We start from the raw sequence: 114,500 nt of genomic DNA on the forward strand, positions 1-114,500 counted from the left end.
CAACCTAGACAGGCCCCACCTTGGTATCGGAGGCCAAACTCCGATCGATCGAGTCAACAACGGTCGAGGTCAGTACACCTAGACCCGAATTCACGGGGGCGGGGTGTGGGGCGATGCCCCGGCCCCGCCCCCGTGGCGTCCCGGGGACGCTCGGCCGTGCGGCCCACACTACGTATTCCGGATAGCGCTTCATCGTCGAAGCGGGCATTCTTGTCTCACACCTTCAACCAGCGTCGCGAGAAGGAGACATTCGGATGCGCGAAGAATTCAAGGCCGCGATGCGGGAGTGGCACACGGGCATCTGCCTCGTCACCAGCGTGGACGCTGAGCGGAATCCCATCGGGCTCGTGTGCAACTCGTTCACCTCGCTGTCGCTCGATCCGCTCCTGGTGAGCTGGGCGGTGGATCACGGATCCTCGGCCATTCAGGCCTGGCGCGGCGCGGGATCGTACGCGCTGCACGTGCTGCCGCCGATGCCGCGCCCACTCGAGCATCCCCTCGTCGCGGCATTCGCGCAGCGCGGCGGCGACAAGTTCCGCGACCTCGCCTACACGCATAACACCCTCGGCGACCCGGTGTTCCCCGAGCTCCAGACCCGCTTCGACTGCGTCGTGCATCAGCGGATCGAGATTGGCGACCACGACCTGATGGTGGGCCGCCCGACCGAGATCCTCCACCCCCAACAGAATCGAGCATCATGAACCGCGACATCCTCAACGGCGAAGATTTCAAACTCGGGCTCTTCTCCCCGAACTGCTCCGGCGGCCTCGCCGTGACCCAGATCCCCGAGCGCTGGAGCGCGAGCTGGGAGGACAATCTTGCCCTCGCCCGCGCTGCGGAGGCCGCGGGGATCGACTTTCTCCTGCCGATCGCGCGGTTCATCGGCTACCAGGGGGAGACGAACTTCCACGGCTCGGTCCTCGACCCGATCGTGTGGGCGGCCGGGCTGCTCGCGAGCACGCAGCGGATCAACGTCTTTTCGACCGTCCACACCGCGTTCAACAACCCGATGGTCGTCGCAAAGCAGTTGGCCACGCTGGATCAGATCGGGGGCGGCGGTCGCGCCGGGCTGAACGTTGTCGCGGGCTGGAACCTGCCCGAGTACGAGGCACTGGGAGCCCCCATGCCGGAGGCGCACGACGACCGCTATGGCTTCGCCGCGGAGTGGCTGAGCGTGATCGAGCAGGCGTGGGCCGCGGAGGGAAAGTTCCAGCACAACGGCACCTTCTACCAGCTCAAGGACACCGAATCTGAGCCGAAGCCGCGCGGCGGCCGGGTGCCCATCTTGAACGCCGGCTCCTCCGCGCAGGGCCGAGATTTCGCCGCGCACTACTCAGACTTCGCGTTCACGATCATCCCCGACGCCGAGACCGGGGCGGGGATCGTGCGCAGCATGAAGGAGGAGGCCCGGACCAAGTACGAGCGTGAGGTCGGCGTGTTCACCCTGAGCCATGTGGTCTGCCGCAGCACCCGCGCCGAGGCTGAGGACTACCTCGCGTACTACGCGGACGAGCACGCGGACTGGGGTGCCGTGGACTACCTGATGGGATTGCAGGGCATGCACGCGCAGTCGTTCACGCCGGAGATGCTGCAGACCATGCGCTCGCGCTTCGCCTCGGGGCACGGGTCGTTGCCGATCGTCGGGACGCCGGAGGACGTCGCGGAGCAGATCCGGGCCGTCCACGAGGCCGGCTTCGACGGCATGACACTGGCGTTTGTCGATTACACGTCCGAGGTGACTCAGTTCGGCCGCGAGGTGATGCCGATCCTTGAGCGCATGGGCGTGCGCCTCCCGCGGGGCTGACCCTGGGACCGATGTCTCCCGCATTGCTCGCGGAGTACCCCGTGGCTCGCACGACGAGCCCCGGGGCGCTTCGCGATGCGGTCGACGGCCTCACCGGGTACGGACACACCGTCGTCGGGAAGGCGCCGGCGGCGGGCACTGGTGCGCTCCACGGCACCGTCAATGGGGTGCGGATCGGCGGACTGTCGCTGGTATTTGTCGCCTATGCGACCCGGGTGAGCGTGCTCGCGCCACCGACGCGCGACCAGGTCGTCCTCGTGGTCCCGCTCGGCCCGATGTGGGTGGAGGTGGCCGGCCGCGCGCAGCGGATGGTCGAGCCGTTCGTGCTCTCGGCCAGCGCCGATACGCTGATGCGCCCTGACCCGCGCGCCGGTGCCCTGGTGGGGGCCGTGGCGCATTCGGAGGTGGCCGGCCTCTTCCGGGAGGCGTTCGGGGGAGACCGCGAGTACACCGTCAATCTCGCGCAGGATCGCGCGATCCCGGTGCACGCCGCCCCCGCCCTCCGCCGCGGTTGGCAGGATTTCGCGGCACACCCGGCCCCCGACCCGGCGGCGGTGCTCGATCGGCTCCTCATCGGGCTGGCGCCCTACACGCGGGGCACCGAGGCTGGCCCGGGCGGGCCGCCGGCCTACCTCATCCACGCCGTGCGCCACCTCCGCCGGCACCTCGCCGAGCCGCTGTCCCTTGCCGAACTCGGCGGCATCGTGGGGATTGGCAGCCGTCAGCTTCAGCTCGCGTTCCAGGCGCACCTCGGCCGCACCGCGCAGGAGGTGGTTCGTGATGCTCGGCTTGATCGCGCCTGGACGTTGCTGCGCGCAGGCTCGGGCACCGATGCGCGCCGGGTCGCGGATGTCGCCGCCGAGGTGGGGATCCCGCACAGCGGGCGGTTCTCGCAGTACTTCTTTGCCCGCTATGGGGTACACCCTTCGGCGCTGCGTACCTAGCGCCGAAGGGTGCACCCGGGGTCGGAGTTAGGCGGCCGGCGCGGGGGCCGGCAGCCCCCGGAGGGCTACCGTGAGCGCGGCACCGTCCTCGTCGGCCATCGCCGCCTTGCTCAGCCGGGCCAGCGCGCGCGCCGCGTCCGGGGTGCCGAGGAGCTGGGGCACCGCGCCGAGGAGGCGCGCGAAGCTCTCCGAGCCGTGCGCGTGAGTCTGGCCGTACCCCTTCAAGACGCGCGCGCACTTCGCGATCTCGCACGCGAGATCGTAGTCCACAGCGGCGGTCTCGACGACGAGGTCGAGCCACGCGTCGATCGCGAGCTGCTCGCGGCCGTAGCGGAGCGAGCGCGGCCGCATGGGCCGCATCGACGCCATCAGCCACAGCATGCTCGACCCGAACACGGACGTCGTGTTGACGATCATCCCATCGCGCGTGATCGCGCCGACGAGCTTCGCGAACAGCTGGGAGCGAGACAGCGCCCGACCGAGGGCCGTGGGCAGTGTGTCGGTGATCTCGTCGATCTGCGGGTGCAGGAACTCGCGCACCTGCGTGAGCTCGCCGCTGTCGGCCTTCGCCTCGACCCGGACCCCCTCGATGCGCCGCTTGCGGAGCTTTTGCAGCGCCACATGGATGGTGTCCTGGTACGACATCCAGAGGGCCGTGTGCCGCGCGACCTCGACGGAGAGGCTCGCGTCGCCCGCGCGCTCCGCGTCGAACGGTGCAACCCGGGCCACCCGGTCCAGGAACAGATCCGTGTACGCGGGCCCCTGGTACATCGCGGTGCGCACGCACCCGTGCACCACCATCGAACGCGCCGGGGCCGCGAACTCGGGGATCCGGTCCATGCGGTCGGCGATCTTCGGGCCGACGAGCGCCCGCGGATCGGAGGTCGCGAGCTCCGTATGCCGCGCCGCGGCGGCCTCGGCGGCCTCCTCTTCCGGATCGCGGGGTCGGCGCCGGCCGATCGTGACGCGGACCGGGCCGAGACCCGACGGCGGCTTCGGGCGGGCGGCCTCGGCCGCGGCGTCCTGCGCCGCGACGAAGCCGAGCCCGAACGCCGCGAGGGAACGCTCGACCGCTTTGCCCGAGCGGCGCAGCGACTCCTCGAACGCCTCCCGCGGGATCGGCAGCACGCCGGATCCCGCGAGCGCGCCGAAGAGCGAGGACGAGATCACGCTGCCCGCCTGCGCCGCGAGCGCGTTGAAATCGGTGGCGATGAGCTGCTTCGATCCGGCGCGGGCCGAAGCGATCAGGCTTTCGTCGTCGACGCGGCCGTCACCGAGGGCGATCTTCTCCGTGATCGCGTAGACGCGGTTCGTTGAGGCGATGAGCGTGGTCCGATCCGGCGTGCAGAAGCCGCGCTGGAGGGCGCGTCCGGCCTCCATCAGCTCGGACGCGATGACCACGTCGACCTGTCCCGGGGTGGGAAACAGGCTGAGGATCGGCTCGCTGCGCGCGCTCCCATCGCTCGCGGCATCGCTGCGCGGGTAGAGCTCCACGTAGTAGACTGTGGCACCCGTGCGCTGTGCGACGCCCGCGACCGAGGTGCTCTGCGTGATGAATCCGGAGTCCTCGCCCAGCGAGACGATCCAGTCGGCGAGGACGCCGCCGCCCTCGCCGCCCATGGCGAGGATCGCGATCGTGATGGGCCGGCGGCCCGCTTCCCAGGTGCTCACGCGGCCACCTCGTACTGGCTCGCGCGCCGCTCGATGGGGGAGGACAGCAGGGCGATCCAGCCGCCGCGGATCTTCCCGAGCGTGCGGTCGATCCAGCTCGGGTTGATGACCACGTCGGTGCGGTAGAAGGAGGGGCACAGCGACGCGGCGTGCGCGTTTGCGCCGCACACCCCGCAGCCCACGCAGCTGTCGATCACGGTGGCAACCGGGTCGGTGCGCATCGGATCGGGATTCTCTTTCAGCGTGAGGGAGGGGCAGCCCGAGATGCGGATGCAGGCGTGGTCGCCGGTGCAGGTATCGGCGTCGACGCCGAAGCGCTGGCGCACGACCCGCTTGCCCGCGGCGATGTCTTTCTGGCGTTTCGGCTTCTCCCGCCGCTGCTTGTTGAGCTGGCACTCGCTCTGCGCGACGATCACCTTCGGCCCCTCGGTCTCCGTCGTGAAGGCTTCGACGAACACCTTCTTGAGCTTCGCAACGTCATAGGTGTGGGACATCGTCTTCGCCCATTTCACACCGATTCCGCGCACGGCCCGCTCGATCGGGTTGCCCGAGGAGCGGTTCGCGGTCTCCGCCTGGCCGTAGGAGGAGAGGACGTCCTGGCCGCCCGTTGCGGCGGCGTAGGAGTTGTCGACCACGACCACGACCTGGTCGTTCTTGTTGAACACGGCGTTGCCGATGCCGCTCGTGAGGCCGTTGTGCCAGAACCCGCCGTCGCCCATCACGCCGATGGTGGAGCGATCGGCGTCCTTCGGGTTGAGGGCCGCCGCCCCCGCGGAGCCGAGGCCGTAGCCCATCGTGGTGCCGCCCAGGTTGAACGGCTCATTGATCCCGAAGAGGTGGCAGCCGATGTCCATACTGACGTGGTGCTCCTGGCCCACTTCTTTCTCAGCGAGCTTCATCGCTGAGAAGATCGGCCGCTCGGGGCAGCCCGTGCACAGCCCGGGCGGGCGGGCCTGCACCTGTGCGGCCTCCACCCGGGGGGCGAAGGGGCTGGCCGGGTTGTCGGCCGGGAGGAGGAGCGACGGCTGCGTCGCGATGAGTTCCGGGGTGTACTGGCTGAGGAACTGGGTGAGCCCCTCGGTGACGACCTGGGTGGTGTACTCGCCGCCCATGGGCAGCAGGTCCTTGCCGTGGAGCGCGGTGTCGACGCCCGCCTTGCGGAGGATCGAGTGGAGGTTCTGCTCGATGTAGTCGGGCTGACCCTCCTCGAGGAGCAGCACGGCCCGCTTGTCGCGGCAGAACTCGAGGACTTCCGCGTCGATCACGGGGTAGGTGACGTTCATCACGTACATCGGGACCCGGGTATTGCCGAACGCGTCCGAGCAGCCGAGCAGCTCGAGCGCCCGGTTCACCGTGTTGTAGAGGCCGCCCTGCACGATGATGCCGATGTCGTCGACGTCGCCGTCGAAGAACTCGTTGAGCTGGTGCTCGCGAATGTACTCGACCGCCGCCGGCCAGCGCGCATGGACCTTCTCGTGCTCGTGCAGGAAGCTGGCGGGAGGCAGCACGATCCGGCTGAGGTCGCGCTGCGGGTTCTCGACCGCATCCGTGATGGTCATCGGCGGGCGCAGGTTCTCCGTCGTGGTGAAGGAACCCTGGAGATGGCAGGATCGCAGGCGCAGATCCAGCATCACCGGGGTGTTGCTGGCCTCGGACAGCGCGAAACCGTGTTTGACCGTGTTCACGATCGCGGAGATGTTGGGGCGTGGATCGAGGAGCCACATCTGCGATTTCATCGCGAATGCGTGGGAGCGCTCCTGCATGATGCTGGATCCTTCGCCGTAGTCCTCGCCGAGGATCACGAGCGCGCCGCCCTGGACGCCGCCGCTCGAGAGGTTCGCGAGCGCGTCCGACGCCACGTTGAGCCCCACCGTCGATTTGAACGTGACGGCCCCGCGGAGGGGGTAGTGGACGGACGCGGCGAGCATTGCGGCCGCCGTCGCCTCGGAGGCGGAATTCTCAAAATAGACATCCAGCTCTTCGAGGATGTCGTGCGCGTCACCGAGCACATCCATGAGGTGCGAGATCGGTGCACCCTGGTAGCCGCCGACGTAGGCGACCCCCGATTCCAGCAGGGCCTTGGTCACGGCGAGGATTCCCTCGACGTGCAGTTCGGTCCCGGCCTCGGAACGGAGGAGCTTGACCTCGTTGACGAATGACCGTTCAGCCATAATTTCTGCCCTTTCGTGTCACCATTGACCCGTGTCCCTTACGCGAGGGCACGATCCCAATATATCAAAGATCGTGCGATCGTCACAGAAGTGACAGGAAAAGTTCGGATTACGGATCGGTTACGGCCGTGGCATCAGGCGGGGCCGAAACGGCCAGCTCGCCTCGCGCCCGCCCGTGATCCCGGACGGGCGGAAAATGAGAATCAGGACCATGATCGCGCCGAGCGTGATTAAGCGGCTTCCCGAAGGAATGGAGATCAGGCTCTCGCCCAGCTGGACGCCCTTTTCGAGGAGCCCGAGGATGTGGCTCAGTGCGGAGATCGCGAGGGTGCCGACCACGGCACCCCACAGCGAACGCATCCCGCCCACGACGAGCATCGCGATCGTCGTAAACGTGAAGTCCAGCGAGAACTGCGAGGCCTGGGCGACCCCGTTCAGCTGCACCCAGACGGCCCCGCCGACGGCCGCCAGCGCCCCCGAAACAGTGAACGCCAGCAGGCGGTGCAGCGTGATCCGGACGCCGGACGCCGGTGCCGCCTGGATGTTGTCGCGTGAGGCCCGGAGCATCCGGGCGCTGCGACTCTGCCCGTAGAGCCAGGCAAGTGCGATGACGGCGAGGGCGATGATCAGCACGCCCTGCAGATCGAAGCTGCGTGGCAACCCGGTCATCGACTGGCCCGCCTTCGGGCCGATTCGCGTCCAGTAGGTCAGGATCTGCACGACCAGCATGAGCAGGGCAAAGGTCGCGATGCCCGCCTCGAGGCCGTGCAGGCGCATGAGGGCGAGGCCGCTGATGAATGCGAGCAGGCCGCCCATCACGGCGGCCACGAGGAGGGCCACGATGGGACCCGCCTGGGCCTCCGTGAGGAACGGGAACAGATCCGGCATGATCGCCGTCTTGATCTGGCTCGGGATCGTGAGGAGCGAGAGCGTCCACGCGCCCACCGCCACGAACGCGATGTGCCCGAAGGAGAGTACGCCGCTGTTCCCGATGAAGGTCCACATGGCGACCACGATGATCAGGTTCGCGAGCGCGTAGCCGAGATCGATCGATGCGGCCTGCGAGATCGAACTCGCGACCAGCGAGAACAGCCACACGGTGATGAGCGGCACCGCGAGCGACCACAGTCGGGCGACGGCTTCGGGGACGGCGATGCCCGTGAATCGGTGCCGGGGGAGGGGCGTCGGGGAGGTCATGTGCGCTCCTTCGAGGTGCGACTGGCGAAGATGCCGTTGGGAGCGATGACGAGCACGACGGCCACGAGGAGATACACAAAGGCAATGCGGAAGTCGTTGATCCACGCTGGCAAGAATGAGGTGAACAGGGATACCGCGAAGCCGACCAGGAAGCCACCGGCGACGCTGCCGCCGAGCTTCCCGAGGCCACCGATCGTCGACCCGATGAGCGCGAAGAGGGTGACCTGCACGCCGAACGTCGGCCCGACCGATCCGCTCTGGGCCGTCATGACAAACGCGATCGCCGCGGCGAGCACGCCACTGATCGCGAAGGTCAGCGCGATGACGCTGCCCGCCCGGATCCCCAGGATGCGCGCGGCGCGGAAGTCTTCGGAGGCCGCCTGCACCTGGAGTCCCATGCGCGTGCGGGTCAGGAACAGACGCACAGCGATGAGGAGGAGCGCGGCGAGCGCGATCGAAACGATCGAGACGAGATTGATCCGCAGTTCCCCCACGTGGATCGACGCCGAGAGTCCCGGGGCGACCGCCGCGGAGCGCACGTTGGTGCCGAACACCCCGTCGTAGACGCGCTGCAGCAGGATGCTGAGCCCGAAGCTCGCGATGAGAAGGGTGGCGGGGGGCTGCGCGCGGAGCCACCGGAACACGGCGGCGTCCATGCACCACGCCAGGACGACGGCCACGACGATCGAGGCGACGATCGCGAGCGGCGGGGAGACGGGCCACAGCAGGATGAGCGCGTACCCGGCCCCCGTGATGAGCTCGCCGTTGGCGAAGTTTGCGAGGCGCATCACGCCAAACACGAGGCCGATGCCGAGGGCCGCGAGCGCGTAGACCGCGCCCGTGGAGGTTGCGTCAATGAGAGCCTGAAGAATGTTCACGAGCCGAGATACGCTTTCATCAGAAGGGCGGAGTCCTGGGCGTCTGCGGGACCGAGCGTCATGGTGATCCGGCCCTCACTGAGCACGTGCGTGCGATCCGCCGCGGCGACGGTCTGCTGAGCGCGCTGCTCCACGAGGAGGACGGCGGTGCCGCGCTCGCGGATGCGTTCGATCGAGGCAAACACGGTGTCGACGGCGGTCGGGGACAACCCGAGCGAGGGTTCGTCGAGTGCCAGGAGGCGGGGGGCCGCGAGGAGTGCCCGTCCGATGGCCAGCTGCTGCTGCTGCCCGCCCGAGAGGAGCCCCGCCTGGCGGTCCGCAAACTCATCGAGGATGGGAAACAGCGAATGCACCCAGGCGAGATCCTCGTCCAGGCCGGCCGAACTGGCGCGGGCGGTCGAGCCGAGGCGCAGATTCTCGCGCACCGTCAGCCGGCCGAAGACGTTGTGCCCCTCCGACACGAGCGCGAGACCCGAGCGCGCAATACGCTCGGTCGGCACCCCCAGCGTGGCGGCTCCCGCGAACTCGAGTGCGGTCGCCTGGGCGCGCACCGCCCCGACCAGCGCGTGCATGAACGAGGATTTTCCGGCCCCGTTCGGCCCGATGATCCCGACGAGCTCGCCCGCGTCGACGTGGCAGGAGACGCCGTTGACGGCGCGGACGCCGCGGTAGGAGACCGTGAGGTGGTCGACGGTGAGGAGGCGCGTCGGCGCGGGAGCGGCGGTCATCCGAGGGCCCCCTCGCCGATCTGGGCGGCCGCGCTGCCGAGGTAACTGCTCGCGAGCCGCGCGTCGTGCCGGACCTCGTCGGGCGTGCCCGCGAGGACGTTCTTCCCGGCTCCGAGGACCGTAATGGTGTCGCAGCTCGAGAAAATGAGCGGCATGTTGTGATCGATGAGGAGCACGCCCACGTCGCGGTCGGCGACGGCACGCATCGTCTCGCGCAGGTGCTCCGCCTCGCCGTCGTTCAGCCCGGCCGCGGGTTCGTCGAGCAGCACGTAGCTCGGTCGGGTCGCGAGTGCGCGGGCGACCCCGAGGCGGCGTTCCACGCCGTGGGGCAGCCGGTCGGCATCGTGCAGCAGCCACTCCTCGAGCAGGAGATCCGCGAGGAGCTCCCGGGCGAGGGCGCGCGCCGCGCGCGGGCCGGCCCCGCAGGCGAGCGCGGTGACCTCGACGTTTTCGAGCACGGTGCAGCCGGCGAAGAGGTGTCCGTGCTGAAAGGTGCGGGCGACCCCGCGGCGCGCTCGGCGCTCGGGGCGGACCCGCGTGAAGTCCTCGCCGTCGACGTACACGTGACCGCTGTCCGGGCGATCGTAGCCGGTGAGGATATTCACCAGTGTCGACTTGCCGGCACCGTTGGCACCGATGAGGCCAGTGACCTGGCCGCGGGGGATGTCAATCGTGACATCCTGGAGCGCTTGGACCCCGCTGTATGCGCGGGAGAGGGCCTCCCCCCGCAGCTGCCGGGCAGCTGCGGGGGGAGAGACTGTCGACGGCGTCATGTGCGCGTCTCGCTAGCGGATGACTTTTTCGGGTGCGCGGGTCTCGACGTGCGCGAGCGCCCCGTCGGCAACCTGGAGCACGCGCTGCGGACGCTCCACGTTGACGTGCAATTCCTCGCTGAAGGAGGTGGGGCCGACGAGGAGCGGAACGTCCGTGAAACCCGTGAGGGCCGCGGCGAGCTTGTCCCCGTCCCAGGATCCGGCCTCCTCCGCCGCGAGCTTCACTGCCTCGATTGCGGAGGCCCCCGTGGTCATGCTGCCGTTCTCGGGCCGGGAACCCGTGACCTCTTCGTACGTCGCCGAGGCCTCGTTCACCTTCGGGTCGCTGTCGTCGCCCCAGACCGAGGGGTACGTGACGATGTAGTAGTCCGTGAGCCCGGGGATCGCGTCGAGCCAGAACGTCCCGTCCATGCCGAATCCGGAGACGACGGGGGTGTCGATGCCGCCGTCGCGGAGTTCTTTCGCGGCCTTGCCGCCGCCCTCGCCGTAGCTGCAGTTGAACACGACGTCCGGTGCGGGGCCGCTCGTGATCTTCGAGACGGTCTCCTTGATGGAGTCGCCCTGCTTGAACGTATAGGTGGCGATCTCGGTGCCGCCGAGCTCGGTGAACCGCTTCGCGGCGGTCTCGCACTGATTCTGCGTGTACTTGATGGAGTCGTCCTTGACGAAGACGGCGTTCTTCCAGCCCCGCTCGGTCGCGAACTCGGCCATCACGCTGGCCTCGCCGGGGACGGCGTTGCCGAGCGAGAAGCCGATGTTGAGGCCGCCCTCGGGGCCGTAAATGGTGTCGCCGACGCAGGGGGCGATGTTGAGGATGTTGTGTTGTTCGGCGACCTGTGAGGCGGGGACCGCGGTGTCGTAGTCGCACGTCACCATGAGGACCTTCGCCCCGTCGTCGATGAGGCTCTGCGCGGCGGGCGCGTATTTCTCGAAGTCCGATCCGGTGTCGATCACGGAGAGCTCGACCGGGGTGCCGTCGATGCCGCCGTCCTCGTTGAGCTCGTCAACGGCGATCTTCATGGCGGTGAGCGCGGGGGTGTCGAAGGGGGACATGAATCCCGTCTCGGCCATCACCGCGCCGATGAGAATTGGTTCACCGGCGTCGCCCGCATCAGCGGTGGAGCCGGATCCGGATCCGGGTGCTGCGGAGACGCAGCCGGACAGTGCGAGCGAGCTGACGGCGAGTGCCGTCAGGACGCCCAGATGGGTCTTGCGCATGTGCTCGGGCCTTCCTGTGATGACGGAGCGGCTCGACAGTGAGGCCCGCTCGTCTGGATGTTCAGGGGCGCCAGCGGCGACGGGAGACGAAGAGCTGGGCTCTCGCAGCCCGGAACAGGGAATCGGGCTGGGGTGTCGACGGTGACAGCACAATTACTATCCCAGAAATGTAACGTCCGTCAAGAAGGTGTTTGAAATTGGCGAAGCGCGTACGCCGGGTTAGGGCGCGACGGAGCGCTCCACGAACGCGAATGCGGCCTGGTCGAGGTGCGTGACGATCTCCTCGATGAGGCGGGTGGCGGGATCGCCAGCCCAGTCGCTGCGGAGGAGTTCGCGGGGGAGGCCCGGATCCCGCATGGGCAGGACGCGCCAATCATCGAGCGCCCGCATGTAGTGGATGAACCCCTCCTGGGATTCGATGTCCGCAGGCTCGCGACGGCGCAGCGCCTGGAATCCGGGCTGGTGGCGGGCGAGGAAGTGCTGGTACCCCGCGTGGATATCCTCCAGATCCCAACTCTCGGACACCATGTGGCTGAGTTCCTGGCCGCCCGCGTGGCGACCCACGAAGAGATTCGTGTTCGCCATCAGGTCGAGCTGGTCGATCACCGCGATGGCCTCCTCGGCCATGCGGGCCGGCGCGATCCAGACGCCCTGTCCGGCGTTGCCAAAGCTGAGCGAGGCGAGGCGTGAGCGCAGGAGGTGCCGCTTCGCGCGGTGCTGCTCGGGGATCGAGAACGTCGCGATGCACCACCCATCACTCAGGTTTGCCGGTTGGCGGGAGTGCCAGATGAACTCGTCGCCGGTCGCGAGCGTGGTCTGGGCGTGCTCGGTGAGACGGTAGCCGCTGCGCCCGTCCCGCTTCTCGGGCAGGAGCCAGCCGCGCTTCTTCAGGCGGGACACACCGGTGCGGGTGCTCGACTCGTCAACGCCGAGGACCTCGAGCATCGCCACGATCCCTTTGATGGGGAGCCAGTCGCCCGTCCGGCGTGCGAACGCGCCGAGGAGGGTGACGAGGAGGGTGCGTGAGGTGTTCGAGTGCATTCGGGTGGCCTGCCTACTCCGCGAGGGGTGATCCATATTGACATTTCTCTTGCGATCATCACAGATTCGTGACAGTTTGAGGTGGAGCCCGACGGAGTGTGCTCAGATACAGGAGCGTCCATGACCCAGTTTCCATCGTTCTCTCACGTCGGTATTACGGTACCGAATCTTCGCGATGCCGTCGATTGGTACCGCGACACGTTCGGCTGCTACCTGCTTGCGGGGCCGATCGAGGTTCACGAAGACGACAGTCCGCTCGGGATCGCCGCGACCGGCATTTACGGTGCAGGGTTCACTCGCTTCGCGTTTGCGCACATGTCGGGAGCTGACGGCGCGGGCCTGGAGATCTTCGAGTTCGCGGCCCCCGCGTATCAGCGCCCCGCCGATTCCTTCGAGTTTTGGCGCAGCGGTGTGAACCATTTCGCGGTCACCGCACACGACGTCGCGGGATTCGCGGCGCAGGTGGTGGCGGCGGGTGGGCGGCAGCGCTCCGAGGTCGTCGTGATCAACCCCGAACGCGGCTTCGAGATCGTCTACTGCGAAGATCCCTGGGGCAATGTGTTCGAGGTGTGCTCGCACCCCTACCCCTATATGTGGGGTGGGTGAGGGGCGGAGCTCAGGCAATTCGGGCCCCGGGCGCTGCCCGGGGCCCGAATCTCTGTCATGGCGCTACGCGTCGCGGAGCACCGTGGTCACGCGGGCGGTCGACACGCGCCGGCCCTCCTCATCGTCGATCTCCACGGCGTAGACCGCGACGGACTTGCCGAGCCGGATGGCCGAGCAGGTGGCGGTGACTCGGCCCGCCGCGGCCCGGCCGGTATGGGTGGCGCTGATGTCGAGGCCGACCGCCGTGCGGCCGTCGCCCGCGTGTTCGCACGCCGCGAGCGAGGCGAGGGTCTCGGCGAGTGTGCAGTAGGCGCCGCCGTGCATGGAGCCGGTGATCTGTCGATTGCCCGCGACGGGCATGGTGGCGACGGCGTGCTCGGCGCTGACGCGAACGAACTCGATGCCGAGTCGCTCGTCGAGCTCACCGAGGATGGTCTGGACGGGTCCGGTGGTGGGGGTCATGGCGTCTCCTCACGTCAGTGTGTGGGTGAGTCGGCATCGCCGAGGTAGGCGACGCCCTGGATCTCGATCAGTGCCTCGGGCTGCCACAGCTGCGTGACGCCGACCCCCGCCATGGCGGGGTACTCGGTTCCGGCCATCTCGCGCCAGAGCTTGCCGATCTCGCGGCCGTTGCGCTGGTAGTCGTCGACGTCGGTGAGGTAGATCGTGACGTCGATGAGGTCGGCGGGTGTGCCGCCCGCGTGTTCGAGCGTGGCGAGCACGTTGCCGAACGCCTGGACGAACTGCTCGATGATGCCGCCGGGCACGATCTCGTAGTCCGCGTTGAGGGCCGTCTGCCCGCCGAGATAGACAAAGGGGCCCGCTTTGACGCCGTGCGCAAAGCCCTTCGGCTTGCAGAGCTGCGGGGGGTTGATGATTTCTGCTGACATCGTTGTCTCCTTCTGAGCCTGGGGCTCCTGGCACTTCGAGCCGGTGGCTCTGGGTGGGCGTCGCAAGAAACTTTCTGTCTCGTACTTGTGACGTTCGTGATTATTCTGACATACTTGGGAGCCATTCGGGGAAACTGATCACACCGAATTCCGAGGCGAACGCCTCACCTGAGCTACGGGAGCAACGATGCACTTGGCGACAATCCACACGGGGGCCGGCCACACGCGCGCCGCCGTCCGCGGCAGCGACGCCGACGACTGGACCCTCCTTGCGGAATCCGACGCGGGCGTGCTGATCGCGCACCCCGACTGGCGCGATCGGGTCGACCGGGCGCTCGCCGATCCGGGATCGGAGCGCGTGAGCGCGGCCGGCTCGGAGCTGGCGGCCCCGATCCCGCGCCCCGCGAAGATCGTCTGTTGCGGGCTGAACTACCACGACCACATTGTGGAGACCGGGCGCGACGTTCCGGAGTACCCGACGCTGTTCGCGAAGTTCGCGGATACGCTGACCGGCCCGACCGCTGACCTCGTGATCGCGGGATCCGAGAAGGTCGACTGGGAGGCCGAACTCGTCGTCGTTGTGGGGGCTCCGATCCGCCACGCGAGCCGCGCGCAAGCCGAAGCGGCGATCCTGGGATACACGGTGGCGAACGACGTCTCCTGCCGGGACTGGCAGGCGCGCACGCTGCAGTGGTTCCAGGGAAAGGCCTGGGATCGCACCACGCCGCTCGGCCCCGTCGTGGTGACCGCGGACGCGATCTCGCCCACAGACGGGCTCAGCATCCAGTGCGAGATCGACGGCGACACCGTGCAGCACAGCAACACCCGAGAGCTCGTGTTCGACGCCGCCGACCTCGTCGCGTATGTGTCCCAGTTCACGGAACTCGGCCCGGGAGACCTCATCCTCACCGGGACCCCGGGCGGCGTGGGCCTCGGGGCCACCCCGCCGCGGTGGCTGCGCGACGGTCAGGTGCTCACCACCACGATCGCGGGCATCGGCACGCTGACGAACACGTTGCGTATCTCGCAGCTCGCACCCGCACACGAACCGGAGGATCCCGCATGAACACCGCACCGACCCCCGACAGCTCGGCCGCCCCGGGGAACCACGCCGATAGCCAGCGTTTCCTGGCCGCGATCCGGCTCACCGAGCGGCCCGCGGAGGTATTCGATCGCGCCTTCGAGGTGATCCCCCAGTATGTGCCGTGGCCCAAAGCGTACGGCGGGGACTCCGTCGCGCAGGCCGCTGCCGCGGCGCTCGCCACCGTCGGGGACGACCGTGAGCTGCACGCGATGCACAGCTCATTCCTGCGCCCCGTCACCATTGGCGAGCCCGTCCGCTACGAGGTCGAGCTGCTCCGCGATGGGCGCGGCTACTCCACCCGCCATGTCCGTGGGTTCCAGGGCGGCAAAGCGGTATTTCTCACGACCGCCTCGTTCCAGGTCCCCGAGGACGGCCCGGTGCACGCCCCCGCCATCCCCGAGGTGCCCGCGCCCGAGAGCCTTCCGAGCTCCGCAGACTACCTTCGCGAGCGCGGCGCGGACACCTCGCCCGCGGGCGACTACTGGGCACACGGCCGCAGCTTCGATATGCGGCACATTCCGGGCCCGCTGTACGTCGAGGTCGACGGGGTGGCGAGCACGCATCAGGGGGTGTGGCTCCGCGCCTTCGAGACGCTGCCGGATGACCCGCGCACTCAGCAGCTCGCACTCGCCTACGCCTGCGACTACACCATCCTGGAACCCTCGCTCCGTGCCCTCGGCCTGCACTGGTCGACGCCCGGGCTCGTGACCGCGAGCCTGGATCACAGCATGTGGTTCCACAGCCCGGCGCGCGCCGACGACTGGGTGCTGTACCTCCAGGACAGCTCCGGCGTGCAGCGTGGTCGCGGCCTCAATCTCGGCCGCTTCTTCGCCCGAGACGGCACGCTCATCGCGACCGTCGCGCAAGAGGGCATGATCCGCCACCCCTGACTCCCCGCCGTACCGCGGTCGCGCGCACCCAATGGAGGGGCCGCGCTGCACCCGTAGAAAGGACACCCGAATGGGAAAACGAATCGCCGTCATCGGAGGCGGGCCCGCCGGGCTCTACTTCGCCGTGTTGGCCAAGAAACTCGACCCGAGCCACGAGATCACGATCTGGGAGCGGAACGCCCGCGATGACACGTTTGGCTTCGGCGTCGTGTTCAGCGATGAGACGCTCAGCGGCATCCAGAACGCTGACCCGGAGACGTTCGCCGCGATGCAGCAGTGCGCCGCGCAGTGGAGCGACATCGACGTGCACTTCAAGGGCGAGCGCATCACCGTCGGGGGGCAGGGCTTCGCGGCGACCAGCCGCAAGGCGCTCCTGCTGCTGCTCCAGGAACGCGCCCTGGAGCTCGGGGTGACGATCCACTTCCTCACCGAGGCCCCCGACGTCGACGCACTGTCCGCGGAGTACGATCTTGTGATCGCGGCGGACGGCATCAACTCCCGGATCCGACCCCACTACGCGGACAGCTTCGGACCGTCGCTCGATCCTCGCCGCTCGAAGTTCATCTGGCTGGGGCTCGATCGCGCGATCGAGGCGTTCACGTTCCACGTCAAGCACACCCCGTGGGGCATCATCCAGGTGCACGCCTACCCGTACTCCGCGACGGAGAGTACCTTCCTCGTCGAGATGCACGAGGATGTGTGGCGCGCCGCCGGTTTCGACGCGAGCGAGAGCCAGGTCTTCCCGCCCGGCGTCAGCGATGATGCCTCGGTCGCGAAGCTCGCCGAGATCTTCGCGGACGAGCTCGACGGCGCGAAACTCCTCACCAACAACTCGAAGTGGATCACCTTCAACACGGTGCGCAACGAGAAATGGAGCCACAGCAACGTGGTGCTGCTCGGGGACGCCGCGCACACGGCGCACTTCTCGATCGGGTCCGGCACCAAGCTGGCGCTCGAGGACGCACTGGCGCTCGCCGCGAACCTCCACGAGCACCCGGACGATCTTCCCGCCGCCCTCGACGCGTACGAGGCGGAACGGCGCCCGGTGGTGCTCTCGCTGCAGCGCGCCGCCCAGGCCTCGCTCGAGTGGTTCGAGAACATCGGGCAGTACGCCGATCAGGAGCCGCTGCAGTTCGCCTTCAACCTCCTCACGCGCTCGCGCCGGATCACCTTCGAGAACCTGGGGTTGCGCGACGCGGACTTCGCGGGCGTCATGCAGCGCGATTTCGCGAACCGCACCTCGGGCTCGGACGTGCCCGCCATGTTCCAGCCGTTCCGGATCGGGCAGCTCGAACTGAAGAACCGGATCATCGTGTCGGCGATGGATCAGTACTCCGCCGAGGACGGCGTGGTCACCGACTTCCATCTCGTCCACCTCGGAAGCCGAGCCATGGGCGGGGCGGGGCTCGTGATGACCGAGATGATCGCGCCGAGCGCGGACGGCAGGATCTCCCCGGCCGATGCGGGCCTGTACACGGACGAGCAGGGGGACGCCTGGCGGCGGATCGTGGAGTTCGTGCACGCCAACTCCACGGCGAAGATCGGCGCGCAGATCGGCCACTCCGGCCGGAAGGGCTCCACGAAGAAGATGTGGGAGGGGATCGACGAGCCCGTGGAGACGGGCGGCTGGGAGGTGATCGCCCCCTCCGCGCTCCCGTACGGGCCGGCCAGCAACGTGCCGCGCGCGGCGACCCGTGCCGATCTCGACCGGATCCGGGACGCGCACGTCGCGGCGACGCAGCGCGCCGCCGCCGCGGGCTTCGACCTGCTCGAGCTCCACGCCGCGCACGGCTACCTGCTCTCGTCGTTCCTCTCGCCCGTCGCCAACCAGCGCGACGACGAGTACGGCGGGAGCCTCGAGAACCGGCTCCGCTACCCGCTCGAGGTCTTCGACGCCGTGCGCGCGGCGTGGCCCGCCGACAAACCGCTCCTCGTGCGCATCTCCGCGCACGACTGGATTCCCGGGGGCAACGACGACGAAGACGCCGTGGCGATCGCCGCCGCGTTCATCGAGCACGGCGCGGACGGCATCGACGTCTCGTCCGGGCAGGTGGGCGGGGAGGAACGCCCCCAGTTCGGTCGCAGCTACCAGACGCCCTTTGCCGACAAGATCCGCAATCGCGTCGCCGAGAAGGCGGGTGCCGCCGTCGTCGCCGTGGGGGCGATCTCCTCCTACGACGACGTGAACTCCCTGCTCCTCGCCGGGCGCTGCGATCTCGTCGCGATCGGGCGCAGCCACCTCTACGACCCGCACTGGACCTTGCACGCCGCCGCCGATCAGGAGTTCCAGGGCGACTCCGCGGCCTGGATCAACCCCTACCGTGCCGGCCGCCGCAAGCCGCCGACCGCTCGCACGGACGCGATCCGGCCTCGACTCGAACTCCTGCACGCCGCGGACGGGCAGGACTCGGCGCACACCCGATGGATTGGAGGGCGCACCGTCCCGGCCGTATAGCCCCGCAGATTCGACACCCCAGTAGGATCACATCGCGGGTGTCGGCGGGGGCGGCGCCCTGGAGCGCTGCCCCGCCGGCACCCCGGTCATCACATCTCAACGAGGAGACCCACACCATGACCACCACCGCCATTGCCGCGGCGCTCGCCGCCGGCACGCTTCGCATTGTCGACCTCACGAACCCGCTCTCATCGGAGACGCCCACGCTGCGGCTGCCGGACCCGTTTGCCAACCTCATCGACTTCAGTCTCGAAGAGGTCAGCCGCTTCAACGAGCCGGGGCCGTTCTGGATGCATCACAACATCCACACGGGGGAGCACATCGGCACGCACCTCGACGCCCCGATGCACTGGATCAGCGGCCGCGACGGCCACGACGTCGCGAGCATCGCCCCGGAGCGGCTCATCGGGCCCGCCGTGGTCATCGACGTCACCGCGCAGGTCGCGGCGAACCCCGACCATCTGGTCACCGTCGCGGACCTGCAGGCCTGGGAGGCCGAACACGGCCCGCTGCCGGAAAACGGGTGGGTGCTGTTCCGGTCCGGCTGGGATCGGTACGCGGACGATCAGGAGGCCTTCCTCAACGCCGACGACACGGGCTCGCACACGCCCGGCATGACCGCCGAGGCCGCGCTCTGGCTCGCCCAGGAGACGAAGATCTCGGGTGTGGGGGTGGAGACCGTCGGCATCGACGCGGGCCGGGGTGCCGAGCTCGATCCGCCGTTCCCCGCGCACTACCACTTGCTCGGCAACGACAAGTACGGCATCACCTCGCTGCAAAACCTCGCGCAGCTGCCGACCACGGGAGCCGTGATCGTGGTCGCGCCGCTCCCGATCGTGGGCGGCGGCGGCAGCCCCTCTCGCATCTACGCGCTGATCGACGGCTAGGGGCGCCCATGTCACGCACCGACCTGACGCCGGAGAGCCTGCACCCCGCGCCCGGGTTCAGCCACGTCACGATCGCGCCGGCCGGCACCACCGTGTACGTGGCCGGCCAGATGGGGCTCGCCCCGGACTTCAGCCTGATCGGCCCGGGCGACTTGGGAGAGCAGACGCGCGCCGCCATGCGCAACGTTGAGCTCGCCATGGCGGCCGCCGGCCTCGGCTGGGACGACATCGTGCGGCGCACGATTTACACGCTGCATCCCACGGAGTTTGGGGTGATCACCGCCGCGATCGAGGACGTGCAGGGGAGCACGCGCCATCCCGCGCAGACCATCGTCGGGATCTCGGGACTCGCCATCGCGGGGGCCCTGATCGAGATCGAGGTCACCGGCGTGATCCCCGCCTAACCGCTGCCCCGCAACGCTGAGGCCCCCGGAGTTTCCGGGGGCCTCAGCGTTGCGGGGTGCGCGCTACCGCGTGCGCCCCGTGATGATGCGCTGTGCGACGAGGTGCCCCGACCCCGCCCCGAGCCCCGGGCCGGGGTGCGTGGCGGCCCCGATGTGCCACACGCCGGCGACCGCGGTTCGGTGCCCGGCGGCGCCCGGGAACGGCCGCCAGCGCAGGTTCTGGTCGAGCTCCGCGGAGCCCGCATACGGGTCGCCCGCGATCGCGTTCGGGTTGGCCGCCAGCAAGTCCGTTGGGGCGATCACGTCGGTCGCGAGCACCGAGGAGATCGTGCCGGGCGCGAACACCTCGAGCCGCTCCAAGACCCGGTCCACGTAGCGCTGCCGGAGCTCGGGACGGTCCCAGCCACCACTCGTGTCGATCTGCTCGCGGGCGTCACCGACGGGCGCGAACGGGACCTCCTGGAGCTGCAGCCACAGGGTCGCCTTCCCGTCCGGAGCCCGGCTCGGGTCGATCACGCTCTGCTGGCCCACGACCACGGTGGGCTGGGACGGGAGCAGTCCCGCCTCCGCCTGCGCGCACGCGATGCCGGTGCTGCCCGAGCCGTCGCTCAGGTGCACGAGCGGAACCTCGCGGAGCGCCGGGTCCTCCCACTGGAGGGGGCGGTCGAGCGCGAAGTGCAGCTGCATGGCGGCCCGGCCGGGCCGGTACCGCCGCGCGCGCTCCCGCTGGGCAGCGACCTGCGGTGCGCCCGCGAGAAGCGTCCCGTAGAGCGCACCCGGGGTGACGCTCGCGAGCACGGTGTCCGCGGTGATGTGCCCCGCGGACGTCCGCACGCCCGTGACCTTGCCGTCTGCGACGACGATCTCCTCGGCCTCGACCCCGGTGCGGATGTCGACGCCCGCATCCCGCAGGAGCGACTCGAAGGCCGCGAGGAAGGATCCCACGCCGCCCGTGACGACCGGCAGACCGAATTGATGCATCGCGGCGGCGAACACCGGGATCATCATGCCGCCGGTCGCGTGATCCGGACCGAGACCCGAGTGCAGGCCCCAGGGGGTCCACACCGCGTCGACCTCCCAGCCGGTGAACGTGCGTCGCAGGTAGCTGCGCGCGCTCGTGAGGGCGTCGCGGGCGAGTTCCTCGACGCCGGCCATTTTGAGTCCGCGCAGGGCCTTCCAGCCGAGTTTGCCGAGCACCGCGGAAGAGCCGAGCTCGGCCCCGAGGGCCCCGAAGATCGTGGGGGCCCGGGTGCCGAACTCGGCGAGCATCGCGAGGTAGGCGTCGCGATCCTCCGCCTGCGCGAAGCCCGCGGCCGTACGCTCGGGGTCGCGGTACGCAATCGCGGTGCGCCGCTCGCCCTGCACGTCCGCCGTGCTCGCCGTGACCGCGGTCTCACTGTTGCTATAGGCGAGCCCGCGCGCGGCGAGCTCCCCGCCCAGCTCGCCGAATGCCGCGCTCGACACAAACAGCGGGTGCCAGGACGAGTACGTGTCGTGGCGGAAGCCGGGGAGCGTGCGCTCCTCCTCCGCGGCAATGAAGCCGCCGATCCGCGCCGAGCGCTCGAGCAATATGGTGGGGACTCCGGCCCGCGCCAGCTCTGCCGCGGCCACCATCCCGTTGATCCCGCTGCCAATGACGACTGTGGTCATGAACGCTCCGCTCGGTTCGTGGTGGTGTCATGGTAACTGCCGCCGTGGAATACGAGCGGCGCAGCCGCGGCGTGTGCGTAGTGCCGGATCTGACCGATGAAGATGACGTGATCGCCGGCCTCGTGGCGCGCCACGGTTTCGCACTCGAACGTGGCGAGCGTCCCCTCGAGCACGGGGATCCCGGCAACACCGTCCCGGAGGAGCACGCCGTCGAATTTATCGCTCGCCCCCGTCGCGAACTGGCGCGACAGGTGCTGCTGATCGCTCGCGAGGACGTTGATGGCGAAGTGGCTCGCCTCCTCGAACGCGGGGAGGCTCCGCAGGTGCCGCCCGGGGCACCACAGCACGAGCGGGGGATCCATCGAGAGCGAGGTGAAGGAGTTCGCCGTGACCCCGATCCGCTCGCCATCCCCGGCGAGGGTCGTGACCACCGTAACCCCGGTGGCGAACTGTCCGAACGCGGCGCGCAGATCGAGCGGATCGAACGCGGCCGAATCAACACTGATGTTCATGGTTTCCCCCTCGGTACGTGAGGACGTGCGGGTCTGCGTGGTGATGCGTGTCGTGGACAAGGTGTGCTCCGATCCCGGGCTAGGCGCCCGCGCGTGCCGCGACCTCGGCGAGGTAGCGTTCGGCACCATCTGGGGTGAGGAAGTAGTCCCCGAAATCGACGGGGTCGGTGAAGCCGTTCGCGAAACGGTGCGCGATCTCGGGGTACTGCGCCCCCGCGGCGAGGAGCTGCAGCACGTGGGGCGGCGGCGGACTCAGCAGCGCGTTGGTCCAGTCGGCGACCGGCTTGATCCGCGCCCAGTAGCGCTCGAAAGCGTTCTGCTGGAACGCCCGGTCGTAGGGCAGGTTCTCGTGATCGAGGATCGCATCGAGGTAACTCTGCGCGCACTTCGAGGCGTTGTTCGAGCCCTGACCCGTGATCGGGTCGTTCAAGACCACCACGTCGCCCATGCCGAGCACCGTGCGCCCGGAGGGCAGATGCATGACCGGGTGGCGCACGGTCGGAGCGAAGCGGCCCTGCAGCACCCCCAGGTCATCGGTGAGCGCGACGTTGGTGGCGCGCTCCGCTTCCCAAGGGAGGTAGGTCTGCAGGAAGTCGAGGGACGCGTCGAGGTGCTGCTCCGGGGTGAGCCCCTGCCAGCGATCCAGCGGGCCGCCCGGCACGCCCTCGAACACGAAGATGTGGCAGTCGCCCGTGACGGTGGCGGCGGGGAACACGAAGAATTCCCCGACCCCCGGAATCAGGTTGAAACTCACGCGGGAGAAATCCGGGGTGGGTTCGAAGCCGGTGACGTAGGTGAGGGCCAGCGCGCGCTGCGGCTCCGCGTAGGTGCTCCGCTCGGCGTCCCGCTCAAACCCGCGCGCGATCTCGCCCTTGCCGGCGGCGACGATCACGAGCTCCGAGTCACGCGTGTAGCGTTCGAGCGCGGCGATGTCCGCGGCCTCGTACACGACCTCGCCGCCGTTCTGCACGAACAGCTCGATGAGCGCAGGGAACTTGATCCGCTGATCGATCGCGTAGGCGGTGGAGTCGAGCTGCCCGGCCCAGCTGAAGAGCTTCTCGCCCGGCTGCTCCGGGTGGGGCACGGTAAAACCGACCCCGTTCACGGCGGGGGCATCCGGCCAGAGGTCGACGCCCACCGCGCGCTCGTACTCGAGCGCCTTGGAAAACATGCACTGGCTCGATGCGACGCGGCCCGCGCGAATCTCTTCGGGGGTGCGGTCGGAGATGAGCCGCACGTGGTAGCCGTGCATGAGGAGGCCGAGGCCGAGCTGAATGCCGGACTGGCCGGCTCCGACGATGGTGATGTGACGCTGAGACATAAGGATCCTCTCGGGAATGGGAAAACGAGTGGGGCGACGGAGCCGCGAGTCAGGGGGCGAGGAGCGGGATCGCGGGATCGCGCTGCTCGGGGCCGAGGGCGGAGTAGCCGCCGTCGACCGCGTAGTCGGCACCGGTCACGAAGCTTGCGGCGTCGGAGGCGAGGAAGGAGACGACGCGGCCGACCTCTTCGGGACGGCCGAGCCGGCCGAGCATGTGGAAGTTCGCGGCGACCCGGTCGGCGTGTTCGAGATCGCCCTCCGAGACCGCCTCGATGACGTTGGACCAGGTCCAGCCGGGGCTCACCGAGTTCACCCGGATCCGGTCAGGTGCGTAGTCGAGTGCCTGGAGCTTCGTGAGCTGCACGATCGCGGCCTTGCTCACCGGGTACACCCACCGGCCGGTCTGCGCGATGGCGGAGGAGATCGACGCAAAGTTCACGATCGCCCCCGTGCCGCTCTGCGCGAGGTGCGGGCGCGCCGTTTCCGCAAGCCGCGCGGCACTCACGAGGTTCACGTTGAGACCCGCGAGCCAGTCTGTCCGGGACGTTTCCGCACCGTTGTCGAGGTAGCTCGCCGCGAGGTTCACGAGCACGTCGAGCCGTCCGTGGCGCTCGATGATCCCGGCCACGAGGGCGGCGGTCTGGGCGTCGTCGGTGATGTCGCAGCGCTGTGCGTCGATGCCCGCGGGGAGCTGTGCCAGCCCCGCGTCGTCGACGTCGGCGACCACCACGGTCGCGCCCTCCTGGCGCAGCACCTGGACCACGCCCTGGCCGATCTTGGTCGCGCCGCCGGTGACGAGGGCGACTCTGTCGGTGAGTGGGGGCATTGCATGTCCTCCTACGTTCGTCGTTGAACTGGGACCCACTGTGCGTGGGCGGCATCGCTGAGTATGCTTACCCTCAATCACAACGGTCGTGCCGCGGGTGCCGCTATCCACATCGCGCCGACACTATCCATTTAACGTCGAGCAACGATGCGGACGGAGGGGGCGCGATGGGGCCACGCGCATGGGCAGCACTGCCGAGCTCGGATGAGTTGTTGCGCAGCCGAACGAGCGTGCGGGCGGACACCATCGACGAGGCGCACGCGACGGTGTCGGGCGTGTTCTGCGAGCACCACTTGGCCCCTCTGGAACGCCGGGAGGTGCGCATGAGCATGCGCTCGCTGCACGAGGGCGGGGTGGGGATCGATCTGCTCGACTATGGTGCCGCGGTGCGGATCGGGGTGGGACGCGGACTCGAAAACTTCCATCTGGTGCAGATCCCGCTGCGCGGGCGGGCCACCATGCAGGTGGGGAACGCGCTCGTGGAATCTTCGCCCACGGTTGCGACCGTGCCGCCACTCGAACGCGAGTTCGTGATGCGCTGGGATGCCGGCGTCCCGACGCTCATCCTCTACGCCACCCAGGAGCGGGTGCGCGACGTCGCTCGGGCGGTGTACGGGGTCGACGACGCACGGCTGCAGCTGGGGTTGCAGCTGCAGCTGGGCACCCTCGCGGGCGGCGACTTTCTCCGCGCGCTGCTCGAGCATCACGAGGTGCTGGAACGGACGACGAGCGACGGCGGCTACGCGCGGAAGCTGTCATCGGAGCTTCTCCTGGCCCGGCTGCTGAGCGCGGTCGAGAACTCGGTGAGTCGCTCGCTCGGAACCTGGGCCCAGGCCGAGCCGGTGCGGGTGACCCCGGGGGACGCGCTCGTGCGCCGCTTCGAGGAGAGCATCGAGGCTGGCGTGACGCACGGCGCGACCGTGCTGGAACTCGCGGCGCAGCTGGGGGTCCCGTTGCGCACCCTCCAGACCCACGTGCGTGCGGTGCGGGGCACGACCCCGACGGCGTTGCTGCGTCACGCCCAGCTCCGGCACGCGCGGACGATGCTCACGGCGGCAGATCCGCTGCGGGAGACGGTGACCGCGATCGCGCAGCGCGCGGGCTTCGCACACCTCGGCCGGTTCTCGACGGAGTATCGGCGGCTGTTCGGGGAGTCGCCCGGCGAGACCCTGCGGCGCTAAGCTCGCGGACATCATGGTCGAAACGCTGAACTCAGTGTCGAAGGCGCTTGAGGTGCTGCACCTGTTGCGGGCCCGGGGGCCGCTCCGGCTGTCGGACATTGCCGACGGGATCGGGGTCGGGACCTCCACCGCGCACCGGCTGGTGGCGACGCTGCGGGAACAGCGGTTTGTGCGCCAGGAGTCGCAGGGGAAACGCTACGAGCTGGGCAGTGCGATGCTGTTCACGAGTTCGGTGTCCGCGCTGGAGCACTGCGTCGCGGTGAGCGAGCCGGTCATGCGGGAGCTGCAACGGGGATCGGGGGAGACCGTCCACCTGAGCGTGCTCCGGGGGCGCCGTTGCCTGTTCGCCGCCTCCGTGGAATCAGATCGGCCGGTCCGGGTCACGAGCCGGGTGGGGCAGGGGCCGCCCGCGCACACCGCGGCGGGCGGCAAGGTGCTGCTGGCCGCCCTCCCCGCGGACCGCCTTGCGGACACGTATCTCGATGAGCCGCTTTCGGCCCCCACGCCCGAGTCGATCACCGATCCGGCGCGGCTCCGGGCCGAGCTCGCGCGGGTAACGGCGGACGGATACGCGAGGAATCGGGGCGAGTCGGAGGACGACATGTATGCGCTTGCGGTGCCGGTGCGGCGGCCAGGAGGCGAGGTCATCAGCAGCCTGACGATCGCGGCACCGTTGTCCCGCATGGCCGTGTCCGCTGGGGCGCGGGAGCTCAGCGTGCGCGAGCGGGAGCTGCTCGAACAGCTGCGGGTGTCGGCGGCGCGGATCGAAGAACGGCTCGCGTACTAAGGGGTGTGGCGGGGCGCGGTGGTGCAATTGTCCCGCTATACGGAAAAGCTTACCCGGCTTTCCGCTGGGGGGTAGATTCGGGACGACCTCCCCATCGACGCGCGAGTGACACGGTGCGCCGGTGGGCCAACCCGAAAGGACCCGCATCATGGGCGCAGAAACCGCAACCAACACCGCACTCGATCCGCTCGGCCGCCCCTTCAAGCAGATCAGCATCCAGCGCAAGGACGAGCTCCCGCTCGCCCCCGGGCAGACCGCCAAGGCGAAGCGCTACTCGGGCGTCTCGGTCGAAAACACCGACGTGGTCGGCCTGTGGTTCGGCCGGGTCCACACCGGGGTGGGTGAGCACTCGGACCCGCACCATCACGGCGAGGCGGAGACCGGCGGCTACGTGCTGCAGGGCCGGGGCTACATTCGCTTTGGCGAGCGCTACGACGAGATCATCTACTTCGAACAGGGCGATTTCGTCTACGTCCCGCCATTCGTGCCCCACATTGAGGGCAACGCCAGCCGTTCCCAGGAGCTCATCTGGTTGACCACGCGCAACCCCGACAACATCGTCGTGAACCTCACCGATCAAGACGTTTCTGATCTGGAACTCGAATACACCGACTAGTGTTCGCGGGGCACGGCGGAATCTCCGCACGGTTCTCGGGTTCGTTCGGTAGGATCAGGGCATGAGCGAGATGCAGCATGCGGGAACCGGCGGTGTCGCCCTCTCCAAGGACGTGCTCGCACCCAGTGTGCAGCGCATTGGACGCCGCGATATCGAGATCACCTTCCTCGGAACCAACTCGGCAGGGCAGCCGACGTGGATCATGTGGAACGCGGACGAACCATACCTGATCGGCATGCTCTCGCAGGGCAAGATGGGCTACCGCTTCGAGCAGCGCACCAGCTCCGGAGCAATGGTCCACGAGAACATTTCGTTGAGCCGCGTGCAACGCGCACTCGGCGGCTAACGCTTCCGCACCCTCGTGCGCCTCAGCGCGCCGCGACCCCCTCCGGTCGCGGCGCGCTGAGGCGTGCCCAGAATCTGCGTGTTTTTCCCGGATGTGCCCGGGTCCGTCTCGCCATACCGTAAGCCGCATCACGCGGTCTCGGGGGTAGAGACGCAGTCTCGCCCGTTCGCGGCCTCGGATCGAGGGCGGGACAACGGTGTGCCGTCCCCGGAATGGTCCGGAAGAAAGCGGCAGAGCAATGAAGCGCACACGTGGTCCCGAGCATCCCCACTATCCACGGTGGATCGGCCGATGGCGGATCAGGCCGGAACGCCCCGGCCGGTTTCGGGAACCACGCGCGGGAAGCGTGCGCGGCGCGAGCATCCGCGGGGGTGCGATCCTCGCCGTCGCCGCGGCACTCGTGTTTCAGCCATTGACCGCCCCCGCGTTTGCGCTCGATGCCCCCGTCGACACGGTGCCGGTGGCGGCAGCGGACGCGCCGGTGGCACCGCCGGCGGTCGAGCCCGTGGCGGTACCTGTTGCCGAGCCGGCACCGGAACCCGCCCCGGTCCCTGAACCAGTTCCGGTCCCTGAGCCCGCCCCGGCTCCTGCACCCGTGCCGGTCCCTGAGCCTGTACCCGTGGTGGAGCCCGCCCCCGTGCCCGTGCCCGAACCGGCGCCCGAGCCCGCCCCAGCGGCCCCTGACGTCGCGCAGCCTCCCGCGCCTGAGCCGACGGTCTCGGAGACCCCCGCGGTGCCCGAGGAGACCGTGGCCCCGGAGGCCGAAACGGCAGATCCGGCCCCCGATGCGGCGGCCGAGGCAGCTCGTGTTGCGGCCGAGGAACTCGCGCGTGGCGGCGGGAAGAAAGACAAGGTGACGCTCTGTCACGCGACGTCCTCGGTGAAGAACCCGTGGGTGCAGATCACCGTCGCGGCGGATGGTGCGGCGAGCGGCCACGCGGGAGCGCATCACCAGGACGGGCGCGACATCATCCCGCCCTTCAGCTACACCGAGAATCGGCAGGTGCAGCAGTTCCCGGGCCAGAACTGGGATGCGGCCGGACAGGCGATCTACGAACGCGGCTGCGCGAACCCGCCTGAGCCGCCGAAGGATCCGGCACCGACGGTCACCCTGAACCTGGGGGAGTGCGTCGAGGGCGACACCATGCCGTCCGTCACCGCGGTCTTTGGCAACCTCGTCGTGGGCCAGCCGTACACCTACGAGGGCAACGGGCAGGCGGCCGTCGACTTTGTCGCCACCGCGACCAGCGAGACACGAAGCCTCGGCGCAGCACAGGGCACCTCGGTGACCGTCGACATCCGTGGCACCGGGCCCCGAGCCGCGCAGGGCGCGGTGACGCGCTCCGTGCAGGTGGAAAAGTGCGCCGAGCCGCCCGAGGAGGAGGTGACGCTGTGTCACGCGACGTCGTCTGATTCCAATCCCTGGGTGGAGCTGACGCTTCCCCCCGCGGGAGTGCTGAACGGGCATGCGGGCGCGAGCCACCAGGATGGCCGCGACATCATCCCGCCGTTCGAGTACGGGGACGGGGAGAGCTTCCCGGGCCAGAACTGGGACGAGGATGGTCAGGCGATCTTCGAGAACGGATGCGCGGAGCCGGAGGTTCCGGTTGATCCGGATCCGGCGGTCTCGATCTCGGCCGGTGAATGCCCGGCGATGGGTGGCTTTGCCCCGTTGACGGTCACGCTGAGTGAGCTCGTGGTGGGTGAGCCGTACACGGTGGAGTTCGACGGGGTTGCAACGGACGCGAGCTCGCCGATGTCCTTCACCGCGGACGCCGCGACCCGGGTGATCGAGGTGATGCCGTCCGAGGAGGGCGCGCTGCACGTGACGGTGACCGGGACCGGTGAACACGCTGGCGAGTCCGCGGACGCGACGGCGCAGGTTGCCGAGTGCCCCGAACCGGAGCTGCCCGAGATCACGCTCAGCCTGGATCAGTGTCTCGCCTACGGAGAGCCACTCCCCGCAGCGGTCACCGCTGAGCTCAGCGGCCTCGTGTCCGGCGTGACCTACACCGTGACGATCGGAGCCGAGGGCGGTGGCACGCCGTATGTCACGCGCTCCGTGGACGGGTCCGAAGGTACGACCGCGAGCCTGCAGCTCGACCTCGCGGGAACCGGCAGCTACGTCGTGACCGTCAGTGTGGGGGAGGAAGAACTCACCCGCACCATTGAGGTGACACCCTGCCCGCCCGGTTCCTATGATCTGTCGCTCGTGAAGACCGCGAGCGCCGGCGAAGCAGGGGTCGCTGAGGTGGGCGACACGATCCAGTATTCGATCACGGTGACCAATGCCGGCCCGGACGCGGCCCTCGATCCGGTCGTGACGGACACGCTCCCGGCCGGGCTGAGCGCAGTGTCGGGCACGGGATCCGGCCCCGCCGGGTGGACGGTTGACGCGTCCGGCAGCAGCGTCACCGCCAGCTACGCCGGCGCGTTCACCGGCGAGGCAACGATCACCTTCGACGCGCTCGTGGTCACCGCACCGCCGAGCGGCGAAATCACCAACCAGGCGTGCGTCGCCGCCTCGGGGGTGGCGGAACCCGAACCGCAGCCTGAACGGGCCGCCACGGGCCTCCTGGGGCTTCCGGCACTGGTGCTGGTGGATCCCGAGGCTGCAGGCGACGGCGGCGACAGCAATTCCGGCAACGACTGCGGTTCGGTGACCACCGAGGTGCGTGGCGTGGCGATCGCGGGCAGCGCGGTCTGCGTCAACGACACCCCGTGGTTCACCTACAGTGTCACCCCGAGCGGGACCGCGGATCCGAGCGAACTGCCGATCGTCATGATCTGGTGGACCGCCGACGCGTACGCGGCACGCGACGCTTCAATCCCCGCCGGGGACACGGCGGCGATCCTGGCGGACGGGGCGTCCCAGGTGGACCCGATCGCCTACCCCGACGGGTGGGTGAGCGGCCAAACCCTGAGCGGCCAGATGCTGTGGCCGGGCGCGACGGTTGACGAGGAAGGGAATCCGACCGGTTGGCCCGGCTGGACCCTGCAGGGCGACGGCACCTGGGTGCTGGATCCCGCGGCCCCGCACTACAACCTGCGTGAGCAGGCGGTCGTGGAGATCCGGATCAACCCGACCGCAGCCGAGACGACGGTGTACCCGCCGGCCACCCCGAATTGCGCGGCCCAGCCGCCGCAGCCGCCGGTGACCCCGGAACCGCCCGTCACGCCGCCGGTGACCACACCGCCGGCCGCGGTCGCTCCGCCCGCTCCCGCGGTGAGCGTGCCCGGGACGCTGCCGCGCACCGCCGTCGCGATGCCGACCCGCCTCGCGGACACGGGGGCTCCCGACGGGGCTTCCGAGCAGCGTGGCGCGATCGGCGGCCTCGGAATCGCCGCGACACTCGCGGGACTCGCGCTCTGGAGTTTCGCGCGCAGGCGGCGTCACGAGGATGCCTGAGCTCGGCGTGAAAACTTCGCGCTGAACTCGGAATCCGCGAAATGACGCGGATCTCGCCCCGGTCCCAGTTCCCCAAAGTGGGGCACCTGGGGGCGGGGCGGACCTCTGCGACACGCCAGGGATGCGGGATTCCGGGGGTGCGATTTGCCAGAGGGGTCGGAGTCGGCATAGTATTTCATCTCGGTAGCAAGCATGAAAGTGCTTCGGCCCCATCGTTTAGCGGCCTAGGACACCGCCCTTTCACGGCGGCAGCACGGGTTCGAATCCCGTTGGGGTCACTGATACCACGTATAATTGAATAACACTATGGCCCTGTAGCGCAGTTGGTTAGCGCGCCGCCCTGTCACGGCGGAGGTCGCGGGTTCAAGTCCCGTCAGGGTCGCTAGGTGAAGAACCCTTCCTCGGAAGGGTTTCTTCGTCTCCGGTGATCGCCCTAGCGTGAACACCTGGCTCTGTAGCTCAGTTGGTAGAGCGTTCGACTGAAAATCGAAAGGTCACCGGATCGATGCCGGTCGGAGCCACTGAACCCCCTTGTAGCTTCTACATCAAGGGGGTTCTTTCTTCGTGCCTGACCCCGTGTGTCTCACACGGGAAGCACACAATTTCATATCTGGCCCTGTAGCGCAGTTGGTTAGCGCGCCGCCCTGTCACGGCGGAGGTCGCGGGTTCAAGTCCCGTCAGGGTCGCCACTCGAGAAGCCCGTCTTTGGACGGGCTTCTTTTCGTTGTAGGGCGCTCCCGGCGTTCGCGCGGCGCCCGTCCCTACCACGTCAGCGGGTCGAGCCGCAGGTACGCGTCCAGGCGCTCGGCATCGAGGTCGATGCCGTAGCGGGCGGCAAACTCCCGGTCGGCACGCCGCGCGCAGGGCTCATCCGACCAGGATTCGCGCGCGTTCGCCAGGAGGAGCGCGATATCCGCATAGGGGTCCGCGCGTCCGAGGCGGCCAAGGTCGATCAGGCCGCCGACGCGCGAGGTCGTGGGATCGATCACGATGTTGGGGAGGCAGAAGTCGCCGTGGCACACGACCGCGTCGCGGGCCTCCCCGGCGCGCAGCTCGGGAAGTGCGCGTTCGAGACCCGCAAGGATCTCGGCGGGCGGGGTCGCGACCAGGTGCTCGGGGAGGAACTCGGTCTGGACGCGGCCCTCGGTCACCGTCGCGCGGGCGAGGGTCATCATCGGGTCGATGCCGCGGTCAAATGGGCAGCTCTCCACGGGGAGCTCGTGCAGGGCGCGGAGGGTGTCGGCGATGGCCGGCCAGGCCGTTGCGAGCGCCGCCGGATCGAGCCGATCCGCGGGCACCCCGGCGACGGCGCTCGTGATCAGGCATGCGCCGTGCTCCGAGTCGCGCCAGTCCAGCACGGTGGGGCCGGGGACCGGCGTGCCGGAAAGCCAAGCGAGGCGATCCCGCTCCGCGGCGAGCGAGCCGACCTCGGCGCGAGACACCAGCTTGGCGAATCGGTCCCGCGTGCGGTGCCGCAGGACCCCGGCACCGGACTCTCCGCCGGTGACGGGTTCCCACTCGCCGGGGTCGAGCGCGAAGCTGCGCGGTGGGTCGCCCGCTAGGAGCACGACACGCACCGCTCGCGGAACGGGCGGACCTCGAGCTGCCCGCTCGGGATCGCGCCTCCGCACGTGAGGCAGGTCCCGTAGCTTCCGTCATCGACGCGCTGCATCGCGGCCTCGGCCTGCTGGAGGTCGGCGCGCGCGGACTCGAGCAGGCCGGCTCGGAGCGACCACTGTGCGGAAAAGGGTTCGCCGTCGGGGTCGTGTTCGTCGTCGTCTGGCGCGCCGCTGCGCGCACGCACCAGGGCGGCGAGTTCCGCGTCGAGCCGCTCAGCCCGCGCGCGCAGTCGCTCCAGTTCGGCGCTGAGGTGGGTGCGGTGCTGTGTGTCTGGGTTCGAGCGGGAGTCCATGAAGTATCTCCAAGTCGATTCACGGTGCCACTACCCACTTTGGGGAACAAGTGGTTCCCCAAGACTAACCCCGATCGGACTGTGAAGTGTCCAGAACGCTGGGAACCGAGTTTCGGAAGCAATGCCGGCTGAGTTTCGGCGGGCCAAGCTCACTATCCCGGCTGCGTCGTACCATTTGGCTCTGTGGCCCGCGTGCCAGTGGAGGACTGTGTCGACGGTTCGCGAATCGAGGGGTGCTGGGCATCGAGAAGCACCGTTTCTGCTGCCAACTGTGGCCCAGGGCTGCGAGAGGGGTGCAAAGCCAACGTGGCATGCTTGGTAAAGTCAGTTTGTACGCACAGGTTCCTACTTCAAAGGACACGAATGTCTAATCGATTTCTCTCCGCCGGTCTCGCCGTTGGTGCTGCCGTAACCATGGCGTTGGGCTTATCAGCGTGTTCCGGTGGGAGCCCATTCCCGGAGGAGGCGCTGCAGGGATACTTCGCCCCTTTGGGTGAGGTCGGGCCTGCAGACAAATCTTCTTCGCTTGAGTTTGCGGCCCCAGGGTCACCGGCGGCGATGTACGCCACCGAGCAGATCGCCCATGCCCAGGCACAGCAGGACGGTGGAAGTCTCGGGGTCGAGAGCCAGGAGACCGTCATTGAAAGCGAATCGGTGTTCTTGTGTGCCGATGGTTACGATGCTGAAGGCGCCGAAAAGGCGGACTTCTGCTACGAATACTCGAACATCGTGCTGGATGAGGACGACAAAGTTGTCTCATTCGATGCAGACGGTAAGCCTCTCGAAGGTCGGATTGCCGTTGGAGACGGGACATCAGTTTCGGTCGCCGACGTGGGAAGCGTCACTTACGTGAGCTCATACGAGACGATTGGTGGCGAGCTAGTAGTCGTTGTAGAGATTGCCTCCAACGTGGACCCGCTCACAATCAGGTCGTACGAAGCCACCTATGTCACAGACGATGGCCGCCCTACCTCGGCGAAGACCACCGACGGCCCGATTGAGCTCAAGAGCGACCGAGTTGCAAACGTGGCCGTATGGTTTCCTAACGTCGGCCTCGGCGGCACTCTTGAACTTCAGTTCATGGATGCGGAATACAACAACTTCGAGGTAGAAATCCCTACTGCGAAGTAGTCGCTAAGTATGTTGGGATCCACCGAGAAGGGGTCCGCGCCTTTAGGCGCGGACCCCTTCGGTCTTCTGAACTGCTCCTAGTAACAGCTCACCATTGCGTATGGGCCGGTTGAAGTGTTCTCCTTGACAACCTTTCCGTCTTTGACGACCTGACACGTGATCTCAGTGCCGCCGTCAGACATGAATGCACTCAGCATTCCGATGCCAGACATGGCCGGGTCGAATGCCTTCTCCCAGGGAAGCGAAGTGCTGTTCGCCTGCTGGACGTTGAAGCTTCCGGGTTGCGACCACGTGATGTCCGCCACGGAACCATTGCCGGTTACTCGATACATGTAGCCTTTCGGCCTATTCTCGAGTCGAACTTCGGAGTCGGCCGCGACGATAGTTCCTGCTGCGACACTCTGGCTCACGACCACGGTATCGTCATCGTGCGCGCGAGTCACGTTGCTGAACCCCAATGACTTGAGCATTGCCAAAGCCGAACTCACCGATATGTCCTTACCTACAAGATCCGGCATGGTGATGCCCAGTGTGACCTTAACCTCCGTGAAGGCGGGAACTGCCTGGCCGGTGGCTGGGGACATCGAGAGCGGAGCGTTCCCTGTGCCAACGAACACCGGCACTAGCAATGCTCGTGAGATCTCGTCAGCGGCGCTCGCCTCGAACGAGGCCTGTGCGGCATCGAGATCTGAGCTCGAGTCTGCTTCGGCTTCTAGCGCCGGCACCTCCACATCCGGTATGTCAACCGAAATCACAACACCGGTTCCAGCATCAACCTTTTTCCCGGGTGTAATCGATTGTTCCGTAACTTTCCACATCGATACGACACCCTCTGCGTAGTCGTCGAGGTTCTCCGGTATCGAGTTCACTCGCTCCAGAAAAAGGCCTACCGCTGCGAGTTCCGTCTCGGCATGCTCGATCGTCATGTCCCCGAGGTCCGGCACAGAAATCTCCACGGGGGCAACTGATACTGAGACGCTGTCGCCCGCGTAGACTCGCGTCCCGGGTTCTTGCTCCTGGGCGGTTATCTCGATGAACTCGCCGGACACTTCCTGAACGAGTTGGTTGGGATTTGGAATCATGCCGAGATCCAGGGCGTCCAGTGAGGCCTCGGCCGAGGCGTAGGTGTTCCCGACAAGGTCCGGCACTTCCCGCTTCTTCGAGGTATCGACCAGGTACCAAATGCCAGCTCCGACTACGAGGAGGAGCGCTATGGAAACGGCGACCCATCTTCTTAGTTGACTTGGAATCCGTCGTTTGCCTTGACTTGCCGACGTATCCAGCCCTTCATGCGGCGTCGGTGACTCTGAATATTCTGGGCGGTGGGCCACATGATCTGGAGTATCTGACGTCGACATTCGACTCCTTGGCAAAGGGTTGGTACCTGATTAGATCAACCTTACCGAATGCACTTTCACTGTTAGGACGAAGCCAAGCGAATGGAAAAACAATGCTTCTACCCGGAAAAGAGTTTTGCTTCACCATCGGAAGCTTGCTGGAGCTCTAGGTTCAGGGCGGTCCAGTTGCCGTGCGAGTCCGGAAGCACCCGCAAGAACTACTTGAATAGCGTAGTAACCAACGAGCGGGTTGGAAGTGCCAAGCCTCCTGCAGTCGCTTAAGCAGAGGCCGAATACCCCGCAACGTTAAATGGCTCGAAAGGCGTTGGGCCATTCACGTAGAGCGGGTGCCGGGGGTGTAAGGCCGTCGTCGGTATTCCAAGCTGCACCCAGGTGCAGGCCTGGAGCTGCGGCAGCGCGGCGATGTCGCGCGCAAGGTTCCGCAGGTACGGGCGTGAGTCGATCAGTGTTCCCCACGTGGCAAGCACCGTGAGTGGTCGCCCGCTAACGTGATCGGCGATCCGGTGCATGTTCTCCGCCGCGAGTACGTGATCGGCATCAGGTTGGATTCCCGCCGGATTCCTCGAGATCTGTGGGTACACGTTGAACATGGTCCAGCTGTCGTACCCGCTGCGCTCGGCGAAGGCCGTACACGCGTCACTGTGGGGTCGAGGGCACTCGGCACGGCCGTGCTGGGGGTGATCCCGAAACAGATGAGCGGGGATTCATCCGCGGTGCCGAAGACGAAGCGGGAGTTCCCGTGAGCTGACTTCTCCCACACCCACGCGGTTCGACCGGTCGCCTCGCTCATGCCAGCACTCTCTCCGTTGGGACCCCCGCTGCATCGTGCTCGGTCGCCCCGAGGATGAGGTTGCCCCTCCCTGCCCCCGCGCTGGGGCCGCCACCGCCATTTCGAGAAAGCGACAGCCCTGTCCGGTATCGACTACCTGGTCCTCGATGAGGCTCTCCGAGATGCGGACGCTCGTGCGCTCTTCGACCGCGCGGTCCAGGAGATTCGGGACGGCACCGCGGTGCCGCAGAAGCTGAGCCGGGGGAGCGGCCTTGTAGTGGCGGGCCAGAGAATGCTGGGGACCGCGGTGCTCGAGTATGGGATCGGACTGATCCCGGCCGACGAGTTCGCGTTCGACTCGGCACGCGACCTGGCCGAGCGAGCACGGGTACTGCTCGGGTGGCACGCAATTTCCTCCACCCTGCGGGAGCGGGTGGATCAGCGGCTGTGCGTCTCGTACTTCACGAATCAGGGCAGCGAGTGGGATCCCGACTGGCAGCTGCGCGCCGATGCAGAGACGGACCACCTGCCCGAGGGCTTCTTTCAGTTCGCGTGCTACGTGGCGATCGGCGAGCTGAAGTTTGGGCCGAGCTACGCTTCGGTCAGCGCACACCGGATCTTTGAGTGGGTAACGAAGCTGGGAAGCACGCTGCCGACGCAGTTCCAGAAACACGGGACCGGGGATCTGCCCGCTGAACTCGCGGCCTACCGCGGCAGCGGGGATGCTGCCGGGGTTCGCGCGCAGGCAAACGATGCCCTGGCGACAGTCCGAGTCGCCATCAACAACGAGACCGAGCAGAGCTACGCGGCCGTGCTTGAGTATCTGGTCCGGCTCCTCGACACCACTGACTTTCCGCGCTCCTACGCCCTCGAATTTCGGGGCCCCACCAAGCAGTATCTCCCCATCCCCGGGCTGCCCAAGAAGGGTATGCATCAGCTGTTCGCCTGCGCGGTGGCGTACCCCGCGCTGTGGCCGAGCATTGCCCGCTACGCCCAATCGGCGATGCGCGAGCACGACTGGTACACGAACCTCGACGACGAACACTGCGCCATGCCGGGCACCTTCGCGGTGTTCGCACTCGGGATCACCGCGGACGCCGCGGCGCATCCGGAGGTGGTGCGGTTGGTGCAGTCGTATCTGGACGAGGCCGACGGTGAGCACCAGTCCGTGCACGACCGCTTCGTCGAGGCCTATATCGACGCCCACGGTTTCGATGCAACCAGCCTGGGCTACCTGCTGAGCTGCGCGGGAAACATCCAGCAGCTCCGGCACCGGAAGGGATATGCGGCGCAGGTGGCGAACGCGGCGAGCCTCGGCGCGCTGGTGCCGCTGCGTGCGTCAGTCAGTGACGACGCCTGGCGTCACGTCCGGTATGCGATCTGGGGAGAAGCCGCCGAACGACGGGATACGGCCGGTCAGCTCGGCAGCACGATCATTGCGCGTGCTCCTGAAGAGCTTCGGCCACTGCTGGCCGCCGTGTTCGCGTAACTCCGGTCGACCTGTCAGGGCCGTGCCCGGCGCAGCGGCACACGCTGCGCCATCCAGAGCACGGCCCCGCCCATGCGGCCACCACGATCTCCACGGCGGCACTGACGAGTTCGGGGATCCGCACACCCCCGCGATGGGCCCGGCCCAGAGGGCGACGACGATACCCAGTACCGCGCTGTAGGCCGCTCGAATCCACAGCGCGCAGATCCCGCTGTCAGGCTCTCTTGGGGGAGACGTGCAAGGATTTCACTCCAGCGTGGGGTCGAGATGATAATGACGCTGAGTCCATTCGGACTGGGGGCGCATGGGTAATCGCAAGGAATGGCGGGTTTTGGGGTTTACAGAATCACGGGTGCACAGTTCCGCTGCCGATTCATACCCGGACTCGGTGGCCGCCGAACTCGCGGGCGTTGATGACGTGGCGCTCTGCGCTGTCGTGCGATCCGACGCCGATTCGGTGCGGGGCCGTGCGGCCTTCGCCGAGCTCTACGGGCGTCACCGCGAGGCGGTCACGGCGCAGGCGTACACCCTGACCCGGGACTGGGGCCGGGCAGAGGATCTGACCGCGGAGACGTTTGCGCGAGTGCTCCGCGCGCTGGCGGGCGGAAACGGGCCACAGGAATCGGTGTTGAGATACCTCCTGGTCGCACTGCGGGGAGAGGCGAGCCGTGCTGCCGAACTCGCGGCGGAGTCCGTGCCGGTCGCCCCGGAGACCATCGCGGATTTCCTGGACGTTACCCCTGACTTCGTGACGGAGCTCTCCGAACGCGACCAGATCGTGCGCGCGTTTGTTGCGCTCCCCGCCGAGACCCGCGAGATGCTCTGGGCGGTGGATGTCGAGGGCCTCACCGCCTCGGACGCGGCCGAGCACCTGGGGACCACCCCCGGCGCGCTTCGGGTCGCCGTGCACCGAGCGCGGAAACGGCTCGCGACGTCCTACCTCCAGCAGTACGTGGAGGTCAGCGATCCGCGGTGTCTCCCATTTGCTCGGCGGCTTGCGAGCCTCGCCCGGCAGAGCCTGGGGACTCGTGACACCGCCGAAGTTTCGGCGCATCTCGCGGGTTGTACCGCCTGCACGGCGCAACTCGAACGCCTGCGTTCGCTCGCCCGGCAGCTGCGCGTGTGGGTGGGACCGTTGCTCATCGGCGGATCCGTCGGGGGGATCGCGATTGCGGCGGGAACGGGGAACGCCCCCGCCGCGACGGCCGCCACAGACGAGGCGGTGCGACACGCGAGTCCGGCCGTGGGCCGCGCCGCGGCTGCACCGACCCACACCGCGCAGCGGTTCGCGGTGTGGGCGAGCCTCGCGGCCGGAATCGGGCTGGTCATGTGGGGGATCTTCCTCATCATTCCGCAGGCACCCGAAGCCTTCCCGGAGGATCCCGGAATCCACGAACCCGTCGCACGTGACCGGCCCAGCACCCCACCCCCGTCCGCTGCGCCGGACGGGGAGGGCACCGGACCCACCGATCGAACCGGATCGGTGCCGTCGGGTTCGCCACTGACCGGGGGCGCGGTGGTCGCGGGCGACGACGATACGCCGAACTGGTTCCTGCAGGAGTAGCGACGAGACACCGCACATGACCGGCCGCACGGGGGCGCTCGACGGGGCGCGCAGGCGCGGGAGCTCGCGGAATTGCTGGGTCGGTGTAACGATCTGCCCGGCCGGCGGTCTTTATTTGTCGTGCGAGTCCGGTGGGGAGATTTCCGGGACCGGCCTCGCACGAGCCGCGGAGATGCGTGCGGCTGCCACCGTCTGACCAAGGGGAAGTGCACAGAGCAATCATGGGTACACAACGAACACGAGGCTCACGAGTCTGGCGCGGGATCGCGGCGGCGCTCGTCGGTCTCCTCACACTGGGGAGCGCCACCGCAGCCGTGGCGGCCCCGCCATACGAGACCGAAGCGACGCTCACAGCGATCGAATTCACGAATACCACGGTGACGAGCGGGTGGGATGCGGAGCTGACGGGAAGCTGGTCGCTGCCGGACAACCCCACCTCCCCGGCCGGGTTTGTCGTTGACCTGCCGGCCGATCTGCAGGGCCTGACCGACGCATTCCCGCTGCTCGACCCGAGTGGGGTGGCAATGGGGCAGTGCGAGGTGACGGCCACCCAGATCGTGTGTGACTTCGACGCGGCGTACCTCGAGGCGCACCCCTACAACCTGTCGGGAGACTTCAACTTCTGGGCCCAGGTGCGTACCACGGTGACCGAGGGCACCGAGACCACCTACGTGATTGACGGCAAGGAAGTCACGGTGATCGTGACGCCGCCCGACGGGCCGTGCACGGAAAACTGCAGCTTCGAAGGTCGCCAGAGCAGCAAGTGGGGCAGCTACGACCGTGCGACCGACACCATTATGTGGACCGTTGTGGTCGGGAGTGGCGTGAACGGCGCGGTGGGCGGTGAAACGATGCGGGTCGTGGACACCCCCGGTCCGAACCAGGAGATGCTCACCGAGTTCCAGGGGAACACCTACCCGGTGCTGCGCGCCACGAACGAGCTCGTCGTCACGGGATCCGGCGTTCAACAGCCGGGGAACTGGCAGTCGGTCCCGCTGGATCGATACTCCGTGGACGGGACGACCGTCGAGTGGACCGCGGAAGCGGGGTACTACTACAGCATTCGCTACGTGGCGCAGGTCACGGATGCAGGCGCGGCCGGGAGCTACACGAACTCGGCAACGGTCACGATCGGTGGCGAGGACCGCGTCGTCGGCAGCGAAGTCGTCCGTCAGGGTGGCGGCGGCACCGGCACCGGCGATCAGAAGGGCCGGTTCTCCATCACCAAGGCCGTGAACTGGGAGGGCCCGGCGGTCGAGGGCATCGAGTTCGGTGGCACGTTCACGGTGACCACCCCCGCCGGGGCGGAGAGCGCCGGGGAGTTCACGGTCACCGAGGGGAACACCTGGACGAGCCCGTCGTACCCGACCGGCTCAACCGTGCACATTGACGAGATTCTGCCCGCCGATCCGGCGAATCTCGACTGGGCGACGCCCGTGCTCTCGCAGAACGACTTCGCCATCGCCGGTGCGGCCACGACCGAGGTGACGCCGACCAACACCGCGTCGGTGGCTCAGGGGGTGTTCTCCGCCGCAAAGATCGTTGACGGCGACGGCGCCGCGGCTGTTGACCCCGACGCCGAGTTCCTGCTTGATTACGCGTACCCGGCCGGTCCCGGTTTCGACGCTGGATCGGGCACGCTCAGTCTGCCCGCCTCGGGCACCGCGGTGCAGTCCCCGAAGCTCCCCGTGGGCGCGGTGCTGACGCTGAGCGAGCGCACCCCGGAGCCCGTGAACGGTGCGAGCTGGACCGGCGCGACGCTGTCCACGGACACCGTGACCATTGGGCGAGATGACGTCGTCAACGTCACGGTCACCAACACGCTCAGCGCCGTTTCGGGTGGGCTGATCATCACCAAGCAGCTGACCGGTGCGGGCGCGGGTGAGTTCGCCGCCGAAGACGAGCTGACCTTCGCCGTGGTGTGCACCGTGGACCGGGAGACCGTCTTCGAACGAGACGTGACGCTGCAGGTGAACGGCCAGTCCGCGGTCACGTCGGAGGTTCTCACGCCGATCCCCGCCGGTGCCGAGTGCACCGTGACGGAGACCGCGGCGGGGAACTCGGACGCGGACCAGCGGCCGGCACCCGTGACCGTCACGATCCCCTGGGATCCGCAGGAACAGGTCAGCGGCACGGTCACCGCATCGTTGACGAACTTCTACAGCGCCGGATCCGTCGAGGTGACCAAGACGCTGGGCGGCGACGAGATCGCCGTTGCGGCAGCGCAGGATCGCGTCTTTGAGATCCTGGTCACCTGCCAGATCGAGGAGCGCGACAGCGCCGGATCGCCGGTGCGGGCGGACGTGTACTCCGGGACCGTCCGGATCAAGGGCGGCCAGACGAAGTTCCTCGGCGATGCGGGGGAGCCGCGCCTCCTGCCGCTCGGTACGAAGTGCTTCGCCGAGGAGACGGAGACCGGGGGCGCCGCGAAGGTGACCATCGATCACGACTCCTTCGAGAACGCCGCAGAGGTTCGTCGGGGCACCCCCGACGCGCTGCAGCGCCTGAGCATCAGCGCGGTGAACACGTTCGAAAACGCTGCGCTGACGGTCTCCAAGCAGGTCGTGGGGACGGGCACCGGCCAGCCCTACCACTTCGCGCTCGCCTGCACGATCCCCGAGGTCGGCACCGACGGCGCGCTGATCGACGCGGCCTACACGCTGCCCGAGGCGGATGCCGCCTTCACGCTCGCTGACGGCGAGGCACGCACGGTGACGGTTCCCGCGGGCGTGACCTGCCAGGTCACCGAGACCGACGTGCCGCGCGGCGCGACGGTGTCGATGCGAGACAGCGACGCCGCCTCGGACGGCGGGTCGACGGATGGCGTGGTATCCGCGATGTCCGGGACGAAGAACACCGTTGACGTGGTGAACACCTTCGCGGCTCCGCCGACGGGCCCGAAGCCGCCGCTGGCGACCACCGGTGGCGCGGGCCTCGCGGGCATTGGCGTGCTGAGCGCCGGACTCCTGCTCATCGGCGGTGCGCTGCTGCTGCTCCGGAAGCGCGGTACCGGCGCGCACACGGGCGCGTAGCCCCGCGGCTGAGTCCTGGGCCCCCGGTCGCGCCCGCTCCTCGGAGCGAGCGCGACCGGGGGCCGAGTCGTCTGGCGCGTCGGATGAGCCCCGAGGCGCGGCGCTTAGCGACACGGCGCTCCGGGAATGCGGCGGGGCGCTGGGCGTTGCATCACTCGGGGATCGGGGCGCGGTCGAGGGATCGCGGGCACGGAATTGCTCTGTGCGATCCCTCGACACGACACCGGACACGTGCTGTCCCGCTGAAAGGATGCATTCCGCATGACCACCACCTCCGAGCGCCCGCTCATCAAGCTCATCGTCGGCAGCGTGCGCCCCGTGCGCGTCGGCGACCAGATCGCCGCGGCGCTCGCCCCCGTGCTGGCCGAGGCGGCTGACGCCCGCGTGGAGATCGTTGACCTCGCGGAGCTCGGGCTGCCGCTGCTCGACGAACCGCTGATGCCGGCACTGAACCAGTACCAGCACGCGCACACCAAGGCCTGGAGCGCGAGTGTCTCGGAGAGCGACGCGGTGGTCTTCCTCACCCCGCAGTACAACGGCGGCTACCCCGCGTCCCTGAAGAACGCGATCGACTACCTGTTCCACGAGTGGAAGGGCAAGCCGGCATCCGTGATCAGCTACGGCGGCTACGGTGGCGGCGCGGCCGCGGAGCAGCTGCACAGCGTCATGAAGTTCATCGGCTTCGACACCGTGAGCCAGGGCGTCGAGATCACGCTGCCGCGTGAGTCCTATGGTGCCGACGGGCGACTCACCGACGCGGCACCGATCATCGCGGGCTCCGCGGATGATATTCGTGAGCTCGGCGAGGCGTTCGCGGCACGCCTGAACGAAGCGGTCGCGGCCTAAGCCGCCGCTGGGGCCCGGCTGGCGGCGCCCGACCCGGCTAGCGGCATCCGACCCGGCTGGCGGCGCCCGATTCGACTGGCTGGGCCCCACAACCGACCTCTTCTGGCACAACCGACCCCGAACTCGCGCGAAATCCTGCGTGTTCCGGGTCGGTTGTGCATTTCCGGCTCGGTTGTGGGGCGCGGCGACGCTGCGTGCTCCCGGGCCCCAGACTTCCGGAACCCAGGCTTCCGGAATCCAGGCTCGCGCAGCTCAGGACGAGCCGCGTCTCGGTCGCCGAGCGGACGGCCGATCCTGCGGGAGATGCGGCAGGCCGACGGGACGCGTGATCCCGCATCGCTTGCTACACTCGTGCCCGTGAGTTCCCGAGAGCTGTACTCCCAGCGTCAGGAGGTTGTTGGCGACGCACTCGCCGACGACGACTAGCTGGATGTCACCGCCGCGCCCGCGCCCTGCGCGCCCCGTGCGGCGGTGTCACCGTACCCTCACTCACCTCTGCGGGAGCGCACGCTGCAGACAGCTGTGCGCGGGCTCCCAGAAAGCGCGATCATGCTTCCCCTGACCGACTCCTTCATCCGTTCGTCCTTCATCAATGTCTCCCGTCGGGAGGTGAAGGAAATGACGGTGCCGGATCAGCTCGCCGAGTTCGGCCCGGACGACTGGGCACAGCTCGACTACCTCGGCTGGCGGGATCCGAAGTTTGTGCGGCGCGGCTACGTGGTCCTGCCCCGGCTCGACGGTGACCCCGTCGGGGTGCTCCTCACCCAGGCTGAGGCGACCCCGCGCGCCCGGGCACTGTGCAACTGGTGCCGCGACGTGCGGCTCCCCAACGATGTCGTCTTCTGGAGCGCGAAACGCGTGGGCGATGCCGGGCGGCGCGGCAACACCGTGGGCACCCTGGTGTGCCGCGCGTTCGAGTGCTCCCGCAACGTGCGGAATGATCCGCCGCCCGCGTACACCGGTTTCGATGTGGCGGCGGCGCGCGAGCGCCGGATCGACGATCTCCGGCTCAAAGCGGCGGGATTCGCCGACATGCTCCTCACCGGTCGGTAGCCGCGCGGCCCCGGTGCAGCGCGGACCGTGCCGCACCGGGGCCCGTCCCTCAATACAATGAGGGGAGTGGCACACGGAGATCGTGTCCGGACGTTGACGCAGAGTGACCCGATCGGGGAGTGCGCGTTCCGCGAGAGCGGTTGAGCCGGAAGCCACCTGCACAAGGGGGATGTTCAGGCGTGCGTGGCGCAATGCAGTGGGGGAGCCCGGTCCGGGCAGGTGCGGGTCGGGTCCGCGGGGACCAGTTGCGACGGTGGATCGCGGCGGCAGCGGCAATCACGCCGCTCGTCGCGTCACTCCTCGTCGCCTCGCCGGCACCCGCCCTCGCCACCGTGGAATCGTCACCGCCTCCCGTGGTGGAGAACTCCGCGGAACTCCCCTCGGCGGGGGACACCTCTGAGGCACCGGAGCCCGATCCCGTGGAACCCGATCCGGCGCAGTCTGATCCAGCGCAGTCTGGTCCAGCGCAGTCTGGTCCAGCGCAGTCTGATCCGGGGCGGTCCGAACCGGCGGAGGACGGCTCTGAGGCGACGGTGCCCGATCCCGTGGAACCCGATCCGGCGCAGTCTGATCCGGGGCGGTCCGAACCGGCGGAGGACGGCTCTGAGGCGACGGTGCCCGATCCGGTAGAGCCCGATCCGGGACGGGACGTGCCCGCGCCGACTCCGGCGGCGGATCCCGCGCCGGTGGGCGCGGGATCCGCCGACCGGCTTCCCGCCCCCGCGGGAGGAACGCCGAGCCCGAACGGGGCCGAGCCTTCGGGGCTGAACCTGTACACCGCCCAAGGGCTCGCTGAGCCGGTGAAGACGGTCACCGTGGAGCACCCGGAGTCGGGCATCCGGGTGGTCCGGCAATGGAACAAGGTCACCGGCCCCGTGTCCGGTCCGATCCGAGCGGGCGAGGTGCTGCAGTTCCACACGGCGATCACGAACACGGGCACGAACTCCTGGACTGCGGCGAACCCGCTCCGTTACGAGTCCACTCTGGACGAGCTCACCACGGGAGCGGTCTACTCCGGCTCTCGCACGGGCACGCACCCGAACTACTGCGCGCCGACGGAGTGGTCGGCAAACTGCGGCTCCGGGATCACGCAGAGCGGCTCGGCCCTGTCGCTGAGCTTCGCCCTCGCCCCGGGCGCGACCCGCTACATCAGCGTGCGCGTCCAGGTGCGCAACCATTTCCCCGACTCCCTCCTCCTCGCGGACACCGCAACGGTCTCGGGTGCTCTCGGGGTAGGTGGGGCGCCGTTCACGACCGATGCTCGGCTCGCGGCACCGGTCACCGCGCAGCTTCCGGACCTCGAGTTCGTCACGGAACGCTTGACGAAGGTGGGCGGGGCGGCGCAGGGCCCGATCCGCGCCGGCGACGTGCTGCAGTACCACGTTGCCGTCAAGAACTCGGGGGCCGGCGACTGGACGGCGAAGTCAGCCTGGGCCGAAGACCGGCTCGCCACCATCACGACCGACATTTCGGGGCTGCGTGACGACGCGATCATTCTCGGCGCTCGCGCGGGCGCACACTCGAGCTACTGCGGGCCCACGGAGTGGAGCCCCTACTGCGGCAGTTCCCCCACCGCCGACGCGGAAGGCCGGATCTCGCAGAGCTTCCCGCTGAACGCCGGGGCCATCTACTACGTCAACGTGCGGATCCAGATCACGAACGACTTCCTCGCGGGAGACCAACGCCTGGCACACGCCTTTGTTGCGTCAGGGGACCCCGGGGCGGGGGCCCCACGGGTTGAACGTACCGCCGAATTTGATGACCGAGTGACCGTGCAACACCCGGATCTCGCGTTTTCGGACGCGCGATGGACGAAGGTCGCGGGGAAGGCGGGCGGCCCGATCCGCGCCGGCGACGTGTTGCAGTACCACGTGGCCGTGAAGAACGTGGGCGCGGGGGATTGGACGGCGAAGTCCGCGTGGGCGGCCGAGCGGCTTGCCACGATCACCGCGGACGTGTCCGGGCTGCGCGATGACGCGGTGATCCTGGGCTCGCGCGTTGGACCCAACGCGTACTACTGCGGTCCCACCGAATGGTCCCCGTACTGTGGCACCGCCCCCGCTGTCGCCGCTGACGGCACCATCGTGGAGCGGTTCGCGCTCGCCGCCGGTGCCACACAATTCTTCAACATTCGGATGCAGATCACGAACGATTTCCTTGCGGGAGACCAACGCCTCGATTCTGTGTTCACCACGACCGGGGAGCCCGGGAACGGCGAACCGCGGATCACGCGGACCCATGAGTTCAGCGATCGGGTCGAGGTGCAGCACCCCGACCTCGAATTCTCGGACGCACGGTGGACGAAGGTCGCGGGCAAGGCAGGCGGCCCGATCCGCGCCGGCGACGTGTTGCAGTACCACGTGGCCGTGAAGAACACGGGTGCGGGGGATTGGACGGCGAAGTCCGCGTGGGCGGCCGAGCGGCTCGCGACGGTCACCGCCGACGTGTCAGGACTGCGCGATGACGCGGTGATCCTGGGCTCGCGCGTGGGACCGAACTCCTATTACTGCGGGCCGACGGAGTGGTCGCCGTACTGCGGCACCTCACCGGCCGTGGCCGCCGACGGCACCGTGACCGAGAAGTTCGCACTTGCCGCAGGCGCGACCCACTACGTCAACGTGCGGATCCAGATCACGAACGATTTCCTTGCGGGGGATCAGCGTCTCGACGCGGTGTTCACCACGACCGGGGAGCCTGGGAACGGCCAGCCGAGGGTCACACGGACGCATGAATTCAGCGATCGGGTCGAGGTGCAGCACCCGGACCTGGAACTCGCCGATGCGCGGTGGACGAAGGTCGCGGGCAAAGTGGGCGGCCCGATCCGCGCCGGCGACGTGCTGCAGTATCACGTGGCCGTGAAGAACACGGGCGCGGGGGATTGGACGGCGAAGTCCGCGTGGGCGGCGGATCGCCTCGCGCAGATCACCGCCGACGTGTCGGGCCTCCGCGATGATGCCGTGGTGATCGGCGCGCGCGTGGGTGCCAGCGCCGGATACTGCGCGCCCACCGAGTGGTCCCCCTATTGCGGCACGTCTCCGGCGGTCAGCGCGGACGGGACAATCTCGGAGTCCTTCCCGCTCGCGGCCGGCGCGACGCACTACATGAACGTGCGGATCCAGATCACGAACGATTTCCTTGCGGGGGATCAGCGTCTCGACACCGTATTCACCACCGGCGGGGACCCGGGCAATGACCGGCCCAGGATCGAGCACTCCCATGCGTTCGGCGAGCGCGTCACCGTGCAGCATCCTGAACTGCAGATTCAGCGCCAGCTCTGGACCAAGGTCGGCGGCGACCCGCAGGGGCCGGTCCGCGCAGGAGACGTGTTGCAGTACCACGTTGCCGTGAAAAACACGGGCGACGGCGACTGGGTGGCGAAGTCGAGCTGGGCGAACGAAACGCTCGCCCGGTTCTCCAGCGACCTGACCGGCGTGCTGGACGATGCCGTGTTCATGGAATCGCGGACCGGTACCCACGCCACGTATTGCGGGCCCACCGAAATGACCGCATCCTGCGGCAGCGCGCTGCCGGCGCCCATCGACGGAAAGATCGTCTCTGACTTCGCCCTCCCCGCCGGCGCTGTGCAGTACATGAACTACCGGGTGCGCGTCTCCGACGCCTACACGGGGGACCACCGACTCGTGAACCCCGTGTGCGCGACGGGGAACCCCGGAAACGGCCAAGCGGCGGTGTCAGACTGTGGGGAGACCCTCGCTGAGCTGGAACTCCAGTATCCAGACGTCGAGGTGACCGTCTCCACGGAGAAGCGCCCCAATCCCACGTCGGCGCTCCGCGCCGGAGACACCGTCAGCTACACCGTCAGCCTCGAGAACACGGGGGACGGTGACTGGAATCAGCCATCGAATTGGGCAGCGGGCAATCCGCTCTCACTCACCATGGATCTCTCCGACGTGCTGGACGATGCCGCGGTCACGCGCGCGCCCACGGGCGGGGCGTCGATCGCTCAGACAGAGCTCCGCTGGTCAGGCGGACTCGCCGCGGGCCGCACGCAACGCATCGAATTCGATGTGCGGGTGGCGAATCAGAGTGCCGGATCAGGCAGCAACCTGATGCTTCGCGCGGAGGCGGTGGCGACGGGGGACACCCGAAACCCGGCCGCCCAGCCTTCCCACCTCACCCGATCGGCCGAGACCGAACTGGGAGTGGGCGAGCGGTGGACGCTGAGTAAGCGGGCATACCGCGCGAACGGTGATGAGCTGTCCGAACATGCGTCGGTGCGGCCCGGCGACGCGATTACCTATCGCGTCGAGGCATCCGCGGTCGGCGGCTGGCCCGTCCCCCGAGTTGCGCTCAGCGACGACCTCAGCGATGTGCTCGATAATGCTGAGCTCGAGGGCGATGTCGAGCTGCGCATCGGCGATGCGCCGGGACGCGTGCTGCCGGTGCGCGACGATACGGTCGAAACCGGAGAATTTGTGTTGCCGGGGACCGGGAACGCGGCGATCGTGTACACCGTCCGGGTGCCCGAGGACATGCGTTCGGGAACGCTGCGGAACTCGGCGTCGGGGGAGGCCTTCGGGGTTGCCGGAGGCGCGATCGCACCTCAGGGCTGCGGTGCGGCCCAGACTCCGTGCATCACCGAGCACCGAATCACGGCACCCGAGCCGCTGATCGAGAAGCGGATGTCGCCAGGCGCGAGCGTCGCCCGCGGCGACACGGTGAGCTACACGGTGCGGGTCACGAACCCGGGCCCCGGCGCGTGGACGGAGCGCACCCCGCTCTCCATGATCGATGAGCTGGGGCGGGTCCTGGATGACGCGGAGATGCTGGGGGAGTCGGGTGCCGAGGTGACGGTGCACACCAGCGACCCGTCCGCAGCAGCCAGTCTCCCCGTTCGGAATGAGCGCATCGCGTGGTCGGGGTCGCTGGCGGCGGGAGCCTGGGTCGAGTTCCAGTACCGGGTGCGGGTCGGGACCGATGCCAGTGCCGGTGACCGGGTCTTGGTGAACGAGGCCTGCACGGGCGCTCCCGGGAAAGAACGGGTGTGCGACGAGGTACGGGCCACGATCCCGCTCTCGCCGACCGAGATTGACCGGCCACAGTGGGGCGGCGGGGATGCGGACGGCTGTGCGACCCCGCCGTGGATTACGCTGCCGGTCACGCCCGGGGTGGTGTACACGATGGCCGGAACCGTCGAACCCGGGGGATCGGTGACGGTCACGGCGACCCCGCGTCCGGGCTACACGCTGGTCGTGCCGGCCGGGTGGACGCCCGATCCGGACGGTGTCACCGCGAGCTTCACGGTCGAGTTCCCCACGTGTGAGGGGAAGAACTACGTCTTCCCCGAGGTGGACGTCGTCCTGGGTGGCTGCGCCGAAGACGGGACGATCACCCCGCCCGCGGTGCGTCTGCCCGACACCGAGGGGATCGAGTATCGCATCGACGGCGAGGTGGTTGCAGGTGGCACGGTCGTGATCACGGCGACCGCGCAACCCGGATTCACGCTTCGGGTGTTGGCACACTCCACCGGGTGGCAGCTCGCCCCGGACGGGCAGACCGCCTCCCACACCGTCACCTTCCCCAAGCCCGCGTGTTCGGGACCTGGCGAAGGCGGCTCGGCATGGGTCCCGGACCTTCCGATCTGGACGGGCCCCAGCTGCGAGGTGCCGGACCGCGCCCCCGCGCTCACCCTGCCGGACACAGAGGGGCTGGAATACTCCGTCGAGGGTGAGGTCGCGCTCGGCTCGACCGTGACGGTGACCGTGCGCGCCCTGGACGGGTCGGTGCTCGGTCACCGGGACGGCTGGACGTACAGCTCCGACCGACGCAGCGCGAGCTGGCGCATTGCGTTCGCGCCGCCGAGCGGGTGCGATACTGGCGGAAATACCGACGGCGGCCCGACCGAGCCGGGCGGCGAGGGCGGAACCGACGGCGAGACCGACGGTGGGACCGAGGGTGGCGAAGACGGTGGCGGAACCGAGGGCGGAACCGACCCGTCTGAACCCGGCACTGACCCCTCGGACGACATCGAGGTGCCGCCGATTCCGAGCCTGCCCGATCCGGTGTGCGTGGCCGGGGACGTCGTCATGCCGAGCCTCGAAGTGATCCTCGTGCCCGGTGTGTGGTACGAAGTTGCGGGGGAGATCGCCCCTGGGGCTACGGTGGTGCTGACCGCGCGGACGCTGCCCGGGTACATCTTGCAGAACACGGCGGACTGGATGACGGGCCGCTGGGAGGTCGCACCGGATCGGCGCAGCGCCACGCAGACGGTGCGATTCCCCACCGTGGAGGAGCTCTGCGGCGGCGGAATCGGCCCCACGGACCCCACGGATCCGACGGACCCGACCGAGCCCACGGATCCGACGGATCCGACGGACCCGACCGAGCCCACGGATCCGACCGAGCCCACGGATCCGACCGAGCCGACGGATCCGACCGAGCCCACGCATCCGACTGAGCCCACCGATCCGACCGGCCCAACACGCCCCACGGACCCCACCGCGCCTGCCGACCCGGGCGATCCCGGCGCGCCGGCGCGTCCGGGCGGCTCTGCCGATCCCGCGGGCACGAGCGCCCCGCTCCCGGCGGCCGAACGTTCGCTTGCGGTGACCGGGAGCGCCGGCACCTTCGGCGTCCTGCTCGGTGCCGCCGCATGCTTCCTCGTCGGCGCGGCGATGTTCACCCGTCGGCGCGGCACCGCGGAGCGAAACGGCTAGCGCGCGCGTCGGCGAAGTCCGAGCATCACTCCAGCGAGCAGGCTCACGGCCGCGAGGGCGATCACCGGGGCGGGGTTCGCGCCGCCCGTGCGTGCAAGCTTCGTGCCGGCCCAGTCTGTTCCGCCCCCACTCGTCGGAGGAGTCGTGGGTGTCACCGGTCCGGCAGGATCGCTCGGGCCGCCGGGCTCGGTCGGTCCACCCGGGTCCGTGGGCTCCGTCGGATCGGTCGGTCCGGTCGGGTCCGTGGGCTCCGTCGGATCCGTGGGGTCCGTGGGGTCCGTGGGATCGACCTTCGAACGCGTGAACTTCCAGGAGCCGGTGAACTCGAGATCCGCGCCGTCGACCACCTGGGTGGAAGGCTCCCAACCCGCAAACTGCCAGAACCCGTCCGGAACCGTGACGGAGCGGACCTCGAGCGGTTCGGGCGTCACCTCAGTCCCCTGCACCGCACTGCTCGGCGCGGGGAGCAACGCCGTCACCGCTGCGGGGAGCTCCCCGCCCGCGACGTCGTGGAAAGCGTAGTTCACGACGAACTCGGCGTCAGGGTCCACGGTGTACGCCCATTCACCCTGAAAGTGGAGGTTGGCGGCATCGACGATCGCCTGCTCGGGCACCCACCCGGTGAATGACCAGCTGCCCTGTCCATCGCGCACCGTGGTTACCGCCGGTGCGGGTGGGGTGACCGTGCTGCCATCGACCTGCATGGTCGCCCGCGGGGGGAGCAACGCGAGTACGGACTCGGGGAGCGCGCGCCCGGCCGTGCCGCTGACGAACTCGAAATCTGCGTCATAGGTGTGGACCATGGTGAGATCCACCGCGTTTCCCGTGGCATCAAAAGTGAGCGGCATCATCGCGTGGAAGAACGCGTCCATCCGCATCTCACCGCTCACGGTGGGATCGGTCATGGTGAATGTCTTGCCCGCCACGAATGCGGACTGGGGGACGTAGAAGGCGCGCGCCGGGGTCGTCAGACTCAGGGACTGCGGCTGGTTCGCATCGAGCTGAGCGCCGGTGACCTTGCTTCCGTCCTCGTTGACAAGAACGAACTCGGCGGCATATCGTCCGGTCTCGGCATCGTAGGACACCGAGGTGCACCGGATGAACGAGCTCAACTCGGTGTCGGGGTTCTGGGCTTCGACCTCGGACTGGAGCGCATCGCACTCGACGAACCCGGGGTCACTTGACACCACCTCGCTGTCAACGGTGAACGAGATATCCCAGTTTCCGCTGAACGTCTTCTCCGCCCACCGGGCCGGAGTGTTCCCGGAGCCGAACCCCCAGACGGTTTTGAAGAGCCGGTAGGAACGCCACAGGCTCGTCATGTCCAGGTTGCCACGGTAGGCGATCTGGTAGGCCGTGTCCGGAGCATCGCCCTTTGCGGAGTCATACAGGAACTCGCTGTTGCTGGTGATCTGGCCACTGTTGTCGATCGCGTAGGCGTCTGCCGACACAGCGATCGTTACCGGTGTGGCGGCGTGTGCGGGCGTGGCGAGTCCCAGCAGCGCGACGCAGGCGGCAAGCGTAGCGGCGGCGAGAGCGGTGGTGCGTTTCATCTGATTTCCCCCCAGTCGGCAGACGTGCCCACACCATAACCCGAGACATAGAAAAAAGATAGCTTCGGGCAAGGGGGACGCGGCGGGCAAGAAGAGTAGGCTCCCAAGGGTGACTCGCATCCTGCTCTTCGAACCCCGCATCGCCGGCAACACCGGCAACGTGATCCGCATGGCCGCCGGATCGGGGGCCGAGCTCCACCTCGTGAACCCGCTCTTCGATTTCGAAGACGCGAAGCTGCGCCGTGCGGGTCTCGACTACCACGATCTGGCGATCGTGCAGCAGCACGATTCATTTGAGGCAGCGCTGCACGCACTCCAGCCGGCCCGCGTGTTCGCGTTTACCGCCCGTACGGAGCGTTCCTACACTGACGTCTCATACGAGCCGAGCGATGTGCTGCTGTTCGGCCCGGAACCGACGGGGCTGAGCGAGGAGATCTTGGCGCACGAGGCCGTGACCGATCGGCTGCGCGTCCCGATGCTCCCGGGGCGGCGTTCCATGAACCTGGCGAACTGCGTCGCGGTCGCCACCTACGAGGCCTGGCGACAGCGGGGCTTCCCGGGAGCAGGAACGGACACCGGGGTGTGAGGCTCGCAACGCTGGCGCTCACGCCGTGGTATCGCCGCCCTGAATCCCGGCGCGGTGGCGGCACGGACCATCCCGGGTCGACGCTTCCCACGGCGATCCTCGATCATGCGTCGCCGGTGATCCGCGCGCTCGTCGCGCAAGCTCGGGAACGCGCGGTTGCTGGGGATGGCACGGCCGGCCCGGCGTCGCCGCTCGCCACGGTGCGCGCCGCACACGCGCTGATCCGGGATGCGGTGCGGCCCGTCACCGCGATGGAGGAGACCACTCCGGCCTCCCGCGTCTTGGCCCGCGGGACGGGATCGTGCAGCCAGCGCCTCGGGGTGCTGGAGAGTGCCGCCCGCGCGATCGGCGTGGAAACCCGGGTGCGTGCGCTCTCGATTGACGGCGCGTTCTGGCGACCCCGCTTCCCGCGCCTCACTTTTGCGCTGCCGGACCGGGTGTTGCTGGCGTGGCCTGAGTTCCGGTTCGACGCGTGGCGCTCCGCCTCGGAGCTGTTTGGGCCGTTGGGCTGCGGAGCTGGCGGGGCCTTCACGAACTCCGGTGCGGAAACGCTGTTCGAAGCCGCGGGGCGGTGCGCCGTCGACTGGGACGGGAGAACGAATGGGGATCCCGCGGACCTTTCCACGTACCTGCGTGCGGACCTCGGCTACGTTACGGACCGAGACGAGCTGTTCGCGCGGTTCGGCCAGACCCTGTGCTTCCCTTCGCGCGTGATCGCAGACCCGGTGATGCGCCGGATCCCGGCCTGAGCGGGCGGCACCGCCGAGCGTTCGAAGAGCATCGCACGCATCCGCCCGTCGAGCCGGTGGCTCAGCCCCGAGGCTGCCGACCAGTACCGCGACGAGCCTGGTGACAGGGCGCGGAGGCTGCCCGCAATGACACTGGACGTCAGTGGGGTGAGTGTGGGAGTGGGGGCGGCTCCATCACAACTGGAGGTTCTTATTCGTGTTGCGAGGCCCGGGCGCCACGCTGCGAGCGCAGCTGGGCGGCGAGGCCCGCGGCGTCCTGCTGGATCCAGTACTCGGCGATCAGGCCGTCCGCGACGCGATACACGGCACTGCCGACGGTCTCAATGGGGTGGCCCGTCGGCGGATGCCCGTCGATCATGCCCACGTGGTGCCCACGCTGCGTCCAGCGGGCATACGCCTTATCGCCGTCGACGAGCAGCTCGTCGACGGTGAACTCGAAGTTTCCGAACATCTCGATCATTTCTTCGACGTGCTCGGTGTAGTTCGCGGGGCTTCGCTCCAGGGTTTCGCCGGCCCCCGCGCGCACCTGGTTCGCCAGCACCACGGGCGCGAAGTACTCCGACGCGCGCTTCGGCGAGCGGCCACTGCGGACGTGCTCGAGGAACGCGCGGACGGTGGTTTCGGTGCTTCGGCTCATGGGACGAGTGTAGTAGCGCGGGAGGCGGCGAATAATCCTGCCGCCCTACTGGGCCACGCGGGCAGCCCACTCGCTCACGGGGCGCGGCTGCAGGCCGAGCAGCTGCTGCGCGCTGCGCGCCGCCGACACCACGAAGCGATCCTGCGTGTTGAGTGCACGGTAGAGGCCGACGACGGGGCCCGCGCCGGGACCAAAGAGCGGGGTGATGAGCTCACCGAACTGGTCCGGCGTGATGCCCTCGAACCGTACTTCCCGGCCCCACACGCTTTCCAATGCCGTGGCGACGTCTGCGCCGGAGAGGCCGGGCAGGTGCCCGACCGACACCGTCCCCGTGACGGTGGTGTCGGTCAGGAGATGCGCGGCCACCGCGGCCACGTCGGTGTGGGAGCTCCAGGACACGGGATAGTCGACGGGCAACGGGTAACGCAGCACGCCTTCGGCGCGCGCCGGGCCCTGCACCACCGGAAGGAGCAGGTTCTCGAGGTAGAGGCGAGGCTCCACGATAGCGGCGGAGACGCCGGAGTCCGTGACCTCGCGGATGAGCGTGGCGAGCGGGCTGTCGGCGGGTGCCTGCATGGGCGAATCGGGTTCGCTGACCACGACGCCGCTCGTGGAAATGACGACCCGCGCCGGGCGTGCTGCGGAGATCGCCGTTGCGATCGCGCTGGCCTGGAGCTGAGCCTGCGCGTGATCAGCGAGGGGGAGGTGGACAAACACGCCACTGGTGCCGGTGTAGAGGTCGGTGAGCGCGGCCGCGTCGGCGAGGTCGACTGAGACGCCGGTGACCCCTTCGGGGAGCGCGGTGAGATCGCGGACCGCCGCGGTCGCGTCGTGGCCTGCGTTTCGGAGGGCGGACAGGACGGGGGAGCCTTGAGCGCCGGTGGCGCCGTGAATGATGAACGTCATGGCTCTATTAGTGCATATGGTGCACCAGTTACGTCAAGTGAACTTATGGCGCGTATGATCACTCCCATGAGTTCCACAGAACTGCCCGAGTGCGGGGTCGCGCGTTTCTTGATGCTCTGCAGCGGGCCGTGGGCCACGCTGATCGTGCGGGAACTCCTGCACGGCCCGCAGCGCTTCGGGGAACTTCGCGAGGCCCTTCCCGGGGTCAGCGCGCACACGCTGACGAGTCGCCTGCGCAGCTTCGAGGAGCGCGGGATCCTCACGCGCACGGCCTACGCGGAGATCCCGCCGCGCGTGGTGTACGAGCTCACGGAGCTGGGGCGGGAACTCCGCCCGGTGCTCGATGCGATGAACGCGTGGGGGAGCGCCGCACCGGCGTCCGCGTTCACCGCGGCGAAGGTCACCGCCCCGCGGTGAACGCGAGCAGCTGTTCGGTCACCAGCAGCAGCCCGAGCGCGATCATGGTGACCCCGGCGATCTTCGTGATGACGAGGCCCGCGCGCGGCCGCGTGCCGAGCAGGCGGCGCGAGCCGTGCGCCACGGCGAAGTAGATCACGATGCAGTTGGCGACGTGCAGGAGTCCGAGCACAAACATCTGCGCTTCCGGTCGCCAGGCGGCCCCCGCGGAGGTGAATTGCGGGAGCAGTGCGAGGAGCAGGAGCAGCCCCTTCGGGTTGAAGCCGCTCACCCCCGCCCCGCGCAGGAACTGGCTGGTGAAGCCGCCGCTCGGCACCGCGGTCGTGTCGTCGAAGCTGTGGGCCGGTCCGCGCAGCGTCGTGACGCCGAGATACACGAGGTACGCCGCACCGAGCACGGTGAGGGCGGTGAGCAGCGGCGGGAAGGTGGCAACGAGCGCACCGGCCCCGAGCGCGAGCACGCCGATCATGACGACGTAACCGAACGCCATCCCGAGGACCGCGGGGACGACCGAGCCCGGCCGCAACCCCGTCGCGATCGCGAACGCCCAGTCGGGGCCGGGCGTGAGCGCGAGCAGGATCGCGATGGTCCAGAACTGCAGCATGAGGGCGCCGTCCACCGAATCTCCTGTTCGTCGCCCGGCAGGGAGTTCCGGGCGATCAAGAGAGTACGCAGATTTGCGCGAAATGTGCTTCGCTTCTCGCGCGGAAACGCCGGAATCGGTGGCATAATTTCGAAGATGGACGCAATCGACCGGGAGATTCTTTCAATCGTGCAACGCGATGGGCGCATGACGACCACGGACCTCGCCGATCGCGTGGGCTTGAGCCTCTCCGCGTGCCACCGCAGGCTCAAGGAGCTGGAGCGATCCGGAGCGATCCAGGGGTATCGCGCGGTGGTGGCCCCGGCCGCGGTGGGGCTCACCTTTGAGGCGATCGTGTTCGTCACGATGCAGCACACCGCGCTCGAAGTGATCTCCGCGTTCGAGTCAGCGGTGGCGGACATGCCGAGCGTGGTCGAGGCGCAGCGTTTGTTCGGACAGCCCGACTACATGCTGCGCGTCTTGGCCCGTGATCTCCCTGACTATCAGGCGTTCTTCGATTCAACGTTGACCGGCCTGCCGGGCGTTCAGCGGCTGACCTCGACGATGGTCATGAAGCAGATCGGTCCCGACTGGACCGTCCCGATCTCCTAGCTTTGTCGCCACCGCGCGCGGCGCGGCGTTCGCACAGCTCCCGAGGATCGTCGAGGACGTGTCGGTCCGCCGTGCTTGGGTGCCTATGCGGTGTGTCGGCTGAGGGGCCGCGCACCCCGCGCGACCCCTCAGCCGGGGCGAGTGGCGGCGCTATCGCAGCACCGGCTCAGTGGCCGCGTTCGCCGCTGCCGCGGTGACGGCGCGGCGCAGCGCCACGAAGAACACGATCATGCCAGCGGTGACCAGCATGTGCCCGAGCCCCGCGATGCCGGAGATCATCTTGTTCGACTCGAGCCCGAGCACGGTGAGACTGCCGTGCCAGATCAGCATGCCGGAGGTGAGAATCACGCCGGCGTTGTACAGCCAGAAGAACCAGGCGAAGAGCTTTCGGCTGCGCGAGATCGTGAACACCTTTTCGAGCGCCAGCGCGATCAGCAACACGATGAAACCGAGCGTCAGGAGGTGGGTGTGCGCGAGGCCGAGCTGGCTGAACTGCCCCTCGGGGAAGTCGTTGAGCTTGGTGAATTCGCGGTAGAACAGGCCGGAGGAGACGCCGACGAGCAGGTAGAGGAACGCGGCGTTGAGAAGCGGTTTCATGGGATCCTTCTTCGGTTTCAGGGGAACGTGGTGCGGTGAAATGGGTGTAGTGAACCGCGCCGGGTGGCACGGGCCAGCGGCGGAGCAGTGAAACAGGGGCGGCGCTAGATCAGGCCGGTCTCCTGTGCGACGTGGACGGCGCGTGATCGGCCATCCACGTCGAGCTTCGTGAAGATATGGGCGAGATGCGTTTTCACGGTTGCCTCGCTCACGAACAGGGCGCGCGCGATCTCCCGGTTTGTGTCGCCGGTCGCAAGGAGTCGCAGGACCTCAATCTCCCGTTCGGTGAGTTTCGGGAGCGGCCGTCGCATGCCGCGGAGGACGCGGGCGGCGAGATCCGGCGCGAGGACGGTGTCGCCCGCTGCGGCACGCTGGATCCCGTCGACGATGGTGTCGGGTGCCACATCCTTGAGCAGGTATCCCGCCGCCCCGGCCTCGATCGCGCCGAGGATCTCGGCATCGCGGTCGAACGTGGTCAGGATCAGCACGGCGGGCGCGGGATTCAGCGCCCGCAGCGCCGCTGTGGTCTGAATGCCGTCCATGCCGTCGCCCAGGCGCAGGTCGCAGAGCACGACGTCCGGGTGCAGGGATCCCGCGAGCCGGATCGCTTCTTCTCCGGTTGCGGCCTCGCCCACCACGCGGACCGTGTCACCGATGTCGAGCACGGCGCGGAGCCCGCTGCGCACCACCGGATGGTCGTCAACGAGGAGCACGGTGGTGGTCATGACGGATCCTCCGGGGCGGTGTGGGGGTCGGCGGGTGCGGTGTGGGCGGCGGGCGCGGGGAACCGGTGCAGCGGCAGGTGCACCGAGAGCGCGGTGCCCTCGCCCGGCGCGCTCTCCACGTCGATTCCGCCGCCGAGTTCGCGCATCCGGGCCCGCATGAAACGCAGGCCGTAGCTCGACGACTCTCGCTCGGCGTGCGCCTCCCAGGCGGCGACGTCGAACCCCGCACCGTCGTCGATGAGGTCGAGCCTGACGGTGTCGTCGGCGTCGATCAGGCTCACCACGACCCGCGTCGCGGCAGCGTGGAGTCTGACGTTCGCGAGCGCGGACTGCGCGGTGCGGAGCAGGGCCACCTCGACATCGGTGGGGAGCGCGGGCAGCGTGGAATCGACGTGCAGCTCGCTCGAAATTCCCGTCTGCTGGTCGAGCTCATCGAGCATGCGCCGCAGGGCCTCTGCGAGGGCACCGTCCTCGAGTTCTGCGGGGGCGAGGGCCGCGACGATCCGGCGCACATCCGAGAGGCTCGCCCCAGCCAGCGTTTCGAGCTGTGCGAGCGTTCGCGCGGCCTCGGCGTCCCCGGTGCGGGTGGCCCCGGCATGGGCGAGCAGCCGGATCGACGAGAGCGCCTGCGCCACGGTGTCGTGAATATCGCGAGAGATCCGGGTGCGCTCTGCGATCGCACCGGAGTGACGCTGTGCGAGTGCGAGCTCATCTTGCAACTCGGCCATCTCCGACTGCGCATCCCGGAGCGAGCGCACGAGCCGCTCGCGTTCTGCGGCGTCCCGCAACAGTTGCAGGTAGCCGCGGGAGATCCCGAAGGCGAACACCCCACCGATGAGGGGGCCGATCACGTTGGCGTAGCTGGTGGTTCCGTGATGCACGATCGGCGCGACCGTGGTCACCGCGAGCACCACCGCCGAGAACAGGAGTCCCCAGCGGAGGGGGAGAAGATGCCCGGCGAGCAGCCACAGCAGGAACGCGAGCCACACAAATTCTGCCGACACGGAGACAGCACCGACCCAGATGACGGCGAAGCCGAGGAGCCACCACACCACGGCACCCCGGGTGCGGGGTGCCGGGAGTAGCGCACCGGCGGCGTGCCAGGCAAGGATCGCGCAGCCCGCCACGATCGCGGCGGCGGCCGGCGTCCCGTCCCCGATGGCACGAATCACGCCGATGGCGGTGAGCAGCAGTGCGATCAGGTGCTGCCCAATCTCCATCGCTCGGACCGTGGCACCCGTCGGCGCGGGCACCGGGGCGGCGTCGGATGACGCCGCCGGATCCGGCGAGGCGAGGGGCGCGTTGAGCAGGCTCATGACTTCATTCTCGCTGGTCGCGGCGCGATCCGCCCCGGCCACCAGATGCGATCCCCGAGCAGACTGAACAGGGCGGGCACGATCATGCTCCGTACGAGGAGCGTATCGACGAGCACACCGAGGCCCACGATCAAGCCGAGCTGGCCGAGTGTCACGAGGGGCAGCACCCCGAGCGCGGCGAACACGGCGGCGAGTACGATTCCGGCGCTCGTGATGACGCTGCCGGTGTGCGTGATCGCCTCGACCATGCCGTCCCGCGTGCCGTGCACCACGGCTTCGTGCTTCGCGCGGTGCACGAGGAAAATGGTGTAGTCGATGCCGAGGGCAACAAGAAACAGGAACGCGAGCAGCGGCACTTGCGGGTCGAGCGCGTGCTGGTCCCACATGACGCGACTCAGCCAGGCCCCCGCGCCAATCGCCGCGACCGCGCTCATCAGGTTCACGGCGAGGAGCAGTGCGGGGGCGATGAGCGACCGCAAGAGGAACACGAGCACGAGGAATCCGACGGCGAGCAGGAGCGGGGCGATCACCCGGAGATCCTGCGCGTTTCCGGCGCGCGCATCGAGTTCAGTGGCGGCGGCCCCGCCCACGAGCGCCTCGGCACCGGGCACAGCATGCACCGCCTCGCGGAGCTCCGTCACCTGCGCGAGGTTTGCCTCACTGCTCGGCGCATACTCGCTGGTCACCATGAGCTTGGTGAGCCCGGCATCGCTCGGCTCTCCGGCTGGATGCGCCCGCACCACACCCTCGACTTCTCGGATCGCGGAGAGGACGTCGGGGACCGCAGCATGCTCCGTGAGCACAAAGATGGGCTGTGCCTCGCCCGCGGGGAAGTGCGCGGAGAAGCTCTCGAGGCCCGCCGCTGACTCGGATTGCACGCGGAACTTCTCGGCCTGATCGAGCCCGACGGAGGTGCCCCAGAGCCCGCTCGCCATGATCGCGAGCACCGCGAGACCCGCAAGCAGGCTCGCCATGGGGCGGCGCACGACGCGGCTCGCGAAGGCCCGCCAACCGCGGCCGGGCCGCTGCGCAGATCCGGGGCGCGGCACAAACGGCCAGAACACGCCCCGGCCGCATACGGCGAGGAATGGGGGCAGGAGAAACAGTACCGCCGCGAGCGCGATGAGGAGCCCCAGTGCCGCGGGGATCCCGATGCCCCGCGTGCCCGGGATCACGGCGAGCAGCAGCGTGAGGAGCGCGAGCACCACGGTCAGGTTCGACGCGACGATCGCGGGCAGGCTCTTCCGCCACGCGGTGCTCAGCGCGGACCGGTGGTCGGTCGTCGTGAGGAGCTCCTCGCGATAGCGGGAAATCAGCAGCAGCGCGTAGTTGGTGCCCGCGCCGAACACGAGCACGCTGATGATGCCCGCATCGAATTGCAAGTCCCACTCGGCACCGGCGGCGGCGGTGACCCGGCCGGCGAGGCCGTCGGCGAGGGCGACCACGGTCAGCGGGATCAACCAGAGGATCGGCGACCGGTAGGTGGCGAGCAGCAGGATCGCGACGATCAGGATCGTGACGAACAGCAGCGTGAAGTCGGCGCCCTCGAACGCGCCAGCGATGTCGGCCCCGAAAGTGGGGCCGCCGGTCACCTGCAGGGTGAGGCCCGAGGGAGCATGCTGGGCCACCTGCGCGCGCAGTTCCCCAATGACCTCGGCGGTTTCCGTGTTGTCTGCGCCCACCGTCACCGGGGTGATGATCACGGCAGCCTCGCCGTCCTCGCTCACGGTGGGAGCGGCGGCGGGTTCGGGTGAGATCGCCGACCCCAGCTCAGTGAGCGCGGTCAGGTCCTGCGCGCTCAGGGCACCGCCCCCGTCCCGCGTCGCGACGATCAGCACGGACTGCTCGTCGGCGTTCGGGAACTCGGCGAGCAGCTCGCTCACTCGCGTCGACTCCGCGTCTGCGGGGGCGGGCATGTTGCGACTGGGGGCCTCCGCCCCGCCGAAGAGGCCGAAGAGTCCGACGAGGAGGGCGAGGGCCACGCCGAGCGCAACCCATGCCCCGCCGCGCGAGGTGAGCCAATCGGAAAAGCGGGTCGATCCGCGGGTGTGTGCCATACCTCCACTCCACCAGCCGTGCGGATTTCGAGCATCGCGCGAGTGGGTGAATCCCGGATCATCCAAATGGGTGATGCGGGCGAGGAAACTACGCTTCAGTCGGCGTTGCCGCGGGCTTCAGCCGGAACATGCGCACGAGGCTCACGGCGATGCCGCCGAACAGTCCCGCCGTGCCCACCACGGTGAGCGGCATCATCGACACGGGAAACATGATCTCGCAGATGATGCCGATACACATCAGCGCGCAGCAGGCGGTCACCCAGACGATCATCTGCTCGCCGAGCCGGTACATCGGCTGAGCGGTGTCCTCGGTGACCTCCACCGGGAAGTTGAAGTAGCGGGGGTGGAACGACAGCCAGGTCATGCCACCCACGAGCGCCGCCAGGATCGCGAGCAGCGGGAAGACGGAGCTCGGCGGCCCCCACGCGTCGGGCTCCCCGGTGACTCCGAAGTGCGTCGGCACGGAGTCGGGGAGCGCGGGGTAACGGAGCAGGGCGGCGACGATCGCGGCCCCGGTGAGGACCACGGTGGCGATCCGGATCCAACGCGTCACCGCGCCCGTACGATACGTGCGCTGTGGACGCTGCGCGTGACCGGAGGCGGCGGTGGATCGGGTCGGCTCCATCGTTCCAGGGTAGCGGGGTGCCCGCACTCGCGCATTGCGGTCGCTGACCCCGGGGAGAGGGATCGGGTGGTGGCCCCGGGAACCCAGGAGTGGGCAGTGCGCCGGGCCTGGACCCACTGTGAGCACTCTGGATAGTATGGGCGTCGTTGTGTGTTCTGGTCATGGGGGTGGCCGCCACGGCATCACCCTGACTGGTTCACGTCGGCGGACTGACGGGGGAATCATGGGGATCTTCGAGGAACACCGGCCGCTGCGCAGTGCAGCACGGCGGGGCGCGGGACTGATCGCGATCGCGGCGTTGACGCTGAGCCTGGTCGGAGTGCAGGGCTCGGCTGCCTGGGCAATGGACGAGGCAGCCTCTGGGCTCACCGACCCGGAGCTGATCGCATGCGTGAACGCAAAGCTCGGTGGCGGTCGGGCTCCTGACGCCACGGTGACCGCGGACGACGTCGCGGGAGTGACCGCGCTCAGTTGTGACCGGAACTTCAGCGTGACGTCCCTGGCAGGCCTGGAAGGTGCCACGAAACTCAGTTCGCTCTCACTCACCGGGGGCGGCCACGATCTCTCGGCCGCCGGTGCGCTCGACGCGCTCGCGAGCGCACCGAAGCTTGCGACCCTCTTCATGACCGGCGCGCAGGTGACTGACGCCTCGCTCCCAGGTCTCGCCGGTGCGCCGCTTCTCGCGACCGTGACGCTCAAGGAGAATCCGGAGCTTTCGGACCTCTCCCCGTTGGGGACACTGCCAAAGCTTCGGAAGCTCGACATTTTTGACAATCCGAAGGTGAGTGATCTTTCCCCGCTTGCGGATCGCACGCTTCTGACAGACTTGACCGCCGGCAAGCTTCCGCTCGTTACCGACCTCAGCCCGCTCCGGAACCTGACCGCGCTCACGTACCTCAACGTGCAGAAGAATGCGGTGACCTCGCTCTCACCGCTGTCGGGTCTGACCGCGCTCACCTCGCTGACTGCGTCGATGAACCCGATCACCTCACTCGAGCCCCTTGCCGCTCTGACCGCAATGAGGAACCTCGATGTCCAGAGCGCGCAGCTGACCAGCCTGCGCGGGATCGAGGATATGGTCGACCTCAGGACCCTCGATATCGCTGGCAATGCCACACTGAACGGCAAGATCGACGAGATCGCAGGGAAGCCGCAGCTGACCCGGATCCACATGAACGCGGTGGGGGCGAGCGACACGGCACCGCTCTCCGGGCTCACGTCGCTCACGAATCTGCAGGCTCTGGGGAACCACTTCGCCTCAATTGTGGGACTGCCCGCAGCCCCCGGCCAGGTCTCCACGGGCACCTTTGCGGTCACTGCGCAGCAGGTCCCTGGAGCAGCGCAGTACGTGCCCAAGGGCGCGAAAACGTTCCGATACGACGTCACGGGAGATCTTGAGCTCCGAGACGGGTCGTTCCCCGCATTCGGGGGCAACCAAGTGCCAACGCTGTCCCCAGAGTTCCCGCTCGTCGACATCAAGGTGTACCCAGCAATCCCGCAACTCGAGTACTCCTTCTCCGAGAACCCGCAGGGCAACGACCGATTTGCGGGAACGGTTGGACTGCCGATCGTGTGGAGCACGATTGAGAGCATCGACAGCGCAACGATCACGCAGGGAACGAGCTGGTCGCAGCCGATCTCGTACACGAGCGGCTTCCCTGCGGCGAGCTTCGCCCTTGCCGGGGATGTCCCGGAGTGGGTGGCGATCGATCCCAGTGATGGGACGATGTCGGGCACGCCGGATGAAGAAGGGGATTGGGCCTTCGAGCTGCGCGTCGCAGACGCGCTCGGCAACACGATGACCCAGCGGGTACATCTCTCCGTTCCCGCTGCCGCGAATGCGGTTGTCGAGATCGGCGCAGATCAGACGGCGGAGGCACCGGGCACCCTGGAATTCACGGTGACGCGCTCGGCGCTTTCGGCGGAGGCCTGGCAGGGTGCCGTCTCCGTTGATGTGGCAACGCTCGACGGAACCGCGACGGCCGGTGTCGACTATGTTGCCGTCAGCGAGACGCTGACGTGGGACGCGAACGACACAAGCGACAGGATCGTGCGGGTCGACACCCTGCCGGGGAGCGCGGGAGGAGAAAGCCGGGCGTTCACCCTGGAACTGAGCAACCCGAGCGCGCACGCCGAGCTGGGGGCCGGGTTCAGCAGCGACGGAATCATCACGTATCCCGTGCCCGAACCGACCACGATCGCGTTCGGCGGAGACCAGGTTGCGGAGGCAGGAGAATCCTTCAGCTTTGTGGTCTCGCGCGATGATGCGCAGCTTAACCCCTGGACGGGGGAGGCCAGCGTGCGGGTGACGAGTCAGGACGAGACCGCAATTTCGACGGGAGACGACCGCGACTACGATGCCATTGACACGACGGTGACGTGGGCGGCGGGAGAGACCGGCCCACAGCTCGTCGAGGTGACGACCTATCCAGGGAACGCGGGGGACGACGACCGTGAATTCGAGCTCGTGCTCTCCGATCCCGCGCCGACGAGCTTCACGCAGCTCGGCAGCCCTGCGCATGTGACCGGAACGATGGCGTTCCCTGAGCCTGAGCTGACCACGGTCGAGATCGAAGCTCCTCAGGGGGTCCGAGCCGGCGAAACCGTGCAGTTCTCCGTGACCAGGACGGACGCCGCCGTGAATCCGTGGCTCGGGGCGGTGACCGCCCGCGTGATCACGACGGACGGAACCGCGATCGCTGGCGAACACTATGTGTCGGAAGAGGTCGAGCTGCGGTGGGAGGCGGGCGACACCGACGCGCGGATCATTGAAGTAGCCACGCTTCCGGTGGCGGCGGGCGACCCAGATCGCTCGTTCGAACTCGTCATCGCGGACACCGGAACGCACACCACGGTGGGGAACGCAGCCGGGACCGCCACCATCGCGGCAGCGGTGCCCGGGACGACGGTGTTTACCGTGTCCGGGGAGCCGCGCGAGCTTGCGGGACGGACGCTCGAGTTCACCGTGGAACGTGCGGACGCGGAGAGTGATCCGTGGACGGGGATCGCGACCGTCAACGTTGCCACACAGGACGGGACTGCGCGCGCCGGTGCACACTACGTCCCGGTCGCCGAGACGCTGAGTTGGAACCCCGGGGACACGCGCGCGCAGACGGTGGCGGTCAGGACGATGCCCGTTCCTGCCGGGGATCCCGAACGCACGTTCTCCCTGGTACTGTCCGGCCCGACACCGGTGGAATACTCGGCGATCGGGGCGGCCGGGGCTGGTGTGGGGACCATCGTTGCCGAGACGAAGCCCGATCCCGGAACCCCAACGGACCCGGGAGAATCGACAGACCCCGGGGAACCGACGGACCCGGGAGGGACCACCGAACCCGGCGGCCCGGCCGAGCCCGGGGGAACCTCGGACCCCCAGACGCCCCGCCCGCCGACCGCGGGGCCGGGCACCAACGACGCGGGAACCGCGTCACCGCAGGGTCTCGCAACCACCGGCCGGGGGCTGAGCGCACTGGTGTGGTGGGGCGTACTGTTGAGCACGATGATCGGCGGCGGTCTCGCGGTTCTCGGCGCGCGGCGGCGCGGCGCGTAGCCGCGCGGCGGGGCAGGCACACGAAAACGCACCCGGGCATCCGCCCGGGTGCGTGAGTGGTGGAGCGTCGCTACTTCTTGGGGACGACGGGCGAGTCCTCGCCCGTGAGGCGCGACCGCAGTGCGGAAGCGCGGAGGATGTCTCCCTCGAGGAAGCCAATTTCTTCAACGGATAGTGAGGAGTTCGCCTTCGCCTTACCAATGGCCTCGAAGGCGGTCTGGATCTCATTTTCGAGACCCAAGGTCACGATCTCTTGGACCTCCTGGGGGAGGCGCTGGAAACTTTCAGACGGCATGAGTCACAGTTTACCGAGATCAGGGCGACAACGGCGAACCGAGTTTTGCGCTCGGTGCGTGAAGTCTCGGTGTCGATTCCGGAGAAGAGGGACGTCACAGTCCCCATTCACCTTCCCCCTGCTAGCGTGACAGCAGGATCGAGAAGGCGAGACATCCATGCGAACGCACCGCGTGCAGCCCGTCCTGCGTCCCGCGCAGGCGCTGGTAGCCGTTCTCGGAGTCGCCCTCTTTGTACTGCTGGGGATGCTCGGCATGCACCTGCACGAGACCCCTTCGACGGGCGCGTTTCTCTCGGGAAACGCGGTGAGCCAGAGCACTGAGCACCGAAGCGCCGTGTGGAACGCCGGCGCGGCTGCCGAGTCGCACGGGGCGTTCGCGCTCGACGCGGGCACCCCCCTCGACACGGGTGCCGGTGAGCCGGTCCCGGGGAATGGTGGCGGCCTCGGCGAGCTCGAGATGGCGACCGCTTGTATGCTCGCGCTCCTGGTGACGATGGTGCTGCTCGCGCCGCGTGTCTGGCGGATCAGCGCGCGGCGATCCCCGGCCCGAGGTGCGGCCGGCACCGCGTGGGCGCGCGCACTCGGCAGTGCGGCACCCGCCCGGTCACTCTTCGTGTTGCTGTCGATCAGCCGGACCTGAACGGCGGCGCGCCGCGCGGACCGTCGGTGCCGGGGATCTGAGCCTGGCCTCCCCGCGGTTCGTGGACCCCGATTCGATCCGCAGAGAAAGCCCGATGTCTGGTGTATTCCGCACTGCTCACCGCCTCCGAACGGTATGAGCTGACCACGCTGTTCGCCTTCGATGCGTCGAGCGCTTCGCCCCTGTCCTGGGTGGCGCTCGCGTGCGCCCTGCTCTACCTGGCAGGCGCGCTCTCGCTGTGGCGCGCCCGGAAACGGTGGAGCGTGCTCTCCACCCTGTCGTTTCTGTTGGGCTGCCTCATCTGGTGGGCGGCCACGGGCCTTCGCGGCAATGCGTTCGCGGAGGATCTCGTGTCCGTGCTGCTGTTCCAGCAGATCACCCTCCTGGTCGCGGTCCCGCCGCTCCTCCTCATGGGGGCGCCGGGCCGCCTGATCCTGCGCGCCGTCCCGCGCGCTGGGTGGGGACGACCGATACGCCGCCTGGCCCTCGCCGGATACCGCTCACGGACCGCGCACGCGCTCCTGCACCCCGGTGTCGCGATCTTGGTGGCCGGGATCGCCTTCCCCGGCCTGTACTTCACCGACGCCCTGAGCTGGGTGCTTGCCCTTCCGGGTGGGCACCTCCTGCTCCTCACCCTGTTCTTGGTGTTCGGGATCATCGCCGGGGCGCCGCTCTGGTCGTTGGACCCGCTGCCGCGCCGCCCCTCCTTCGTGGTTCGCCTGATCGACGTGTTGATCGAGATCCAGATTCACGCGCTGTTCGGGCTGATCCTGCTCCGCAGCGGCGGGGCGATGTTCCAGTGGTATGCGCAGGATCCGGAGGGGTGGGGGATCAGCCGCGCCCTGGACCAGGCGATCGGGGGCGGCCTCGTGTGGTCGTACGGCGAGCTGCCGCTCCTGCTCGTACTGATCGTCACACTGTCGAAGTGGCGTACGAGCGATATCCGCCGCGCGACGCGTCGGCAACCCCAAGAAGACGCCGACCTCGACGAATACAACGCCTACTTGGCGCAGGTTGCTGAACGCGACCGGCGCCCTCACACTCAGGAGAACTCCCGATGACTCAGTCAGACCCCCAGCCCGGCACGCAGCCGCCCGCCCCTCAGTCCCCGAAGCGGCCTATGAGCCGCTCTGCGAAGGCCGCATTGATCACGATTCCCGCGGTGTTCCTCGTGTTCCTGGTGTTCATCGTGATCGCGCTGTTCGCCCGTTCGAGCGCGCAATCGGAGGCGAGCGAGGCTGTGGCCGCGAACCGCGTGCCGCTTGTGCAGGAAAACTCCCGGGTGCTTGACGACGCGGGGCCCGAGGCCCCGACGCTGGTCGAGTTTTTGGATTTCGAGTGCGAGGCATGCGGGGCGCTGCATCCCGTCGTCGAGGACATCCGGGAACAGTACGATGGCCGTATCAATGTCGTCGTCCGCTACTTCCCGATCCCGGGCCACCTGAACTCGATGACCTCGGCGGTGGCGGTGGAGGCGGCCGCGCAGCAGGGGCAGTTCGAGGCGATGTACCGGAAGATGTTCGCCACGCAGACGGAGTGGGGTGAGCGGCAGGACTCCGAAGCCCTGCGATTCCGCGGCTTCGCCGAGGAACTCGGGCTCGATATGGCAGCGTATGACGCCGCGGTCGCCGATCCCGCGACCGAGGCGCGGGTGGCCGAGGACTTCGCGGCCGGGCAGGCGCTCGGCGTGCAGGGCACGCCGACGTTCTTCATCGACGGGGAGCTGGTCACCCCGACTCAGGTGTCCGACCTGACCGACGCGCTCGACGGCGCGCTCGCGGCGCGCGAGTAAGACAGTCGGGGGGAGGGGCGGGCCCCGGGGCTGAGCAGGGGCCCAGCCCGGACCCCTGCTCAGAACCGGTCGTCGAGGATCGCGGGCATGACCAGCTCGCGCACGGTGGAGGCGGGAGACAGGCCGAGCAGCGTGGTGACGACGGCCACGACGTCGTGCACGGGGATCAGCGTGCCCTCGCCACGCGCCGCCGCCTCCGCGCGCGGGACGGAGAGAGTGTCGTCGGTGTTGAGATAGCCCAGCTGCAGGGTCGTGACGCCGAGTCGGTCGCCGTGATACCGGGCGCGGAGGGCGTCCGCAATGCCGTTGAGGGCCGCCTTCGACGCTCCAAATGCGACCTCCGGCCGGCCGCTGCGGGGCAGCCCCGAGGTGGAACCCGTGAGGATCACCCGCGGCTGCGCGCCGGCGAGCAGCAGCGGCATGAGGCGCTGGAGGAGCAGGATCGGCCCGGCGACGTTGCTCGCGAGCAGGCCGAGCGTGACGGCGTCGTCTTGGGCGGCGAAGTCGTAGTCATCACTGAACGCGGTCGGCTCCCACACCCCGAGGTTGTAGAGCACCCCGTCCAGCACTCCGCCGGTGTCCGAAATGGCACCGACAACGGTGTCGGCGGCCGTCGCCGGGTCGCTGAAGTCCGCCGCGATCCAGCGCGCGGGATCGACGTCCGCCGGGACGCTCCGGGACACCCCCACGGTGTCGTGTCCCGCGGCCGCGAGACCGTCGAAGAGCGCGCGGCCGAGCCCGGAGCTCGCACCAACAATCAGGAGTCGCATGATGTGAAGTATGCCACTCCCTCGGTCCGCGCTCCTGCGAAGTCGCCGCGGCTGCGCCGGCCGAGCCCGTGCGCATCATAGGCTGAACGTGATGACAACTCTGGTGTGGTTCCGTGACGACCTGCGACTCGCCGACCACCCGGCGCTCGCCGCGGCGGCGACGGACCCTGGCGGCCTGATCGCGCTGTTCGTGCTGGACGAGGTGTCGGCGGGGGTGCGGCCCCTCGGAGGCGCTGCGCGGTGGTGGCTGCACGGCTCCCTCGAACGCCTGCGCGACGACCTCGCGGCGCGGGGGATCCCGCTCATCCTGCGCCGTGGCGCGGTGGGCGAGGTGGTTCCCGACGTGGTCGCCGACGCCGGTGTTACGCGCGTGCTGTGGAACCGTCGCTATGGCGGGGAGCGACACCACGATGCGGCGCTGAAGGAACGACTGCGCGCCGGTGGCGTTGCCGCGCACTCATTCCCCGGAAACCTATTGTTCGAGCCGGGCGCGATCCTGAACGGCCAGGGCCTGCCCTACCGCGTGTATTCCGCGTTCTGGCGAGCCTGCCTCGCCCACCCCGCACCGGCGGCGCCGGTCGCGATCCCGGAACACCTGACCGCAGCCGCGTCGCAACCGCAGTCCGACACGCTCGACGCGTGGGCGCTGCGACCCACCTCGCCCAACTGGGCCGGTGGGCTCGCCGAACGGTGGACGCCCGGTGAGGCGGCCGCGCAGGCGCGGCTCACGCGGTTCCTCGACGGGGGGACCGCGGGGTACGCGGCCGGCCGTGATTTCCCGGCGCGCGCAACCGGGTCGGAGCTCTCCCCACACCTCCGCTGGGGCGAGGTCAGTCCGCGCGAGGTATGGCATCGCGCCCTCGACGCGGGTGCCGACGTCGCCGTGTTCCTGTCTGAGCTGGGGTGGCGCGAGTTCGCGTGGCACACCCTGTTCGCCGCCCCGGATCTGCACCTGCGGGGGCTGAACGCGCACTTCGACGCGTTCCCCTGGGAAACGGCCCCCGGGGCCGAGTTGGCGGCCTGGCAGCGCGGTGAGACGGGATTCCCGCTCGTGGACGCCGGCATGCGGGAGCTGTGGCAGACGGGGTTCATGCACAACCGCGTGCGAATGGTGACGGCGTCGTTTCTCACGAAGAACCTGCTCATCGACTGGCGGATCGGGGAGGCCTGGTTCTGGGACACGCTCGTGGACGCTGACGCCGCGAGCAATCCGTTCAACTGGCAGTGGGTCGCGGGCTGCGGGGCTGACGCGGCACCGTACTTCCGGATCTTCAACCCGGTGACACAGCAGCACAAGTTCGACCGGGATGGCGCGTACGTTGAGCGCTGGGCACCCGACGCCCTGCTGACACCGGAGATTGTGGATCTGCGGGCGTCGCGGGTGCGGGCGCTGGCGGCGGCTGATCGGGCACGAGGCGCGACGCCGGGTTCGCCGTCAGCTGAGTGACCGCAGACCCCGCCGCACGATCCGCTCGGTGGCAGCGCCGGGGCTCTGCTCCAACCAGCGAGCCGTGAGTGCGCGGGCCCAGTCCGGCTGGCTTTTCGCGGCGTCATTGATCCAGTTCGCCACGGAGTCTTGCACGCTGCGGTCGGGGTCGGCGCGGAGCGGCTCCAGGAGTGGCTCGCCCAGCTCGGGGACGGTCTTGAACGCGGCGATATGCGCGGCCCACACACCACGCGGCCGCAGCGCCTCGCTTGCGAATCGCCGGATCCGCGGTGACGGGTCGCCGGTCCAGGCGGTGAGCCCGGCAACGGCCTCGGGCAGCCGCGCGACCAGCGGTGCGCGAACCGCCATCCAGGCCCACTCGCGGACCGTGAAGTGCGGGTCGTCGGCGAAAGGGCGGATCCGGGTGAGAAGCTGCGCGGTCGCCCGGTGCGGGGCGAGGTGGTCGAGCGGCTGCGCCCCGACCGCGAAGCTCGCCCACCCCCGCACCGTGTCGGAGGGGTGCGCGGCGAGGGGAGCGAGCTCCGCCGCGCTGAGGTGGGCGTGGACCGCGACCCCTATCGCGGTCATTCGTTTCAGGATTCCGAGCTGCTGCGCCTCCGCGGCGGCTGCACGCAGCGCGGGGCTGGCATCGGGCACCGCCGCGCGCAGCAGCGCGGGATGGTCGATGGCGAGCGCCTCGGTGAGCGTGCGTGCCTGCGCGGTTCCGGCATTGAGCGCGGCGAGGTGCTCCGGGGTGATGTCGCCGATCCGGCGCGCACCCGACTCAGCCACGGGGGTCCTGCGTCGCGAGCTGGTGCTGGATCGTGCTGAGCGCGGCGCTCGCCCGCGCAATGTCGGACGGGCTCAGGCCGGCGGTCAGCGAACTCAGCCACTCGCCGTAGCGCGGGCCGAGGGCCGCGAGCGTGGCGTGGCCGGCGAGCGTCACGGTGACGGTGAGTGAGCGGCGGTCCTCAGGGTCCTCGTGGCGCGTCACGAGTCCCTGCCGCACGAGCCCGTCGACGAGTCCGGTCACCGCGGCGCGCGTGATATCGAGCTTCGCCGCGAGGCGGGCGGGGGTTGCGGCGGGATCTTCCGCGGCGGCGAGCAGCACGCCGAACCGCGCCTCCGTGAGGTCGAATGGGGCGAGCTGCGTGGCGCACGCGCGGTCGACCAGCTGGGCCGTGCGCAGCACCATCATGAGGAGCTGCGCGGCCTCCGTCTCCTGCTGCGTGTGCCGGAGGAGCAGGGCGTGCTTCTCACTGAGGGGAGTGTCCATAGGGGTATATTATCAACCCCTAAACTATTTCCGCGTCACGAGAGTGCTGCCGCGAGCACCTCCGGGGCCGTGCGATGGTGAAAGGCGAACCCCGAGCCGGTGAGCACCGCCGGCACCACGGTGGCGTCGGCGAGCAGCAGCGAGTCGGCCGCGTCGCGCCCGAGACCTAGGCGCAGCGCCCACGCCGGGGCCGGGAGCACATACGGGCGGTGCATCTGGCGGGCGAGCTCCCGGCCGATTGCGCGGGCGCTCGCGGGCGTGGGGCCCGCAAGGTTCACCGGGCCGGTCACGCCGGCATCGATGATGTGCCGGATCGCGCGCACCTCGTCGTCGAGCGAGATCCACGGCCACACCTGATCCCCGCCGCCGAGCGGGCCGCTCAGCCCGAAACGTGTCAGCGGCAGCAGCGGTTTCAGGACGCCGCGCGGGTGCAGGATCGAGGCCGTGCGGAGCAGCGCGATGCGCGCGTCGGGCCCGGCGGTCAGTGCCGCCGCCTCCCATGCGCCGCTCAGCTCCGCCAGGAACGTGTGGCCGGGGGCATCCTGTTCGGTGAGGTGTTCCCCCGGGCGGTCACCGTAGATTCCCACGGCCGAACCCGAGAGGAACGCGGGTGCATCGCGTCCGAGGGCGCGCACCGCAGCCGCAAGGGTGCGCGTGGGGAGGATACGGGAGTCCCGGAGGGCCGCGCGATAGCGCGCGGTCCACGGCAGCTTCCCGATGCTGGCACCGTTGAGATTCACGACCGCCCGCGCGCCCGAGAGCACCGCCGGGTCGAGGGGGCGTGCGGGATCCCAGGCGACCTCGTCCGGCTGGGTCGCGGCCCGGCGCACGAGACGGGTGACCGGAATGCCGTCCGCGCGCAGGCTGGACACGAGCGCGCTCCCGATCAAGCCGGAAGAGCCGGAGATGATGATGCGTGCCGTCTGTGTCATGAGCCCACCTGCCAGAAGAGAATGAGTATCAGAGTAACCGCGAAACCCGCGCCGTAGTTCAGCCAGATGAATCTTCGCCAGGCCCGGTTCGTGTCCGCGGCGGTCTCATCGGTGACGCGGACCCAGGGCGCGCAGTTCACGAGGTAGGGGATCGCCAGCAGCGCGGCGAGCGGTCCCGGCCACGGCACGGCGAGCATCAGGAGCCCCGCCGCGAGCCAGAGCGCCAGCGCGATGCGGACGGTCCGGCGCGCGCCGCAGGCGGTGGCGATGGACGCGATCCCTGCCGCGCGATCGGGACGGATGTCCTGCACCGCGCCGAACGCGTGCGCGGCCATGCCCCAGAGGAAGAACGCGAACAGCGTGAGGAGCAATCCGGTATCCGGGATCGCGCCCCCGAGGGTGAGCCCCACCGCGGCCGGGCTCACAAAGTGAATACTGGACGTGATCGAATCCCACCCCGGGCGCTCCTTCAGGCGGAGCGGCGGCGCGGAGTATGCGAGGAGCGCGGCCGTGCTCACCGCCAGCGCGATCCAGGACGCGGGCCCGCCGACCGCCACGAGCACGATGAGGAAGGGCAGGTTCGTGGCGAGCACGAGCCAGAGGAGCGGCCGATGCAGGCGCGGAGCCAGGAGCGCGCCTTCGATGCCGCCCTTGCGGGGGTTGGCGAGGTCAGACTCGTAGTCGAACACGTCGTTGATCCCGTACATCGCGAGATTGTAGGGGATGAGGTAGTAGAGGGTTCCGAGCGCCCACACCCAGTCGATCTCGCGGGTGGTGAGCAGCAGCGCGGCGGCAAAGGGGAACGCGGTGTTGATCCAGCTCACGGGCCGGGAAGCCAGGACGGCCTGGCGCACGAGGTCCGGGAGCGGAACGCCCCCGGGGCGCGTGAGCAGAGCCCAGAGCGCCGGAAGCGCGACGACGATGGCGATCGGGTAGGCGAAGTCCTCGAGCGGCGCGAGCCCGATGCGGACGCCCGCGAGCGGCGCCGGTGCGTAGTGGAAAAACCCGAGCCCGATCAGCAGGCTGTCGAACACGGCGGTGAGGAGCAGGAGCGCCCCGCCGGCGAGAGCGACAGCGGGCCAGTGCACCCCCGGGCGACCCGCTCGATGCGCGAGCGCCCACGCGGTGCCGCCGGCGACGGCGAGAAAGATCGCGGCGAGCAGCGGATAGCTCATGATCCCGGCTCCGTCCGATCGTTGGGTGCCGGGCGGGCGCGCGGCGTCCGTGCGCCCAGCAGGCGTGCCGCGCCCGTGTACAGGATCATGGTGCAGAGCACCAGGAATACGAGGAACACGGGTTCCTCGAGCGGCATCTCCGGAGCGAGCACCACGCCGGTGGCGTGCACCGGGTCGCCGCGGAGAAAGATCCCGCTCGCGATCCCGGCGGCGTCCCACAGCAGCAGGAACGCGGTTCCGGCGAGCGTGACGAGACTCGCGGCCGCGGGGGAGCGCCAGTAGAACAGTCGGAAGCGACGGTCGATCAGCAGCATGCAGCCGATGCCGGCGGCGAGGGCCGCGAGGTAACTGAAACCGACGAGGCCGGTCATCGGCGGGGCTCCGCGGCCGTGGGCACGCGCACCGGGAGCGGCCCGGGGGAATGGTCCCCGCGGATGCGCTTGAGCACGAGCTCCGCGCTGATCAGGCACATCGGTACGCCGACGCCGGGGGCGGTGGTCGCTCCCGCGTAGTACAGGCCGCGGACCTTGCGCGATTGGTTCTGCGCGCGGAACATCGCGCTCTGACGCAGCACGTGCGAGGGGCCGAGCATCCCGCCGCTCCAGGAATGATAATCAGAGACGAAGTCTTCGGGCCCGATCGTCTCTCGCAGCACCACGCGTTCCGCGAGATCCGGGATCCCCGCCCACGAGGCGATCTGCGCCACAGCCGCATCCACGGCGCGCTCGATCGCCGCGTCGCCGGCCCCGTCGGGCCCGCCGCCGCCGAGCTCCGGATCCGCGGGGACGGGAATGAGTACAAAGAGGTTCTCGTGGCCCGGGGGCGCCACGCCCGGATCGGTCGCGCTCGGCCTGCAGACGTAGATCGAGGCCGGATCCGGAATCGCCCGCTGTGGCCCGAAGATCGCCGCGAAGTTTGCGTCCCAGTCCCGGGTGAAAAAGAGCGAGTGGTGCGCCAACTCGGGGAGCGCACCGCGGACGCCGAGGAGCGCGATCACGGCACCCGGACCGCTCTGGCGGCGGTGCCACCAGGCCTCGGGGTACGTCTGGGCCTCCGGCGGCAGGAGCTGAGTCTCGGTGTGGTGCAGATCCGCCGCGGAGACCACGGTGTGCGCGTGCTCAATGTGCGTGCGGCCCTCGGCGTCGCGCCACCGCACGCCGTTGGCAACGAGTGCCCCGCCCTCGCGACGGGTGAGGATCTCGGTGACCTCGGCACCCGTCACGATCTCCGCGCCCGCGTCGATGGCGAGGGCGCCCAGGCGATCAACGAGCTCCCCGAAGCCGCCCATCGGATATCGCACCCCGTCGCCAAGGTCGAGCGCGCTCATCAGGTGGTACATCGCCGGGGCGCGGCTCGGATCCGTGCCGAGGAACACCGCCGGGTAGCCGAGGACCTGCCGGAGCACCGGGTGGCGGAAGCGGCGGGCCACGAAGCGTTCAAGGCTCCCGGCAAGCAGCGGAGCGAGGCGAGGAAACTCGCGGAGCACGGGCCAGGCCCCGAGCGAACGGAGCCGGGTGAAGGGATTGTAGAGAAAGAACCGTTCAGCCAGTTCGGTCGCGTGTTCAGCCGAGGCGACATAGCGCTGCACGCTCCGGGCACCGCCGCGCTCGAGACGTTCGAACGCGGCGGCGACGCGTTCCGGTCCGTACGGCACGTCGAACGGCCGCCCCGCGGGGGCACCGGGCCCCGGCTCCGAGAACACCCGATACCCGGGGTCGAGGAGCCGCAGATCGAGCTGCTCGGCGGTGGTCGTCCCCAGGAGATCAAAAAAATGATCGAACACGCGTGGCATGAGATACCAAGACGGGCCGGTGTCGAAGCGGAAGCCGTCGCGCGCCTGCGTGCCCGCCCGGCCGCCCCAGCGCGCGCCACGCTCGAGGAGGCGGACGTCGTGGCCCTCGCGGGCGAGCAGCGCCGCCGTCGCGAGTCCCGCAACGCCGCCGCCGATGACCAGGGTCCGCGTCATGTGAGGGTGCTCCTTCGGGTGTCGAGGGCGGCGCGCGCCACGAGCCAGGCCTTGGTCGGCCCGGGCACGCGCACGCGCCGCTGCGTCAGCTGTTCGGTGGGGGTCCGCGCGAGGCGTTCGTTCAGGCTGCGGAACAGCCGCAGTGCGGTGGCGACGGCGAGCTGCGCGTCCCGTGGCAGGAGCGGCAGGGTGGCCTCGGCCTCGGCGAGCTGCGCGCGGATGATCGCGACCCAGCGCGCCTGCGCCGCCGAGTCCAGGCCCGCGGTCGGGCCGAGGTAATGGCGCCCGAGGCGATCCGTATCATCGGCGAGATCGCGCAGGAAGTTCACGTTCTGAAACGCCGCGCCGAGCTGGCACGCGCCGCGCTCGAGCACGGTGACCTGCTCGGGTCCCGGGTCCTGGTCGCGGATGAACACCCGCAGGCACATGAGCCCCACCACCTCTGCGGATCCATGGACGTAGCTCGCGTGTGCCGACGCGTCGAACGCGGTGCCCGGGGAGACCAACCGCACCTCGTCGCCGGGGCGGGGCGGGAGATCGCTGCGCATCGACGCGAAGAACGGAGCGACCAGTTCGGCGTCGATCCTGGCCTCTCGGGCGGTGTGCGCAAACGCGTGCACGATCGGGTTGCTGCTGTAGCCGCGAGCGATCGCCGCGCGGGTGTCGTCCTCGAGCCGGTCAAGTTCGCGATGCTGCTCGGCTGGCGCGTACCCGGCCTCCCCGGTCACGCCGTCGACGAGCTCGTCGGCGACGCGGACGAGGCCGTAGATGTTGCGCACGTGACCGCGGTGGCGCGCACCGAGCAGTCGGGTCGCCATGCCAAACGACGTTGAGTACGTGTCGATGACGCGGGCCGCCGAGCGCTCGCACGCGACGGTGTACCGGCGAAGCGGGGTGGCGAGATCGGGGGCTGCGGTCATGCGCGCCGCCCCGTGAGCTCGGCGACCAGGGCGGAGATGACCGCCGCGAGCGGCCGGGGGAGCCCGGCCTCCTCCGAGCTGCAGATCTCTCGGCACTGGGCGACCCGGTCCGCGACCAGCGATTCCACCGCGCGCTCCGCGCCGCAGGCGCGCAGCTGCTCTCGGATCGTGCGGCAATCCGCGTCGCTGAGCTCGCCACCGCCCCAGCGTGCGGCGATCTCGGGCCACAGGGCGGTGTCGCGCGCGTGTGCGATCAGCGCGGTCTCCTTGCGTTCTCGGAGGTCAGAGAACGCGTCCTTCCCGTGCTCGTCCGGGTGCCCGAACGTGGAGAGCAGATCGTCCTGAAGCTGAAACGCGAGCCCGAGGGCCTGTCCGAGCCGGGCGAGCGAGTGGTCGATCGCGCGGTCGGCACCGGCCAGGATCGCCGCAGCCCGAAGCGGCAGTTCGAACGTGTAGGTCGCGGTCTTCAGCTGGCTCATCCGGAGAACAGCGTCGCGGGTGACCGGGATGGCGCCGGTGCTCAGGGCGACGTCGAGGTGCTCGCCCGCGACGGACTCGACGATGGTGTGATCGAGCAGATCGAGCAGACGGTCCCGGGCGGGCCCCGGGAGCGCTTCGCGGGCGACGAGCTGGTGCGCCATGCTCAGGAACAGATCCCCCATGAGGATCCCGCTGGTCTCGGCCCAGCGGCGGTCCAGATCCTCGCGCCCGCCGTGTGCCCCGTCCGCGGGCGTCTCCCCGGGTGCGCCGGCGCGGTCCTGGCGTTCTCGCAGTACGGCACCGATGAGGTTCGGGCGACCGCGGCGAGTCAGGTCGCCGTCGATCACGTCGTCGTGCAGCAGGAAGGCATAGTGCAGGATCTCGGTCATCGCCGCCATCCGAACGACGGCGGCGTGGGTCAGCGGCACGCTCACGCCCGGCGCGATGAGCGCGTCGTAGGCCCCGAGGAGCAGGCGCGGTCGGAGGAGCTTCCCGCCGATCGCGCGTTCGCGGGCATGCTGCCAGAGGCGCGCGAACTCGGACCCGTAGCGGGCGGCCTGCGCCGCGCGGCCGCGGAGCAGGCGATCGAGCTCGGCAGACACTGACTCCGCGCCAGCGACGGGCCCCGGGTGCGTCCCGCTCTCCCGGATGGGACGCACCGTCGCGGCGATCGCGGGGGCGCTCACGCGGGTCCGTCCCAGGCGAGGGCGTCGGCGGCGATGAGCTCCGGGAGCTGTGCGCGAAGCCACGGGCTGAAGGCGAACGGGGCGACCGCCACCGCGGCCGCGAGCGCCGCGGGTGCGATCCAGGCCCACTCGGCGACCTCGTCGGGGTGGGGGGTGATGTCGCCGGAGAGCTGTGCGACGAAGACCGGGCAGAACTCGTTCTCCACGGTACCGCCCGGATCGGTTGCGCGATAGCGGAAGCTCGGAAGCACCGAGGTCACATCCGTGATCTCGGCGCGTAACTCGTCCGCGGCGCGGCGGTGCACGGCGGCCGGCAGGGGCTCGTTCGGGGCCGGGTGGCCGCAGAAGCTGTTGGTCCACACGCCCGGCCAGCTTTGCTTCGTGAGCGCCCGGCGCGTGAGGAGGACCTCGCCATCCGCGTTGCGGAGGTAGCAGGAAAATGCGAGGTGAAGCGGGGTGTCGGCGTGGTGAACTTCCCGTTTGGGCAGCGATCCGATGGCGGCGTGCTGCTCGTCCAGCAAGACGACCATTTCGGGGACGGGCACGTGATCTCCTGACGTCGAATCATTGTTTGCAGAAGACTACTATAGAAAACCAGTTATATTATCTCCTCAGTTAATATATACCGGTTTCAGGTGGCCGGGCGTAGAATGCCACCATGGCGGAATCGGGTGCCAGCACGGCCTCAGCATCACTCTCGGAACGGCTCTACGAGATGTCGTCGAGCGACCCCCGGGGCGAGCTCGTCGACCGCAGTGGCGTGTCGCCCGAGGATCTCAGCCAAATCGCCCGGCTCATGGCCGCGCTTGTGGCCCTGCGCGACACCGAGCGCGAGGTTGCCGATGCCTCCCGGGAGTACATGCAGCTCGGCGCGCAGGACATGCGGGCACTGCACCTGCTGATCGTCGCGAAAAATCGGGGCGAGGTCGTCACTCCCGGCATGCTTGCGGCCCACCTCAAGATCTCACCCGCCTCGACGACAAAACTGCTCAACCGACTCGAGCGGGGCGGGCACGTGACGCGCAGCGTGCACCCGGTCGACCGTCGGGCGTTCGCGATCGAGATCACACCCGAGACCCACGCGGCCGCGATGCAGACCGTGGGTAAGCAGCAGGCGAAACGGTTCACCGCAGCGGCCCGGTTGGACTCTGGTCAGCGCGAAACGGTGATCCGCTTCCTCGAGGATATGACCGAGGAGCTCTCCCTTAAGAACGCGGACTGGGCACCTCGGCCCGAGGCGTCGAAACGAGCTGATCCCGCGCCCTGAGTCCCGCGGCGAGCTCCCGCGACAGGGTCGCGAAGTGCGTGTTGCACGAGGCAATTTCCGCGTCGAGGGCGTCGCGGGCCGCAAGGTTCGGGGTGCGGTCAAGTTCGAGCGACGCGTCGCGGATCCGGTCCATCTGGAGGGCGATATCCGCCACGTGCCGGAGGACATCACCCGTATCGGCGCTGGCCGCAAGGAATCCGACCCAGCGGCTGAGGGCCTCGGAGAGGAGCCGGCGCTCGGCGACGACCAGGGTGCGGAGATCGCGGTGTTCCGCGGCCCAATCGCTGGGCGGCAGGCTCGGGTCGAGCGCGGGGAGTCTGCGGGGGACCACGTGCCCGCGCGCGATCTCGCTCTGGGTTTCGTCGGCAAGATCGTGGAGGAGCTCGGTCAAGGCGAGCCGCGTGACCGGTTCCCAACGCCGAGCCGTGGATCGCGCCACCACCTTGTCGACCACCAGGACGGTCAGCAGGAACGTCACGAGCCCGGCCGCGAGGCCGGCGAGAATGACGAGATCCTGCCACAGGCCCGTCGCGATATCGATCCAGAGGACCACGGCGATGACCACGATCGCTCCGATCACTCCGGCAATGCGTGTCGCGCGGTGGCGCGGTGTTTCGTGGCTCATGCGTCCCCTTTCCGGGCGAGGGCGTCTCTCTGGTCACCATAGCCCACTCTGCGGCGCGGTATCGCGGGAGAAAAACCCTGGACTCGACGCAATATGCGCGAAACAATGGCGCGGAGAAGGCACGTGCGGCTAGGGTGGTGGGAAATACCCCCGAGGGGTATCTGGTTGTGTGGGGTGATGCCGCACTCACGGAGGAGGGACAGTGATGAACAACGCACACGCGGAGCACACTGAGAGCACCGAGCACGGGACACCCGCTCGTCACAAAGGCCACGAAGGCCACGAGGGTCACGAAGGCCACGAGAATCACGGGGCACACGAGGGTCACGGTGGCGGTCACGCGGGCCACGACGAGCACCGTGGCGGCCACGCGGGCGGTGAGGGGCACGAAGGCCACGGCGGCCACGCGGGGCATGGCGATCATGTCGCGCAGTATCGCCGGCTCTTCTGGATCATGCTGGTGCTCGCGGTCCCGACGGCCGGACTGTCGGTGATGTTCGCCTCGATCCTGGGCTATCCGCTCCCGGACTGGGGCTGGATCGCGTGGGTCTCTCCGATCCTCGGCACGGTGATGTATGTCTGGGGCGGGCGACCGTTCCTCGTGGGCGCGGTCGAGGAGATTCGCGCGCGGAAGCCGGGCATGATGCTCCTGATCGGACTGGCGATCACGGTCGCCTTTCTCGCGTCATGGGGTGCCAGCCTGGGGCTGCTCGATCACCAGCTCGACTTCTGGTGGGAGCTCGCGCTGCTGATCGTCATCATGCTGCTGGGGCACTGGGTGGAGATGCGTTCGCTCGCGCAGACCACCTCAGCGCTTGACTCGCTGGCAGCGCTGCTCCCGGACAGCGCGGAGCGTGTTGAGGACGGGGAGATCGTGACCGTCGCCCCGAGCGCGCTCCGCGTCGGGGATCTGGTTGTGGTGCGTCCCGGCGGCAGCGTGCCGGCGGACGGGCGTGTGGTCGACGGACGTGTCGCGATGGACGAATCGATGGTGACCGGCGAATCTCGCACGGTGACGCGGACGGTGGGCGATCACGTCACCGCGGGGACCGTCGCCACCGACTCCGGGCTGCGCATCGAGGTCACGGCGACGGGCGACAATACGGCGCTCGCCGGGATCCAGCGCCTCGTGACCGAGGCACAGAACTCGTCATCGCGCGCGCAGCGGCTCGCCGACACCGCCGCGGGATGGCTGTTCTGGTTTGCGCTCGGGGCGGCAATCGTGACGGCGATCGCCTGGACGCTGTTCGGGCTCCCGGACGAGGCCGTGGTGCGCACGATCACCGTGCTCGTGATCGCGTGCCCGCACGCGCTGGGACTCGCGATTCCGCTCGTCGTGTCGATTGCGACGGAGCGTGCCGCGCGGGGTGGCGTGCTCGTGAAGGACCGCCTCGCGCTCGAGAGCATGCGAAGTGTGGACGCGGTGCTCTTTGACAAGACGGGGACGCTCACGAAGGGCGAGCCGGAGGTGTCCGAGATCGCGACCGCGGGGGAGTGGGATGCCGCGGAGGTGCTCGCGCTGGCGGCGGCCGCCGAGCATGCGAGCGAGCACCCGCTTGCCAAGGCGATCGTGCGTGCTGCGGCCGATCGGCAACTCGCGCTTCACGCCGCGACCGACTTCTCTTCGTCTCCGGCGGTGGGCGTGACCGCGAGCGTCGATGGGGCGACGGTTCGGGTCGGCGGTCCACACTTGCTCACGGAGGAAGGGCTGACGGAGCTCGCGGCGGTCGAACCGTGGCGCGCACGCGGCGCGATTATCCTGCACGTGATCCGCGATGGCGTCGCGATCGGGGCGCTTGCCCTGAGTGACGAGATCCGATCCGAATCCAAGGACGCGGTTGACGCGCTGCATCGGCTCGGTGTCTCCGTGGTGATGATCACCGGTGACGCGGAGGCGGTGGCGCAGTCGGTCGCCGCGGAGCTCGGGATCGACCGCGTCTTCGCGGGCGTGCGCCCCGAGGACAAGGCCGCGAAGGTGCAGGAACTGCAGCGCGAGGGACGTCGCGTCGCCATGGTCGGGGACGGGGTCAACGACGCGCCGGCGCTGGCACAGGCGGACGTCGGGCTCGCGATCGGGGCCGGCACGGACGTGGCGATCGCCTCGGCCGGGGTGATCTTGGCGAGCGACGACCCCCGTGCGGTGCTCTCCGTGATCCGGCTCTCGCAGGCCGCGTACCGCAAGATGCGCCAGAACCTGTGGTGGGCGGCGGGGTACAACCTGATCTCGGTGCCGTTGGCTGCGGGGGTGTTGGCACCGATCGGCTTCGTGCTCCCGATGTCCGTGGGGGCAATCCTGATGTCGCTCTCGACCGTGGTCGTTGCGCTGAACGCGCAGTTGCTGCGCCGCCTGGACCTGCGGCCGGAGGTGGTGACCGCCGAGCTGCTCGAGGGCTCAGGCCGCTGACGCGTAGGCGGCCCCGGGCCACGACCGGCGGAACGGCCGAGCGGGCCGAGGCCCCGCGATCACCATCGGGGGGCCTCGGAGCGTGCTCGCGTCGACGCGGCGACCGCGGAGAGGACGCCGGTGACAAACGCGGCGGATCGTTCGGCGAGCTCGCGACGACGCTGCGCCACAAGCTCGTCTGCCGGGGGGTCGAGCGGGGTGAGCGGGCGGAGCTGGTTGACGCGCACGTTGCAGTCGAGGTCAACGCAGAGGTACGTGCCGAGCGTGGACTGCTGCTTGGACTGCGCTGATCCCGCGGTGAACAGCGCCACCTGCTCGAATCGCCGGGGCATGCGGCAGAATTCACACATGACCGCCCTGCTCGCGTTCGTGCGGGTGCGCGTGGTGGTGAGCATGATGCCGGTGAGTTCGCCGGTGTGCTCGGTGAACAGGTAGCCGCGTTGGGGCGCGCTGGGATCGCGCCACCCGATGAAATCACGTTCTGCTGGGGGTGGCTTGCGCGCAACCCGGGGCTGGCGCACGGTGCGTCGCGTGGCCTCGTCGACGTTCCCGAGGGCCGCTCTGAGGGTGGTGAGGGTGTGCTCGTGCACGAGGGATCCTTTCTCGATCGAACTAATTTGTACAAGTGTACAGATTAGTTGACTAGACTGAGAAGCCCCGGCAAAGTGAGGAACTATGGCCTATCTCCCCCGTGCGGAACGCCGCGCCGCGATTATCGCGGCCGCGCTGCGCGTGATCCGTGCGGATGGCTTCGCAGCGGTCTCCGCGCGCTCGGTTGCCGAGGCGGTCGGGGGGTCGCCGGGCCTGATCCATCAGCATTTCCCGAGCGTTGTCGAACTCACCGCCGAGGCGTGGCGTGCGTACGTAGCGGAGAATCTTGCGGAGTTCGAAGAGGTCGTGGGGGGCGGGGGCGACCCTGTCGATGAATTCTTCGCGAACCACTTGGACCCCGAGCGGGGGGACGAGCTGGGAATCTGGGCTGACGCCTGGGCGCACGCCATGCGGACGCCCGCCTTCGGTGTGGTGTTCACCGAGTCGGTGCGCGAGCTCACCGCCGTCTTGCGGGGAAGCGGCGTCGAAATGTCCGATGTCGAGGCGGATCGCGCGGTGCTGCTGGCGATCGCGCTCGGGGGGATGCAGCGCGTCGCCCCCGGGGCGTATCCCGTGGCTCGGGTGGCGGGCATTCTCGGGCGGTAACTCGGCGCGGGGCGATTTCGCGCCGTCGCAGCGACTCCTCAGCTTGCGCTGCCAGGATACGGGGTATGGGTATTCGGAGGGGTGCTGTGCGCCCGGCTCTTGCGAGCGCTGCCATTGCTGTCATGCTCTTCGCGGCGGGCTGCGCGCCCGCCGCGACCGATGCGGGCGGGGGTGCGGGCTCTGAGGCTACGGCCTCCGCGCCAGACACGCGCACCGCGCTCTCGGAGTTGGGCCTCGACGCGTCGGATCCCGTGACGCTCGCCGCGGGTCTCGATGCGCTGCCCGTGGACGCCCGCACTGCCGAATTCTCTGCCGCGATCATGCCGGGCGAGATCCGCGTGCAACCCGACCAACCGGGCGAGCTCGTGGTGCCGGTTCCGGAGGGCCAGTTCTACCTCTCGGTGGCGCCGTATCGCACCCAGACGCACCCCTGCACCTTCCATGTGCCCACGTCGTGCCTGGGGGAGCTGCGGGATGTTCCGGTGCAGCTGACCGTGACCGATGTGGCAACGGGCGACGTCGTTGTGGATCGCGCGGCCCAGACCGAGGACAACGGCTTCCTGGGGGTGTGGCTGCCGGCGGACGGCGAGTTTACGGTCGCGATCACCGTGGACGGGGAGTCTGGGGTGCAGACGGTGCGCACCGGCGCGGAAGACCCGACGTGCCTCACTACGCTGCAGCTTGCCGCATAGGAACTTCGGAAATCGTTGCATATGCGCATTTGCGCCACTGAATCCGTTGTGATAATCTTCCATCACCGCCGTAACCGCGATTCTTGAGGCCCCGTTCGGGCGCCCCGCGGACGGCGGCTTGGAGTGATACTCGTGACCGCAACAGGCCACACTCTCGTTGTCCCCGAAGACCTTCGGTTCTTCCAGTCCCGCCCCGTACTGCGTCGCATTGCCTTCGTCGCCGGCTACGAGGGCTTGAGCGTGCTCTTCACGGTGGTGGTACTCAGCGCGGTCCTCGGCCACGGGGGCGGCACGTCCACGCTCACCGCCGTCCTGCTGTCCACGGTCGCGACGATCTGGAACTACCTGTGGAACACCCTGTTCGAAGCGATCGAGCGTCGCCGCGGGGCGGTCGGGCGCGGCGCCCTCGCGCGGACCGTGCACGCGCTCGGCTATGAGGGCGGCGTGCTGGTGGTCACGATCCCGCTGGTCGCCATCATGCTGGGTGTGAGCCTGCTCGAGGCACTCGTGATTGAAAGCGGCTTGCTCGTGTTCTTCCTGGTGTTCACGGTGAGCTACACCTGGGCATTCGACCGGGTCTTCGGTCTGCCCGCCTCGGCGCTCGCCGAACAGTAAGAACAAGTCCGCCGGGGGCGCGTGGCGCCCCCGGCGGAGCATGGGCGGTGTCGTTAGCCCTGGATCTTCGCGAACGTGTCGCGGATTCCTTGCTCGTTCCAGGACCAGATGTCGTCGCCGCGCAGCACGGCGTCCGCGCCACCGTCGCAGTAGATGGTCTGGCCGCAGCAGTGCGTGTTCTCAACCGAGGTGAGCCAGATGAGGAGCTGCGCGATGCTTTCGGGGCCCTGATGTGAGTTGAGCGGCATCGGGACGACCGCGTCCACGAGCTTGCGCCCCTCTTCGCTCGCCAGGAGCTCCTGCGTCATCGGAGTCACCACGGTGCCCGGGCCGACGGCGTTGACGGGAATGCCGGCACCCGCCCAGTGCGCCTTCGGCGCCTCGCGGCGAACCCAGCGCGAGATCGCCTGCTTCGACGAGGAATAGATCAGGTTGCCGGTCTGCGGGTCGGCGGTGAGTTCTTCGGCGATGGCCAGCGCCTGGGCCTCGTCGTCCGAGAGGAGGGCCTCGACGAGCGGCGGGGCGACGGGCTGGAGCGAGGCCATCGACGAGATCAGCGCCACGCGCGGGGCTGCCGACCGCGCGAGTGCGGGCTGCATCGCCTCAAGGAACTCCGTCATGCCGAAGTAGTTCACTGACGCCGTGATCACCTTTGGGAGCGCGAGTCCCGCGCACGCGATGACCGCGTCCACGGTGCCGCCGGCCAGAGCAGTGGCCTCGGCCGCGGCGGCGCGGCGGCCCGCGGCAGTGGAGAGATCGCCGGTCACTTCGACACCGGACAGATCGACACCGATCACGGTGTTGCCGGCATCGCGGAGGAGCTGAGCGGTGGTCTTGCCGATGCCGGAGGCGGCACCGGTGACGACAAAGGTACGAGACATGGGAGGGGAACCTTTCACTGGGGAGGGGGTGTGGTCAAGCTGGTCAGGAACCGGGGGAGAAGTCGCACGAGCGCTGCGCGATCCGCCGCCGCCCAACCCCGGGTGGCGGCGGCGATCATCGCGAGGCCCGCATCGTGCAGGCCCTGATACGCCGCTCGCCCACGCGGCGTGAGCGTGATGAGTGCCGATCTGCGGTCCCCCGCTTGGGGGGCGCGATCGAGGAGCTCCGCCGCGGAGAGCCGGGCAAGCAGCTTCGACGTTGACGGCCGGCTGAGGTGGAGTTCGGTGGCGATCTGGCTCGGGGTCGCGGTCCCGCCGGCGCGGCCGAGCAGGTGCAGCGCCCGGATCGCCGTCGGGTCCAGGTCGATCGTGCTCGCGACCGCGACCTCGCGCTGGAACTCGTGCGACGTCCAGCGCGAGACGAGCGTGGTGAGTGCGCCGAGCAGCTCGGCGGCGTCGCGGGCCGGGATCTCGGCCGCGTGCGCGCCGCTGGGGGCGCTGATCGGGGAATCCTCGGCCGTCATGGGATGATCCTACCCCTGGTAGTTGCTTCAGGCAACTATATCGGGATGCTTCCCTATTTGTTCCCAGCGTTCTACCCTGGACACATGGCACGCATCATTCTGTTCGGCGGCCACGGACGGGTCGCCCTCCTCACGTCCCCCCTCCTTGCGGCGCGCGGCGACCAGATCACCGCCGTGATCCGCAATCCTGACCACGCGGCGGAGGTGACCGCTTCGGGGGCGACGCCCCACGTCGCGGATCTCGAAACTCTGGATGAGCACGAACTCGCCGAGCTGATCGTCGGGCACGACGCGGTCGTGTGGTCCGCCGGTGCCGGTGGCGGCGATCCGGTGCGGACGCGGGCGGTGGACCACGACGCCGCCATCCGCTCGATGACCGCAGCGGCGCTCGCGGGTGTGCCGCGCTACATTATGGTCTCGTACCTCGGATCCCGGCGTGATCACGGGGTCCCGCCGGAGGATCCCTTCTTCGCGTATGCCGAGGCGAAGGCTGCCGCGGACGAGCATCTGCGCGGCTCCAGCCTGGACTGGACCGTGCTCGCCCCGGGCACACTCACCCACGACCCGGGAAGCGGCACGATTGCGGCGGGTGGCTCCGACTGGACCGTCGTGTCTCGGGCCAACGTTGCGGCCGTCATCGCGGAGACGCTCGTCACGCCCGGGACCGTGCACCGCACGGTCCCGTTCGTGGACGGAGACACCCCGATCGCGGAGGCGCTCGCCGGAGACGCCGACGCGAGCTAGGCGCGCTCAGGCCATTCGACCGTGCCCGGGAAATCCGGGTGCCGGCGCAGCCATGCCGCCACAAACGGGCACCGGGGAATGATCGTCAGGCCGGCGGTTCGGGTGCTCTCGAGCGCCGCGGAAACCAGTGTGCCGCCCAGCCCGCGGCCCCCGAAATCGGGATCGATCTCCGTGTGCATGAAGTCGCGCTTGGTGCCGCCTGCGCGCGAGCGGTACTCCGCGAAGCCGGCGAGCTTGCCGTCCACCGTCACGGCGAAACGGGACTGCTCGGGTTCGTGCACGACGTGGATCTGCTCGCTCATGATGCTGCCTCCTGACGGGTCGGGTACTCCGGGAACTACTGCTTGCGGGGGACGAGCCGGGCGACGGGGGCTGCCGGCGCGGGAAGGGGCGGATCCGGCTCGTGCTCGGGGAGACCGAAGCGCTTCGGATCGAGCGGCCCGGGCGCTGCGACCGGGCTCTGCGGCTGCGCGCTGCCGGACGGATCCGCCACCCCCGCGGCCGCCACGGTCTCCTGCCATTCGGCGCGCGCCTGCAGGATCTCCTCGTGGCTGCGGCCCACGAAGTTCCACCACATGATGAGCTGCTCCCGCATCGGCTCGCCGCCCAACACGAGCACGCGGGCCCCTGCAGCCCCCGCCGTGAGCTGCAGGGCGGCGGCTCCCGCCGGGGCGAAGCCGAGATCGTCCTGCGCGAGGGCCAGGGCGGACACCCCGCCGCCCGTGGCCGCGACCCGAGTCAGCGTCGCCTCGCCGGAATCGATGAGGACGCCGTGCTCGAACGCCGCATCGACGGGAAACCCGACGCTCGCGCCCGGTGCGAGCCGGAGCTCGGCCCCGAGCAGCGGGGAGTGCGCGGGCACGGGGGAGGCGGAGCCCAGGAGCTCGCCGAGGAAGACCTGGCCCTCCCACCCGGCACCGGTGATCACCGGCGGCACGTAGTGGGCGAAATCGGGCGCGATGTCGGCCGCGTGCGCTGGCAGCGCGATCCAGAGCTGCGCGCCGTGCAGCACGGTCGTGCTCGGCGTGGACCGCTCGGAGTGGCTGATCCCACGTCCGGCGGTCATCAGGTTCAGCTCACCCGGACGGACAAACGCGTGAAACCCGGCGCTGTCTCGGTGCTCGATCTCGCCAGAGAAGAGCCAGCTCGCGGTCTGCAGGCCGATGTGCGGGTGGGCGGCGACGTCCATGCCGCCGGTGCGCGAGACGTCGTCCGGGCCGTAGTGATCGAGAAAGCACCAGGCGCCGATGAACGACCGGGCCCGCTGCGGCAGGGTGCGCCGCACGGTCATGGCGCGCAGGCCACCGAGCGGCACCTCGCGCGGCTCGATGAGCTGCAGTGCCCCGTCCGCGGATGCGGCGTCTGCGCACAGTGTGGCCTCGGGACCCTGCTCAGGATTGCTCACTGCTCGCTCCTCCCGGTGCGTCCGGGAGACGCCCCGAGGCTAGTCTGCCACGCCCGTGACGCGAACCCTAGGTGGGCGGGCGGTGTTCGCTCGGAGCATGCCCGGCGCCGCACGTGTGCTCCGGAAGCGAGCGGCGGGGCGCGGTTCACGAACGGGCAGGAGATTCACGAATTTCGAGGAGATTTGGGGCCGGATCCGGCCCCTGGCCGCAGGATCTCCTCGGGGGTGAACGACCGCGGCCCCGCACCTCGGGCGAGGGGCGGGGCCGCGTGCAGGCTAGGCCGGGCGGTTCACGGGGGAGTCCGGCGTGCCGGTCTCCAGCAGCGTGATGCCGTTCTGCGCCTGGATGCGCACGTACTCGATCTCGGTGCGCGCCGAGAAATACGCGATATGCGGGGTGAGCACCACGTCATCACGGCCGAGCATCGGGTGATCGGCGGCGGGCGGCTCCGTCTCCAGTACGTCGAGGGCGGCTGCCGAGAGCTGGCCCGAATCGAGCGCCGCGGCGAGCGCGTGATGGTCGATGAGCGCGCCACGGGACACGTTCACGAGCACGGAGCCGCTCGGCATCTCCGCGAGGAACGCAGCATCGATCATGTGCTCGGTCTCGGGGGTGAGTGGGAGATGCAGGGACAGCACGTGTGCCGTGCGGCGCACCTCGGCGAGGTCCGTGCGGCGCACCCCGAGGGCCTCGAGATCGGCCTGGATCTCCGGGGTGTCCGGCAGCATCGGGTCGTAGCCGACGACCTCGCCGAACAGCGGGCGGGCCAGGCGCACGAGCTCGCGCCCGATCTTTCCGAGCCCGATAATGCCGAGCGTCGTCTCGCTGAGGCGCGGCGGCGCGGTGAGCGCGCGGTCGTTCCAGGTGTCCGGTTTCGCCGACGCCTGGTAGAAGCCGAGCTGCCGGGTGGCAGCGAGCAGGATCGCGAGGGCGTGGGTGGCGACCTCCTCGGTCGCCGCACCGGGTACGTTGGTCACCCACACGCCGTGCTCCGTCGCAGCTTCGAGGTCGACGTAGTCGAAGCCCATGGACATCAGGGCGACGATCCGCAGCTGCGGCATCGCCTCGATCATCTCGCGGGTCACGGAGGCGTATCCAGGCAGCAGCACGGTCGCGTCGTGCGCGCCCGCGATGATCTCCGCCGAGTCACGCGTGCCGAGCACGCGCACCTCGAAGCCTGCGGCCTCGAGGAGCTCGATGCCGATCGCCGGATCGGTGTCTTCGACGTCGGTGTAGACCGCAACCGGTCGGGTCGTCGTGGTCATCTGCTTAGGCCCCCTGCGCGGCGTCAAACGTCGCCTGGTCGATGTGGATGAGCTGCAGGCCGCCCGCGGCGACGGCAGCGGTGACGGCCTCGGCGAGTTCGCCGGCGGTGGCCACCTTGCGGCCGGTGCCGCCGAACGCGTCGGCGACGGCGGCCCAGTTGGGCTGCGCGAGGTCGACGCCCACCGGGGCGATCCCCGCGTCGAGCTCGTTCTGCTTGATCTCGGCGTAGCCGCCGTTGTCGACCACGATGACGGTGACGTCCTCGCGCTGCTCAACGACCGTGATGAACTCGTTCATGGAGAACATGAGCGCGCCGTCACCGACCACCGTGAAGGCCGGACGGTTCGGCACCGCGATGCGCGCGCCGAGCGCGGCGGGGAGGCCGTAGCCGAGCGTCGCGTAGGTCGCCATGTAGGGGGTGGAGTTCGGCTCGGAGACGCGCAGCGTGTTGAGAAGGCCCCAGTACGCGATCTGCGAGGAGTCGGTCGCGACGATCGCGTCCTCGGGCAGCGCGGCGGCGATGGCCTCGGCGAGCGCGGTGTTCACCGCGGAGAGCTCGGCGGACTCGGCGCGCACCGCGGCGCGGGCCTGGCTGGCGGCCCCGACGGCGCCCGCGTGATCCCGCGGGGTGCCCGCGCCGAGCTCGGTCAGGAGCGCCGCGAGCGTCGCCGCCGCATCGCCGACGAGGCCGACGTCGGCGCGGTGGTTCTTCGTGATCTGCGACTCCAGCAGATCGACGCGGATGATCGTGCCCGTGGCGGCCAGCTCGGACACCCACAGCTCGGCCTCGCCGAGCTTCGACCCGACGATAAGCAGCACATCGGCGTCCTGGGCGACGGAGCGGCCGGCCTGGAGCCGCAGGCTCGACCCGACCGCGAGCGGGTGCTGCTCGTCGAGCACGCCCTTCGCGTTGAGCGTCGTGATGACGGGGGCCCCGAGGCGCTCGGCCAGCGCACGAAGCTCAGTGGCCGCACCGCGGGATCCGCCACCGGCGAGGATCGCGGGGCGCTGCGCGGCTGCCAGAAGGCGTGCGGCCTCAGCCACGGCGGTCGCATCGGCGGTCGCGGGGCCCGCGATCGCGCGAGGCGCGGTGGCGTCGGCGGCGAGCTCGGTCTCCTGCTCGAGCACATCGAGGGGGACCTCGATGTAGACGGGGCGCGGGCGGGTCGTGCCGAAGAGCTCGAACGCGTCGTGGATCGCGGCGACGGCTTCCTCGGCGGAGGTCACGCGGCGGCCCCACTCGACGATCGCGGATGCGGCGCTGAGCTGATCCTTCGTCTCGTGCAGGGTGCCCACGTCGGCAAACTCGGCACCGAGGGCGGGGCCGGGGGAGAGCAGGATCATGGGGCGCGACTCGCAGTACGCGGTGCCCGCGGCGGAGAGCGCGTTCAGGAGGCCGGGGCCACTCGTGGTGATGACCACGCCGGGCAGGCCGGTCTGGAGCGACCAGCCGTCAGCACCGTAACCCGCGCCCTGCTCGTGGCGGGTGGTGACGGGACGGATCCCGAGCTCGCCGAGCGGACGGTAGAACTCGAGGTTGTGGGTGCCGGGGATGCCGAACACCGTGTCGATGCCGTACCCGCGAAGGGTTTCCATGACGACCCAGCCGGTCGTGCGCTTAGGTGTGGTCTGCATGATGCTCCTCAAGTTCTGTGTGGTGCGTGGGTGTAAAAATCCGGCCCCACCTCGGTGCTGCGGGGCCGGATTTCATCAGTGAATGGGCTAGTGGTCGGTGCCGATGGCGGTCGTGTCGGTCCGCGCGTTGAACGAGCCGGTCACGGGTGCCAGGTCCGAGTGCTGCGGGGCAAACCGGACGCCGATCCAGGCGACGAGTGTGAGCACGCCGAAGAACGCGACGACCGACCAGAAGTTGCCGCCGGTGACGACGAGCAGCGTCGAGGCGATGGCCGGGGAGAGGCCGCCCCACACTGCGGCACCCAGGCCGTACGACAGCGACATCGAGGTGTACCGCGACTGCGGGCGGAACATCTGCGCCATCAGGGTGGACAGCGGGGCCCAGGCACCGCTCAGGGTGACGCGGATCAGGATCACGAAGAGCCAGATCATTGCGACGTTCTTGGCCTGGATCGAGAGCACGAGCGGGAGGATCACAAGGAAGGAACCGACGATGCCGAAGTACATGACCCACTTCGCGCCGATCTTGTCGCCGAGCGCGGCGATCGGGAGGGTCACGAGCGCTTCAACGAGCGAGGCGATGGTGAGGGCACCCAGCATCACGGACGCGTTCAGGCCGATCTCGGGCGTCGCCGCGTAGTTCTGCACGAAGGTGGTCGCGATCACGTAGCCGCCGGAGGACATGGCGATGATGCAGAAGCCGAGCAGGATCGGGCTCCAGTTGTTCTTCAGCGCGAACAGCAGCGGCGTCGACTGCTCCTGGCCCTCAACCTTGGCCTCGAAGACCGGGGTCTCCTCGACGCGGTAGCGCACCCAGAAACCGACGAGGATCAGCACGATGCTGAAGAGGAACGGGATCCGCCAGCCCCAGCTCATCAGGGCGTCCTCGCCGAGCGCCGAGAGCGCCCAGAACGCGCCGGTCGCCATGAGCGCGCCGAGCGGGTTGCCGACCTGCGTGAAGCCGCCGTAGAAGTTCTTCCACTTCGTGGGGGCGCTCTCCACTGCCATAAGGCTGGCGCCGCCCCACTCGCCGCCGACCGCGAGGCCCTGCAGCATGCGGAACAGGATCAGCAGGATCGGGCCCCAGATGCCGATCTGCGCGTAGCCGGGGAGCACGCCGACGAGCGTCGTTGCCACACCCATGAGGACCAGCGTGATGGTCAGCGCGGGCTTGCGTCCCAGGCGGTCGCCGATGTGGCCGAAGATGATGCCGCCCAGCGGGCGCATAAAGAAGGCGACCGCGTAGGTACCGAAGGACGCGAGGGTCGCGAGCGCCGGATCGAGGTCCTCGGGGAAGAAGACGTGGGGGAAGATGATCGCGGCCGCGGTGGCGTAGACGTAGAAGTCGTACCACTCGATGGAGGTGCCGACGAGGGCGGCCATGCCGCCCTTGAGGGCCCTTCGGTGCGTGTTCTCTTGGACCGGGGAGGCGGTCGTTGACATGTGAGCTCCTTCGCTGGATGTCGGGGTGAAGCGGGTGGGGTGTTCCGGGGAGGGGGGATTCGGGGCGGTGGGGTGGCCGGAGCGGCCACCCCACCTGAGGGGATTAGTAGACGCGCTCGCCACCGACCCAGGTCGAGGCCACCGCGACCGCGGCGAGCTCGGGGACCGGGGTGGTGTAGGGATCGCGGGCGAGGACCGCGAAGTCGGCGCGCTTGCCGACCTCGAGGCTGCCGAGCTCGTCCTCGCGGCCGAGTGCGCGCGCTGCGGAGATCGTGTGACCGCGCAGCGCCGTGTCGAGCGACACCGCGAGATCGTCCGAGCCGAGCTGCGTGCCGCGACGGGTGATGCGCGAGACGGCGGCCTGGATGGCCTCCATCGGCCGCGGATCCGCCACCGGGGCGTCCGAGGAGATCGTGACCGGCACGCCGGCACGCTCGAAGTCGCCGAGCGGGTTGAAGCGTTCGCCCGGGGTGCCGATGGCCTGCTCGACGCCCTCGCCCCAGTTGAAGTGGTGCTGCGGCTGGTTCACCGGCATGATGCCCGCCTTCGCCATGCGGTCGATCTGCTCGAGCGTGGGCAGGCCGCAGTGCTCGATGCGGTGGCGTGCGTCGGTGTCGGGGCGATCCGCGAGGGCCGCCTCGATCGCGCTGATGACCATTTCGAGGGCAGTCGGGGACTGCGAGTGCGTCGCGGTCTGCAGGCCGACGCGGTGCGCCTTCTTGATCAGCTCGGTGTAGTCGCCCGGCTCGTGGTAGAGCTGGCCGGTGCGGCAGGGATCGCCGACGTAGCCGTCGGGGAAGTATGCGGTCCAGCCGCCGAGGGTGCCGTCCGAGTAGAACTTGATGCCCGCGAAGCTGAGGTGCTCGTTGCCGAACTGGCCGTGCAGGCCCATCTCGATCGCCTCGTCGAGGAGGTGCGAGAGCAGGTACATGCTGACGCGGACCTTGAGGTCGCCGGACTCGGCGAGGCGCAGGTACATGTCGAACTCGCGGCGGCTCACCTGGGCATCACCGATGGTCGTCACGCCGCCGGCGAGGAAGTTCTCCTGGGCGACGGCCAGCTGGCGCTTGTGCTCGTCCGGCTCATCGGCCAGGTGGAAGTTCGGGCCGTGGTGGCCGATCTTGACGCCTTCGAGCCCCGTGAGGACGTTGCAGGCCGCGTCGGACAGCTCGCCCGTGAGCTCGCCGTCCGCATCGCGGAAGAACTCGCCGCCCTTCGGGTTCGGGGTGTCCTTTGTGACGCCGTGCAGCTCGAACGTGTACGAGTTCACGACGCCGCCGTGGCCGGAGGCGTTCATGAGGTAGACCTCGCGGTCGGTCGCGACCTGATCGAGCTCGAAACGGTTGGGGTGGCGCTGCTCGGCGAGGTTGCGCTGCTCGTAGCCGTAGCCGCGGATCGGTCGGCCGGCGGGGAGGGTCTTCGCCGCTTCCGAGAGCAGGGCGACGATCTCGGGGATCGAGCCGGCCTTTTCGGGTCCGCAGTCCACCCAGCTCATCATCTGTCCGAGCATCAGGGGGTGGGCGTGCGCATCGATGAAGCCGGGCACGACGGTGGTGTCGCCCAGGTCAACGAGCTCGGGCGTGAGCGCGGAGACCTCGGCCGCGGCGGCGCGGCACTCGGCGACGGAGCCGACCGCGCGGATGCGATCGTCGATGATGAGGAAGGCTTCCGGAGTGGAACCCGCCTCGTCGAGGGTGTGAATCTTGGCGGCGGTGACAATCGTCGGCGCCTGAATGGCCGGGGCCTGGGTAAACGCGAGCTTGCGCACGGTGAGACTCCTTCGTTGTGAATCGATACGAGCGTACTCACGATCGAGGTAAACGGAAGACCATGCAGCGCTTCCGCGGGGTCATTGGAGTTGTTTTGTCGATTGAATCGGCCAAATTGGCCGCATTTGAATAGATCAGGCCACCGTTCCAGTTATTTTGTCAGGATCGGCGCAGACTGTTCTGTCAGGATAACCCGGTGGAAGCGTTTGATGAAGACCTGATCCGCGCGCTGCAATTGGACGGCCGCGCGCAGTTCTCGGCGCTCGCGGAACAGCTCGGCGTGCACCGGACCGTCGTCGCCCAGCGGGTGCACGAGCTGATCGAGAGCGGGGAGATCCGGATCCTCGCCGCCGTGCACCCCCGAGCGGTCGGCCTGCCGGTACAGGTGAACCTGCAGTTCCGGATCACGGGGCCGACGTCACCCGTATTCGAACACCTGCTGTCGTACACGAACGTGGTGTTTCTGTCGGAGATCAGCGGGCAGGCCCAGGGGGTCGTCGAAGTGTGGGCGGCGGATCTCGAAGACGTGGGGCGTTCGGTGCGCGCGATCCAGGCGATCCCCGGGGTGCGTGACGTGCAGTTCTCCCTCTACGACCGGGTGCTGAAGCGCCTCCGTTTGGGTGAGGATCCCGATCCGAATCAGCTCTCGTTCGACGCGTTCGACATCGAACTCATGGCCCAGCTGCAACTCGACGGCCGCCTCACCTTTGGCGAACTCGCGCGGCGCACGGGCCGATCCGCCTCCGCGTGCCGCACGCGCGTGCTCCGACTCCTCGATTCCGGCGTGATGCGCATCGGAGCCGTGCGCAGCCGCTTGAACGCCACCAGCTCGGTGCTCTCCGGCGTGGGGATCCTGCTCTCCGGTGACGCGGAGGGCCTCGCCTCGGCGGAAGAGCTCCTGTTGAGCATCCCGACCATCGAGTTCGCGGCGCGCACGCTTGGGAGGTACGGCCTCATCGCGACGATCGCGGCGCGTTCGATCGCGGACTACACGGCGATCGTGCGCAGCATTCGTGCACACCCGAGCGTCACCCACGTCGACACCTGGATTCACGCGGCCGTGTGGCTCGAACGATACGAGTGGAGCCTCGACCGCCTGGAACGCCTCCAGCTCGCGGGCACGCCGCTCTTCCCCGGCTGAGCCGGCCGCCCCGCCCGCCCCACCCACACCGCCCCCCCAACCGACCCCGCCCCGCCCACACCGCCGCCCCATCCAAACCGAGCCAATTTATCTAGCCCGACGAATTTTCCGGCGAATTTCCCTACATCTCGCGAAATTGCCTCGATGGGTGTGGGCGCTTGCCTTGCCCCCGGGCGCCCCGGCTAAGGTGGTGGGAACACGCCGGGTGCCGCTCGCCCGACCTCAGGGGGGTGCGTCGTGATCGAATTCGAACACGTGACGAAGACCTATGCCGGAGGGGCGGAAGCGGTGCAGGATTTCTCGTGCACCGTCCCTTCCCACCGCACAGTCGCGTTCGTCGGGTCGTCGGGGTCGGGGAAGACCACCCTGCTGCGCATGGTCAACCGGATGGTGGAACCCACCTCCGGACGTGTCTTGATCGACGGGGAAGACGTCCGCACACGCAACCCCGTCGAGCTGCGGCGCTCGATCGGCTACGTGCTGCAGCACGGCGGCCTGCTGCCGCACCGTACCGTGCTCGACAACATCGCCGCGGTGCCCCGCCTGACGGGCACGCCGAAGCGCGCCGCCCGCCTCGCGGCCACCGAACTGCTGGAGCGCGTGGGCCTCGATCCGGCCCTCGCACCGCGCTACCCCGCTCAACTCTCGGGGGGCCAGCAACAGCGCGTGGGCGTGGCCCGGGCGCTCGCGTCGGACCCGAACATCTTGCTCATGGACGAGCCGTTCGGGGCCGTCGACCCGATCGTGCGGCGGGAACTGCAGCGGGAGCTGTTGCGGCTCCAAGCGGAGCTCGGCAAGACCATCGTGTTCGTGACCCACGACATCGACGAGGCGTTCCTGCTCGGAGACGAAGTGGTCGTGCTCGCCGCGGGCGGCGTCGTCGCCCAGCACGGCACGCCGGAGCAGATCCTGAGCCGCCCGGCCAGCGCGTTTGTGCGCGATTTCGTGGGGGCTGACCGCGCCGAACGACAGCTCCGGATCGTCGAGGTCGACGGCCGGCAGCTCGCGGTCGACGACGCGGGCTGCCCCGTGGGGGTGCTCAGCCCGTGAGCTGGCCCCTCGCCAACGCCCCGGTGATTCTCGCCGCCGTGGGGGACCACCTCCTGCTCAGCCTGCCCGCGATCCTGCTGAGCGTCGTCATTGCCGTCCCCATTGGGCGGCTGGCCTTCCGCGCCCCGCGATTCGGCGGCCCGCTCCTCGGGGCCGCGAGCCTGGCCTACGCGATCCCCGCACTGCCGCTCCTGATCCTCGTCCCCGCGATTCTCGGGACGCCGCTGCGGTCGTGGCAGACCATGGTGGTGGCGCTCACCGTCTACGGCGTGGCGCTCATGGTGCGGACGTCGTGCGACGCCTTCGCGGCGGTCGATCCGCAGCTGCGAGACGCGGCGATCGCGATCGGCCATTCACGGCGGAGCGTCTTCTGGCGGGTGGAACTACCTCTCGCGATTCCCGTGCTGATCTCGGGAATCCGGGTGGTGGCTGTGTCCACGATCAGCCTGGTCACCATCGGAGCGCTGATCGGGGTGCGCAGCCTCGGGAGCCTGCTCACCGACGGATTTCAGCGCGGGATCGCCGCGGAGATCTGGAGCGGCGTGATCGCGACCGTGCTGCTCGCGCTGCTGCTGGACGGGCTGATCCTGCTCCTGGGCCGCGCGCTCACACCGTGGACCCGACGCCCCGCCCCCGCGAGCGAAGCCGCACCGCCCACCTCGGCGGTGACCGCGTGAACCTGTTTGTGGAGGCGTGGGCGTGGCTCGCAGATCCGGCGCACTGGGCAGGATCCGGCGGGATCCCGTTCCGAGTGCTCCAGCATCTTGGAGTCACGCTGCTCGCGGTGTTCGCCGCCGGGCTGCTCGCCGTTCCCGCGGGGGTCCTGATCGGACACACGCGGCGCGGCGCGGGCATTATCGGCGGTCTCGCCGGTGCCGCCCGGGCGCTCCCCACCCTCGGCCTGCTCACGTTGCTCGGCCTGTGGCTCGGGATCGGCCTCGCCGCCCCCGTGATCGCCCTGATCGTGCTCGCGATCCCGTCACTGCTCGCCGGCGCCTACGCAGGCGTGCAGGCGGTGGATCCGGCGGTCCCCGAGGCGGCGCGGGCGATCGGATTCAGCCCCGCCCAGGTCGTGCTGCGCGCAGAGCTGCCGCTCGCGCTGCCCGTCCTCATCGGGGGTGTGCGCGCGGCCACGCTCCAGGTGGTCTCGACGGCGACGCTCGCCGCCTACACCGCCGACCTCGGGCTCGGCCGATACCTGTTCGCGGGACTGAAATCCCGGGACTACCCGCAGATGCTCGCGGGCGCCCTGCTGGTGGTCGCGCTCACGCTGACCCTCGAACTCGTGCTTGCCGCGGTGCAGCGCGCCCTCACCTTCCGCACCACCACCACCGATTGAAAGGACGACTCATGCATCGACGCACCACCCTGTTTTCCACCGCGCTTCTCGCGGGCGCGCTCGTCCTCACGGGCTGCGCCGCCAGCGATCCGCTCGCCGACGGGGACGGCGATTCCGGCGCCGACGGCGCGACAATTGTGATCGGGTCTCAGGACTACTACTCCAACGAGATCATCGCCGAAACCTACGCGCAGGCCCTGGAAGCCGAGGGCTACACGGTGGACCGCCAGTTCCGGATCGGGCAGCGTGAGGCGTACCTGCCCGAACTCGAAGCGGGGAGCATTGACCTCTTCCCCGAGTACACCGGGAACCTGTTGCAGTACTGGACGCCCGACACCGAGGCCCGGCTCTCCGACCCGGTCTACGAGGAGTTGCAGGAGGCAACCCCGGACGGGCTCCGCGTGCTCGCCCAGTCACCCGCGACCGACCAGGACGCGTACACCGTGACGCGCGACTTCGCGGCTGAGTGGGACCTCGCGACGATCGCGGATCTCGCCAAGGTTGACGTTCCGCTGACGCTGGGGGCAAACTCCGAGGCCGAAACCCGACCCTACGGGCCGCGCGGCCTGGCCGAGACCTATGGCGTCACGGACGTGACGTTCACCCCGGTGGAAGACGGGGGCGGGCCGCTCACCGTGAAGGCCCTCACCGACGGTTCGATCCAGCTCGCGATCATTTACACCGCCGACCCGAGCGTTGCCGAGAACGATCTCGTCGCGCTCGACGACACGAAGGGCATCTTCCTGGCCTCGCACGTGGTGCCGCTCGCGAGCGACCGCGTCGATGCGGGCGCCGAAAAGATCGTGGACCGCGTGAGCGCCGCGATGACGCCCGAGGACCTCCGGGACATGAACGCGCGCAGCGTGCAGGATGAACTCCCGGCATCCCAGATCGCCGCAGACTGGCTCACCGCGAAGAGCCTCATCTAAGGAGCAGACATGACGCACACACCCGTAGACGCACCCCGGAGCGGGGCCGGTGACGCCCCGGTCGGCGCGCTCGCAGACCTCGCCATCATCGGATCCGGCTCGGGGAACACGCTCGTCACCCCGTTCTGGGAGGGCCGACGCGTGGTCATCGCCGAGTCCGGCGTGTTCGGGGGGACCTGCCTGAACGTCGGCTGCATTCCCACCAAGATGTTCGTGCGTCCCGCGACGCTGGCACGCTCCCCAGAGGAAGCGGCCCGGCTCGGGGTGACCCTTCACACGGAGGGCGTCGACTGGCCCGCGATCCGCGACCGGATCTTCGGGCGCATCGATCCGATCTCGGCTTCGGGGGAACGATACCGGCGCGATGAGCAGCCCCACGTCGAACTGATCTCGCAGCGGGTGCGGCTCGACGGCACCCACGCGATCGTGGCGGAGGACGGTACTCGGGTGGCCGCCCGGCAACTCGTGATCGCCGCTGGCTCGCGGCCGGTGATCCCGGACGTGCCGGGGATCGAGCTGCCCGAGGTACACACCTCGGAGACGGTGATGCGCCTCCCGGAGCTCCCGACGCGCGTGCTCGTGATCGGCGGCGGCGCCATCGCGAGCGAGTTCGCCTCGATCTTCTCGGGCCTCGGGTCCGAGGTGATCCAGGTGCATCGGCGCGGGCGGCTCCTGTCGCACGCGGAGACGGAGATCGCGGAGCGCTTCACCGAGGCGGTCGGGCGGCGCTGGGATCTGCGTCTCAATAGCGCGGTGCGGCGGATCGACCCGGCGGCCGACGGGGACGGGGTCGTCGTCGAGTTGAAGGCGGCGCTGGACGGCGCAGACGCGGGGGCCGGATCCGGCACCGCGGGTGGCGCGGAGGTCGCGGGGCCCGGCAGCGCGGGTGAGCGCGTGCAGGTCGACGTGGTGCTCGTCGCGATCGGACGTCGGCCCAACTCCGATCTCGTCGGGGCAGCCGAGGCCGGGCTCGATCTGCACCCCGACGGCCGGATCGCGGTGGACGCTGAGCAGCGGGTGCTCGCGGGCGGGGCGCCCGTCCCCGGGCTCTACGCGCTCGGTGACGTGTGCACTCCGTTCAAGCTGAAGCACGTGGCAAACCACGAGGCGCGGGTCGTGGCGCACAACCTGGAGCATCCCGAGGATCTGCGCGCGGCACGCCACGAGGCGGTCCCGGAGGCGATCTTTAGCGCGCCCGAGGTTGCGACCGTGGGGGAGACGGAGGCCGAGGCTGCCGCCCGGATCGGAGCGGAGCACGTCACCGCGTTCACCCAGCAGTACGGGGACACTGCCTACGGCTGGGCGCTCGAGGACACGGAAGGGCTGTGCAAGGTGATCGCGGATCGCCGGGATGGCCGGGTGCTCGGCGCGCACATCGTGGGGCACGAGGCGTCAATGCTGATCCAGCTCCCGGTGATGGCGATGAGCTTCGGAATCGACGCCCACACCGCGGCGCGCGGGCAGTACTGGCCGCACCCCTCCCTCATGGAGGTCGTTGAGAACGCCCTCCTCGGGCTCGACGTGCCCCGCGGCGACCGCCCACCGCTCTGAGCGGCCCGAGGGCGCTCCGGGTGCAGGGTGGCCCGCGCCGCGCTCCACGTGCGTCCGGCCTGCCCCGGCCGCGCCCAAACGTAGGCAATGTATCGAGCGCGATGCAAATATCGTCGAAAACGGCTCATGTCAGATAAAAAGCGTCAGTTTGGGTGGGGCAGGGGCCGGGGCTGGGGGCGGGGCCGGGAACGGGACCGGGACCGGGACCCGGGCCAGAGGCAGATCAGCGCGTGGCCGGGGCCCTGCCCGAAACCCGGCCCCGAGGCGTACAGTGGGCGCATGGGGACCAGAGCGGAGACCATCGAGTTTCTCACCGACCAGCTCAGCGCACTTCCGAGCCTGCGCACACGTCGCATGTTCGGGGAGTACGGGGTGTACTGTGACGACAAGATTGTCGCCCTCGTATGCGATGACACCCTGTTCGTGAAGCCGACCGAGGCCGGGCGCGCGTACCTGGGGACGCCGGAGGAGGCACCCGCCTACCCGGGGTCTAAGCCCTACTTCAAGGTCGACGGCGACCGCTGGGAGGACCGCGACTGGCTGGCGGGCCTCATCGACTGCACCGCGGCGGAGCTCCCCGTGCCGAAGCCAAAGCCCGCGCGCAAGCCGAAGAAGTAGGTGCCGGGCGCCGGGCACGACCAGGGGCCTTGCCGAGCGCGCGCCCACACCGAGGCAATTTCGTGAGACTGAGCCTTTTTCGGCGGAGAACGGCACCGTTTGGATAATTTGCCTCGGGGAGGGCGGGCCGGGCTGGGCCGGGAGCCAGACGAACCGGGGGGCCGGGCGGGCCGGGCGGGCCGGGTGAGCCGGGAGCCTGGCTAGCCGCGGGCGCGGAGCGCGGGGAACACGAAGTCGGTGTTCAACGGTGCCATATCCGCGCGAGCGACGGCGGGGTCGATCCACTCGATGCGTTCGATCTCGGCCTGCGCCTCGGCCGACTCTGCGCCGGGCACGAGCGGATGCTCGAACACCGCGGCCTCGACGACGAAGCCGGGCTCGTTCGCCGCCGTCGCGCGGAACACGCCCAGATCGGTGAGCTGTGCCGGATCGAGCGCGAGGCCGAGCTCCTCGGACACCTCACGCACCGCGGTGGCACGGGGATCCTCGCCCGCCTCCGGCTTTCCGCCCGGCAGCATGAAGCTCGCGGTGCCGCGCTTGCGCACGTTCAGCACACGCCCCTCAGCGTTGCGCATCACCACGGCGCTGACCCGGATCACGCGGGGCTCCGGGGAACCCGCGGCAGTCGGTGTGGACGAAAGAGACGAAAGTGACGAAAGAGACGCTGGGTTCGGATCGGTGCTCACCCGTCGAGTGTAACGCCGCCGGGTGCCGGGCTACCCCTCGGCCGCGGCGTACCCCGGGGCCGGGGGAAGCCCGAAGAACTCCTCCAACGTGGAGATCCCGGTGCGCTGCATCTCCTGTGCGAGCTCGGGGCCCACGTAGCGGAAGTGCCACGGCTCCGGAGTGAAGCCGGTCACCGACTCCTTGCCCGCCGGGTACCGCACCACGAAGCCGTGCTCCGCGGCGTGCGCGCCGAGCCACGCCCCCGCGGGGGTCTCCCCGAAGCATGCCGCGAGGTAGCAGTCGCCGAAGTCGTCGAGATCGATCACGAGTCCGGTTTGATGCTCGGAGTGCCCGGGCCGGGCCGAGTACGTGTCCGCCGCGGCCTGCCCGTCGCGCTCCACGTAGCGGTCGTAGAGCGAGACCTGCGTCGCGTAGTCCCGGTACGCGCTGATGATGCGCACCGTGTGGCCCGCCCCGGCGGCGGCCCCGAGGAACGCTTCTGCGGCGCGCGCCGCGGGTTCTCGCAGAGGTTGTGCGAACTCGTTCTCCACGCCGACGGGCATGTCGAGATCGGCGGGCGCCCAATCCGCGGGGGAGAGCGGGCGCAGCTTGTTGCTCACGACCCAGAGTGACGCGGGATCGTCGAGGGAATGCGCCGAGCGGTCAAACTCGGGCTCAGGCGGGGTCGGAGTCTGCGTGGGCGCGGGGGTCGCGCTCGCCGCAGCCGACGGCTCGGAGGATGCGGGTGCGGGTGCCGCGGGCTCCGGGGCACAGGCAACGAGCCCGCCCCCGAGCGCGACGGCGAGCCCGCAGGCCACCACGAATGAGCTGCGGAATCGGGGGTGGGACATGCTGCCAGCCTACGGGCTTGCGCCGGATCCCGGGCCAGGGCGACCGGCTAGGCTGGCCGCATGACCGACGCACCCGAGCCCCGGCGCCGACTGTCCCGCCACACCCGGTTGACGATCACGATCTGTGTGACGGCGCTGCTCCTCGCTGGGGCCGGAACGGCGCTGGCGCTGTGGCTGCCGGGAAACGCCGCGCAGGATCCGGCACCGACCGAGAGCGCCGCCCCCGAGCCGAAGCCCGAGCCGACGACGTCGCCCACCCCGGCCCCCACGGAGCGCGCCCCGCAGCCGGTGCGCATGATCGCCATGGGCGACATGCTGCCGCACGATTCCGTGAACGCGAACGCCGTGGCGGCGGACGGCAGCGTGAGCTTCGCCCCGTTCTTCGCCGGCATTCAGTCGCAGCTCGACGCCGCGGATGTCACCTTCTGCAATCAGGAGGTGCCGAGCGCCGGCGTCGACTTCGGGATCAGCGGCTACCCGACGTTCAACACCTACACCGAGTTTGCGCGGGATCTCCGCGAGGGCGTGGGGTGTGACCTCGTGAACACGGCGACGAACCACACCGCGGACAAGGGCGCGGCCGGGATCGCGGCGACCCGGGAGGCGTGGGACGGCCTGGCCCCGGCGGTGGTCGCGGGCGCGAATCGCTCCGCGGAGGAACAGCGGACCGTGCCGATCTTCGAGCAGGACGGCATGAAGATCGCGTTCGTGGCCTTCGCCGAGTATTCGAACGCGCCGATCGACGGGGTATCCCTGAACATTATGGGCGACACCGCGCTCGTCACGGAGCTCATGACGCAGGCGCGCGCGAACGCCGACGTGGTGATCGTGTCCGCGCACTGGGGCACCGAGGACTCGCACGAGGTCAACGACGCCCAGCGGGCGTTTGCGAAGCAGGTGGCGGATCTCGGTGCCGACGTGGTGATCGGTACGGGCCCGCACGTGCTGCAACCGGTGAACTGGGTGGATCGTGCGGACGGCGGCCGCACCCTCGTCTGGTATTCGATCGGCAACATGCTGAACACGCAGCTCGAGCTGGATCAGCGCACGGGCGTGATCGCCGGCTTTGAGCTGGCCCGGGACGAGGCCGGCACGGTGCAGGTCGCGAACCCCACGGCGCTGCTCACGTACATGCACTACGACTGGAGCGCCGAGCAGGAGGCCGCGAACGACTTGATGGCGCGGAACACCCTCTCGATCACCCCGCTCGCCGCCTCGGACGAGCTGCTGCAGCGCACGCGCTTCGGGGTGACGGCGATGGATCAGGTGGCCGCCTCCATCGCGGTCCTCGGCCCCGACGTGGCGGTGATCTCGGAATAGCGCGGGCGGGCTACGCCTCCGCGCCGGTATCGGCGGAGAGCGTGCCGTAGGCCGCGGCCGCGAGGCGGTCCCCGATGACGGGGAACTCGCCCCGTACCGCGGTGACCAGCGCGGGATCCACGTCGACCACGACCACCTCTTCGGCGTCGCCGCACTCGGCGAGCACGCGGCCCGCGGGATCCACGATCCGGCTGTGCCCGCCGAGTTCGACGCCACCCTGCACGCCGCAGGCATTGACGGCGACGACCCACAGCTGATGCTCGATCGCGCGCGCTTGGGTGAGTACTCGCCAGTGCTCCCGCCGCGCGGCCGGCCACGCGGCGGGCACGATCACGGCCTCGGCACCCCGCACGCTCATCTCCTGCCAGAGCCCCGGGAAGCGCAGGTCGTAGCAGGTGATGCTCGCTGTCGCGCCGAGCGGGCTCGGGGCGACGCTCAGCGTCGATCCGGCGGTCAACAGTTCCGCTTCGAGCGACTGGTAGCCGAAGACGTGGATCTTCCGGTACGTCTGCGTGATCTTGCCGTCCGCCCCCACGAGCACCGCGGTGTTGTGGAGCGTGCCCTCGGGGCTGCGCTCCACGATGCTGCCGAGGTGGATCGCCGCCCCCAGCTCGCGCGCGAGGCGGCGGATCATGGTGACCGTGGGGCCGTCCAGAGTCTCTGCCAGCTCGGCGTAGCGCTCGAACGCGAAGTAGCCCGCGCTCCACAGCTCGGGCAGCACGTAGAGATCCGCGCCAGGGTGCTGGCGCAGGAGCTCCGCGACGCGGTCGATGCGCGCCTCCCGGGATTCGTGCTCGGGGCTCGCGACCTGGACGAGGGCGATCCGGCGTGCAGGGGACTGAGACGAGACGGAGACCATGCCCCCACCATACTCAGCACTGAGCGGCGGATCCACGGAAACATACGGCAGAATGGCACCATGAGCATCGACACCGCCGAACTGCCTGAGCCCGAGGGTCCCGAGGATCGGCCCGCACCGGCCGGGAATCCCGGCTGGCTCAGTCAGGACGAGCTCGACTTTGTGCGCGGCCGCTTGCCGATCCTGTACGTCGAGGCGGTGCCGGTGCGACTCGACGGGCTCGGTCAGGTCACCGAGGTCGGCCTGCTGCTGCGGAGCACCCCGGAGGGGCGCATGACCCGCGCGTTCGTGTCGGGGCGCGTCCGCTTCGGCGAGCCCCTGCGCGAGGCCCTGTTCCGTCACTTGGAGGACGATCTCGGGCCGATGGCGTTCCCGCAGATGCCGACCGAGCTGCGGCCGGTACAGGTGGCTGAGTATTTCCCGATGCCCGGGATTTCCGCATTCGTCGACGAGCGCCAGCACGCGGTGTCGCTCGTGTACGTGGTGCCCGTGACCGGGACGTGCAATCCGCGCCAGGACGCGCTCGAGGTGACGTGGATGTCGCCGGAGGAAGCGCTCTCCCCGGACACCCTCGACGAGTTCATCGGTGGTCGCGGCGCGCTGCTGCGCCAGGCCCTCGCGGGGGTGGGCTGCTAGCGCCGCTGCCAGCTGATCGCGTGCCGAGCCGAGTACCCCCGCGCGCACTTCGCGCAGGAACTCGCGCGGGTGGGGGCCCGGAACCGGTAGTGTTCGTGCCCCGCGGGGCAGCGCCCGATCCAGGGGGCGCTCTCGTGGGCGATCTCGCCGGTGTGCGTGCGGCCGCCGACGTACCCGAGCTCGGCGGCGACGCGTTTCCACGCGGGGCCGTGCCCCGCGGCGGATCCTGCGATCGCGTGGGCGACCTCGTGCAGCAGGACCTGATGGATCTCGTCGTCGTCGAACTTCTCGGCAAGGTATCGGGAGACGGTGATCCGGTGCTCCGTATAGTTACACAGCCCGGCCCGGCGCTTGGCCCGGTCGAAGCCGAAGCTCCAGACCGCTGGATCGAGGTGGAGGCGGATCAGGGCGTCCGCCCACACGCGCACCCGCGCGAGTTCAGCCACGCTCGAACAGCTCCCGAGCGGGCGCGGGGGAGTCGACCGCGGTCGCGTCGGTGACGGCGCGAGATCCGCGCGTGAGCTCCGCGAACTCCCGGCCGACGAGCATGCGTGCCGGATGGGGGCCGCCCGCGAGCAGACGCGGCAGCCAGTCGAGCGACTCCAGATCGTCGTCGGACGCGACAAACACGACGTTCCCGAAGCGCCGGCCCTTGATCACCTGCGGCTCCGCGATCGCGGCGACCGAGCCGAAGAGCTGGTCCAGTGTGGCGGCCTGGCCGCGCACAAACGGGAGCCCCGCGCCATCGGCGGCGTTGACGACCACGAGCCCGCCGGGCGCGAGGAGCGGGCGGATCAGCTCGTAGAACTCGACACTGGAAACGTGGGCGGGCGTCTGCGCGCCCGCGAAGATGTCGACCACCACGAGGTCCATCGCGCCGCGCATCCCGTCCGGCAGCTTCCCGAGCACCGCCCGGGCGTCGCCGCGGCGCACGCGGATGCTGGCGCGCTTCGGCAGCGGGGCCGCCGCGCGCACGAGGTCGACGAGATCGCCCTCGAGTTCGACGATCTGCTGTCGGCTCCCGGGCCGTGTGGCCTCCACGTAGCGAGGGAGCGTGAACGCGCCGCCGCCCAGGTGCAGCGCGGAGATCGGCTGCCCCGGTGCACGGAACAGGTCGATGACGTGGCCGATCCGGCGGATGTATTCGAAGAATAGCTCGCTCGGATCGCTCAGGTGCACGTGCGATTGGGGGGTGCCGTCCACCAGCAGCTGGATCGCGCCGGGAACCCAGCGATCCACCTCAAACTCGGCGGTCAGGCCGGAGCTGAGGGTAATCGGCTCGGGGAGATTCACGCCCGCGCCCTAGCCGCGTGCCAGGCCGAGCTCGTCGATCTTGCGCTGCAGATCCGCGTTCGAGGGCTCGACCTGGTGGCTCCGGTCGGGATAGAGAATCACCGGGATGTTGGTGCGCCCACTGATGTCTTTCGCGACGTCCGCGGCGGCCGGATCCTGCACGAGGTCGACGTAGCGGTACTGCACGCCGGCACGATCGAACACGAGCTTCGCACGGCGGCAGTCGCCGCACCAGTCCGCGCCGAACATGACGGTTTCCGTGGCCGCGTCGGTCTCCGCGGGAGCCGGCTCGGTGGGCGTAGAATCAGCGATTTCGGTCATGCCGTCATGATACGCCGCGGGCAGGCGGTGCGGATCCCGCCCGCCGCGAACTGTGGATATCTCGGAACCAGAAGCGCCGGGAGAGCACCGCGACGCACACGCCGAGCAGCGCCCCCGCGGTGACATCGGTGGCCCAGTGGACGTGGAGCGCGGTCCGGCTCCACATCATGAGCGCGATCCACGCGATGGCCAGGGCCCACGCCCAGCGCGCGGCGGCGCGGGGCAGCTCGTCCGCGGCGGACACCACGAGGGCGAGCGATACGACGAGCGCGGCCGCCCCGAGCGAGTGACCCGACGGGAACGAGCTCCCGGACGAGGAATATAGCTGATCCCAGGGGCGCGGCCGCAGCACCACGGCCTTGAGGAGCTCGGATATTCCGACGCCGAGCACCATCGCCGTGGCGACGGCCGCCGCGTCGCGGGGCCGGCGGAGCGCGAGCAACAGTGCGATTGCGATCGCGGCACAGGCGGCCGCCCCGATACCGCCGCCGATTTCGGCCGCGAAGACGGACACGGCAAACGGGGCCGACCCGCGGCTGAGCCCGGCGACCCCGTGCCACCACTCGTCGGGGCCGAGTGCCCCGATCGGGCCCGGCAGGATGAACCGCATGAGGAGCCCTGCGGCCACCACCACGGCGATTCCCGCGATGGCCCAGGGGGTCGCGGCGCGCACGCGTGCTGCAGTGCGCGTGCTGGGGGAAACGTGCGGTGCCATTTCCCCACGATAGCCGGAGCGCGGTCTAGGTTCCGGGGAAATTCGTGTGGGGTGCCGGCGGGGTGACAAAGGGATCGGCGAGCTGGGACGCGGGGACGCCGGCGATCCTGGCGGCCGCGTAGCCATTCAGCGTCGTCCACAGCCAGTCCTCCCGGAAACGCGCATCGACGTAGAGCAGCCCGATTGCGGTGTTGGCGACCATCGCCCCGAACGCGCCGACCGCGAAGACCGGCACGCTCCCGATGATTCCGGGAAGCAGCGCTGCGGTCATGTCTGCGGGACTCGTGGGGGAGGAAAGCACGCCGACGACCACGATGATGAACATGAGGACCGCGCCGACGACGCCACAGGCCAGGCTGATCACCAGTTGAGTGCCAGCGATCCGCCAGACGCGTCCCCGAGTCAGCTCCCACGAGCGGCGAAGCGCGTGACGCACGGTGGTCCTCTCGAACACGACGACGCCCGAGGCGAGCTGCAGCCGGAACGTGAGCCACAGGAAGGGAACGCCCAGCCCGGCGGCGATCACGAAGGACACCGGCACCGCGATGACCGCGGCGAGCATCGCATTCGCGGAGCTGAACAGGGCCATGAACGCCAGCGCCATGACGCCCGTGACCAGGATCGCGAACGCCACACCCGCGCCGAAGAACACGAGGTTGACCAGCAGGAGCCGCGTCCCGGAAACCCGCAGCAGCCGCCAGAGCTCGGCGCTCGTGGCGCGATCGCCCAGCAGGGCCACACGCAGATGATGCAGGGCGAACCCCTGGGCGATCACCTGCGCGCCGAGGGCGGCGATGAGCTGCAGGAGGAGGGCTCCCAGGTAGGGTCCGACGAGGGAACCGTCGATCCCGCCCGGGCTCATCCCATCGAGCCCCGCTGCCGATTGGGCGAGCGCGGCGAGAGTTCCAGCGCCGAGGTTCACCGCCCACACGATCACACCAGCCACGGCGAGCAACGGCACGGGGTTCTTCCAGACGAGAGAGAACGACTGCCCCAGAACCGCGCCGAAATCGAGGGGATTGAACCGGGCGGGCTGGGACGGTCCGGGGAGCCGGTGTTCCGGCTCGGGAACCTCGGAACGGGCGTCGGTCACTCCTGCGATACCTCCTCGACACGTCGGCTGCGGCCCTTCCAGCCTGTCAGGGGTGCGGGACCCGCACAAGGGAGTGCGGCGTCGGGGGTGTGAAAGAACATCTGATCTGCGCTGGACATCGTTCTCGGGCGGTGGTAAAGTCGACAGTTGCACTACGGACACTTGTGTGCCCGCAAATAGCGGTGGGCCCCGGGAGCTGGCGTGAAAACGCAGATGAGCCTCGAATTCGTGTTTCGGTAGCTACGCACACTCTCGCAAGACCAGGTCAACCGGCCCGACGGGGCCCACGGAGGTAGTTTCCTTGGCTGCTGCGCGCAACGCATCGTCATCCACCCAACCGAAGAACGGCCGCGATCATCAGCGCCTGTCCTTCGCCAAAATTTCCGACACGCTGTCGGTGCCGAACCTGCTGGCACTGCAGCTCGAGAGCTTCGACTGGCTCGTCGGCAACGATGTCTGGAAGGAGCGCGTCGTCGAGGCTCAGGCCGCGGGACGCGACGACATCGCACTGAAGAGCGGTCTGGAGGAGATCTTCGACGAGATCTCCCCGATCGAGGACAACGCTGGCACCATGCAGCTGTCCTTCGAGAACCCGATTCTCGACGAGCAGAAGTTCACCATCGAGGAGTGCAAGGAGCGCGGCAAGACGTACGCGGCTCCGCTGTACGTCGAGGCGGCGTTCTACAACACCGAGACGCAGGTGCTGAAGAGCCAGACGGTCTACATGGGCGATTTCCCCATCATGACCGACAAGGGCACCTTCATCATCAACGGCACCGAGCGCGTCATCGTGTCGCAGCTGGTCCGGAGCCCGGGCGTCTACTTCGACCGCACCCAGGAGAAGACCTCCGATAAGGACGTCTTCACCGCTCGCGTGATCCCGAGCCGCGGTGCGTGGCTCGAGTTCGAGGTCGACAAGCGCGACCAGGTCGGCGTGCGTATCGACCGCAAGCGTAAGCAGTCGGTCACGGTCTTCCTGAAGGCCCTCGGCATGACGAGCGAGGAGATCCTCGAGGAGTTCGCCGGTTACGAGTCGATCGCGCTCACCCTTGAAAAGGACGGCATCCTCACGCAGGAGGAAGCGCTCAAGGACATCTACCGCAAGCAGCGTCCGGGCGAGCAGGTGGCGATCGAGGCCGCGCGCGCGCTCCTCGACAACAGCTACTTCAACGAGAAGCGCTACGACCTCGCCAAGGTGGGTCGCTACAAGATCAACCGCAAGCTCGGCATCGACGCGCCGATCACCGACTCGGTGCTCTCGCTCGAGGACATCGTCGCGACGATCAAGTACCTCGTGGGCCTCCACGCCGGCACCGAGAAGCTCCCCGGCGTCCGCGACGGCGAGATCATCGACATCCGCCTGGACACCGACGATATCGACCACTTCGGGAACCGTCGTATCCGCGCCGTGGGCGAGCTCATCCAGAACCAGGTCCGCACGGGCCTGAGCCGCATGGAGCGCGTGGTCCGCGAGCGTATGACGACGCAGGACATCGAGGCGATCACGCCGAACACCCTGATCAACACGCGTCCCGTGTTGGCCGCGATCAAGGAGTTCTTCGGCACCTCGCAGCTGTCGCAGTTCATGGATCAGAACAACCCGCTCGCGGGTCTGACCAACAAGCGCCGTCTGTCCGCGCTGGGCCCGGGCGGTCTGTCCCGTGACCGCGCAGGCGTCGAGGTGCGAGACGTGCACCCCTCGCACTACGGCCGCATGTGCCCCATTGAGACCCCGGAAGGCCCGAACATTGGTCTGATCGGCGCGCTCGCAACCTTTGCGCGGATCAACGCGTTCGGCTTCATCGAGACGCCGTACCGCCGCGTCATCGAGGGCAAGGTCACGGACGAGGTCAACTACCTCACCGCGCACGAGGAGGACGAGTACCTCATCGCGCAGGCCGGGGCCCCGCTCACGAAGGACGGCAAGTTCTCCGAGAAGCAGGTCCTCGCCCGTCCCCGTGGCTCCGAGGTGGTCCTCGTCGACGCTGAGCGCGTCGACTACATGGACGTCTCGCCGCGCCAGATGGTGTCGGTCGCGACCTCGCTGATCCCGTTCCTCGAGCACGACGATGCAAACCGCGCCCTCATGGGTGCCAACATGCAGCGTCAGGCCGTGCCGCTCGTCCGCTCCGAGTCGCCCGTGGTGGGCACCGGTATGGAGGGGTACGCCGCCATCGACGCGGGCGACGTGGTCACCGCCGCGAAGTCCGGTGTGATCGCTGACGTTTCGGCTGACGTCGTCACCATCCAGGAGGATGAGGGCGGCACGAAGAGCTACTTCATGCGCAAGTTCGACCGCTCCAACCAGGGCACGAACTACAACCACCGCGTGATCGTCAAGGCCGGCGATCGCATCGAGGCCGGCGAGGTCATCGCCGACGGCCCCGCGACGGAGAACGGCGAGCTCGCGCTCGGCAAGAACCTCCTCGTGGCGTTCATGTCCTGGGAGGGTCATAACTTCGAGGACGCGATCATCCTGAGCCAGAACCTGGTGAAGGACGACACGCTCTCCTCGATCCACATCGAGGAATACGACATCGATGCCCGCGACACCAAGCTCGGCAAGGAGGAGATCACCCGTGATCTCCCCAACGCGAGCATGGAGGCGCTGAAGGACCTCGACGAGCGCGGCATCATCCGCATCGGCGCCGAGGTGTCGCCCGGCGACATCCTCGTCGGCAAGGTCACGCCGAAGGGCGAGACCGAGCTGTCGGCCGAGGAGCGCCTGCTCCGCGCGATCTTCAACGAGAAGAGCCGCGAGGTGCGCGACACGTCCCTGAAGGTGCCGCACGGCGTCTCGGGCACGGTCACGTCCGTCAAGGTCTTCGACGCGGAGAACGACAACGACGACGAGCTCGGCTCGGGCGTCAACCAGCGCGTCGTGGTCTACATCGCTCAGAAGCGTAAGATCACCGAGGGCGACAAGCTTGCCGGCCGTCACGGCAACAAGGGCGTCATCTCGAAGATCCTCCCGGTCGAGGACATGCCGTTCCTCGCGGACGGGACCCCGGTCGACGTGATCCTGAACCCGCTGGGCATCCCCGGTCGAATGAACTTCGGCCAGGTGCTCGAGGTCCACCTCGGCTGGATCGCGAAGCAGGGCTGGAAGGTCGAGGGGACGCCGGAGTGGGCTGCGAAGCTGTCGCAGCAGGCACTCGAGGCTGCCCCGAACACGAAGGTCGCGACCCCCGTGTTCGACGGTGCGTCCGAGGCGGAGATCGCCGGTCTGCTGGATTCCACGCTGGAGACCCGCGACGGTGAGCGCCTGATCGATTCGAGCGGCAAGACCCGCCTGTTCGACGGCCGTTCCGGCGAGCCCTACCCGTACCCGATCGCGGTCGGCTACATGTACATCCTGAAGCTGCACCACCTGGTCGACGACAAGATCCACGCGCGTTCGACCGGTCCGTACTCCATGATCACGCAGCAGCCGCTGGGTGGTAAGGCGCAGTTCGGCGGACAGCGTTTCGGTGAGATGGAAGTGTGGGCGCTCGAGGCCTACGGCGCGGCATACGCGCTGCAGGAGCTCCTCACGGTCAAGTCCGACGACATCCTCGGCCGCGTGAAGGTCTACGAGGCGATCGTCCGCGGCGAGAACATCCCGGAGCCGGGTGTGCCCGAGTCGTTCCGCGTCCTGCTCAAGGAAATGCAGTCGCTCTGCCTGAACGTCGAGGTGCTCGGTGCGGACGGTAACGCCGTCAGCCTGCGTGACAACGATGACGAGGCCCACCGCACGGCAGAAGAACTGGGGATTAACCTCTCCAGCCGCTTCGAGACGTCGTCGATCGACGACATCTAAGCCGCCCCAGACGTTTAGCTACCAAGGAGAACATTTTGCTCGAGGGTACGAGTTTCAATGAGCTGCAGATCCGTCTGGCGACCGCTGACGACATCCGCAGCTGGTCATTCGGCGAGGTCAAGAAGCCGGAGACCATTAACTACCGCACGCTGAAGCCCGAGAAGGACGGTCTGTTCGGCGAGCAGATCTTCGGTCCGAGCCGGGACTGGGAGTGCGCGTGTGGCAAGTACAAGCGCGTCCGCTACAAGGGCATCGTCTGCGAGCGGTGTGGGGTTGAGGTCACGAAGTCCTCGGTGCGCCGTGAGCGCATGGGCCACATCGAGCTGGCCGCGCCGGTCACGCACATCTGGTACTTCAAGGGCGTCCCGTCGCGCCTGGGCTACCTGCTCGACATGGCGCCGAAGGACCTCGAGAAGGTCATCTACTTCGCGGCGTACATGATCATCGACATCGATGAAGAGGGCCGTCACGAGGATCTCGCTGAGCTTGAGGCCGAGCTGCGGCTCGAGCTGAAGGCGCTCGAGGACCAGCGCGACATCCAGATCGCTCAGCGCCAGCAGCAGGCCGAGACCGACCTGGCCGCACTGGAAGCCGAAGGGGCGAAGGCCGATCAGCGCCGCCGCGCCGAGGCCTCGGCTGAGAAGGAAATGACCGCGATCCGCAAGGGCTTCGACGACGACATCGCTCGTCTGCAGCGCGTGTGGGAGGACTTCCGCAACCTGAAGGTGGGCGACCTCAAGCCCGAGGACGCCGTCTTCGCTGACCTCATGGACCGCTACGGCGATTACTTCGAGGCGTACATGGGTGCCGAAGCCATCAAGAAGCGCCTGGAAGCCTTCGACCTGGAGGCTGAGGCGGAGACGCTGCACCTGCAGATCTCCGAAGGCAAGGGCCAGAAGAAGATCCGCGCGATCAAGCGCCTGAAGGTCGTCAGCGCCTTCCTGCAGACCGGGGCAAGCCCGGCCGCGATGGTGCTCGACGTGGTCCCGGTGATCCCGCCGGAGCTGCGTCCGATGGTGCAGCTCGACGGTGGCCGCTTCGCGACCTCGGATCTGAACGATCTGTACCGCCGTGTGATCAACCGCAACAACCGCCTCCGCCGCCTGCTCGATCTCGGTGCCCCCGAGATCATCGTGAACAACGAGAAGCGCATGCTGCAGGAAGCCGTGGACGCGCTGTTCGACAACGGCCGCCGCGGCCGCCCCGTGACGGGCACCGGCAACCGCGCGCTGAAGTCCCTGAGCGACATGCTCAAGGGCAAGCAGGGTCGCTTCCGTCAGAACCTGCTCGGCAAGCGCGTCGACTACTCCGGCCGTTCGGTCATCGTGGTCGGCCCGCAGCTGAAGCTGCACCAGTGTGGCCTGCCGAAGCAGATGGCGCTCGAGCTGTTCAAGCCGTTCGTGATCAAGCGCCTCATGGATCTGTCGCACGCGCAGAACGTGAAGGCCGCAAAGCGCATGGTGGAGCGCGCGCGCTCCGAGGTCTGGGACGTGCTCGAGGAGATCATCCGCGAGCGCCCCGTGCTGCTCAACCGTGCACCGACCCTGCACCGCCTCGGCATCCAGGCGTTCGAGCCGCAGCTCGTGGAGGGCAAGGCGATCCAGCTGCACCCCCTCGTGTGTGCCGCGTTCAACGCCGACTTCGATGGCGACCAGATGGCAGTGCACCTGCCGCTGTCGGTCGAGGCTCAGGCCGAAGCACGCGTGCTGATGCTCGCGTCGAACAACATCCTGAAGCCGTCGGACGGCCGCCCGGTGACCCTGCCCTCGCAGGACATGATCATCGGCCTGCACCACCTCACCACCATCAAGCCGGACTCGGTCGGCACCGGCCGTGCCTTCGGCTCGGTGGCCGAGGCGATCCTCGCGATGGACGAGGGCAGCCTGGATCTGGGTGCACAGGCCCGGATCCGCCTGACCGGGTACACCGATGCGCAGGGCGTCACCCACGACAAGCCCGTGCTCGTCGAGACCTCGCTCGGCCGCGCCCTCTTCAACGAGGCGCTGCCCGCGGACTACGTGTACTTCGAGGCGGTCGCCGACAAGAACACGCTGTCCGGCCTGGTCAACGACCTCGCGGAGCGGTACCCGAAGGTGGAGGTCGCGGCAACGCTCGACCGCATCAAGGACGCCGGCTTCTACTGGGCTTCGCGCTCGGGCGTGACCGTTGCGCTCTCCGATATCGTGACCCCGGCCAACAAGGGCGAGATCATCGCGGAGCACGAGAAGCGCGCCGCGAAGGTTCAGCGCGACTACGACCGCGGCATGATCCAGGACAGCGAGCGGCACAAGGCGCTCACCGAGATCTGGACGGAGGCGACCGACGAGGTGGCCGCCGCGATGCGCGAGTCGTTCCCCGCGGACAACACCATCTTCCGGATGGTGTCCTCGGGTGCTCGTGGTAACTGGCTGCAGATCCGAAACATCGCGGGTATGCGTGGCCTGGTGTCGAACCCGAAGG

The 114,500-nt window shown here is 69.0% G+C and carries 103 protein-coding genes and 4 tRNA genes (1 of these 107 running past the window's edge); 51 read left to right on the plus strand and 56 right to left on the minus strand.

Annotated elements, in window-relative coordinates; all coding sequences use genetic code 11:
* Positions 1-254 precede the first annotated feature (254 nt).
* Genes D3230_RS14980 through D3230_RS14990 form a run of 3 tightly spaced genes read left to right on the plus strand, consistent with a single transcriptional unit; the run spans position 255 to position 2,748 of the window.
* Positions 255-701: a flavin reductase family protein gene (locus D3230_RS14980; protein WP_202345866.1), complete on the plus strand. Its 447-nt coding sequence runs from the start codon at positions 255-257 to the stop codon at positions 699-701.
* Positions 698-1,804 carry an LLM class flavin-dependent oxidoreductase gene (locus D3230_RS14985; RefSeq protein WP_202345867.1) on the plus strand — a complete coding sequence of 369 codons (1,107 nt, stop codon included), beginning with the start codon at positions 698-700 and terminating at the stop codon, positions 1,802-1,804. The genes D3230_RS14980 and D3230_RS14985 overlap by 4 nt, the downstream gene beginning before the upstream one ends.
* A gap of 11 nt (positions 1,805-1,815) precedes the next feature.
* On the plus strand, positions 1,816-2,748 hold the full coding sequence (locus D3230_RS14990) for a helix-turn-helix transcriptional regulator (protein WP_202345868.1): 933 nt from the start codon (positions 1,816-1,818) through the stop codon (positions 2,746-2,748).
* A gap of 27 nt (positions 2,749-2,775) precedes the next feature.
* Here the strand turns inward: D3230_RS14990 and D3230_RS14995 are convergent, their stop codons facing one another.
* From D3230_RS14995 to D3230_RS15030, 8 genes are all read right to left on the minus strand, one after another.
* Positions 2,776-4,419, minus strand: a complete 1,644-nt coding sequence (locus D3230_RS14995; RefSeq protein WP_202345869.1) for an indolepyruvate oxidoreductase subunit beta family protein — start codon at positions 4,417-4,419, stop codon at positions 2,776-2,778.
* Positions 4,416-6,590, minus strand: coding sequence for a thiamine pyrophosphate-dependent enzyme (locus D3230_RS15000; RefSeq protein ID WP_202345870.1), 2,175 nt, complete (start codon positions 6,588-6,590; stop codon positions 4,416-4,418). Before D3230_RS15000 ends, D3230_RS14995 begins: the two co-directional genes overlap by 4 nt.
* 120 nt (positions 6,591-6,710) lie before the next feature.
* Complete coding sequence (locus D3230_RS15005; protein ID WP_202345871.1) at positions 6,711-7,787, minus strand: branched-chain amino acid ABC transporter permease; 1,077 nt, start codon at positions 7,785-7,787, stop codon at positions 6,711-6,713.
* On the minus strand, positions 7,784-8,665 hold the full coding sequence (locus tag D3230_RS15010; RefSeq protein WP_202345872.1) for an ABC transporter permease subunit: 882 nt from the start codon (positions 8,663-8,665) through the stop codon (positions 7,784-7,786). Before D3230_RS15010 ends, D3230_RS15005 begins: the two co-directional genes overlap by 4 nt.
* Complete coding sequence (locus D3230_RS15015) at positions 8,662-9,393, minus strand: ABC transporter ATP-binding protein (protein ID WP_202345873.1); 732 nt, start codon at positions 9,391-9,393, stop codon at positions 8,662-8,664. Before D3230_RS15015 ends, D3230_RS15010 begins: the two co-directional genes overlap by 4 nt.
* Positions 9,390-10,166 carry an ABC transporter ATP-binding protein gene (locus tag D3230_RS15020; protein WP_202345874.1) on the minus strand — a complete coding sequence of 259 codons (777 nt, stop codon included), beginning with the start codon at positions 10,164-10,166 and terminating at the stop codon, positions 9,390-9,392. Before D3230_RS15020 ends, D3230_RS15015 begins: the two co-directional genes overlap by 4 nt.
* A gap of 12 nt (positions 10,167-10,178) precedes the next feature.
* Positions 10,179-11,384, minus strand: coding sequence for an ABC transporter substrate-binding protein (locus D3230_RS15025; RefSeq protein WP_202345875.1), 1,206 nt, complete (start codon positions 11,382-11,384; stop codon positions 10,179-10,181).
* 219 nt (positions 11,385-11,603) lie between these two features.
* On the minus strand, positions 11,604-12,425 hold the full coding sequence (locus tag D3230_RS15030) for a PaaX family transcriptional regulator (protein ID WP_202345876.1): 822 nt from the start codon (positions 12,423-12,425) through the stop codon (positions 11,604-11,606).
* Positions 12,426-12,545: 120 nt separating this feature from the next.
* Here D3230_RS15030 and D3230_RS15035 point away from each other — a divergent pair, with 120 nt between their 5' ends.
* The gene (locus D3230_RS15035) at positions 12,546-13,031 is read left to right on the plus strand and encodes a VOC family protein (protein WP_202345877.1); all 486 of its coding nucleotides are present in this window, start codon (positions 12,546-12,548) and stop codon (positions 13,029-13,031) included.
* A 63-nt stretch (positions 13,032-13,094) separates the two neighbouring features.
* Here the strand turns inward: D3230_RS15035 and D3230_RS15040 are convergent, their stop codons facing one another.
* Positions 13,095-13,493 carry a PaaI family thioesterase gene (locus tag D3230_RS15040; RefSeq protein ID WP_202345878.1) on the minus strand — a complete coding sequence of 133 codons (399 nt, stop codon included), beginning with the start codon at positions 13,491-13,493 and terminating at the stop codon, positions 13,095-13,097.
* Positions 13,494-13,507: 14 nt separating this feature from the next.
* Positions 13,508-13,921 carry a RidA family protein gene (locus D3230_RS15045; RefSeq protein WP_202345879.1) on the minus strand — a complete coding sequence of 138 codons (414 nt, stop codon included), beginning with the start codon at positions 13,919-13,921 and terminating at the stop codon, positions 13,508-13,510.
* Positions 13,922-14,108: 187 nt separating this feature from the next.
* On the opposite strand from D3230_RS15045, the gene D3230_RS15050 reads away from it, so the two are divergent.
* The 5 genes from D3230_RS15050 to D3230_RS15070 all read left to right on the plus strand — a co-directional run bounded on the left by D3230_RS15050 (position 14,109) and on the right by D3230_RS15070 (position 19,641).
* The gene (locus tag D3230_RS15050) at positions 14,109-14,987 is read left to right on the plus strand and encodes a fumarylacetoacetate hydrolase family protein (protein ID WP_202345880.1); all 879 of its coding nucleotides are present in this window, start codon (positions 14,109-14,111) and stop codon (positions 14,985-14,987) included.
* Positions 14,984-15,895 carry an acyl-CoA thioesterase gene (locus D3230_RS15055; protein ID WP_202345881.1) on the plus strand — a complete coding sequence of 304 codons (912 nt, stop codon included), beginning with the start codon at positions 14,984-14,986 and terminating at the stop codon, positions 15,893-15,895. The genes D3230_RS15050 and D3230_RS15055 overlap by 4 nt, the downstream gene beginning before the upstream one ends.
* A 70-nt stretch (positions 15,896-15,965) precedes the next feature.
* Positions 15,966-18,350: a bifunctional salicylyl-CoA 5-hydroxylase/oxidoreductase gene (locus D3230_RS15060; protein WP_202345882.1), complete on the plus strand. Its 2,385-nt coding sequence runs from the start codon at positions 15,966-15,968 to the stop codon at positions 18,348-18,350.
* 116 nt (positions 18,351-18,466) lie between these two features.
* A complete protein-coding gene (locus tag D3230_RS15065; protein ID WP_202345883.1) occupies positions 18,467-19,237 on the plus strand; it encodes a cyclase family protein in 771 nt (256 codons plus the stop codon).
* 8 nt (positions 19,238-19,245) lie between these two features.
* The gene (locus tag D3230_RS15070) at positions 19,246-19,641 is read left to right on the plus strand and encodes a RidA family protein (RefSeq protein ID WP_202345884.1); all 396 of its coding nucleotides are present in this window, start codon (positions 19,246-19,248) and stop codon (positions 19,639-19,641) included.
* Between the two features lie 63 nt (positions 19,642-19,704).
* Here D3230_RS15070 and D3230_RS15075 read toward each other — a convergent pair whose 3' ends face one another.
* The 4 genes from D3230_RS15075 to D3230_RS15090 all read right to left on the minus strand — a co-directional run bounded on the left by D3230_RS15075 (position 19,705) and on the right by D3230_RS15090 (position 23,950).
* Positions 19,705-21,291 (minus strand): phytoene desaturase family protein, encoded by a 1,587-nt coding sequence (locus tag D3230_RS15075; protein WP_202345885.1) that lies wholly within the window; start codon positions 21,289-21,291, stop codon positions 19,705-19,707.
* Positions 21,288-21,803, minus strand: a complete 516-nt coding sequence (locus D3230_RS15080) for a flavin reductase family protein (RefSeq protein ID WP_237467673.1) — start codon at positions 21,801-21,803, stop codon at positions 21,288-21,290. Before D3230_RS15080 ends, D3230_RS15075 begins: the two co-directional genes overlap by 4 nt.
* Positions 21,804-21,882: 79 nt before the next feature.
* Positions 21,883-23,124 (minus strand): styrene monooxygenase/indole monooxygenase family protein, encoded by a 1,242-nt coding sequence (locus D3230_RS15085; RefSeq protein ID WP_202345887.1) that lies wholly within the window; start codon positions 23,122-23,124, stop codon positions 21,883-21,885.
* A 49-nt stretch (positions 23,125-23,173) separates the two neighbouring features.
* Complete coding sequence (locus D3230_RS15090; RefSeq protein ID WP_202345888.1) at positions 23,174-23,950, minus strand: SDR family oxidoreductase; 777 nt, start codon at positions 23,948-23,950, stop codon at positions 23,174-23,176.
* A gap of 167 nt (positions 23,951-24,117) precedes the next feature.
* On the opposite strand from D3230_RS15090, the gene D3230_RS15095 reads away from it, so the two are divergent.
* The 9 genes from D3230_RS15095 to D3230_RS15135 all read left to right on the plus strand — a co-directional run bounded on the left by D3230_RS15095 (position 24,118) and on the right by D3230_RS15135 (position 30,978).
* Positions 24,118-25,131 (plus strand): AraC family transcriptional regulator, encoded by a 1,014-nt coding sequence (locus tag D3230_RS15095; protein ID WP_202345889.1) that lies wholly within the window; start codon positions 24,118-24,120, stop codon positions 25,129-25,131.
* A gap of 13 nt (positions 25,132-25,144) precedes the next feature.
* The gene (locus D3230_RS15100) at positions 25,145-25,918 is read left to right on the plus strand and encodes an IclR family transcriptional regulator (RefSeq protein ID WP_202345890.1); all 774 of its coding nucleotides are present in this window, start codon (positions 25,145-25,147) and stop codon (positions 25,916-25,918) included.
* 148 nt (positions 25,919-26,066) lie between these two features.
* Positions 26,067-26,534, plus strand: a complete 468-nt coding sequence (locus tag D3230_RS15105) for a cupin domain-containing protein (protein WP_202345891.1) — start codon at positions 26,067-26,069, stop codon at positions 26,532-26,534.
* Positions 26,535-26,595: 61 nt separating this feature from the next.
* Positions 26,596-26,880 carry a hypothetical protein gene (locus D3230_RS15110; protein ID WP_202345892.1) on the plus strand — a complete coding sequence of 95 codons (285 nt, stop codon included), beginning with the start codon at positions 26,596-26,598 and terminating at the stop codon, positions 26,878-26,880.
* Between the two features lie 346 nt (positions 26,881-27,226).
* Positions 27,227-30,289: a DUF11 domain-containing protein gene (locus D3230_RS16475; RefSeq protein ID WP_202345893.1), complete on the plus strand. Its 3,063-nt coding sequence runs from the start codon at positions 27,227-27,229 to the stop codon at positions 30,287-30,289.
* A 205-nt stretch (positions 30,290-30,494) separates the two neighbouring features.
* Positions 30,495-30,567: transfer RNA gene (locus tag D3230_RS15120), tRNA-Glu, on the plus strand.
* Between the two features lie 30 nt (positions 30,568-30,597).
* Positions 30,598-30,671: transfer RNA gene (locus tag D3230_RS15125), tRNA-Asp, on the plus strand.
* A gap of 66 nt (positions 30,672-30,737) precedes the next feature.
* Positions 30,738-30,810 (plus strand) — tRNA-Phe (locus D3230_RS15130).
* A 91-nt stretch (positions 30,811-30,901) separates the two neighbouring features.
* A tRNA-Asp gene (locus tag D3230_RS15135) sits at positions 30,902-30,978 on the plus strand.
* Between the two features lie 72 nt (positions 30,979-31,050).
* On the opposite strand, the gene D3230_RS15140 is transcribed toward D3230_RS15135, so the two are convergent.
* Complete coding sequence (locus D3230_RS15140) at positions 31,051-31,857, minus strand: APH(3'') family aminoglycoside O-phosphotransferase (RefSeq protein WP_202345894.1); 807 nt, start codon at positions 31,855-31,857, stop codon at positions 31,051-31,053.
* Positions 31,848-32,201 (minus strand): TraR/DksA family transcriptional regulator, encoded by a 354-nt coding sequence (locus D3230_RS15145; RefSeq protein ID WP_202345895.1) that lies wholly within the window; start codon positions 32,199-32,201, stop codon positions 31,848-31,850. The genes D3230_RS15140 and D3230_RS15145 overlap by 10 nt, the downstream gene beginning before the upstream one ends.
* 363 nt (positions 32,202-32,564) lie before the next feature.
* Here D3230_RS15145 and D3230_RS15150 point away from each other — a divergent pair, with 363 nt between their 5' ends.
* Positions 32,565-33,332: a hypothetical protein gene (locus D3230_RS15150; protein ID WP_202345896.1), complete on the plus strand. Its 768-nt coding sequence runs from the start codon at positions 32,565-32,567 to the stop codon at positions 33,330-33,332.
* A 77-nt stretch (positions 33,333-33,409) separates the two neighbouring features.
* On the opposite strand, the gene D3230_RS15155 is transcribed toward D3230_RS15150, so the two are convergent.
* Complete coding sequence (locus D3230_RS15155) at positions 33,410-34,690, minus strand: MmpS family transport accessory protein (protein ID WP_202345897.1); 1,281 nt, start codon at positions 34,688-34,690, stop codon at positions 33,410-33,412.
* Between the two features lie 257 nt (positions 34,691-34,947).
* Positions 34,948-35,394, minus strand: a complete 447-nt coding sequence (locus tag D3230_RS16530) for a DUF1643 domain-containing protein (protein WP_202345985.1) — start codon at positions 35,392-35,394, stop codon at positions 34,948-34,950.
* 342 nt (positions 35,395-35,736) lie between these two features.
* Between D3230_RS16530 and D3230_RS15165 the strand changes: the two genes are divergently transcribed.
* The 6 genes from D3230_RS15165 (at position 35,737) to D3230_RS15190 (ending at position 50,120) form a co-directional block, all read left to right on the plus strand.
* Positions 35,737-36,948 (plus strand): DUF6138 family protein, encoded by a 1,212-nt coding sequence (locus tag D3230_RS15165; RefSeq protein ID WP_202345898.1) that lies wholly within the window; start codon positions 35,737-35,739, stop codon positions 36,946-36,948.
* A 352-nt stretch (positions 36,949-37,300) separates the two neighbouring features.
* Entirely contained in the window at positions 37,301-38,512 is a 1,212-nt protein-coding gene (locus tag D3230_RS15170; RefSeq protein WP_202345899.1) for a sigma-70 family RNA polymerase sigma factor, read from the plus strand.
* A gap of 221 nt (positions 38,513-38,733) precedes the next feature.
* The gene (locus tag D3230_RS15175; RefSeq protein ID WP_202345900.1) at positions 38,734-41,544 is read left to right on the plus strand and encodes a DUF5979 domain-containing protein; all 2,811 of its coding nucleotides are present in this window, start codon (positions 38,734-38,736) and stop codon (positions 41,542-41,544) included.
* A 261-nt stretch (positions 41,545-41,805) separates the two neighbouring features.
* Positions 41,806-42,390: an NADPH-dependent FMN reductase gene (locus tag D3230_RS15180; protein WP_202345901.1), complete on the plus strand. Its 585-nt coding sequence runs from the start codon at positions 41,806-41,808 to the stop codon at positions 42,388-42,390.
* Positions 42,391-42,939: 549 nt separating this feature from the next.
* Positions 42,940-43,443 (plus strand): FBP domain-containing protein, encoded by a 504-nt coding sequence (locus D3230_RS15185; RefSeq protein ID WP_202345902.1) that lies wholly within the window; start codon positions 42,940-42,942, stop codon positions 43,441-43,443.
* Between the two features lie 179 nt (positions 43,444-43,622).
* The gene (locus D3230_RS15190; protein ID WP_202345903.1) at positions 43,623-50,120 is read left to right on the plus strand and encodes a DUF7927 domain-containing protein; all 6,498 of its coding nucleotides are present in this window, start codon (positions 43,623-43,625) and stop codon (positions 50,118-50,120) included.
* On the opposite strand, the gene D3230_RS15195 is transcribed toward D3230_RS15190, so the two are convergent.
* Positions 50,117-51,673: an SHIRT domain-containing protein gene (locus tag D3230_RS15195; protein ID WP_202345904.1), complete on the minus strand. Its 1,557-nt coding sequence runs from the start codon at positions 51,671-51,673 to the stop codon at positions 50,117-50,119. The genes D3230_RS15190 and D3230_RS15195 overlap by 4 nt on opposite strands.
* Before the next feature lie 109 nt (positions 51,674-51,782).
* Here D3230_RS15195 and D3230_RS15200 point away from each other — a divergent pair, with 109 nt between their 5' ends.
* Complete coding sequence (locus D3230_RS15200; RefSeq protein WP_202345905.1) at positions 51,783-52,259, plus strand: TrmH family RNA methyltransferase; 477 nt, start codon at positions 51,783-51,785, stop codon at positions 52,257-52,259.
* Positions 52,256-53,008: a transglutaminase domain-containing protein gene (locus D3230_RS15205; protein WP_202345906.1), complete on the plus strand. Its 753-nt coding sequence runs from the start codon at positions 52,256-52,258 to the stop codon at positions 53,006-53,008. The genes D3230_RS15200 and D3230_RS15205 overlap by 4 nt, the downstream gene beginning before the upstream one ends.
* 190 nt (positions 53,009-53,198) lie before the next feature.
* Here the strand turns inward: D3230_RS15205 and D3230_RS15210 are convergent, their stop codons facing one another.
* Both D3230_RS15210 and D3230_RS15215 read right to left on the minus strand, forming a co-directional pair.
* A complete protein-coding gene (locus D3230_RS15210) occupies positions 53,199-53,645 on the minus strand; it encodes an ester cyclase (RefSeq protein ID WP_202345907.1) in 447 nt (148 codons plus the stop codon).
* A 45-nt stretch (positions 53,646-53,690) separates the two neighbouring features.
* Positions 53,691-54,551 carry an SDR family oxidoreductase gene (locus D3230_RS15215; RefSeq protein ID WP_202345908.1) on the minus strand — a complete coding sequence of 287 codons (861 nt, stop codon included), beginning with the start codon at positions 54,549-54,551 and terminating at the stop codon, positions 53,691-53,693.
* 66 nt (positions 54,552-54,617) lie between these two features.
* Here D3230_RS15215 and D3230_RS15220 point away from each other — a divergent pair, with 66 nt between their 5' ends.
* Complete coding sequence (locus tag D3230_RS15220; protein ID WP_237467677.1) at positions 54,618-54,968, plus strand: winged helix-turn-helix transcriptional regulator; 351 nt, start codon at positions 54,618-54,620, stop codon at positions 54,966-54,968.
* Here the strand turns inward: D3230_RS15220 and D3230_RS15225 are convergent.
* Positions 54,952-55,587, minus strand: coding sequence for a LysE family transporter (locus D3230_RS15225; protein ID WP_202345910.1), 636 nt, complete (start codon positions 55,585-55,587; stop codon positions 54,952-54,954). The genes D3230_RS15220 and D3230_RS15225 overlap by 17 nt on opposite strands.
* A gap of 120 nt (positions 55,588-55,707) precedes the next feature.
* Between D3230_RS15225 and D3230_RS15230 the strand changes: the two genes are divergently transcribed.
* The gene (locus D3230_RS15230; protein WP_202345911.1) at positions 55,708-56,163 is read left to right on the plus strand and encodes an Lrp/AsnC family transcriptional regulator; all 456 of its coding nucleotides are present in this window, start codon (positions 55,708-55,710) and stop codon (positions 56,161-56,163) included.
* Between the two features lie 150 nt (positions 56,164-56,313).
* Here the strand turns inward: D3230_RS15230 and D3230_RS15235 are convergent, their stop codons facing one another.
* The 5 genes from D3230_RS15235 to D3230_RS15255 all read right to left on the minus strand — a co-directional run bounded on the left by D3230_RS15235 (position 56,314) and on the right by D3230_RS15255 (position 61,483).
* Positions 56,314-56,760: a DUF2871 domain-containing protein gene (locus D3230_RS15235; RefSeq protein WP_202345912.1), complete on the minus strand. Its 447-nt coding sequence runs from the start codon at positions 56,758-56,760 to the stop codon at positions 56,314-56,316.
* A gap of 104 nt (positions 56,761-56,864) precedes the next feature.
* Positions 56,865-57,485, minus strand: coding sequence for a response regulator (locus D3230_RS15240; protein ID WP_202345913.1), 621 nt, complete (start codon positions 57,483-57,485; stop codon positions 56,865-56,867).
* Complete coding sequence (locus D3230_RS15245; protein ID WP_202345914.1) at positions 57,482-58,801, minus strand: sensor histidine kinase; 1,320 nt, start codon at positions 58,799-58,801, stop codon at positions 57,482-57,484. The genes D3230_RS15240 and D3230_RS15245 overlap by 4 nt, the downstream gene beginning before the upstream one ends.
* A complete protein-coding gene (locus D3230_RS15250; protein ID WP_202345915.1) occupies positions 58,798-60,858 on the minus strand; it encodes an MMPL family transporter in 2,061 nt (686 codons plus the stop codon). Before D3230_RS15250 ends, D3230_RS15245 begins: the two co-directional genes overlap by 4 nt.
* Before the next feature lie 88 nt (positions 60,859-60,946).
* Entirely contained in the window at positions 60,947-61,483 is a 537-nt protein-coding gene (locus D3230_RS15255) for a DUF1648 domain-containing protein (protein WP_202345916.1), read from the minus strand.
* A 223-nt stretch (positions 61,484-61,706) separates the two neighbouring features.
* Here D3230_RS15255 and D3230_RS16265 point away from each other — a divergent pair, with 223 nt between their 5' ends.
* Positions 61,707-65,033: a Calx-beta domain-containing protein gene (locus D3230_RS16265; RefSeq protein ID WP_202345917.1), complete on the plus strand. Its 3,327-nt coding sequence runs from the start codon at positions 61,707-61,709 to the stop codon at positions 65,031-65,033.
* A 70-nt stretch (positions 65,034-65,103) separates the two neighbouring features.
* Here D3230_RS16265 and D3230_RS15265 read toward each other — a convergent pair whose 3' ends face one another.
* Entirely contained in the window at positions 65,104-65,328 is a 225-nt protein-coding gene (locus D3230_RS15265) for a hypothetical protein (protein WP_202345918.1), read from the minus strand.
* Between the two features lie 157 nt (positions 65,329-65,485).
* On the opposite strand from D3230_RS15265, the gene D3230_RS15270 reads away from it, so the two are divergent.
* From D3230_RS15270 to D3230_RS15280, 3 genes are all read left to right on the plus strand, one after another.
* Positions 65,486-65,968, plus strand: coding sequence for a hypothetical protein (locus D3230_RS15270; protein WP_202345919.1), 483 nt, complete (start codon positions 65,486-65,488; stop codon positions 65,966-65,968).
* A 101-nt stretch (positions 65,969-66,069) separates the two neighbouring features.
* The gene (locus D3230_RS15275) at positions 66,070-67,029 is read left to right on the plus strand and encodes a cytochrome c oxidase assembly protein (RefSeq protein ID WP_337249201.1); all 960 of its coding nucleotides are present in this window, start codon (positions 66,070-66,072) and stop codon (positions 67,027-67,029) included.
* Positions 67,030-67,088: 59 nt separating this feature from the next.
* The gene (locus tag D3230_RS15280; RefSeq protein WP_202345920.1) at positions 67,089-67,760 is read left to right on the plus strand and encodes a DsbA family protein; all 672 of its coding nucleotides are present in this window, start codon (positions 67,089-67,091) and stop codon (positions 67,758-67,760) included.
* A 59-nt stretch (positions 67,761-67,819) separates the two neighbouring features.
* Here D3230_RS15280 and D3230_RS15285 read toward each other — a convergent pair whose 3' ends face one another.
* On the minus strand, positions 67,820-68,530 hold the full coding sequence (locus D3230_RS15285) for an SDR family NAD(P)-dependent oxidoreductase (protein ID WP_202345921.1): 711 nt from the start codon (positions 68,528-68,530) through the stop codon (positions 67,820-67,822).
* A 91-nt stretch (positions 68,531-68,621) separates the two neighbouring features.
* Here D3230_RS15285 and D3230_RS15290 point away from each other — a divergent pair, with 91 nt between their 5' ends.
* On the plus strand, positions 68,622-69,977 hold the full coding sequence (locus D3230_RS15290; protein WP_202345922.1) for a cryptochrome/photolyase family protein: 1,356 nt from the start codon (positions 68,622-68,624) through the stop codon (positions 69,975-69,977).
* Here D3230_RS15290 and D3230_RS15295 read toward each other — a convergent pair.
* From D3230_RS15295 to idi, 9 genes are read right to left on the minus strand one after another with little or no spacing between them, the layout of a single operon-like run.
* Entirely contained in the window at positions 69,966-70,748 is a 783-nt protein-coding gene (locus tag D3230_RS15295) for a DNA alkylation repair protein (RefSeq protein ID WP_202345923.1), read from the minus strand. The genes D3230_RS15290 and D3230_RS15295 overlap by 12 nt on opposite strands.
* Positions 70,741-71,232: a MarR family winged helix-turn-helix transcriptional regulator gene (locus tag D3230_RS15300; RefSeq protein WP_202345924.1), complete on the minus strand. Its 492-nt coding sequence runs from the start codon at positions 71,230-71,232 to the stop codon at positions 70,741-70,743. The genes D3230_RS15295 and D3230_RS15300 overlap by 8 nt, the downstream gene beginning before the upstream one ends.
* Before the next feature lie 35 nt (positions 71,233-71,267).
* A complete protein-coding gene (locus D3230_RS15305) occupies positions 71,268-72,164 on the minus strand; it encodes a TIGR01777 family oxidoreductase (RefSeq protein WP_202345925.1) in 897 nt (298 codons plus the stop codon).
* Positions 72,161-73,339, minus strand: a complete 1,179-nt coding sequence (locus tag D3230_RS15310; protein WP_202345926.1) for a prenyltransferase — start codon at positions 73,337-73,339, stop codon at positions 72,161-72,163. The genes D3230_RS15305 and D3230_RS15310 overlap by 4 nt, the downstream gene beginning before the upstream one ends.
* Positions 73,336-73,710: a lycopene cyclase domain-containing protein gene (locus D3230_RS15315; protein ID WP_202345927.1), complete on the minus strand. Its 375-nt coding sequence runs from the start codon at positions 73,708-73,710 to the stop codon at positions 73,336-73,338. Before D3230_RS15315 ends, D3230_RS15310 begins: the two co-directional genes overlap by 4 nt.
* The gene (gene crtI / locus D3230_RS15320; RefSeq protein WP_202345928.1) at positions 73,707-75,305 is read right to left on the minus strand and encodes a phytoene desaturase family protein; all 1,599 of its coding nucleotides are present in this window, start codon (positions 75,303-75,305) and stop codon (positions 73,707-73,709) included. The genes D3230_RS15315 and crtI overlap by 4 nt, the downstream gene beginning before the upstream one ends.
* Positions 75,302-76,225, minus strand: coding sequence for a phytoene/squalene synthase family protein (locus D3230_RS15325; protein WP_202345929.1), 924 nt, complete (start codon positions 76,223-76,225; stop codon positions 75,302-75,304). The genes crtI and D3230_RS15325 overlap by 4 nt, the downstream gene beginning before the upstream one ends.
* Positions 76,222-77,391, minus strand: coding sequence for a polyprenyl synthetase family protein (locus tag D3230_RS15330; protein WP_337249202.1), 1,170 nt, complete (start codon positions 77,389-77,391; stop codon positions 76,222-76,224). The genes D3230_RS15325 and D3230_RS15330 overlap by 4 nt, the downstream gene beginning before the upstream one ends.
* Positions 77,388-77,936: an isopentenyl-diphosphate Delta-isomerase gene (idi, locus tag D3230_RS15335; RefSeq protein WP_337249203.1), complete on the minus strand. Its 549-nt coding sequence runs from the start codon at positions 77,934-77,936 to the stop codon at positions 77,388-77,390. The genes D3230_RS15330 and idi overlap by 4 nt, the downstream gene beginning before the upstream one ends.
* A 113-nt stretch (positions 77,937-78,049) precedes the next feature.
* Here idi and D3230_RS15340 point away from each other — a divergent pair, with 113 nt between their 5' ends.
* A complete protein-coding gene (locus D3230_RS15340; RefSeq protein WP_202345930.1) occupies positions 78,050-78,658 on the plus strand; it encodes a MarR family winged helix-turn-helix transcriptional regulator in 609 nt (202 codons plus the stop codon).
* Here D3230_RS15340 and D3230_RS15345 read toward each other — a convergent pair.
* A complete protein-coding gene (locus tag D3230_RS15345) occupies positions 78,597-79,283 on the minus strand; it encodes a hypothetical protein (protein WP_202345931.1) in 687 nt (228 codons plus the stop codon). The two genes, D3230_RS15340 and D3230_RS15345, sit on opposite strands and share 62 nt — an antisense overlap.
* Positions 79,284-79,488: 205 nt before the next feature.
* On the opposite strand from D3230_RS15345, the gene D3230_RS15350 reads away from it, so the two are divergent.
* Positions 79,489-81,687 carry a heavy metal translocating P-type ATPase gene (locus tag D3230_RS15350; RefSeq protein WP_202345932.1) on the plus strand — a complete coding sequence of 733 codons (2,199 nt, stop codon included), beginning with the start codon at positions 79,489-79,491 and terminating at the stop codon, positions 81,685-81,687.
* Between the two features lie 59 nt (positions 81,688-81,746).
* Here D3230_RS15350 and D3230_RS15355 read toward each other — a convergent pair whose 3' ends face one another.
* Complete coding sequence (locus D3230_RS15355; protein WP_202345933.1) at positions 81,747-82,277, minus strand: FBP domain-containing protein; 531 nt, start codon at positions 82,275-82,277, stop codon at positions 81,747-81,749.
* Between the two features lie 85 nt (positions 82,278-82,362).
* Here D3230_RS15355 and D3230_RS15360 point away from each other — a divergent pair, with 85 nt between their 5' ends.
* The 3 genes from D3230_RS15360 (at position 82,363) to D3230_RS15370 (ending at position 84,191) form a co-directional block, all read left to right on the plus strand.
* Positions 82,363-82,884: a TetR family transcriptional regulator gene (locus tag D3230_RS15360; RefSeq protein ID WP_202345934.1), complete on the plus strand. Its 522-nt coding sequence runs from the start codon at positions 82,363-82,365 to the stop codon at positions 82,882-82,884.
* A gap of 86 nt (positions 82,885-82,970) precedes the next feature.
* Positions 82,971-83,576: a CueP family metal-binding protein gene (locus D3230_RS16120; RefSeq protein ID WP_202345935.1), complete on the plus strand. Its 606-nt coding sequence runs from the start codon at positions 82,971-82,973 to the stop codon at positions 83,574-83,576.
* A gap of 132 nt (positions 83,577-83,708) precedes the next feature.
* Complete coding sequence (locus tag D3230_RS15370; protein WP_202345936.1) at positions 83,709-84,191, plus strand: PACE efflux transporter; 483 nt, start codon at positions 83,709-83,711, stop codon at positions 84,189-84,191.
* Positions 84,192-84,244: 53 nt separating this feature from the next.
* On the opposite strand, the gene D3230_RS15375 is transcribed toward D3230_RS15370, so the two are convergent.
* Both D3230_RS15375 and D3230_RS15380 read right to left on the minus strand, forming a co-directional pair.
* Positions 84,245-85,072, minus strand: coding sequence for an SDR family oxidoreductase (locus D3230_RS15375; RefSeq protein ID WP_202345937.1), 828 nt, complete (start codon positions 85,070-85,072; stop codon positions 84,245-84,247).
* A gap of 14 nt (positions 85,073-85,086) precedes the next feature.
* Positions 85,087-85,596, minus strand: coding sequence for a MarR family transcriptional regulator (locus D3230_RS15380; RefSeq protein ID WP_202345938.1), 510 nt, complete (start codon positions 85,594-85,596; stop codon positions 85,087-85,089).
* Positions 85,597-85,680: 84 nt separating this feature from the next.
* Here D3230_RS15380 and D3230_RS15385 point away from each other — a divergent pair, with 84 nt between their 5' ends.
* Complete coding sequence (locus tag D3230_RS15385; protein WP_202345939.1) at positions 85,681-86,340, plus strand: SDR family oxidoreductase; 660 nt, start codon at positions 85,681-85,683, stop codon at positions 86,338-86,340.
* Here D3230_RS15385 and D3230_RS15390 read toward each other — a convergent pair.
* The 6 genes from D3230_RS15390 to D3230_RS15415 form a co-directional block, all read right to left on the minus strand.
* Positions 86,337-86,642 carry a GNAT family N-acetyltransferase gene (locus tag D3230_RS15390; protein ID WP_202345940.1) on the minus strand — a complete coding sequence of 102 codons (306 nt, stop codon included), beginning with the start codon at positions 86,640-86,642 and terminating at the stop codon, positions 86,337-86,339. The two genes, D3230_RS15385 and D3230_RS15390, sit on opposite strands and share 4 nt — an antisense overlap.
* Positions 86,643-86,677: 35 nt before the next feature.
* Positions 86,678-87,745 (minus strand): pirin family protein, encoded by a 1,068-nt coding sequence (locus D3230_RS15395; RefSeq protein ID WP_202345941.1) that lies wholly within the window; start codon positions 87,743-87,745, stop codon positions 86,678-86,680.
* Between the two features lie 276 nt (positions 87,746-88,021).
* Entirely contained in the window at positions 88,022-89,011 is a 990-nt protein-coding gene (locus D3230_RS15400) for a C-terminal binding protein (protein ID WP_202345942.1), read from the minus strand.
* Between the two features lie 4 nt (positions 89,012-89,015).
* Positions 89,016-90,647, minus strand: coding sequence for a thiamine pyrophosphate-dependent enzyme (locus tag D3230_RS15405; RefSeq protein WP_202345943.1), 1,632 nt, complete (start codon positions 90,645-90,647; stop codon positions 89,016-89,018).
* A gap of 87 nt (positions 90,648-90,734) precedes the next feature.
* Positions 90,735-92,090, minus strand: a complete 1,356-nt coding sequence (locus tag D3230_RS15410) for an MFS transporter (RefSeq protein WP_202345944.1) — start codon at positions 92,088-92,090, stop codon at positions 90,735-90,737.
* A gap of 103 nt (positions 92,091-92,193) precedes the next feature.
* Complete coding sequence (locus tag D3230_RS15415; protein ID WP_202345945.1) at positions 92,194-93,858, minus strand: amidohydrolase family protein; 1,665 nt, start codon at positions 93,856-93,858, stop codon at positions 92,194-92,196.
* Positions 93,859-94,055: 197 nt separating this feature from the next.
* Here D3230_RS15415 and D3230_RS15420 point away from each other — a divergent pair, with 197 nt between their 5' ends.
* From D3230_RS15420 to D3230_RS15450, 7 genes are all read left to right on the plus strand, one after another.
* The gene (locus D3230_RS15420; RefSeq protein ID WP_202345946.1) at positions 94,056-95,000 is read left to right on the plus strand and encodes an AsnC family transcriptional regulator; all 945 of its coding nucleotides are present in this window, start codon (positions 94,056-94,058) and stop codon (positions 94,998-95,000) included.
* Between the two features lie 237 nt (positions 95,001-95,237).
* Positions 95,238-96,050 (plus strand): ATP-binding cassette domain-containing protein, encoded by an 813-nt coding sequence (locus D3230_RS15425; RefSeq protein WP_202345947.1) that lies wholly within the window; start codon positions 95,238-95,240, stop codon positions 96,048-96,050.
* A complete protein-coding gene (locus D3230_RS15430; RefSeq protein ID WP_202345948.1) occupies positions 96,047-96,727 on the plus strand; it encodes an ABC transporter permease subunit in 681 nt (226 codons plus the stop codon). The genes D3230_RS15425 and D3230_RS15430 overlap by 4 nt, the downstream gene beginning before the upstream one ends.
* Entirely contained in the window at positions 96,724-97,389 is a 666-nt protein-coding gene (locus D3230_RS15435) for an ABC transporter permease subunit (protein WP_202345949.1), read from the plus strand. The genes D3230_RS15430 and D3230_RS15435 overlap by 4 nt, the downstream gene beginning before the upstream one ends.
* An 11-nt stretch (positions 97,390-97,400) precedes the next feature.
* Positions 97,401-98,318, plus strand: a complete 918-nt coding sequence (locus D3230_RS15440; RefSeq protein ID WP_202345950.1) for an ABC transporter substrate-binding protein — start codon at positions 97,401-97,403, stop codon at positions 98,316-98,318.
* 9 nt (positions 98,319-98,327) lie between these two features.
* Positions 98,328-99,869: a mycothione reductase gene (locus D3230_RS15445; RefSeq protein ID WP_202345951.1), complete on the plus strand. Its 1,542-nt coding sequence runs from the start codon at positions 98,328-98,330 to the stop codon at positions 99,867-99,869.
* A gap of 279 nt (positions 99,870-100,148) precedes the next feature.
* Positions 100,149-100,487, plus strand: a complete 339-nt coding sequence (locus D3230_RS15450) for a TfoX/Sxy family protein (RefSeq protein ID WP_202345952.1) — start codon at positions 100,149-100,151, stop codon at positions 100,485-100,487.
* A 200-nt stretch (positions 100,488-100,687) separates the two neighbouring features.
* Here D3230_RS15450 and D3230_RS15455 read toward each other — a convergent pair whose 3' ends face one another.
* Complete coding sequence (locus D3230_RS15455; protein ID WP_337249204.1) at positions 100,688-101,086, minus strand: NUDIX hydrolase; 399 nt, start codon at positions 101,084-101,086, stop codon at positions 100,688-100,690.
* A 117-nt stretch (positions 101,087-101,203) separates the two neighbouring features.
* On the minus strand, positions 101,204-102,004 hold the full coding sequence (locus D3230_RS15460) for a M15 family metallopeptidase (RefSeq protein ID WP_202345953.1): 801 nt from the start codon (positions 102,002-102,004) through the stop codon (positions 101,204-101,206).
* A gap of 60 nt (positions 102,005-102,064) precedes the next feature.
* Here D3230_RS15460 and D3230_RS15465 point away from each other — a divergent pair, with 60 nt between their 5' ends.
* Positions 102,065-103,324, plus strand: coding sequence for a CapA family protein (locus D3230_RS15465; protein ID WP_202345954.1), 1,260 nt, complete (start codon positions 102,065-102,067; stop codon positions 103,322-103,324).
* Between the two features lie 10 nt (positions 103,325-103,334).
* Here D3230_RS15465 and D3230_RS15470 read toward each other — a convergent pair whose 3' ends face one another.
* Positions 103,335-104,183 carry a nitrilase-related carbon-nitrogen hydrolase gene (locus D3230_RS15470; RefSeq protein WP_202345955.1) on the minus strand — a complete coding sequence of 283 codons (849 nt, stop codon included), beginning with the start codon at positions 104,181-104,183 and terminating at the stop codon, positions 103,335-103,337.
* Between the two features lie 60 nt (positions 104,184-104,243).
* On the opposite strand from D3230_RS15470, the gene D3230_RS15475 reads away from it, so the two are divergent.
* Positions 104,244-104,819, plus strand: a complete 576-nt coding sequence (locus tag D3230_RS15475; RefSeq protein ID WP_202345956.1) for an NUDIX hydrolase family protein — start codon at positions 104,244-104,246, stop codon at positions 104,817-104,819.
* On the opposite strand, the gene D3230_RS15480 is transcribed toward D3230_RS15475, so the two are convergent.
* From D3230_RS15480 to D3230_RS16480, 5 genes are read right to left on the minus strand one after another with little or no spacing between them, the layout of a single operon-like run.
* Complete coding sequence (locus tag D3230_RS15480) at positions 104,816-105,265, minus strand: SprT-like domain-containing protein (protein ID WP_202345957.1); 450 nt, start codon at positions 105,263-105,265, stop codon at positions 104,816-104,818. The genes D3230_RS15475 and D3230_RS15480 overlap by 4 nt on opposite strands.
* Entirely contained in the window at positions 105,258-106,112 is an 855-nt protein-coding gene (locus D3230_RS15485; RefSeq protein WP_202345958.1) for a fused MFS/spermidine synthase, read from the minus strand. The genes D3230_RS15480 and D3230_RS15485 overlap by 8 nt, the downstream gene beginning before the upstream one ends.
* 9 nt (positions 106,113-106,121) lie before the next feature.
* Positions 106,122-106,433 (minus strand): glutaredoxin family protein, encoded by a 312-nt coding sequence (locus D3230_RS15490; RefSeq protein WP_202345959.1) that lies wholly within the window; start codon positions 106,431-106,433, stop codon positions 106,122-106,124.
* 4 nt (positions 106,434-106,437) lie between these two features.
* Positions 106,438-107,148 (minus strand): phosphatase PAP2 family protein, encoded by a 711-nt coding sequence (locus D3230_RS15495; RefSeq protein ID WP_202345960.1) that lies wholly within the window; start codon positions 107,146-107,148, stop codon positions 106,438-106,440.
* A gap of 25 nt (positions 107,149-107,173) precedes the next feature.
* Positions 107,174-108,241: a glycerophosphoryl diester phosphodiesterase membrane domain-containing protein gene (locus D3230_RS16480; RefSeq protein ID WP_202345961.1), complete on the minus strand. Its 1,068-nt coding sequence runs from the start codon at positions 108,239-108,241 to the stop codon at positions 107,174-107,176.
* A 301-nt stretch (positions 108,242-108,542) separates the two neighbouring features.
* Here D3230_RS16480 and rpoB point away from each other — a divergent pair, with 301 nt between their 5' ends.
* Both rpoB and D3230_RS15510 read left to right on the plus strand, forming a co-directional pair.
* Positions 108,543-112,040, plus strand: a complete 3,498-nt coding sequence (rpoB, locus tag D3230_RS15505; RefSeq protein WP_202345962.1) for a DNA-directed RNA polymerase subunit beta — start codon at positions 108,543-108,545, stop codon at positions 112,038-112,040.
* Between the two features lie 35 nt (positions 112,041-112,075).
* Positions 112,076-114,500 carry the 5' portion of a DNA-directed RNA polymerase subunit beta' gene (locus D3230_RS15510; RefSeq protein WP_202345963.1) on the plus strand. The gene runs 1,469 nt beyond the window's last position, so 2,425 of the gene's 3,894 nt are visible here — the first part of the coding sequence; the start codon lies at positions 112,076-112,078; its stop codon lies beyond the right edge, outside the window.

Source organism: Leucobacter chromiireducens subsp. solipictus (genome assembly GCF_016758195.1).
Classification (GTDB): Bacteria; Actinomycetota; Actinomycetes; order Actinomycetales; family Microbacteriaceae; genus Leucobacter; species Leucobacter solipictus.

Bases quoted from the DNA above. Each gene is read 5' to 3' on its own strand.
- D3230_RS14980 (WP_202345866.1), top strand. From the start codon at position 255: ATGCGCGAAGAATTCAAGGCCGCGATGCGGGAGTGGCACACGGGCATC.
- D3230_RS14985 (WP_202345867.1), top strand. From the start codon at position 698: ATGAACCGCGACATCCTCAACGGCGAAGATTTCAAACTCGGGCTCTTC.
- D3230_RS14990 (WP_202345868.1), top strand. From the start codon at position 1,816: ATGTCTCCCGCATTGCTCGCGGAGTACCCCGTGGCTCGCACGACGAGC.
- D3230_RS15000 (WP_202345870.1), bottom strand. From the start codon at position 6,590: ATGGCTGAACGGTCATTCGTCAACGAGGTCAAGCTCCTCCGTTCCGAG.
- D3230_RS15005 (WP_202345871.1), bottom strand. From the start codon at position 7,787: ATGACCTCCCCGACGCCCCTCCCCCGGCACCGATTCACGGGCATCGCC.
- D3230_RS15015 (WP_202345873.1), bottom strand. From the start codon at position 9,393: ATGACCGCCGCTCCCGCGCCGACGCGCCTCCTCACCGTCGACCACCTC.
- D3230_RS15020 (WP_202345874.1), bottom strand. From the start codon at position 10,166: ATGACGCCGTCGACAGTCTCTCCCCCCGCAGCTGCCCGGCAGCTGCGG.
- D3230_RS15025 (WP_202345875.1), bottom strand. From the start codon at position 11,384: ATGCGCAAGACCCATCTGGGCGTCCTGACGGCACTCGCCGTCAGCTCG.
- D3230_RS15030 (WP_202345876.1), bottom strand. From the start codon at position 12,425: ATGCACTCGAACACCTCACGCACCCTCCTCGTCACCCTCCTCGGCGCG.
- D3230_RS15035 (WP_202345877.1), top strand. From the start codon at position 12,546: ATGACCCAGTTTCCATCGTTCTCTCACGTCGGTATTACGGTACCGAAT.
- D3230_RS15040 (WP_202345878.1), bottom strand. From the start codon at position 13,493: ATGACCCCCACCACCGGACCCGTCCAGACCATCCTCGGTGAGCTCGAC.
- D3230_RS15045 (WP_202345879.1), bottom strand. From the start codon at position 13,921: ATGTCAGCAGAAATCATCAACCCCCCGCAGCTCTGCAAGCCGAAGGGC.
- D3230_RS15050 (WP_202345880.1), top strand. From the start codon at position 14,109: ATGCACTTGGCGACAATCCACACGGGGGCCGGCCACACGCGCGCCGCC.
- D3230_RS15055 (WP_202345881.1), top strand. From the start codon at position 14,984: ATGAACACCGCACCGACCCCCGACAGCTCGGCCGCCCCGGGGAACCAC.
- D3230_RS15060 (WP_202345882.1), top strand. From the start codon at position 15,966: ATGGGAAAACGAATCGCCGTCATCGGAGGCGGGCCCGCCGGGCTCTAC.
- D3230_RS15065 (WP_202345883.1), top strand. From the start codon at position 18,467: ATGACCACCACCGCCATTGCCGCGGCGCTCGCCGCCGGCACGCTTCGC.
- D3230_RS15070 (WP_202345884.1), top strand. From the start codon at position 19,246: ATGTCACGCACCGACCTGACGCCGGAGAGCCTGCACCCCGCGCCCGGG.
- D3230_RS15075 (WP_202345885.1), bottom strand. From the start codon at position 21,291: ATGACCACAGTCGTCATTGGCAGCGGGATCAACGGGATGGTGGCCGCG.
- D3230_RS15080 (WP_237467673.1), bottom strand. From the start codon at position 21,803: ATGAACATCAGTGTTGATTCGGCCGCGTTCGATCCGCTCGATCTGCGC.
- D3230_RS15085 (WP_202345887.1), bottom strand. From the start codon at position 23,124: ATGTCTCAGCGTCACATCACCATCGTCGGAGCCGGCCAGTCCGGCATT.
- D3230_RS15090 (WP_202345888.1), bottom strand. From the start codon at position 23,950: ATGCCCCCACTCACCGACAGAGTCGCCCTCGTCACCGGCGGCGCGACC.
- D3230_RS15095 (WP_202345889.1), top strand. From the start codon at position 24,118: ATGGGGCCACGCGCATGGGCAGCACTGCCGAGCTCGGATGAGTTGTTG.
- D3230_RS15100 (WP_202345890.1), top strand. From the start codon at position 25,145: ATGGTCGAAACGCTGAACTCAGTGTCGAAGGCGCTTGAGGTGCTGCAC.
- D3230_RS15105 (WP_202345891.1), top strand. From the start codon at position 26,067: ATGGGCGCAGAAACCGCAACCAACACCGCACTCGATCCGCTCGGCCGC.
- D3230_RS15110 (WP_202345892.1), top strand. From the start codon at position 26,596: ATGAGCGAGATGCAGCATGCGGGAACCGGCGGTGTCGCCCTCTCCAAG.
- D3230_RS15145 (WP_202345895.1), bottom strand. From the start codon at position 32,201: ATGGACTCCCGCTCGAACCCAGACACACAGCACCGCACCCACCTCAGC.
- D3230_RS15150 (WP_202345896.1), top strand. From the start codon at position 32,565: ATGTCTAATCGATTTCTCTCCGCCGGTCTCGCCGTTGGTGCTGCCGTA.
- D3230_RS15155 (WP_202345897.1), bottom strand. From the start codon at position 34,690: ATGTCGACGTCAGATACTCCAGATCATGTGGCCCACCGCCCAGAATAT.
- D3230_RS15175 (WP_202345900.1), top strand. From the start codon at position 38,734: ATGGGTACACAACGAACACGAGGCTCACGAGTCTGGCGCGGGATCGCG.
- D3230_RS15180 (WP_202345901.1), top strand. From the start codon at position 41,806: ATGACCACCACCTCCGAGCGCCCGCTCATCAAGCTCATCGTCGGCAGC.
- D3230_RS15185 (WP_202345902.1), top strand. From the start codon at position 42,940: ATGCTTCCCCTGACCGACTCCTTCATCCGTTCGTCCTTCATCAATGTC.
- D3230_RS15195 (WP_202345904.1), bottom strand. From the start codon at position 51,673: ATGAAACGCACCACCGCTCTCGCCGCCGCTACGCTTGCCGCCTGCGTC.
- D3230_RS15210 (WP_202345907.1), bottom strand. From the start codon at position 53,645: ATGAGCCGAAGCACCGAAACCACCGTCCGCGCGTTCCTCGAGCACGTC.
- D3230_RS15215 (WP_202345908.1), bottom strand. From the start codon at position 54,551: ATGACGTTCATCATTCACGGCGCCACCGGCGCTCAAGGCTCCCCCGTC.
- D3230_RS15220 (WP_237467677.1), top strand. From the start codon at position 54,618: ATGAGTTCCACAGAACTGCCCGAGTGCGGGGTCGCGCGTTTCTTGATG.
- D3230_RS15230 (WP_202345911.1), top strand. From the start codon at position 55,708: ATGGACGCAATCGACCGGGAGATTCTTTCAATCGTGCAACGCGATGGG.
- D3230_RS15235 (WP_202345912.1), bottom strand. From the start codon at position 56,760: ATGAAACCGCTTCTCAACGCCGCGTTCCTCTACCTGCTCGTCGGCGTC.
- D3230_RS15240 (WP_202345913.1), bottom strand. From the start codon at position 57,485: ATGACCACCACCGTGCTCCTCGTTGACGACCATCCGGTGGTGCGCAGC.
- D3230_RS15245 (WP_202345914.1), bottom strand. From the start codon at position 58,801: ATGAGCCTGCTCAACGCGCCCCTCGCCTCGCCGGATCCGGCGGCGTCA.
- D3230_RS15250 (WP_202345915.1), bottom strand. From the start codon at position 60,858: ATGGCACACACCCGCGGATCGACCCGCTTTTCCGATTGGCTCACCTCG.
- D3230_RS15255 (WP_202345916.1), bottom strand. From the start codon at position 61,483: ATGGAGCCGACCCGATCCACCGCCGCCTCCGGTCACGCGCAGCGTCCA.
- D3230_RS16265 (WP_202345917.1), top strand. From the start codon at position 61,707: ATGGGGATCTTCGAGGAACACCGGCCGCTGCGCAGTGCAGCACGGCGG.
- D3230_RS15265 (WP_202345918.1), bottom strand. From the start codon at position 65,328: ATGCCGTCTGAAAGTTTCCAGCGCCTCCCCCAGGAGGTCCAAGAGATC.
- D3230_RS15270 (WP_202345919.1), top strand. From the start codon at position 65,486: ATGCGAACGCACCGCGTGCAGCCCGTCCTGCGTCCCGCGCAGGCGCTG.
- D3230_RS15280 (WP_202345920.1), top strand. From the start codon at position 67,089: ATGAGCCGCTCTGCGAAGGCCGCATTGATCACGATTCCCGCGGTGTTC.
- D3230_RS15285 (WP_202345921.1), bottom strand. From the start codon at position 68,530: ATGCGACTCCTGATTGTTGGTGCGAGCTCCGGGCTCGGCCGCGCGCTC.
- D3230_RS15290 (WP_202345922.1), top strand. From the start codon at position 68,622: ATGACAACTCTGGTGTGGTTCCGTGACGACCTGCGACTCGCCGACCAC.
- D3230_RS15300 (WP_202345924.1), bottom strand. From the start codon at position 71,232: ATGGACACTCCCCTCAGTGAGAAGCACGCCCTGCTCCTCCGGCACACG.
- D3230_RS15305 (WP_202345925.1), bottom strand. From the start codon at position 72,164: ATGACACAGACGGCACGCATCATCATCTCCGGCTCTTCCGGCTTGATC.
- D3230_RS15310 (WP_202345926.1), bottom strand. From the start codon at position 73,339: ATGAGCTATCCGCTGCTCGCCGCGATCTTTCTCGCCGTCGCCGGCGGC.
- D3230_RS15315 (WP_202345927.1), bottom strand. From the start codon at position 73,710: ATGACCGGCCTCGTCGGTTTCAGTTACCTCGCGGCCCTCGCCGCCGGC.
- crtI (WP_202345928.1), bottom strand. From the start codon at position 75,305: ATGACGCGGACCCTGGTCATCGGCGGCGGCGTTGCGGGACTCGCGACG.
- D3230_RS15325 (WP_202345929.1), bottom strand. From the start codon at position 76,225: ATGACCGCAGCCCCCGATCTCGCCACCCCGCTTCGCCGGTACACCGTC.
- D3230_RS15340 (WP_202345930.1), top strand. From the start codon at position 78,050: ATGGCGGAATCGGGTGCCAGCACGGCCTCAGCATCACTCTCGGAACGG.
- D3230_RS15345 (WP_202345931.1), bottom strand. From the start codon at position 79,283: ATGAGCCACGAAACACCGCGCCACCGCGCGACACGCATTGCCGGAGTG.
- D3230_RS15350 (WP_202345932.1), top strand. From the start codon at position 79,489: ATGAACAACGCACACGCGGAGCACACTGAGAGCACCGAGCACGGGACA.
- D3230_RS15360 (WP_202345934.1), top strand. From the start codon at position 82,363: ATGGCCTATCTCCCCCGTGCGGAACGCCGCGCCGCGATTATCGCGGCC.
- D3230_RS15375 (WP_202345937.1), bottom strand. From the start codon at position 85,072: ATGTCTCGTACCTTTGTCGTCACCGGTGCCGCCTCCGGCATCGGCAAG.
- D3230_RS15380 (WP_202345938.1), bottom strand. From the start codon at position 85,596: ATGACGGCCGAGGATTCCCCGATCAGCGCCCCCAGCGGCGCGCACGCG.
- D3230_RS15385 (WP_202345939.1), top strand. From the start codon at position 85,681: ATGGCACGCATCATTCTGTTCGGCGGCCACGGACGGGTCGCCCTCCTC.
- D3230_RS15390 (WP_202345940.1), bottom strand. From the start codon at position 86,642: ATGAGCGAGCAGATCCACGTCGTGCACGAACCCGAGCAGTCCCGTTTC.
- D3230_RS15400 (WP_202345942.1), bottom strand. From the start codon at position 89,011: ATGACCACGACGACCCGACCGGTTGCGGTCTACACCGACGTCGAAGAC.
- D3230_RS15405 (WP_202345943.1), bottom strand. From the start codon at position 90,647: ATGCAGACCACACCTAAGCGCACGACCGGCTGGGTCGTCATGGAAACC.
- D3230_RS15410 (WP_202345944.1), bottom strand. From the start codon at position 92,090: ATGTCAACGACCGCCTCCCCGGTCCAAGAGAACACGCACCGAAGGGCC.
- D3230_RS15440 (WP_202345950.1), top strand. From the start codon at position 97,401: ATGCATCGACGCACCACCCTGTTTTCCACCGCGCTTCTCGCGGGCGCG.
- D3230_RS15445 (WP_202345951.1), top strand. From the start codon at position 98,328: ATGACGCACACACCCGTAGACGCACCCCGGAGCGGGGCCGGTGACGCC.
- D3230_RS15450 (WP_202345952.1), top strand. From the start codon at position 100,149: ATGGGGACCAGAGCGGAGACCATCGAGTTTCTCACCGACCAGCTCAGC.
- D3230_RS15460 (WP_202345953.1), bottom strand. From the start codon at position 102,004: ATGTCCCACCCCCGATTCCGCAGCTCATTCGTGGTGGCCTGCGGGCTC.
- D3230_RS15465 (WP_202345954.1), top strand. From the start codon at position 102,065: ATGACCGACGCACCCGAGCCCCGGCGCCGACTGTCCCGCCACACCCGG.
- D3230_RS15470 (WP_202345955.1), bottom strand. From the start codon at position 104,183: ATGGTCTCCGTCTCGTCTCAGTCCCCTGCACGCCGGATCGCCCTCGTC.
- D3230_RS15475 (WP_202345956.1), top strand. From the start codon at position 104,244: ATGAGCATCGACACCGCCGAACTGCCTGAGCCCGAGGGTCCCGAGGAT.
- D3230_RS15490 (WP_202345959.1), bottom strand. From the start codon at position 106,433: ATGACCGAAATCGCTGATTCTACGCCCACCGAGCCGGCTCCCGCGGAG.
- D3230_RS15495 (WP_202345960.1), bottom strand. From the start codon at position 107,148: ATGGCACCGCACGTTTCCCCCAGCACGCGCACTGCAGCACGCGTGCGC.